Source organism: Achromobacter sp. GD03932 (genome assembly GCF_029839485.1).
GTDB classification, from domain to species: domain Bacteria; phylum Pseudomonadota; class Gammaproteobacteria; order Burkholderiales; family Burkholderiaceae_B; genus Achromobacter; species Achromobacter bronchisepticus_A.
On the sequence record NZ_JAOCAT010000008.1, the window covers coordinates 57,125 to 169,870 of the forward strand.

The 112,746-nt window shown below is 66.6% G+C and carries 109 protein-coding genes, 1 tRNA gene and 1 riboswitch (1 of these 111 running past the window's edge); of the genes, 52 read left to right on the forward strand and 58 right to left on the reverse strand.

Going from position 1 to position 112,746, the window contains the following annotated elements:
• Positions 1-65 precede the first annotated feature (65 nt).
• The 6 genes from phoB (at position 66) to serA (ending at position 6,136) form a co-directional block, all read left to right on the forward strand.
• Positions 66-764, forward strand: coding sequence for a phosphate regulon transcriptional regulator PhoB (phoB, locus tag N5C88_RS09585; protein ID WP_006227196.1), 699 nt, complete (start codon positions 66-68; stop codon positions 762-764).
• A 12-nt stretch (positions 765-776) separates the two neighbouring features.
• A complete protein-coding gene (gene phoR, locus N5C88_RS09590) occupies positions 777-2,084 on the forward strand; it encodes a phosphate regulon sensor histidine kinase PhoR (protein WP_118933466.1) in 1,308 nt (435 codons plus the stop codon).
• Between the two features lie 65 nt (positions 2,085-2,149).
• On the forward strand, positions 2,150-2,839 hold the full coding sequence (locus N5C88_RS09595; RefSeq protein ID WP_054454998.1) for a heavy metal response regulator transcription factor: 690 nt from the start codon (positions 2,150-2,152) through the stop codon (positions 2,837-2,839).
• Complete coding sequence (locus N5C88_RS09600; protein WP_118933465.1) at positions 2,836-4,236, forward strand: heavy metal sensor histidine kinase; 1,401 nt, start codon at positions 2,836-2,838, stop codon at positions 4,234-4,236. The genes N5C88_RS09595 and N5C88_RS09600 overlap by 4 nt, the downstream gene beginning before the upstream one ends.
• Positions 4,237-4,311: 75 nt before the next feature.
• On the forward strand, positions 4,312-4,770 hold the full coding sequence (locus tag N5C88_RS09605) for a DUF411 domain-containing protein (protein ID WP_059377471.1): 459 nt from the start codon (positions 4,312-4,314) through the stop codon (positions 4,768-4,770).
• A 166-nt stretch (positions 4,771-4,936) separates the two neighbouring features.
• Positions 4,937-6,136, forward strand: a complete 1,200-nt coding sequence (gene serA / locus N5C88_RS09610; protein ID WP_118933464.1) for a phosphoglycerate dehydrogenase — start codon at positions 4,937-4,939, stop codon at positions 6,134-6,136.
• 50 nt (positions 6,137-6,186) lie between these two features.
• Here serA and N5C88_RS09615 read toward each other — a convergent pair whose 3' ends face one another.
• Complete coding sequence (locus tag N5C88_RS09615; protein ID WP_059377665.1) at positions 6,187-7,053, reverse strand: LysR family transcriptional regulator; 867 nt, start codon at positions 7,051-7,053, stop codon at positions 6,187-6,189.
• Between the two features lie 150 nt (positions 7,054-7,203).
• On the opposite strand from N5C88_RS09615, the gene N5C88_RS09620 reads away from it, so the two are divergent.
• Genes N5C88_RS09620 through N5C88_RS09635 form a run of 4 tightly spaced genes read left to right on the forward strand, consistent with a single transcriptional unit; the run spans position 7,204 to position 10,164 of the window.
• A complete protein-coding gene (locus N5C88_RS09620) occupies positions 7,204-7,635 on the forward strand; it encodes a VOC family protein (protein ID WP_054455008.1) in 432 nt (143 codons plus the stop codon).
• 24 nt (positions 7,636-7,659) lie between these two features.
• Positions 7,660-8,391: a 5-oxoprolinase subunit PxpB gene (gene pxpB / locus N5C88_RS09625; protein WP_280015238.1), complete on the forward strand. Its 732-nt coding sequence runs from the start codon at positions 7,660-7,662 to the stop codon at positions 8,389-8,391.
• Positions 8,388-9,383, forward strand: coding sequence for a biotin-dependent carboxyltransferase family protein (locus N5C88_RS09630; protein WP_251878743.1), 996 nt, complete (start codon positions 8,388-8,390; stop codon positions 9,381-9,383). The genes pxpB and N5C88_RS09630 overlap by 4 nt, the downstream gene beginning before the upstream one ends.
• Before the next feature lie 13 nt (positions 9,384-9,396).
• Positions 9,397-10,164, forward strand: a complete 768-nt coding sequence (locus N5C88_RS09635; RefSeq protein WP_059377463.1) for a 5-oxoprolinase subunit PxpA — start codon at positions 9,397-9,399, stop codon at positions 10,162-10,164.
• A 40-nt stretch (positions 10,165-10,204) separates the two neighbouring features.
• Here N5C88_RS09635 and N5C88_RS09640 read toward each other — a convergent pair whose 3' ends face one another.
• Together N5C88_RS09640 and N5C88_RS09645 are read right to left on the reverse strand one after the other, a co-directional pair.
• A complete protein-coding gene (locus tag N5C88_RS09640) occupies positions 10,205-10,906 on the reverse strand; it encodes a GntR family transcriptional regulator (RefSeq protein ID WP_059377461.1) in 702 nt (233 codons plus the stop codon).
• A 110-nt stretch (positions 10,907-11,016) separates the two neighbouring features.
• Positions 11,017-11,655, reverse strand: coding sequence for a trimeric intracellular cation channel family protein (locus tag N5C88_RS09645; protein WP_059377459.1), 639 nt, complete (start codon positions 11,653-11,655; stop codon positions 11,017-11,019).
• A 223-nt stretch (positions 11,656-11,878) separates the two neighbouring features.
• Between N5C88_RS09645 and N5C88_RS09650 the strand changes: the two genes are divergently transcribed.
• A complete protein-coding gene (locus tag N5C88_RS09650) occupies positions 11,879-12,748 on the forward strand; it encodes a universal stress protein (RefSeq protein WP_059377457.1) in 870 nt (289 codons plus the stop codon).
• 78 nt (positions 12,749-12,826) lie between these two features.
• On the opposite strand, the gene N5C88_RS09655 is transcribed toward N5C88_RS09650, so the two are convergent.
• From N5C88_RS09655 to N5C88_RS09670, 4 genes are all read right to left on the reverse strand, one after another.
• On the reverse strand, positions 12,827-14,077 hold the full coding sequence (locus N5C88_RS09655) for a muropeptide transporter (RefSeq protein WP_280015276.1): 1,251 nt from the start codon (positions 14,075-14,077) through the stop codon (positions 12,827-12,829).
• Between the two features lie 102 nt (positions 14,078-14,179).
• Positions 14,180-14,794: a methionine biosynthesis protein MetW gene (gene metW / locus N5C88_RS09660; RefSeq protein WP_054455023.1), complete on the reverse strand. Its 615-nt coding sequence runs from the start codon at positions 14,792-14,794 to the stop codon at positions 14,180-14,182.
• Positions 14,791-16,050 carry a homoserine O-acetyltransferase gene (locus N5C88_RS09665; protein WP_181953334.1) on the reverse strand — a complete coding sequence of 420 codons (1,260 nt, stop codon included), beginning with the start codon at positions 16,048-16,050 and terminating at the stop codon, positions 14,791-14,793. Before N5C88_RS09665 ends, metW begins: the two co-directional genes overlap by 4 nt.
• A riboswitch (SAM riboswitch) is annotated at positions 16,040-16,121 on the reverse strand. Its footprint overlaps the gene before it by 11 nt.
• An 87-nt stretch (positions 16,122-16,208) precedes the next feature.
• Complete coding sequence (locus N5C88_RS09670; protein WP_059377452.1) at positions 16,209-16,964, reverse strand: GntR family transcriptional regulator; 756 nt, start codon at positions 16,962-16,964, stop codon at positions 16,209-16,211.
• Positions 16,965-17,150: 186 nt separating this feature from the next.
• Here N5C88_RS09670 and N5C88_RS09675 point away from each other — a divergent pair, with 186 nt between their 5' ends.
• From N5C88_RS09675 to N5C88_RS09695, 5 genes are all read left to right on the forward strand, one after another.
• Positions 17,151-17,432, forward strand: a complete 282-nt coding sequence (locus tag N5C88_RS09675; protein ID WP_042795507.1) for a UxaA family hydrolase — start codon at positions 17,151-17,153, stop codon at positions 17,430-17,432.
• Positions 17,433-17,459: 27 nt separating this feature from the next.
• Complete coding sequence (locus tag N5C88_RS09680) at positions 17,460-18,635, forward strand: UxaA family hydrolase (protein ID WP_059377451.1); 1,176 nt, start codon at positions 17,460-17,462, stop codon at positions 18,633-18,635.
• A 179-nt stretch (positions 18,636-18,814) separates the two neighbouring features.
• Complete coding sequence (locus N5C88_RS09685; protein ID WP_059377449.1) at positions 18,815-19,825, forward strand: tripartite tricarboxylate transporter substrate binding protein; 1,011 nt, start codon at positions 18,815-18,817, stop codon at positions 19,823-19,825.
• Between the two features lie 20 nt (positions 19,826-19,845).
• A complete protein-coding gene (locus N5C88_RS09690; RefSeq protein ID WP_280015239.1) occupies positions 19,846-20,781 on the forward strand; it encodes a hydroxyacid dehydrogenase in 936 nt (311 codons plus the stop codon).
• Positions 20,782-20,819: 38 nt separating this feature from the next.
• Positions 20,820-21,827 carry an Ldh family oxidoreductase gene (locus N5C88_RS09695; protein WP_280015240.1) on the forward strand — a complete coding sequence of 336 codons (1,008 nt, stop codon included), beginning with the start codon at positions 20,820-20,822 and terminating at the stop codon, positions 21,825-21,827.
• 93 nt (positions 21,828-21,920) lie between these two features.
• Here the strand turns inward: N5C88_RS09695 and N5C88_RS09700 are convergent, their stop codons facing one another.
• Positions 21,921-22,817: an AEC family transporter gene (locus tag N5C88_RS09700; RefSeq protein WP_059377444.1), complete on the reverse strand. Its 897-nt coding sequence runs from the start codon at positions 22,815-22,817 to the stop codon at positions 21,921-21,923.
• Positions 22,818-23,028: 211 nt separating this feature from the next.
• On the opposite strand from N5C88_RS09700, the gene N5C88_RS09705 reads away from it, so the two are divergent.
• On the forward strand, positions 23,029-23,268 hold the full coding sequence (locus N5C88_RS09705) for a helix-turn-helix transcriptional regulator (RefSeq protein WP_118933458.1): 240 nt from the start codon (positions 23,029-23,031) through the stop codon (positions 23,266-23,268).
• On the opposite strand, the gene N5C88_RS09710 is transcribed toward N5C88_RS09705, so the two are convergent.
• A complete protein-coding gene (locus tag N5C88_RS09710) occupies positions 23,258-23,797 on the reverse strand; it encodes a hypothetical protein (RefSeq protein ID WP_059377439.1) in 540 nt (179 codons plus the stop codon). The genes N5C88_RS09705 and N5C88_RS09710 overlap by 11 nt on opposite strands.
• 60 nt (positions 23,798-23,857) lie before the next feature.
• On the opposite strand from N5C88_RS09710, the gene N5C88_RS09715 reads away from it, so the two are divergent.
• The 3 genes from N5C88_RS09715 (at position 23,858) to N5C88_RS09725 (ending at position 26,958) form a co-directional block, all read left to right on the forward strand.
• Positions 23,858-24,751 (forward strand): alpha/beta hydrolase, encoded by an 894-nt coding sequence (locus N5C88_RS09715; RefSeq protein WP_059377438.1) that lies wholly within the window; start codon positions 23,858-23,860, stop codon positions 24,749-24,751.
• 32 nt (positions 24,752-24,783) lie between these two features.
• Positions 24,784-26,355 (forward strand): glutamate--cysteine ligase, encoded by a 1,572-nt coding sequence (gene gshA / locus N5C88_RS09720; protein ID WP_280015241.1) that lies wholly within the window; start codon positions 24,784-24,786, stop codon positions 26,353-26,355.
• 81 nt (positions 26,356-26,436) lie between these two features.
• The gene (locus tag N5C88_RS09725) at positions 26,437-26,958 is read left to right on the forward strand and encodes a lipocalin family protein (protein WP_059377434.1); all 522 of its coding nucleotides are present in this window, start codon (positions 26,437-26,439) and stop codon (positions 26,956-26,958) included.
• A gap of 16 nt (positions 26,959-26,974) precedes the next feature.
• Here the strand turns inward: N5C88_RS09725 and N5C88_RS09730 are convergent, their stop codons facing one another.
• The 12 genes from N5C88_RS09730 to N5C88_RS09785 all read right to left on the reverse strand — a co-directional run bounded on the left by N5C88_RS09730 (position 26,975) and on the right by N5C88_RS09785 (position 38,483).
• On the reverse strand, positions 26,975-27,919 hold the full coding sequence (locus N5C88_RS09730; protein WP_059377431.1) for a succinylglutamate desuccinylase/aspartoacylase family protein: 945 nt from the start codon (positions 27,917-27,919) through the stop codon (positions 26,975-26,977).
• Between the two features lie 49 nt (positions 27,920-27,968).
• A complete protein-coding gene (locus N5C88_RS09735) occupies positions 27,969-28,958 on the reverse strand; it encodes a tripartite tricarboxylate transporter substrate binding protein (protein WP_059377429.1) in 990 nt (329 codons plus the stop codon).
• Positions 28,959-29,108: 150 nt separating this feature from the next.
• Positions 29,109-30,023, reverse strand: a complete 915-nt coding sequence (locus N5C88_RS09740) for a LysR family transcriptional regulator (protein WP_059377426.1) — start codon at positions 30,021-30,023, stop codon at positions 29,109-29,111.
• Positions 30,024-30,054: 31 nt separating this feature from the next.
• The gene (locus N5C88_RS09745) at positions 30,055-30,939 is read right to left on the reverse strand and encodes an alpha/beta hydrolase (RefSeq protein ID WP_118933453.1); all 885 of its coding nucleotides are present in this window, start codon (positions 30,937-30,939) and stop codon (positions 30,055-30,057) included.
• The gene (locus N5C88_RS09750) at positions 30,932-31,705 is read right to left on the reverse strand and encodes an FCD domain-containing protein (protein WP_280015242.1); all 774 of its coding nucleotides are present in this window, start codon (positions 31,703-31,705) and stop codon (positions 30,932-30,934) included. Before N5C88_RS09750 ends, N5C88_RS09745 begins: the two co-directional genes overlap by 8 nt.
• A gap of 81 nt (positions 31,706-31,786) precedes the next feature.
• Positions 31,787-32,479: an ABC transporter ATP-binding protein gene (locus N5C88_RS09755; protein WP_118933469.1), complete on the reverse strand. Its 693-nt coding sequence runs from the start codon at positions 32,477-32,479 to the stop codon at positions 31,787-31,789.
• The gene (locus N5C88_RS09760) at positions 32,466-33,236 is read right to left on the reverse strand and encodes an ABC transporter ATP-binding protein (protein WP_118933451.1); all 771 of its coding nucleotides are present in this window, start codon (positions 33,234-33,236) and stop codon (positions 32,466-32,468) included. The genes N5C88_RS09755 and N5C88_RS09760 overlap by 14 nt, the downstream gene beginning before the upstream one ends.
• Positions 33,226-34,212 carry a branched-chain amino acid ABC transporter permease gene (locus tag N5C88_RS09765; protein WP_059377416.1) on the reverse strand — a complete coding sequence of 329 codons (987 nt, stop codon included), beginning with the start codon at positions 34,210-34,212 and terminating at the stop codon, positions 33,226-33,228. The genes N5C88_RS09760 and N5C88_RS09765 overlap by 11 nt, the downstream gene beginning before the upstream one ends.
• A complete protein-coding gene (locus tag N5C88_RS09770) occupies positions 34,209-35,123 on the reverse strand; it encodes a branched-chain amino acid ABC transporter permease (RefSeq protein ID WP_054455060.1) in 915 nt (304 codons plus the stop codon). Before N5C88_RS09770 ends, N5C88_RS09765 begins: the two co-directional genes overlap by 4 nt.
• Positions 35,120-36,304: an ABC transporter substrate-binding protein gene (locus N5C88_RS09775; protein WP_059377414.1), complete on the reverse strand. Its 1,185-nt coding sequence runs from the start codon at positions 36,302-36,304 to the stop codon at positions 35,120-35,122. The genes N5C88_RS09770 and N5C88_RS09775 overlap by 4 nt, the downstream gene beginning before the upstream one ends.
• A gap of 54 nt (positions 36,305-36,358) precedes the next feature.
• Positions 36,359-37,270 (reverse strand): fumarylacetoacetate hydrolase family protein, encoded by a 912-nt coding sequence (locus tag N5C88_RS09780; RefSeq protein WP_251878726.1) that lies wholly within the window; start codon positions 37,268-37,270, stop codon positions 36,359-36,361.
• A gap of 88 nt (positions 37,271-37,358) precedes the next feature.
• A complete protein-coding gene (locus N5C88_RS09785; protein ID WP_059377411.1) occupies positions 37,359-38,483 on the reverse strand; it encodes a cupin domain-containing protein in 1,125 nt (374 codons plus the stop codon).
• 198 nt (positions 38,484-38,681) lie between these two features.
• Here N5C88_RS09785 and N5C88_RS09790 point away from each other — a divergent pair, with 198 nt between their 5' ends.
• A complete protein-coding gene (locus N5C88_RS09790; protein WP_054455066.1) occupies positions 38,682-38,927 on the forward strand; it encodes a hypothetical protein in 246 nt (81 codons plus the stop codon).
• A 180-nt stretch (positions 38,928-39,107) separates the two neighbouring features.
• Positions 39,108-40,100, forward strand: coding sequence for a tripartite tricarboxylate transporter substrate binding protein (locus N5C88_RS09795; RefSeq protein WP_280015243.1), 993 nt, complete (start codon positions 39,108-39,110; stop codon positions 40,098-40,100).
• A 34-nt stretch (positions 40,101-40,134) separates the two neighbouring features.
• Here N5C88_RS09795 and N5C88_RS09800 read toward each other — a convergent pair whose 3' ends face one another.
• Together N5C88_RS09800 and N5C88_RS09805 are read right to left on the reverse strand one after the other, a co-directional pair.
• On the reverse strand, positions 40,135-41,055 hold the full coding sequence (locus N5C88_RS09800; protein ID WP_059377405.1) for a LysR family transcriptional regulator: 921 nt from the start codon (positions 41,053-41,055) through the stop codon (positions 40,135-40,137).
• Between the two features lie 698 nt (positions 41,056-41,753).
• Entirely contained in the window at positions 41,754-42,653 is a 900-nt protein-coding gene (locus N5C88_RS09805; RefSeq protein WP_280015244.1) for an MBL fold metallo-hydrolase, read from the reverse strand.
• A 232-nt stretch (positions 42,654-42,885) separates the two neighbouring features.
• Here N5C88_RS09805 and N5C88_RS09810 point away from each other — a divergent pair, with 232 nt between their 5' ends.
• From N5C88_RS09810 to N5C88_RS09820, 3 genes are all read left to right on the forward strand, one after another.
• Positions 42,886-43,764, forward strand: coding sequence for an RNA polymerase sigma-70 factor (locus N5C88_RS09810; RefSeq protein ID WP_118933447.1), 879 nt, complete (start codon positions 42,886-42,888; stop codon positions 43,762-43,764).
• A 118-nt stretch (positions 43,765-43,882) separates the two neighbouring features.
• On the forward strand, positions 43,883-44,317 hold the full coding sequence (locus N5C88_RS09815; RefSeq protein WP_059377400.1) for a cupin domain-containing protein: 435 nt from the start codon (positions 43,883-43,885) through the stop codon (positions 44,315-44,317).
• Positions 44,318-44,460: 143 nt separating this feature from the next.
• Positions 44,461-45,465: a LysR family transcriptional regulator gene (locus tag N5C88_RS09820; RefSeq protein ID WP_280015245.1), complete on the forward strand. Its 1,005-nt coding sequence runs from the start codon at positions 44,461-44,463 to the stop codon at positions 45,463-45,465.
• A gap of 3 nt (positions 45,466-45,468) precedes the next feature.
• Here N5C88_RS09820 and N5C88_RS09825 read toward each other — a convergent pair whose 3' ends face one another.
• The 6 genes from N5C88_RS09825 to N5C88_RS09850 form a co-directional block, all read right to left on the reverse strand.
• Positions 45,469-45,963, reverse strand: coding sequence for an Ohr family peroxiredoxin (locus tag N5C88_RS09825; RefSeq protein WP_059377396.1), 495 nt, complete (start codon positions 45,961-45,963; stop codon positions 45,469-45,471).
• Positions 45,964-45,983: 20 nt separating this feature from the next.
• Complete coding sequence (locus N5C88_RS09830) at positions 45,984-46,739, reverse strand: SDR family oxidoreductase (RefSeq protein WP_059377393.1); 756 nt, start codon at positions 46,737-46,739, stop codon at positions 45,984-45,986.
• Between the two features lie 9 nt (positions 46,740-46,748).
• The gene (locus N5C88_RS09835) at positions 46,749-47,228 is read right to left on the reverse strand and encodes a carboxymuconolactone decarboxylase family protein (protein WP_118933468.1); all 480 of its coding nucleotides are present in this window, start codon (positions 47,226-47,228) and stop codon (positions 46,749-46,751) included.
• A gap of 135 nt (positions 47,229-47,363) precedes the next feature.
• A complete protein-coding gene (ligD, locus tag N5C88_RS09840; protein ID WP_280015246.1) occupies positions 47,364-49,889 on the reverse strand; it encodes a DNA ligase D in 2,526 nt (841 codons plus the stop codon).
• 2 nt (positions 49,890-49,891) lie between these two features.
• On the reverse strand, positions 49,892-50,815 hold the full coding sequence (locus tag N5C88_RS09845) for a Ku protein (protein WP_059377389.1): 924 nt from the start codon (positions 50,813-50,815) through the stop codon (positions 49,892-49,894).
• A gap of 182 nt (positions 50,816-50,997) precedes the next feature.
• Positions 50,998-51,177: a hypothetical protein gene (locus N5C88_RS09850; RefSeq protein ID WP_059377386.1), complete on the reverse strand. Its 180-nt coding sequence runs from the start codon at positions 51,175-51,177 to the stop codon at positions 50,998-51,000.
• 424 nt (positions 51,178-51,601) lie between these two features.
• Between N5C88_RS09850 and N5C88_RS09855 the strand changes: the two genes are divergently transcribed.
• The 3 genes from N5C88_RS09855 to N5C88_RS09865 all read left to right on the forward strand — a co-directional run bounded on the left by N5C88_RS09855 (position 51,602) and on the right by N5C88_RS09865 (position 55,341).
• Positions 51,602-51,778 (forward strand): hypothetical protein, encoded by a 177-nt coding sequence (locus N5C88_RS09855; RefSeq protein ID WP_165867897.1) that lies wholly within the window; start codon positions 51,602-51,604, stop codon positions 51,776-51,778.
• A 105-nt stretch (positions 51,779-51,883) separates the two neighbouring features.
• Positions 51,884-53,167, forward strand: coding sequence for an HlyD family efflux transporter periplasmic adaptor subunit (locus N5C88_RS09860; RefSeq protein WP_280015247.1), 1,284 nt, complete (start codon positions 51,884-51,886; stop codon positions 53,165-53,167).
• The gene (locus N5C88_RS09865; RefSeq protein ID WP_280015248.1) at positions 53,164-55,341 is read left to right on the forward strand and encodes a peptidase domain-containing ABC transporter; all 2,178 of its coding nucleotides are present in this window, start codon (positions 53,164-53,166) and stop codon (positions 55,339-55,341) included. The genes N5C88_RS09860 and N5C88_RS09865 overlap by 4 nt, the downstream gene beginning before the upstream one ends.
• Here the strand turns inward: N5C88_RS09865 and N5C88_RS09870 are convergent.
• Both N5C88_RS09870 and N5C88_RS09875 read right to left on the reverse strand, forming a co-directional pair.
• Positions 55,280-55,906 carry a response regulator transcription factor gene (locus tag N5C88_RS09870; protein ID WP_118933440.1) on the reverse strand — a complete coding sequence of 209 codons (627 nt, stop codon included), beginning with the start codon at positions 55,904-55,906 and terminating at the stop codon, positions 55,280-55,282. The two genes, N5C88_RS09865 and N5C88_RS09870, sit on opposite strands and share 62 nt — an antisense overlap.
• The gene (locus N5C88_RS09875) at positions 55,903-57,732 is read right to left on the reverse strand and encodes a hybrid sensor histidine kinase/response regulator (RefSeq protein WP_251878703.1); all 1,830 of its coding nucleotides are present in this window, start codon (positions 57,730-57,732) and stop codon (positions 55,903-55,905) included. The genes N5C88_RS09870 and N5C88_RS09875 overlap by 4 nt, the downstream gene beginning before the upstream one ends.
• A gap of 208 nt (positions 57,733-57,940) precedes the next feature.
• On the opposite strand from N5C88_RS09875, the gene fdx reads away from it, so the two are divergent.
• Complete coding sequence (fdx, locus tag N5C88_RS09880) at positions 57,941-58,279, forward strand: ISC system 2Fe-2S type ferredoxin (RefSeq protein ID WP_059377373.1); 339 nt, start codon at positions 57,941-57,943, stop codon at positions 58,277-58,279.
• Positions 58,280-58,307: 28 nt separating this feature from the next.
• Here fdx and N5C88_RS09885 read toward each other — a convergent pair whose 3' ends face one another.
• The 5 genes from N5C88_RS09885 to N5C88_RS09905 are packed head-to-tail and all read right to left on the reverse strand — an operon-like array spanning position 58,308 to position 63,729.
• Positions 58,308-59,156 carry an aldolase gene (locus tag N5C88_RS09885; RefSeq protein WP_280015249.1) on the reverse strand — a complete coding sequence of 283 codons (849 nt, stop codon included), beginning with the start codon at positions 59,154-59,156 and terminating at the stop codon, positions 58,308-58,310.
• Between the two features lie 13 nt (positions 59,157-59,169).
• Entirely contained in the window at positions 59,170-60,150 is a 981-nt protein-coding gene (locus N5C88_RS09890) for an aldo/keto reductase (RefSeq protein WP_280015250.1), read from the reverse strand.
• Complete coding sequence (locus N5C88_RS09895) at positions 60,147-61,133, reverse strand: ABC transporter permease (RefSeq protein ID WP_251879594.1); 987 nt, start codon at positions 61,131-61,133, stop codon at positions 60,147-60,149. Before N5C88_RS09895 ends, N5C88_RS09890 begins: the two co-directional genes overlap by 4 nt.
• A gap of 41 nt (positions 61,134-61,174) precedes the next feature.
• Entirely contained in the window at positions 61,175-62,698 is a 1,524-nt protein-coding gene (locus N5C88_RS09900) for a sugar ABC transporter ATP-binding protein (RefSeq protein WP_118933435.1), read from the reverse strand.
• Entirely contained in the window at positions 62,695-63,729 is a 1,035-nt protein-coding gene (locus N5C88_RS09905) for a substrate-binding domain-containing protein (RefSeq protein WP_059377361.1), read from the reverse strand. Before N5C88_RS09905 ends, N5C88_RS09900 begins: the two co-directional genes overlap by 4 nt.
• 178 nt (positions 63,730-63,907) lie before the next feature.
• On the opposite strand from N5C88_RS09905, the gene N5C88_RS09910 reads away from it, so the two are divergent.
• From N5C88_RS09910 to N5C88_RS09920, 3 genes are read left to right on the forward strand one after another with little or no spacing between them, the layout of a single operon-like run.
• Positions 63,908-65,398 carry an FGGY family carbohydrate kinase gene (locus tag N5C88_RS09910; RefSeq protein ID WP_280015251.1) on the forward strand — a complete coding sequence of 497 codons (1,491 nt, stop codon included), beginning with the start codon at positions 63,908-63,910 and terminating at the stop codon, positions 65,396-65,398.
• The gene (locus N5C88_RS09915; protein WP_280015252.1) at positions 65,395-67,164 is read left to right on the forward strand and encodes a glycerol-3-phosphate dehydrogenase/oxidase; all 1,770 of its coding nucleotides are present in this window, start codon (positions 65,395-65,397) and stop codon (positions 67,162-67,164) included. Before N5C88_RS09910 ends, N5C88_RS09915 begins: the two co-directional genes overlap by 4 nt.
• Positions 67,161-67,916: a GntR family transcriptional regulator gene (locus tag N5C88_RS09920; protein WP_059377355.1), complete on the forward strand. Its 756-nt coding sequence runs from the start codon at positions 67,161-67,163 to the stop codon at positions 67,914-67,916. The genes N5C88_RS09915 and N5C88_RS09920 overlap by 4 nt, the downstream gene beginning before the upstream one ends.
• A gap of 100 nt (positions 67,917-68,016) precedes the next feature.
• Here the strand turns inward: N5C88_RS09920 and N5C88_RS09925 are convergent, their stop codons facing one another.
• From N5C88_RS09925 to N5C88_RS09935, 3 genes are all read right to left on the reverse strand, one after another.
• Complete coding sequence (locus N5C88_RS09925; RefSeq protein ID WP_059377351.1) at positions 68,017-68,331, reverse strand: XRE family transcriptional regulator; 315 nt, start codon at positions 68,329-68,331, stop codon at positions 68,017-68,019.
• Positions 68,324-68,689: a type II toxin-antitoxin system RelE/ParE family toxin gene (locus N5C88_RS09930; RefSeq protein WP_280015277.1), complete on the reverse strand. Its 366-nt coding sequence runs from the start codon at positions 68,687-68,689 to the stop codon at positions 68,324-68,326. Before N5C88_RS09930 ends, N5C88_RS09925 begins: the two co-directional genes overlap by 8 nt.
• Before the next feature lie 386 nt (positions 68,690-69,075).
• Positions 69,076-69,150: transfer RNA gene (locus N5C88_RS09935), tRNA-Arg, on the reverse strand.
• A gap of 232 nt (positions 69,151-69,382) precedes the next feature.
• Here N5C88_RS09935 and N5C88_RS09940 point away from each other — a divergent pair.
• A complete protein-coding gene (locus tag N5C88_RS09940) occupies positions 69,383-70,300 on the forward strand; it encodes a cytochrome c5 family protein (RefSeq protein ID WP_059377346.1) in 918 nt (305 codons plus the stop codon).
• A 75-nt stretch (positions 70,301-70,375) separates the two neighbouring features.
• On the opposite strand, the gene N5C88_RS09945 is transcribed toward N5C88_RS09940, so the two are convergent.
• Genes N5C88_RS09945 through N5C88_RS09960 form a run of 4 tightly spaced genes read right to left on the reverse strand, consistent with a single transcriptional unit; the run spans position 70,376 to position 73,554 of the window.
• A complete protein-coding gene (locus N5C88_RS09945) occupies positions 70,376-71,341 on the reverse strand; it encodes a tripartite tricarboxylate transporter substrate binding protein (RefSeq protein WP_059377344.1) in 966 nt (321 codons plus the stop codon).
• Between the two features lie 44 nt (positions 71,342-71,385).
• Positions 71,386-71,898 carry a carboxymuconolactone decarboxylase family protein gene (locus N5C88_RS09950; RefSeq protein WP_059377342.1) on the reverse strand — a complete coding sequence of 171 codons (513 nt, stop codon included), beginning with the start codon at positions 71,896-71,898 and terminating at the stop codon, positions 71,386-71,388.
• Positions 71,899-71,921: 23 nt separating this feature from the next.
• Complete coding sequence (locus tag N5C88_RS09955; RefSeq protein ID WP_118933367.1) at positions 71,922-72,743, reverse strand: SDR family oxidoreductase; 822 nt, start codon at positions 72,741-72,743, stop codon at positions 71,922-71,924.
• Between the two features lie 16 nt (positions 72,744-72,759).
• Positions 72,760-73,554 (reverse strand): SDR family oxidoreductase, encoded by a 795-nt coding sequence (locus N5C88_RS09960; protein ID WP_059377338.1) that lies wholly within the window; start codon positions 73,552-73,554, stop codon positions 72,760-72,762.
• Between the two features lie 92 nt (positions 73,555-73,646).
• On the opposite strand from N5C88_RS09960, the gene N5C88_RS09965 reads away from it, so the two are divergent.
• Positions 73,647-74,552, forward strand: a complete 906-nt coding sequence (locus N5C88_RS09965) for a LysR family transcriptional regulator (RefSeq protein ID WP_059377335.1) — start codon at positions 73,647-73,649, stop codon at positions 74,550-74,552.
• 18 nt (positions 74,553-74,570) lie between these two features.
• On the opposite strand, the gene N5C88_RS09970 is transcribed toward N5C88_RS09965, so the two are convergent.
• Entirely contained in the window at positions 74,571-75,344 is a 774-nt protein-coding gene (locus tag N5C88_RS09970) for an IclR family transcriptional regulator C-terminal domain-containing protein (RefSeq protein WP_059377332.1), read from the reverse strand.
• Between the two features lie 212 nt (positions 75,345-75,556).
• Here N5C88_RS09970 and N5C88_RS09975 point away from each other — a divergent pair, with 212 nt between their 5' ends.
• From N5C88_RS09975 to N5C88_RS09985, 3 genes are read left to right on the forward strand one after another with little or no spacing between them, the layout of a single operon-like run.
• A complete protein-coding gene (locus tag N5C88_RS09975; protein ID WP_280015253.1) occupies positions 75,557-76,621 on the forward strand; it encodes a GTP-binding protein in 1,065 nt (354 codons plus the stop codon).
• Positions 76,622-76,631: 10 nt separating this feature from the next.
• Positions 76,632-78,035 carry a dihydroorotase family protein gene (locus tag N5C88_RS09980; protein WP_280015278.1) on the forward strand — a complete coding sequence of 468 codons (1,404 nt, stop codon included), beginning with the start codon at positions 76,632-76,634 and terminating at the stop codon, positions 78,033-78,035.
• A gap of 41 nt (positions 78,036-78,076) precedes the next feature.
• Positions 78,077-79,042 (forward strand): tripartite tricarboxylate transporter substrate binding protein, encoded by a 966-nt coding sequence (locus N5C88_RS09985; RefSeq protein WP_059377320.1) that lies wholly within the window; start codon positions 78,077-78,079, stop codon positions 79,040-79,042.
• 95 nt (positions 79,043-79,137) lie between these two features.
• On the opposite strand, the gene N5C88_RS09990 is transcribed toward N5C88_RS09985, so the two are convergent.
• The 4 genes from N5C88_RS09990 to N5C88_RS10005 form a co-directional block, all read right to left on the reverse strand.
• Positions 79,138-80,664: a 3-hydroxyacyl-CoA dehydrogenase gene (locus tag N5C88_RS09990; RefSeq protein WP_280015254.1), complete on the reverse strand. Its 1,527-nt coding sequence runs from the start codon at positions 80,662-80,664 to the stop codon at positions 79,138-79,140.
• A 30-nt stretch (positions 80,665-80,694) separates the two neighbouring features.
• Positions 80,695-81,924 carry a CaiB/BaiF CoA-transferase family protein gene (locus N5C88_RS09995; protein WP_280015255.1) on the reverse strand — a complete coding sequence of 410 codons (1,230 nt, stop codon included), beginning with the start codon at positions 81,922-81,924 and terminating at the stop codon, positions 80,695-80,697.
• A gap of 185 nt (positions 81,925-82,109) precedes the next feature.
• A complete protein-coding gene (locus N5C88_RS10000) occupies positions 82,110-83,258 on the reverse strand; it encodes an acyl-CoA dehydrogenase family protein (protein ID WP_059377313.1) in 1,149 nt (382 codons plus the stop codon).
• Positions 83,259-83,304: 46 nt separating this feature from the next.
• Positions 83,305-83,928 (reverse strand): TetR/AcrR family transcriptional regulator, encoded by a 624-nt coding sequence (locus tag N5C88_RS10005; RefSeq protein WP_054455146.1) that lies wholly within the window; start codon positions 83,926-83,928, stop codon positions 83,305-83,307.
• Positions 83,929-84,122: 194 nt separating this feature from the next.
• Here N5C88_RS10005 and N5C88_RS10010 point away from each other — a divergent pair, with 194 nt between their 5' ends.
• On the forward strand, positions 84,123-85,094 hold the full coding sequence (locus tag N5C88_RS10010; protein ID WP_059377647.1) for a nitronate monooxygenase family protein: 972 nt from the start codon (positions 84,123-84,125) through the stop codon (positions 85,092-85,094).
• On the forward strand, positions 85,091-85,831 hold the full coding sequence (locus N5C88_RS10015; RefSeq protein WP_118933375.1) for an enoyl-CoA hydratase-related protein: 741 nt from the start codon (positions 85,091-85,093) through the stop codon (positions 85,829-85,831). Before N5C88_RS10010 ends, N5C88_RS10015 begins: the two co-directional genes overlap by 4 nt.
• Before the next feature lie 46 nt (positions 85,832-85,877).
• Here the strand turns inward: N5C88_RS10015 and N5C88_RS10020 are convergent, their stop codons facing one another.
• Positions 85,878-86,711 (reverse strand): enoyl-CoA hydratase/isomerase family protein, encoded by an 834-nt coding sequence (locus N5C88_RS10020; protein WP_013391155.1) that lies wholly within the window; start codon positions 86,709-86,711, stop codon positions 85,878-85,880.
• A 112-nt stretch (positions 86,712-86,823) separates the two neighbouring features.
• Here N5C88_RS10020 and N5C88_RS10025 point away from each other — a divergent pair, with 112 nt between their 5' ends.
• The 3 genes from N5C88_RS10025 (at position 86,824) to N5C88_RS10035 (ending at position 90,038) form a co-directional block, all read left to right on the forward strand.
• The gene (locus tag N5C88_RS10025) at positions 86,824-87,684 is read left to right on the forward strand and encodes an NAD(P)H-hydrate dehydratase (RefSeq protein WP_280015256.1); all 861 of its coding nucleotides are present in this window, start codon (positions 86,824-86,826) and stop codon (positions 87,682-87,684) included.
• Positions 87,685-87,804: 120 nt separating this feature from the next.
• On the forward strand, positions 87,805-88,038 hold the full coding sequence (locus tag N5C88_RS10030) for a hypothetical protein (protein WP_054455155.1): 234 nt from the start codon (positions 87,805-87,807) through the stop codon (positions 88,036-88,038).
• A 386-nt stretch (positions 88,039-88,424) separates the two neighbouring features.
• Entirely contained in the window at positions 88,425-90,038 is a 1,614-nt protein-coding gene (locus N5C88_RS10035) for an ABC transporter substrate-binding protein (protein ID WP_059377307.1), read from the forward strand.
• 63 nt (positions 90,039-90,101) lie between these two features.
• On the opposite strand, the gene N5C88_RS10040 is transcribed toward N5C88_RS10035, so the two are convergent.
• Complete coding sequence (locus tag N5C88_RS10040) at positions 90,102-91,016, reverse strand: LysR family transcriptional regulator (RefSeq protein WP_054455159.1); 915 nt, start codon at positions 91,014-91,016, stop codon at positions 90,102-90,104.
• A 281-nt stretch (positions 91,017-91,297) separates the two neighbouring features.
• On the opposite strand from N5C88_RS10040, the gene N5C88_RS10045 reads away from it, so the two are divergent.
• The 10 genes from N5C88_RS10045 (at position 91,298) to dapD (ending at position 102,169) form a co-directional block, all read left to right on the forward strand.
• A complete protein-coding gene (locus N5C88_RS10045) occupies positions 91,298-92,269 on the forward strand; it encodes a succinylglutamate desuccinylase/aspartoacylase family protein (protein WP_118933377.1) in 972 nt (323 codons plus the stop codon).
• 70 nt (positions 92,270-92,339) lie between these two features.
• A complete protein-coding gene (locus tag N5C88_RS10050; RefSeq protein ID WP_280015257.1) occupies positions 92,340-93,971 on the forward strand; it encodes an ABC transporter substrate-binding protein in 1,632 nt (543 codons plus the stop codon).
• 49 nt (positions 93,972-94,020) lie between these two features.
• Entirely contained in the window at positions 94,021-94,998 is a 978-nt protein-coding gene (locus tag N5C88_RS10055; protein WP_013391148.1) for an ABC transporter permease, read from the forward strand.
• Positions 94,999-95,004: 6 nt separating this feature from the next.
• Positions 95,005-95,922, forward strand: coding sequence for an ABC transporter permease (locus N5C88_RS10060; protein WP_280015258.1), 918 nt, complete (start codon positions 95,005-95,007; stop codon positions 95,920-95,922).
• 132 nt (positions 95,923-96,054) lie between these two features.
• Positions 96,055-97,038, forward strand: coding sequence for an ABC transporter ATP-binding protein (locus N5C88_RS10065; RefSeq protein WP_059377297.1), 984 nt, complete (start codon positions 96,055-96,057; stop codon positions 97,036-97,038).
• On the forward strand, positions 97,035-98,045 hold the full coding sequence (locus N5C88_RS10070) for an oligopeptide/dipeptide ABC transporter ATP-binding protein (RefSeq protein ID WP_013391145.1): 1,011 nt from the start codon (positions 97,035-97,037) through the stop codon (positions 98,043-98,045). Before N5C88_RS10065 ends, N5C88_RS10070 begins: the two co-directional genes overlap by 4 nt.
• A complete protein-coding gene (locus N5C88_RS10075; protein ID WP_118933378.1) occupies positions 98,045-98,950 on the forward strand; it encodes an alpha/beta hydrolase in 906 nt (301 codons plus the stop codon). Before N5C88_RS10070 ends, N5C88_RS10075 begins: the two co-directional genes overlap by 1 nt.
• A 39-nt stretch (positions 98,951-98,989) precedes the next feature.
• Positions 98,990-100,120: a M20 family metallopeptidase gene (locus tag N5C88_RS10080; RefSeq protein ID WP_054455173.1), complete on the forward strand. Its 1,131-nt coding sequence runs from the start codon at positions 98,990-98,992 to the stop codon at positions 100,118-100,120.
• 7 nt (positions 100,121-100,127) lie between these two features.
• Positions 100,128-101,126 (forward strand): autotransporter outer membrane beta-barrel domain-containing protein, encoded by a 999-nt coding sequence (locus N5C88_RS10085; RefSeq protein WP_280015259.1) that lies wholly within the window; start codon positions 100,128-100,130, stop codon positions 101,124-101,126.
• 59 nt (positions 101,127-101,185) lie between these two features.
• A complete protein-coding gene (gene dapD, locus N5C88_RS10090; protein ID WP_280015260.1) occupies positions 101,186-102,169 on the forward strand; it encodes a 2,3,4,5-tetrahydropyridine-2,6-dicarboxylate N-succinyltransferase in 984 nt (327 codons plus the stop codon).
• An 8-nt stretch (positions 102,170-102,177) separates the two neighbouring features.
• Here dapD and N5C88_RS10095 read toward each other — a convergent pair whose 3' ends face one another.
• The 8 genes from N5C88_RS10095 to atpG form a co-directional block, all read right to left on the reverse strand.
• Positions 102,178-103,032 carry a class II glutamine amidotransferase gene (locus N5C88_RS10095; RefSeq protein WP_118933380.1) on the reverse strand — a complete coding sequence of 285 codons (855 nt, stop codon included), beginning with the start codon at positions 103,030-103,032 and terminating at the stop codon, positions 102,178-102,180.
• Between the two features lie 104 nt (positions 103,033-103,136).
• Complete coding sequence (locus N5C88_RS10100) at positions 103,137-105,200, reverse strand: UvrD-helicase domain-containing protein (protein ID WP_059377283.1); 2,064 nt, start codon at positions 105,198-105,200, stop codon at positions 103,137-103,139.
• A gap of 208 nt (positions 105,201-105,408) precedes the next feature.
• Positions 105,409-107,496, reverse strand: a complete 2,088-nt coding sequence (locus N5C88_RS10105) for a primosomal protein N' (protein ID WP_251878656.1) — start codon at positions 107,494-107,496, stop codon at positions 105,409-105,411.
• A 304-nt stretch (positions 107,497-107,800) separates the two neighbouring features.
• The gene (hemE, locus tag N5C88_RS10110; RefSeq protein ID WP_059377279.1) at positions 107,801-108,874 is read right to left on the reverse strand and encodes a uroporphyrinogen decarboxylase; all 1,074 of its coding nucleotides are present in this window, start codon (positions 108,872-108,874) and stop codon (positions 107,801-107,803) included.
• A gap of 174 nt (positions 108,875-109,048) precedes the next feature.
• Positions 109,049-109,915, reverse strand: coding sequence for a helix-turn-helix domain-containing protein (locus N5C88_RS10115; protein ID WP_280015261.1), 867 nt, complete (start codon positions 109,913-109,915; stop codon positions 109,049-109,051).
• Between the two features lie 202 nt (positions 109,916-110,117).
• Positions 110,118-110,543, reverse strand: coding sequence for a F0F1 ATP synthase subunit epsilon (locus N5C88_RS10120; RefSeq protein WP_013391134.1), 426 nt, complete (start codon positions 110,541-110,543; stop codon positions 110,118-110,120).
• Positions 110,544-110,552: 9 nt separating this feature from the next.
• Positions 110,553-111,953 (reverse strand): F0F1 ATP synthase subunit beta, encoded by a 1,401-nt coding sequence (gene atpD, locus N5C88_RS10125; RefSeq protein WP_059377274.1) that lies wholly within the window; start codon positions 111,951-111,953, stop codon positions 110,553-110,555.
• Between the two features lie 43 nt (positions 111,954-111,996).
• Positions 111,997-112,746: the 3' portion of a F0F1 ATP synthase subunit gamma gene (gene atpG, locus N5C88_RS10130; protein ID WP_054455186.1), read on the reverse strand. 156 nt of this gene lie beyond the right edge of the window; 750 of the gene's 906 nt are visible here — the last part of the coding sequence; its start codon lies beyond the right edge, outside the window — the gene reads right to left on this strand; the stop codon is at positions 111,997-111,999.

Below are 112,746 nucleotides of genomic sequence, written 5' to 3' on the forward strand. Positions count from 1 at the left end.
ATATTGCGGCCATACTATCGCAATGTTCGCGCCGCGCCGGCGCTCAGAAGTGTGCCCAATCCGCCATGTCCAGCACCATCCTCGTCGTCGAAGACGAACCCGCCATCCAGGAACTGATCGCCGTCAACCTGTCCTTCGCCGGACACAAGGTGCTGCGCGCCTTCGACGCCGACCAGGCCCAGACCCTGATCCGCGCCGAGCTTCCCGACCTGATCCTGCTGGACTGGATGCTGCCCGGCACCTCCGGCCTGGCCATGGCGCGCAAGCTGCGCAACGACGAGCGCACCCGCGCCGTCCCGGTCATCATGCTGACCGCCAAGGGTTCCGAACAAGACAAGGTGGACGGCCTGGAAGCCGGCGCCGACGACTACATTACCAAGCCCTTCTCGCCCAAGGAGCTGATGGCGCGCATCAAGGCCGTGCTGCGCCGCCGCGCGCCCCAGCTGACCGACGACGTGATCGACGTGGGCGGCCTGAAGCTGGATCCGGTGACGCATCGCCTGTCGGGCAACAGCCAGTCGCTGCAGATCGGCCCCACCGAATTCCGCCTGCTGCATTTCTTCATGACGCACCCCGAACGCGTGTTCTCGCGCTCGCAGCTGCTGGATCAGGTCTGGGGCGACCACGTCTTCGTCGAAGAACGCACGGTCGACGTGCACATCCGCCGCCTGCGCAAGGCGCTGGAACCCAGCGGCCACGACGCGCACGTGGAAACGGTCCGCGGCAGCGGCTACCGGTTTACTGCCCAGCTCCCGACGCGGTAAAACTCCCGCACGATGATCTGGCTGCGCACTCTTTTCCTGGTCGCCCTGTGGGCGGTTGCCGCATTGCTGGCCCAATGGCTCATAGGAGACCCGGCGGGCTGGATACTTTTCTCCTTCGCGCTGGCCGCCATGCTGCTCTGGCGCAGCTGGCGCCTGCACCTGGTGTCCCACTGGGCCAACCATCCCGATACCTCGCCGCCCGCTTCGGTCGGCCCCTGGGACGATATCCTCGCCCCCTTGTACCGCTACACCCGCGCCCGGGCCCGCGAACTGAACGAAACCCAGAACACCATGCAGGGCATGCTGGCCGCGGCGCAAGCGCTGCCGGACGGCGCGGTGACCCTGAATGAGGATTTCCAGATCGACTGGTGCAACCGCATGGCGCGCCAGCACCTGGGCCTGCGCCTGCCGGCCGACCGCGGCCATAACCTGTTGAACCTGCTGCGCGCGCCGGAATTCGTCGAATACGCGCACCGCCCGTCCTGGCCCGAACCCATCCTGGTGCGCCTGGGCCAGCAAGGCCAGGAACGGCTGATGATGATGCAGTTGACGGCCTACGCCAGCAACCAGCGCCTGCTGATCACGCGCGACGTCACCCAGATCGAACGCCTGGAAACCACGCGCCGCGACTTCGTCGCCAACGTCTCGCACGAGCTGCGCACGCCGCTGACGGTGCTGGCGGGCTTTCTGGAAACGCTGCGCGACATGCCCGCCGACGCCCTGCCCGCCGAACAACGCGAGCAGTACATCGACATGATGCATGAACAGGCCCAGCGCATGCAGGCCATCGTCGAAGACCTGCTGACCCTGTCCACGCTGGAATCCTCGCCGGGCAGCGACCCGCGCGCGGTCAACATGGGCGCGCTGCTGCAGAAGGCGCGCCAGCAGATCGAGGCCCTGTCGGGCGGCCGCCACGTGCTGGAATGGCATATCGACGAATCGCTGGACGTGCTGGGCGCCGAAACCGAGCTGACCTCGGCCCTGTCCAACCTGCTGACCAACGCGGTGCGCTACACGCCCGACGGCGGCACCATCACCGTGCGCTGGGCGCGCGAGGAAGACGGCGGCGCGCGCTATAGCGTGCAGGACACCGGCATCGGCATCCCCGCGCGCCACCTGCCCCGCCTGACCGAGCGCTTTTACCGCGTGGACCGCGGCCGCTCGCGCGCGGTGGGCGGCACCGGCCTGGGGCTGGCAATCACCAAGCACATCGCCATGCGCCATGACGCCGAACTGCTGATCACCAGCGAACCCGGCAAGGGCAGCGTGTTCGCCCTGCGCTTTCCGCCCGACCGCATCGCCATCGACAGCCCGGCCTGAGCCTGCGCAAGGCGGCTTCCGCCATGCGCGGGCCCAGGCGCCGCGCGAATGGTAAATTTCCTGCCATGCGCATCCTGGTCATCGAAGACGAACCCAAACTGGCCGACTACCTCAAGAAGGGATTGTCGGAGCAAAGCCACGTCGTGGACCTGGCGCGCGACGGCGTGGACGGCCTGCATCTGGCGCTGGAAGGCGTCTACGACCTGATCGTGCTGGACGTGATGCTGCCGGGCGTGGATGGCTTCGGCGTGCTGGCCGCTGTGCGCGAACAGAAGGACACGCCCATCCTGATGCTGACCGCGCGCGACGCCGTCGAGGACCGCGTGCGCGGACTGGAAGGCGGCGCCGACGACTACCTGGTCAAGCCTTTCGCCTTTTCTGAACTGCTGGCGCGGGTGCAAGCGCTGCTGCGCCGCGGACGTTCGCAAGAACCCACCCTGCTGCGCCTGGCCGACCTGGAACTGGATCTGGCCCGCCGCCGCGCCCAGCGCGGCGGCCGCCGCCTGGACCTGACCGCCAAGGAATTCAATCTGCTGGCCCTGCTGCTGCGCCGCCAGGGCCAGGTACTGTCGCGCACCACCCTGGCCGAACAGGTCTGGGACATGAATTTCGACAGCGACACCAACGTCATCGACGTGGCGGTGCGGCGGCTGCGCAGCAAGCTGGACGACCCCTACGACACCAAGTTGCTGCATACCGTGCGCGGCATGGGCTACGTGCTGGAATCGCGCCCCGCGGATAGCCGCCCCGCATGAAGCCGCTGCGCATGCGTTCCATGCAGGCGCGGCTGACGCTGCTGCTGGGCGCCATCGCCTTGCTGGTGTCCAGCCTGGCGGGGGCCACGCTGTTCTGGGCCCTCAAGCGCGAAGTGGAACGCCAGGAGATCACCGAAGTCAGCGGCAAGCTGGAATTGATCGATCACCTGATCGACATGCAGAACAACGCCCGCGGCCTGAAGGACCTGGCCGCCACCTTCGACGACATGCGCGCGGGCGAGGGCCAGCTGGGCATCTGGATCGTCGATGCGCACGGCCATTCCGTGTACGGCGGCCCCGCTCCCGAAACGCTGGCGACCGGCGACGGCAGGCAGGTCGTGCTGCAGACCGCCGACGGCGGCCGCATGCGCGGCCTGCGGGTCGCCATGAATGACCGCATCCTGCCCGGCGCGCAACTGACCGTGGCGGTCAGCACGCGCACCAGCTCGCAGTTCCTGTATGCCTACGGCACCGCGCTGGTGCTGATCTGCGCGCTGTGGGTGGGCGCGACCGTGGTGTTGGCGGCCTGGGCGGTCAGGCGCAGCATGGCGCCGGCGCGCAGGCTGTCCGAACAGGCCGCCAGCATCCAGCCCGACAACCTGGCGCGGCGCCTGCCGCTGGAGGACACGGACCGCGAACTGCATGACTTGGTCCGCTCCTTCAACCGCACGCTGGAGCGCCTGCAGGCCGCGTACCAGCAAATGGAAGGCTTCAACGCCGACGTGGCGCACGAGCTGCGCACGCCGCTGGCCACGCTGATCAACGGCACGCAGGTCATGCTGTCGTCGCCGCGCGACGCGGCCGAACTGCGCGACGCGCTGGAATCCAATCTCGAAGAACTGGAAGACCTGAAGACCCTGGTCAACGACATGCTGTTCCTGGCGCGCGCCGACCGCGGCGAACGGGCCGCGGACCTGGCGCCGGTGTCGCTGGCCGCCGAAGCGCGGCGCGTGGCTGAATACTACGAAGCCACGCTGGAAGAAAGCGGCGTGCATCTGCGCTGCCTGGGCGACGCCACCGTGGCCGCCAACGCCGGATTGGTGCGGCGCGCGCTGGCCAACCTGATTTCCAACGCCATCAAGGCCACGCCTCGGGGCGGCGAAATCGTGCTGACCTGCTCGGTTTCACCCACCGGCGCGCGGGTGGAAGTACGCAACCCCGGCCCCCCCATCCCGTCGGCCGACCTGCCCCGCATCTTCGACCGATTCTTCCGCTCCAGCCAGGCGCGCGCGCCGCGCAGCGAGGGCCATGGCCTGGGCCTGGCCATCGTGCGCGCCATCGCGCGCATGCATGGCGGCGAGGTCGATGCGGCTTCGGGCGCGCACGGCACCGTGGTCGGCATCACACTGCGCGCGCCGGACGGCCACACGTCTCCGGCCAACATTACAGAATCGTAATGTGCGGGACAGAATGGGGTCACTCCCGTTCTTCTACAGTACGCTTGCAACCACATCGTCCCGCAACGGAGCATCATGAACCTTACCCGCCTCACGCGCCGCCTGGCCCTTGCCGCAGCCCTGTGCGCGCCCGTATTCGCCACCGCCCAGACGCCCGTCAAGGTCGAGGTCTGGAAGACCCCCACCTGCGGCTGCTGTGAAGACTGGGTCAAGCACATGCGCGACAACGGCTTCGCCGTCACCACCCATGACGTCCAGGACACCGGCCCCATCCGCCGCAACGCCGGCATGGCCAACTACGGTTCGTGCCACACCGCCGCCGTCGAAGGCTATGCGATCGAAGGCCACGTGCCGGCCAGCGACGTGCGCCGCCTGCTGCTCGAAAAGCCTGACGCCGCCGGCCTGGCCGCGCCCGGCATGCCGCTGGGCTCCCCCGGCATGGACGGCCCCGAATACGGCGGCCGCAAGACGCCGCACGACGTGGTGCTGGTCGACAAGCAGGGCGGCGCCAAGGTCTTCCAGGCCTATCGTTAACGCGAATCTTCAGGTTCTGTTCGGGCATCGCTCTTTGTGGCGATGCCCGAATCATTTGCGCGCCTGAAACAATTCATCCATGCCGCCTCAATGGCTACTCCTTGCACTGCAGCAAAAATGGGCCACAATCAATAAAACGGATTCCTCACCCACCCCTCAGGCTGTCATGGCACAAATCGTCCTGTTCGAGAACATCCACCCGAGCGCCCGCGCTGTTTTTGAAGCCGCCGGCTACTCCGACATCGTCACGCATGCCGCCGCCTTGCCGGCGTCGCAACTGAGCGACGCCCTGCGCGGCGCTCAGGTGGCGGGGATCCGTTCTCGCACGCACCTGGATGCCGCCCTGCTGTCCGGCAACCCCGACCTGCGCGTCGTGGGCTGCTTCTGCATCGGCACCAACCAGGTCGACCTGGACGCCGCCATGCAACGCGGCATTCCGGTGTTCAACGCGCCGTTCTCGAACACCCGCTCGGTGGCCGAACTGGTGCTGGGCGAAGCCATCCTGCTGCTGCGCCGCATTCCCGAAAAGAACGCCCGCGTGCACCTGGGCCACTGGGACAAAAGCGCCGCCGGCGCATTCGAGACCCGCGGCAAGACGCTGGGCATCGTGGGCTACGGCAACATCGGCTCGCAGATCAGCACGCTGGCCGAAGGCCTGGGCATGCGCGTCGTCTATCACGACGTCGAAGCCAAACTGCCGCTGGGCAACGCCCGGCCCGCCGCCACGCTCAACGAGCTGCTGGAGCAGGCCGACGTGGTGACCCTGCACGTGCCGGGCGGCAAGACCACCGAAAAGATCATGAACGCGGACACCATCGGCCGCATGCGCCGTGGGGCCATCCTGATCAACGCCTCTCGCGGCACCGTGGTGGATATCGACGCGCTGCACGCGGCGCTGAAATCCGGCCATCTGGCCGGCGCCGCGCTGGACGTGTTCCCGACCGAACCCAAGGGCGCGGACGAACCGCTGGCCAGCCCGCTGATCGGCCTGCCCAACGTGATCCTGACGCCGCACATCGGCGGCAGCACGCAGGAATCGCAAGAGAACATCGGCCGCGAAGTGGCCGAGAAGCTGGTGCGCTTCCTGCAGGCCGGCACCACCAAGGGCGCGGTCAACTTCCCCGAACTGCCCTATCTGGAACCCGCCGGCGGCACCCGCATCCTGCACGTGCACCGCAACGCCCCGGGCGCGCTGGGCACGCTGGACAACCTGATGGCGCAACACGGTTTGAACATCGTCAGCCAAACCCTGCAGACCCGCGGCCAGATCGGTTACGTGATCACCGACGTGGAAGGCGAAGTCAACGACGTCGTGATGTCCACGCTGCGCAGCCACCCCATCACGGTCCGCTGCGACCGGCTGTAAACCACCGCCGCCATGGCGGGCGGCGCGTCATGCGCCGCCCGCCAAACGGCTCAAGGCTCCGCCGCGGCGGCCGCCAGGCATTCCGCCATCTTCTCCTGCACGCTGCCGGCATCGAACGGCAGCCGGCCTATCAGGCCGATCTCGCGGTGGAACGCCGCCTCCCCCAGCGGCAACAGCCGCAAGCCCGTCATGTCCAGCCGCCGCAGCTGCGGCAACAGCGCCACGCCCAGCCCCAACCGCACCATGTTGGCGATGGCGTCGATCTCGTCCAGCTCGACAGCCTCGCGCACCGGGATGCGCTGCTTCTTCAGGAACAGGTCCACCACGCGCCCGCCGAATGACGCACGGTCGTAGCGGATGAAGGGCTGGCTTGCCAGCAGTTCGCGCCAGGGCGCGACCGGCATGGACGCGGGCATGGCCAGCATCACCGGTTCGCGCAGCAACGGCTGCCAGCCGAGCTCTGGCGGCAAAGCGAAGGGCGGCTTGATCAGTATCGCCATGTCCACCTCGCCCGCATCCACCTGTCCCAAGAGCGACAGCGAGACACCGGGCACGATGCGCACCCGCACGTCCGGATAGACCGCGCGGAATCCGCCCAGCGCGCGCGCCAGCAGGTCCTGCTGCACGGACGCGATGGCACCGATGCGCAACAGGCCGCTGACATGGCCCGCCCCGCCGGCGGTAATCATGCGCTCGGCCATGGCGACCAGCTCTTCCGCCTGCGGCAGCACTTCGCGGCCATGCGCGTTCAGCACCGCGGCGCGCGCGCTGCGGTCGAATAACGGTCCGCCCAGGTAGTCCTCCAGGCGCTTGATCTGGGCGCTGACCGCGGACTGGGTCAGGCCCAGCCGGGTGCCGGCGCCGGTAAAGGTGCCGTCCCGCGCCACGGCGATGAAGGTCTTGAACTCTTTGATCACGATCAATTATTTCGATGCTAACTAGCAAAAAATATCGTTTTTCAATCAAAAAAACAATACCTAAACTACCCATCGATGCTAGGCCGTCCCAGCTTGCGATGGCCCGCAATCTGATTGATCATTTTTTCTTTGCCTGACCCGGAGCCTTCCATGACCGCTCAAACCAACCTGCCGCCGTTCCACCTCGCCTTCCCAGTCCGCGACCTGGCCGAAGCCCGCGCCTTCTATGGCGAAAAACTGGGCTGTCCGGAGGGCCGCAGCTCGCCCGAATGGATCGACTTCAACTTCTACGGCCACCAGATCGTCGCCCACCTGGCGCCCGGCGAATGCGGCCACAAGGCCACCAGCGCCGTCGATTCCCACAATGTGCCCGTGCGCCATTTCGGCGCCGTGCTTTCCATGGAACAATGGGAAGCGATGGCGAAGCGTCTGACCGACGCCGGCACCGAATTCGTCATCGAGCCCTACATCCGCTTCAAGGGTGAAGTCGGCGAACAAGCCACCATGTTCTTCCTGGATCCGTCGGGCAACGCGCTGGAATTCAAGGCGTTCAAGAACCTGGATTCGCTGTTCGCCAAGTAATCCGTCTCTACAGGTTTCGTGTCGTTGAACGCAAATTCAGAACCTCCTTCTCCGGCCGAAACCTCCTGGCGCATCCTGCCGCAGGGTGACCGCTGCCTGATCGTTTCCTTTGGCGACCAGATCGACGCCGACGTTGGCAGGACCTGTCTGGCCGCGGCCGGCAAGCTGCGCGACGCGCGGCTTCCCGGCGTGACCGACGTGGTGCCCTCCTTCGTCGCGGTGGCGGTGCATTACCGCCCCGGCGCCAGCGGCGGCCCCACTTATCCGCAACTGGCTGAGCGCATCGGACAGCTGTTGTCCGAAGGCATCGCCGCGGACATCCTGGGCGGACGCGAGATCGACATCCCGGTCTGCTACGGCGGCGAACACGGCCCCGACCTGGCCGAAGTGGCCGAGGCCGCCGGCCTCACGCCCGAAGGCGTCATCGCACTGCACAGCCAGCCCCGCAGCATGGTCTTCATGCTGGGCTTCGCGCCCGGCCACGCCTATCTGGGCGTACACGACGAAAAGCTGAATATCCCGCGCCGCGCCTCGCCGCGCACCGCGGTGCCGTCCGGCGCCGTGGCGGTGGCCAACCGGCAGACCGTGATCTACCCGAACCGCCTGCCCGGCGGCTGGAACATCATCGGCGCCACGCCGCTCACCATGTTCGACCCGGCCCGCGAACCCGCCGCCCTGCTGCAGCCCGGCGACTCGGTCCGCTTCGTGCCCATCAGCCCCGAGGAATTCGACCGCATCCGGGGAGCCCGGCCATGAGCGTGACCGTGATCAAACCCGGCATGCTGTCCAGCTTCCAGGACCGCGGCCGCGAGGGCTACCAGCACCAGGGCATCCCGGCCGCCGGCGCCATGGACGAGCGCGCGCACCGGCTGGCCAATGCCCTGGCTGGCAACCAGGACGAACACGCCACGCTGGAAATGACCCTGACGGGTCCGACCCTGCGCTTTGACGCGGCCGCCTGTTTCGCGCTGGCCGGCGCCGACCTCGGCGCCACGCTCAACGGCCAGGACATCCCGGTCCACCGCCCGCTGGTGGCGCGGGCCGGCGACACGCTGGCCTTCGGCGCCCGGTCGGCCGTGGGCGTGCGCGGCTATCTCGCGGTGCACGGCGGCTTCGCGCTGCCCCGCGTCATGGGCAGCGAAAGCACCTACCTGCGCAGCGGCTTCGGCGGCTTCCAGGGGCGCGCGCTGGCCAAGGGCGACCAGGTGCCGCTGCATGCGCCGCTGGCCGCCGGCCGCGACCTGGATGCCTTGCAGGAAGCGCTGTGGAACCAGCGCGTCTACCTGCCCGCAGCGCTGGGCGCCAAGCGCCGCGAGTTCATCCGCTTCCTGCCGGGCCTGCACTGGGAGGAATTCACCCAGGCCACCCGCCAGGCCTTCGGCGGCGGCGCCGAATTCCGCATCAGCCCGCAGTCCGACCGCATGGGCTACCGCCTGCTGGGCCCCGCACTGACCATGAGCCAGCCGCGCCAGATGCTGTCGGAAGCCGCCTGTTTCGGCACCGTGCAGGTGCCTTCGGGCGGCGAGGCCATCATCCTCATGGCCGACCGCCAGACCACTGGCGGGTACCCCAAGATCGCGCAGATCGCCACGGTGGACCTGCCCGTCCTGGCGCAGTGCGCGCCGGGACAGACGCTGCGCTTCCAGCAGATCGAACTGGAAGAGGCGCAGCGCCTGGACGGCGAGCGCGAGCGCGCCTTCACGCAATTGCAGGACGCGCTGGCGCCGTTGCGCGCGCTCCTGGCCTAGAAAGGAATTTGCCATGACCACCCGCATCGACATGAACTGCGACATGGGCGAAAGCTATGGCGCCTGGACCATGGGCAACGACGCAGCGGTGCTGCAGTTCGTCAGCTCCGCCAACATCGCCTGCGGCTTCCATGGCGGCGACCCGGCCACCATGCGCAAGACCGTGGCGGCCGCGCTGGCGCGCGGCGTGGCGCTGGGCGCGCACCCCAGCCTGCAGGATCTGGCCGGGTTCGGACGCCGCATCATCCAGATCAGCCCCGATGAAGCCTACGACATTGTGGTCTACCAGATCGGCGCCTTGGCCGGCGTGGCCGCCTCGCAAGGCGCGCGGCTGCACCACGTCAAGGCGCACGGCGCGCTCTACAACATGGCCGCCAAGGACGAAGGGCTGGCTCGCGCCATCTGCCAGGCCGTCAAGGACGTGGATGCCTCGCTGATCCTGTACGGACTGGCCGGCAGCAAGCTGATCGACGCGGCCCGGGCCATCGGCCTGGCCGCCGCCAACGAAGTCTTTGCCGACCGCTCCTACCAGGACGACGGTTCGCTTACCCCGCGCAGCCGCGCCGGCGCGATGATCGAAGACCTGGATCAGGCGGTGGCGCAGGTGGTGCGCATGGTGCGCGAAGGCAAGGTGCGTTCGGTCGACGGCAAGGACGTGGCGGTGCAGGCCGATACGCTGTGCATCCATGGCGACCAGCCGAACGCGCTGATCTTCGCCGACGGCATCCGCAAGGCGCTGGAACAGGCCGGCATAGAAGTCCGCACCCCGCCGAGGGGATAGGCGCGGCCGGCTCAGGCGCGGCCGGCTAGGTGCGGCCGGCTCAGGCGCGAGCGTAGCGCGGCTGCGGTTCTTCCGCGTCCTGCAGCGCGGCCTGGCGATATGCCTGCGCCACGCTGGGCAGCACGTCCGCCAGATAACTGCGCGTCAGATTGGCGGCACGCTCGACGTCGCGGCCGGCCAATGCTTCGATGACGCCGTTGGTGCAGGTCTGGATGCCGGTGAAAGGCAGCGCCTGCCTGGCCAACAGGTAGCGCAGCGGTTCGATCTGTTCGTAAAGCTTGCTGAGCATGCCAGCAAGCGGGGTATTGCCCGTGCTGCGGGCCGCAGCCAGATAGAACGCGCAGGCCGAGGCAATGGCGGCGCGCCCATCGCCCGAGGCCAATGCCGCCCCGACGGCGGCGTCATGGAAACGCAGTTCGGCCAACAGCGGCGCCAGATCGGCCGCATCCGCCGCCTGGCGGATGCAATAGGCCTCGAGTTCGGCGCGCAGTTGGTACAGATGGCGGATCTGGGCCTCGGTGTACAGGGTGACCCTGAAGCCCTTGCGCTGGATATGGGTGACCAGGCCGCTCAACTCCAGCAGGCGCAGCGCTTCGCGGATCGGGCTGCGGCTGGTGCCGAAACGCTGCTCCAGCTCCTGTTCGCGCAGCGGCTGGCCCGGACGGATGGTGCCGTCCACGATCAATTCACGAATCTGTTCCTGCAGGAAATACGGAATCGTGGCGGGCGCTTTGACGTCCAATCGGCTCCCCTTGTACTGCGCAATGCATGGTATGAGACTTAGTGAAGATACTAGAAATTTCTTGAAACATAAATAAGAAAATTGTTGCAGAGCGCCATGCCGCCCTGCCCTCAGTCCCAATCGTCCCGGTACACGAACTTCGGCATCTGCCAATTGAAGCGCAGCGCCAGCAGGCGCACCGCCAGGCCCGCCGCCAGCGCGATCGGCACCGCGGCATTGGCGGACAAGCCCAGGGCTTGCGAACCCAGATACAGTCCGCCGGTCACGAAGGACACGCTGGCATAGAGTTCCTTGCGGAACAGCAGCGGCACCTCGTTGCACAGCACGTCGCGCAGCACCCCGCCGGCGCAGCCGGTGATCATGCCGCTGATCAGCACCACCGTGATCGGCAGCTGCATCAGCTGCGCCACCTGGCAGCCGATGACCGTGAAGGCCACCAGGCCCAGCGCGTCCGCCAGCAGGAACAGGCTGCGCAGGCGCCGCATGACGGGCGCGATCAGGGCCGTAAAGATCGCCGCGCCCGCCGTCATCCACAGGTATTCGGGATGGACAACCCAGGTCAGCGGGTAATGCCCCAGCAGCACATCGCGCAGCGAACCGCCGCCCAGCGCCGTCACGCAGGCGATGATGCAGACGCCCATCCAGTCCATGTCGCGCCTGCCGGCCGAGAGCGCCGCGGTCATCGCTTCCGCCACGATGGCGACGAGATACAGCGTGTGCAGCAAGACGGGAGACAGATCCGGGAACATGGGCAGACAGGGAGTGGAACTGGCCCCATTGTATTAAGCCGGCGGCGCGGCGGGCGGCCATTGCCTGCGCGCCCGCCATCCCTTACGCTCGACTTTGCGTTGATATCTATCAAGTCCCCCTCCGCGCAGCCGCGGGACAATGGGGATAAGGCCCGCGAGGGCGGAACGGCTGGAGCGCACGCACGCGGGAGTCGGCAGTCCAGCCACAACCGGGAGAGAACGTATGACACAGCAAACTGGCCCCATCCTATTGGCGACCGACCTGAGCGCGCGTGGCGACCGCGCCCTGGACCGCGCGCTGCAGCTGGCCAAGGAACTCAACACCAAGCTCATCGTCCTGCATGTCATGGAATCCCATGCCACGCCGGCCCGCCTCACCACGCCCGTGTGGCGGCGCCTGTCGACGGACCACAAGGCGCTGGCCGAGCGCGAGCTGGCCGAGGACCTGGCTGCCGCCGACGTGCCGACCGAAGTGGTGGTGGTCAGCGGCGATCCGCTGGTCCGCATCATGGAAACCGCCGACAGCTACGGCTGCTCGCTGATCGTCACCGGCACCGCGCGCGATGAAACCCTGGGCCGCCTGCTGCTGGGCACCACGGTTGAAAAGCTGGCCCGCCAGGCGCGCCAGCCCGTGCTGGTGGTCAAGACCCGTCCGCGCCGGCCCTACCGCGACGTGCTGGTCGCCACCGACTTCTCCGCCGGCTCGCGCCAGGCGCTGCGCGCCGCGCTGCAACTGGTGCCGAACGCGGACCTGACCTTGTTCCACTCCTACGACGTCCCCTTCCAGGGCAAGAACACGCCGGATGACGCCATCACGCGCAGCTTCTACAAGGGGGCCGAGCAAAGCGCCCGGGACTTCATCGCCGAAACGCCCGAACTCGCCCAAGTTGCCGCCCCCAAGGTGGTGCTGGAATGCGGCCAGCCGGAAACCGTGCTGTCGGAATACTCGTTCAACCACCGGTCCGACCTGGTCGTGACCGGCACCCATGGCCGCACCGGCATTCTGCGCACCGCCATCGGCAGCGTGGCCGAACGGCTGCTGGAATCCCTGCCCAGCGACGTGCTGATCGTCAGGTTGCTCGGCGACGAATAAGTCCGTCCGGCCATGAAAAAACGGCGCCTCGGCGCCGTTTTTTTTTATGGCCCCGGCGCCACGCGCCGGCTTCCGAGCCTAGGCCTGCTCGCCCTGCTTCTCCATGGTTTCTATCGTGCCGCGCAGCAAGTGCAGCAGCACCAGCCCCGGCAGCGCGATCACAACCGTCAGCAGGAAAAAGCCTGGCCAGCCCATCGCCTCGACCAAAGGAGGCGTGAGCGGGCCCGCCAGATACGTGCGGCCCACCGCCGACAGCGCCGACAGCAGCGCAAACTGGGTCGCCGAAAACTGCTGGCGGCACAGCGCCATCAACAGGCCGACGAAAGACGCCGTGCCCAGGCCGCCGCACAGGTTCTCGATGCCCACGCCCGCGGCCATCAGCCAGAGGCTCTTGGGGCTGACGGCGATCAGCCAGTAAGCCAGGTTCGATACCGCCTGCAGCAGCCCGAACGCCATCAGCGACCGGTACAGGCCCCAGCGCGACATGAGCGATCCGCCCGCCAGCGCGCCGATGATGGTGGCGGCCAGTCCCAGCACCTTGTTCACCGTGCCCACTTCCGTCGGCGTGAAGCCCGCGCCGCGGATCAGGAAGGTGGTGGACAAGGCCCCTGCGAACGCGTCGCCCAGCTTGTACAGCACGATCAGCAGCAGCACCGCCAGCGCCCCGCGCCGCGTGAAGAACTCGCGCAAAGGTTCGCCCACGGCCTCGCGCAGCGTGCGCGGCGGGCGGGCGACGTGCTCGGGCTCGGGGGCCCAGATGGTCGCCAACGCACACAGCAGCATCAGCCCGCCCATCAGCACATAGGTATTGCCCCAGCCTATCCACTGGTCCGCCAGGATCAGCGCCAGCCCGCCCGACACGATCATCGCCAGGCGGTAGCCCATGACCTTGATGGCCGCGCCCGCGCCGCGCTCATCCTTGCGCAGCACGTCCGTGCAATAGGCGTCGAAAGCGATGTCCTGCGTGGCCGACAGAAACGCCACCAGCACGGCCAGCAGGGCCAGCGTCTGCAGGGCGGAAGAAGGCGACAAGGCGCCCATCGCCATGATGGCCACGGCCAGCAGCAACTGCGTCAGCAGCATCCAGCCGCGCCGGCGCCCCAACAAGGGCGGCGCATAGCGGTCCACGAAGGGAGCCCACAGGAACTTGAGGGTATAGGCGCTGCCCACCAGGGTCAGGAACCCGATCTGCTGCAGCGGCACGTTTTCCACCGTGGCCCAGGCTTGCAAGGTGCCGCTGGTCAGGGCCAAAGGCAATCCGCTGGCAAATCCAAGGACCAGCAAGGGGGCCACGCGGGGGCTGGTGTAGACGTTGGATGCAGCGGTAATAACGGTCTCCTGATACGCGCCAGCGCGCCGGCCAGGCGCCGCAGACTTGCGGCATTCTAGGCCTTGGCGACCCTGCGTACAAATAGGAAACGTACCAAAACGTCAGGGCGACGCGAAGCGGTACACCGCCAGGGTGCTGCGCCAACTGGGCAGCAGCTTGACCTCGCGACCTTCGTTGAAGGTGGCGCGTTCAAGGATGGAGAGGCGCAGTTCGCCGGCCAGCTGCTCGAAGTCGCGCAGCGTGCACAGGTGGATGTTCGGCGTGTTGTACCACTGGTAGGGCATCTGCCCCGTCACCGGCATGCGGCCGCGCAGGATGGCCCAACCGTGCGGCCAGTAACCGAAGTTGGGAAACGACACCACGCCGTAGCGCGCCACCCGCGCCATTTCGCGCAGGATGTGCTCGGTCCGGTGCATGGATTGCAGCGTTTGCGACAGCACCACGGTGTCGAACTGCTTGTCGTCGAACAGCGCCAGCCCGTCTTCCAGGTTCTGCTGGATCACTTCCACGCCGCGGCGCACGCAGGCGATGACGCAGTTGTCGTCCAGTTCCACGCCCGCGCCGCGCACCTGCCGGTGGTCGCGCAGATGCGCCAGCAGCGCGCCGTCGCCGCAGCCCAGGTCCAGGACGCGGCTGCCGGGTTCGATCCAGCTGGCGATGCGCGCCAGGTCGGGCCGCAGGACGCTGTGCGCGGGTCGGGGAGTCACGGGAGTCATGCGGAACGTCCTTCGGTCTGGGCGGCAACGCCGAGCCCGAGCTCGCGCGCGATGCGTTCGTAATAGCCGCGAACCACGGCATGGTAGCGGGCGTCTTCCAGCAGGAAGGCGTCGTGGCCATGCGGCGCGTCGATCTCGGCGTAGGTCACGGGGCTGGCGTTCTTCAGCAGCGCGCGCACGATTTCGCGCGACCGCTCCGGCGGGAAACGCCAATCGGTCGAGAACGATACCAGCAGGAAATCGGCCTTGGCCGGGGCCAGCGCGCGCGCCAGGTCGCCGCCGGTGGTGCGCGCGGGATCGAAATAGTCCAGCGCGCGCGTGATCAGCAGATAGGTGTTGGCGTCGAAATAGCGGGTGAATTTCTCACCCTGGTAGCGCAGGTACGACTCCACCTCGAACTCGACGTCGTAGCCATAGTGGTAGGCGCCGTTCTCGGCCGGTGCGCGCTGGGCGCGGCCGAACTTCTCGGCCATGTCGTCGTCGGACAGGTAGGTGATGTGGCCAAGCATGCGCGCCACCGACAAGCCGCGGCGCGGCACGGTATCCTGCGCGTAATAGTCGCCGCCATGGAAATCCGGATCGGTGATGATGGCGCGGCGCGCCACCTCGTTAAAGCCGATGTTCTGCGCCGACAGGCGCGGCGTGCTGGCGATCACCACGCAATTGGCCACGCGGTCCGGCAGCGTGATGGCCCAGCTGAGCGCCTGCATGCCGCCCAGCGATCCGCCCATCACGGCGGCGAAACGTTCGATGCCGAAGTGGTCCGCGACCCTGGCCTGCGCCCTTACCCAGTCCTCCACGGTCAGCACCGGAAAAGCGGCGCCCCAGGGCTTGCCGGTTTCCGGATTGATGCTGGCCGGGCCGGTCGAGCCGAAGCAGGAGCCCAGGTTGTTGACGCCGATGACGAAGAAGACGTTGGTGTCCACCGCTTTGCCGGGCCCCACCATGTTGTCCCACCAGCCCACGTCGCTGGGATTGTCGGCCGCCTGCCCCGCCACGTGGTGCGAAGCGTTCAGCGCGTGGCAGATCAGGACTGCGTTGCTGCGCTGGGCGTTGAGCGTGCCGTAGGTCTCGACCGCCAGTTCGTAGGCGGCCAGCGACTGGCCGCTCTGCAAGGACAGGGGCTCATCGAAACGGATGAAGGTGGGGGCAACGAGACCGACCGAACCGGGATCAGCGGAAGCGGAAGTCGTGACGGTTGCGGGTACGAACCCGCTGGCCGAATCACCGGCCAAATTTTGGGCAGGAGTGGTCATACGGACCTCTTTAGCTGGATTTATTGGAAGGCGCCCGCAAGCGGATCAGGCAAATCGGCGCCGAAAAATTTTGTACTGCGGCAGGAATTCTAGCACTGCTGAAGCGCGCCGCAACGGCGGACGGCCTATCCGGCCCGCCTGGCGCGCGCGGCGGCCCCTCAGGCGCCGGCCTCCCAGGGTTCCTGGCCCAGGTACTCGTAGCGTTCGGTGTTGACGCGCGAGATGCGCCATTCCACCGCTTGCCGCTTGTAGGAAAACGCCACGCGGCGGATCTCCAGCAAGGGGCTGCCTTCGGCCACGCCCAGCGCCCGCGCCTGCATGCGTTCGGCCACGCAGGTGCGCAGCCGCTCGTCGGTGGCGATCACGTTGACGCCGAAGACGTCCTGGTACAGCGCATATAGCGTGCTGGCGCGGTCGCGCAGGTGCGCTTCGGTCATGCCCGGAAAGCACGATTCCGGCAGGCAGATCTCATCCATCATCACCACGTCGCCGTTGAGCGACAACAGGTTGAGGAACTCGAACACCATGGCGCCGGCGGGCAGGTTCAGCTTCTCGCGCGCGATGGCCGACGCCCGCACGCGGCGAAAACGCAGCAGCTCGGTCGCTGGATAGGACTTGTCGCCGTCCTGCCGCACGATACGGAAGAACTTGAAGAAATGGTGGTTGCGCGTGTGCACCGCCACAAAGGTGCCGCGGCCCTGATGCCGCACCAGGATGTTCTCCGCAGCCAGTTCATCGATGGCCTTGCGCAAGGTGCCGATGGATACGCCGAAGCGTTCCGCCAGCAGCTTCTCGGGCGGGATCGCCTCGCCCTGCTTCCATTCCCCCTGCGCCAGCGCGGCCAGCACGGCCTGCTTGACCTGCGCGTACAAGGGACTGCCCAAAGGCACGGTCGAGGACAGGCTGGTGTTCATGGGTGCATCGCAAAAATCAGGAGTCCACAGTGTAGCGGCGGGGACGGAACCTGCTCAAGTCATACAATTCATATATATGATTTAGTTGACATGCATGAAACACGGTCCTAAGATTTCCTGGCCGTAGCGATCCGCGCCCTGCCGCCGCACCTGCCGGGCGCCCCCAAGCCCAAGAGAGGAAGACAAATGATTCACGCCGTATTGCACGATGCCAAGGACACGGTGGCGGTCGCCGTCGTGGAAGGAGTCACCGCCGGAACCGAACTGAACGCCTGGATCATGGATGAAGACAAGATCATCCACGTGCGCGCATCGCAGGACATACCCATCGGCCACAAGGTGGCGATGAAGGACATGGCCGTGGGCGACACCGTCTTCAAGTACGGCGTCGACATCGGCCGCGTGGTGGAGCCCATCAAGGCCGGCCAGCACGCCCATGTGCACAACATCAAGACCAAGCGCTGGTAAGCCCTCCACCCCGCACAGGAATCCGCCATGTCCATCATCACCGCCTCGACCACCTTCCAGGGCTACCGCCGCGACAACGGCCGCGTCGGCGTCCGCAACCACGTCATCGTCCTGCCCGTGGACGATATTTCGAATGCCGCAGCCGAAGCCGTGGCCAACAACATCAAGGGCACGATGGCCCTGCCTCACCCTTATGGCCGACTGCAATTCGGCGAGGACCTTGAGCTGCACTTCCGCACCCTGATCGGCACCGGCTGCAATCCCAACGTTGCCGCGGTGGTGGTGATCGGCATCGAAGAAGGCTGGACCAAGCGCGTGGTGGACGGCATCGCCGCCACCGGCAAGCCGGTCATGGGCTTCAGCATCGAACTGCACGGCGACCACGACACCATCATGCGCGCCTCGCGCTGCGCCAAGGAATTCGTGCACTACGCCACGGCGCTGACGCGCAGCGAGTGCCCCATCGCCGACCTGTGGGTGTCGACCAAATGCGGCGAATCCGACACCACCTCGGGCTGTGGCGCCAACCCCACCGTGGGCAACGCCTTCGACAAGCTGTATGCGCTGGGCTCCACGCTGGTCTTCGGCGAGACCTCGGAGCTGACCGGCGGCGAACACATCGTGGCCGAGCGCTGCGCCAACGATGCTGTGCGCGAACGCTTCATGTTCATGTTCAACCGCTACCAGGCCATGATCGACCGCTGGAAGACCAGCGACCTGTCTGAATCCCAGCCCACCAAGGGCAACATCGCGGGCGGGCTGACCACTATCGAGGAAAAGGCGCTGGGCAACATCCAGAAGATCGGCAAGCAATGCCGCGTGGACGGCGTGATCGACAAGGCCGAGATCCCCGACGGCCCAGGTCTGTGGTTCATGGACTCGTCCTCCGCCGCGGCCGAAATGGTGACCTTGTGCGCAGCCTCGGGTTATGCGGTGCACTTCTTCCCCACCGGCCAGGGCAACGTCATCGGCAACCCGATACTGCCGGTCATCAAGATCTGCGCCAATCCGCGCACGGTGCGCACCATGTCCGAACACATCGACGTGGACACCAGCGGCCTGCTGCAGCGTGACATCGACCTGAACCAGGCCGGCGACAAGCTGCTGGAATGCATGCTGGCCACCGCCAACGGCCGCTGGACCGCGGCCGAAGCGCTGGGCCACCGCGAATTCGTCCTGACCCGCATCTTCGAAAGCGCCTGACCGCGCCTGTCGTCCCCGGCAACGGCGTGTCCGCAAGCAGGATTGCGGACACGCCGTCCTGCCGCCAGCATTTCCCCGCAGCATCGTCTCAGAACCACACCAGCAGACCCGGGCGACATCCGCCGCGGCAGCACAGGCGGTTGCATTCCTACCCGGGCGTCCCCCAAGGAGGAAGACAGATGAACAGCGAACACGATCACCATCCCGACGCCGCGCAACGCCGGCGCCTGCTTGCCGCCCTGGGCGCCGCCGGCCTCTGTGCCGTGGCGCCGTGGCAGCGCGCGTTGGCGCAGAAAGCCTGGCCCGAACGGCCCATCAACTATGTGGTGCCGTTCCCGCCCGGCGGCCTGACCGACGTGGCCGCGCGCCAGGTCGGCAAAGCCCTGAGCGACGCCGAGCGCTGGAACGTGGTGGTGGAAAACAAGCCCGGCGGCAGCGCCAACATCGGCGCGGCGCACGTTTCCCACGCCGCCCCGGACGGCTACACCTGGCTGGCGATCACGCTGTCGCATGCGGCCAACGCCACGCTCTTCGCCGGCAAGGCGGGCTACGACCTGACGCGCGACCTCACGCCGCTGGCGGGCCTGGCATCTTCGCCCATCATGGTGGTGGTCAACGCCAAGAGCGACATCAAGAGCATGGCCGACCTGGCCAAGGCCGCCCGCTCGAAGTCGCTTTCTGCCGGGTCCAGCGGCAACGGCACGCCGCCGCACCTGACCCTGGCGCTGTACCAGAAGCTCACCGGCGTGCCGATGATGCACATCCCCTACAAGGGCGGTGCGCCCTCCCTCACCGACCTGATAGGCGGCCACCTGGACGTGGTGTTCTCCAACTACCCGGAATCGCTCTCGCACGTGAAGAACGGCTCCTTGCGGGCGCTGGCCATCACCACCCGCGAACGCAGCGCGGACCTGCCCGACGTGCCCACCGTGAAGGAGGCTGGCCTGCCCGACCTGATCGTCGAAAACTTCACCGGCGTGCTGGCGCCTGCGGGCACGCCGCCCGAGCTGGTGCAGCGCATCGGCGACGCCATCGTGCGCCAGGTTTCGCAGCCCGCCATGAAGCAGGCGCTGCTGCAGCTGGGCTTCGTGCCGCAGCCGCGCGGCCCCGCGGAGTTCGGCGCCTACCTGAAGTCCGAGGTGGAGCGCTGGGCCAAGATCATCCGCGACGCCAACATCCAGATCGCCTGACCACCGTGGAGTCCCCACCGATGCATATCCTCATTTCCGAGTTCATGGACGCGCCCGCGGTCGACGCGCTGCGCCGGCGCTTCAAGGTGCGGTACGAGCCTGAACTGGTGGAGCAGCGCGAGGCCTTGCTGGCCGCGGCGGCCGAGGCCGACGCGCTCATCGTGCGCAACCGCAGCCAGGTGAACGCCGCCCTGCTGCAGGCGGCCCCGCGGCTGCGGGCCGTCGGCCGCCTGGGCGTGGGGCTGGACAACATCGACCTGGACGCCTGCGCCGCGCGCAACATCGCGGTCATACCGGCCACCGGCGCCAATGCGCGCGCCGTCGCCGAGTACGTCGTGGGCGCCATGCTGATGCTGCTGCGCGGCGCCTATGCGTCGACGGCCGAGGTCGCGGCGGGCGCATGGCCGCGCAACGCGCTTTCGCAGGGACTGGAAGCGCACGGCCGCATGCTGGGCATCGTGGGCTTCGGCGGCATCGGCCGGCTGACCGCAAGCCTGGCGCAGGCGCTGGGCATGCGCGTGGCGGGCTGCGACGCGGCGCTGCCGCCGGACCATCCCGCCTGGCGGGAAACCGGCGTCGCCCCCATGACGCTGGACGAGCTGCTGGCCCAGGCTGATGCCGTCACGCTGCACCTGCCGCTCACGCCCGGCACGCGGCGGCTGATGGATGCCGGCCGCATCGCGCACATGCGACCGGGCGCCGTGCTGATCAACACCTCGCGCGGCGGCATCGTGGACGAAGCCGCGCTGGCGGATGCGCTGCGCACGGGCCATCTGCGCGGCGCGGCGCTCGACGTGTTCGAAGCTGAACCCCTGCCCGCCGGCAGCCCGCTGGCGGGCGCGCCCAACCTGATCCTGACGCCGCATATCGCCGGCCTGACGCAAGAAGCCAACACCCGCGTTTCCGACATGGTGGCCGCCGGGGTGACAATGGCGCTTACGGGCGGCGACCGATGAAGCCACACGGCCCGGCGCAAGCCCATGAAGAGAAGGATATGGCTCACATCTATCTGGACGAATTGCAACATCTGGCAGCGGCAGGCCTGGCCGCCGCGGGCGCCAACCCGGCCATGGCCGACACCACGGCGCGCGCGCTGGTCTTCGCCGAAAGCCAGGGGCTCAGCTCCCATGGCCTGTCGCGCGTGCCTTTCTATGCCGGGCACCTGCGCGCCGGCCGCGCCATCGGTACGGCGGTGCCGCGCATCGTGCATGAGCGCGGCGGCGCCGCGCTGATCGATGCCGGCTCCGGGCTGGCCTTTCCCGCCTGCGCCATGGCGATCGAACAGGCCGGCCTGCGCGCCCGCGAGCATGGCGTGGCCTTCATCGGCGTGGCCAACAGCCACCACTTCGGCGAAGCCGGCTACCACCTCGAAGCCCTGGCCGACCTCGGGCTGGTGGGGCTGGCGCTGAGCAACTCGCCCGCCGCCATGCCCGCCTGGGGCGGCAAGCGCCCGCTCTTCGGCACCAACCCCATCGCCGCCGTCTTTCCACGGCGCGGCGGCGCCCGGCTGGTGATCGACCTGTCGCTGTCGCAGGTCGCGCGCGGCAAGCTCATGATCGCGGCCCGCGACAACCAGCCCATCCCCCTGGGCTGGGCGCTGGACGCCGACGGCCAGCCCACCACCGACCCCAAGGCCGGCCTGGCGGGCAGCATGCTGCCCGCGGGCGGCGTCAAGGGCGCAATGCTGGCGCTGATCGTCGAACTGCTGGCTTGCGCACTGACCGGTTCGCACTTCGGCTTCGAAACCGAATCGTTCTTCGTCGACGAAGGCGGCCCGGCGCGGCTGGGTCAGGCCTTCATGGCGGTCGACCCAGGCGCCCTGGCGGGCAACAACGCCTATCTGGACCGCGTCGAAGTCCTGGTTGATGCCATGCTGGAAGACGAAGGCGTACGCCTGCCGGGCGACCGCCGCCGCAAACTGCGCGACGAAGCGCTCAAGCACGGCGTGGAGATTCCCGATGCGTTGATGGCGCAGTTGCGCGCGATGTCGGGCGCGGCGTAACTCAAGCTCAGCGGGCGCCGGGTACGAAGCACGCAAGCGTCTGGACTTGCGGCCATCGCAATTGTCGCGACAGCGTCGCGACAATTGCCGGGCTCAAGCCCCGCGGCTGAACCAAAGTATCACCGGCGCCAGCAGCAGGAACGCCACGGTCGACACCAGCACCGCGCCCGCCGCGGTATCGCCCTGCGTCGTATAGCGCTTGACGTACATGTAGCTCACCACCGCGCAAGGCATGGCCATCTGCAGGCTCAGCGCCCCGGCCAGCACCGGCTCCAGATCCAGCGCCCACACCACCGCCAGCCCCGCTCCCAGGCCCACGGCCAGGCGGATGGCGGCGACCTTGGCGCCGTCGCGCAGGCCGTTGGACGGGATCAAGGCCAGCGCGTGGCCCAGGCTCAGCAGCATCAGCGGCACGGTCACCGCGCCCAGCATGCGCGAGGTCTCGATCAGCCATGCGGGCACCGGCACGTGCATGAGGCGCAGGGCCACGGCGACCAGGGAGGCCAGCAAAATCGGACTCTTCCAGCTGCCCTTGGTGTTCACGCCCGGCAACAGGCGCACCGCAATGGTATGCATGACAAAGGAACTGACGGCGAAGAACGCGACCGCCACCGACAGGCCGGCGTCGCCAAAAGCCATCTGCGAAATCGGCAAGCCAAGGTTGCCGGCATTGGGCAGGAAGGCCGTGGGCAACAGCGTGCGCACCGGCAGCTTCCATGCCTTGAGCAGCAGCGCGCACACCAAGGCGCACAGCAGCAGCGCCAGCAGCGTCGCCACCGCCACGTCGGCCAGCGCGCGGTCGTCCAGGTGGGTGGTGACGAATGTGTGGAACACCAGGGCGGGCGTGGTCACCGAGGTCACCAGCATGGTGATGAAGGAGCCGCCGAACGGCAGGTCCCGCTTGCCCCAGTACACCCCTATGCCTGCGCAGAAGAGCAAAGGCAGCATCAGCACGATCGATGAAAAGTAGAACTGCACGACGGCGGACATGCGCTTATTCCGTTAGAGATAAGAGGTTTGATGCGTGAAGGCATCATCGCTTGCCGGACGGCCTGCCGGGGCGGCAGCATGGGGCAACTCGTCAATCGCCAGGCTTTTGCCCCCCACCGCCATGCCAGCCACCGCCCTTTCCGCCACGTCCCCGCATCTCGCCACAAACGCGGCCAAAAACGCGGCCACGAACCCGGCCGCAAATTCAACCGTGGATGCAGGGCCAAGTCCGGCCCGGCCCATCAAACCCCTGTCGGAACGCCAGGCCAGTTGCCTGCACTGGGCCGCCATGGGCAAGACCAGCTGGGAAACCGCCCGCATCCTGGGCGTCAGTGAAAGCACCGTGAATTTCCATCTGTGCAACGCCTGCGAAAAGCTCGGCGTGCGCGGCCGGCGCGCCGCGGTGGTCGCGGCATTGAGACTGGGCCTGATCGCGCCCGTCACGGCTTGATGACGACGGAACGCAGGAATTCATGCGCCCGCTCGGCCGGCAGGCTTTCCACGGTGCCGGCTGCCACGGCCTCGATCAACATGGTGTCGGTCACCCAGACCCTGGCGCGCAGCCAGCCCGGCTTGCCCATGGCCTTGCCCTGGACTTCGATGTCCTGCCCATAGGCAGGCCATTCGTTGGGCGGCGGCGACTGCATGTTGGCGTAGAGCGAATGCATCAGCGCCATGCCCAGCGCCTGCCTGGCGGCCGGATCCTTCGCGATGTCGGGCGGCAGCGGCGCCGACCCCACCGCAAAGACCGCCTCGCCCACGGTCGCGCTGGCCAGGGTAAAACGCAGGGTATGGGTATCCAGCTTCAGGTCGCGGGTATCGGTCGTGACCCGGTCCGGAAACGCCGCGCGCGCGTGGCCGTCGGCCACGTCGACTTCGCGCCAGTTGTAACTGGGCGAGCAGGCCGTGATCAGCAGGGCCAGCGCGACAATCGCGCCGGCTTTCTTGAACATGAAACGAAACAGCGATGAAATCGTCATTACCCGAGGACCTGGACTGTCTATTCATTTCGAGGAAGCCAGAAATTGTCGCCGATTTCGATGACCCCCGCGCCCGACGGCACGCCACTGGCCAACTATGTGTGGCCAGCCGCGCCCAATGTGCCCCCGCCGATCGCCGGCCTGGGCACCCCCAGTATCTACCTGCTGCACGGACTTAGCGAGCATGCCGGGCGCTATGACCGCCTGGCGCGCTGGCTGACCGCGCGCGGCTGGACGGTGGGCGCCCACGACCACCGCGGCCATGGCCGCTCCGGCGGCCGGCCCGCGACCCTGAGCCGCGAAGACGATCTGGTCGTCGATGCGGTCGATCGCCTGCGGGCCTGGACCGCGGCGCACGGACGCCCGCCCATCCTGCTGGGCCACAGCCTGGGCGCCCTGGTCGCGGTACGGATCGCCCTGCGCCGCCTGGCCGAGATCGACGGCCTGGCGCTCAGTTCCCCGCCCTTCGTGGTGCATGTACCGCCGTGGGTGCGGCGCACCTTGACCTGGATGTCGCTGCATGCGCCCGACCTGCGCGTGCCCCATGGCCTGGCGCCCGCCCGCATTTCCCACGACCCGGCCGTGGTCAAGGCCTACCGTAGCGATCCGCTGGTGCGGCGCCAAATGACGGGACGCCTGGCGCGCTTCGTGGACGAAGGCGGCCGCGAGTCCCTGCGAGAAGCCCCGCTGCTGGCCTGCCGCACCCTGCTGATGGTGGCGGGCGACGACTCCATCGTCGCTGCCGAAGGCAGCCGGCAGTTCGCCCAGCGCGCCCCCGCCGAACTGCTGACCCTGCGCTGGTACGACACCGCCTGGCACGAGATTTTCAATGAAACCGCCCCCATCGCCGACCCGGTCTACGCCGACCTGGACGAGTGGCTGGCGCGCACCGCCCAGGCATTGTCCCTGTCCCCAGTATTGACTCCCTCGGCACAGGAGGCCGGCACCCCGTAAAATCCGGCGACAGACCCAAACGAGAAGAACCCGTGACTGATACTGCCGCCAACCGCCTCTCCCGCCTGGAGGCCAACCGATCGCTGCTGACCCAGACCCTGCGGGGCATCGAAAAGGAAGGCCTGCGCGTGGACGAACAAGGTGTCCTGTCCCGCAAGCCGCACCCCGCCGGCCTGGGATCCGCGCTGACCAACGAACACGTCACCACCGACTACTCCGAATCCCTGCTCGAACTCATCACGGGCACGCACAAGGACGTCGACGCGCTACTAGCCGAACTGACCAACACCCATCGCCACGTCTACAGCGTGCTGGACCATGAACTGATCTGGAACCAGTCCATGCCCGCCACGCTGCCGCCCGAAGCGGACATCCCCATCGCCTGGTACGGCAAGTCCAACACCGGCATGCTCAAGCACGTGTACCGCCGCGGCCTGGCCGTGCGCTACGGCAAGACCATGCAATGCATCGCCGGCGTGCACTACAACTTCTCGCTGGCCGAAGACCTGTGGTCCGTGCTGGACACGCAGCCCGGTAGCCCCCAGGACCGGCGTTCGCGCGGCTACATCGGCCTGATCCGCAATTTCACGCGCTATTCCTGGCTGCTGATGTACCTGTTCGGCGCCGCCCCGGCCTTGTCCAGCGACTTCCTGCGCGGGCGCGAACATCCGCTGAAAAAGCTGGATGACAGCACGCTGTACCTGCCCTATGCCACCAGCCTGCGCATGAGCGACCTGGGCTACCAGAACAAGGCGCAGTCGCAGCTCAAGCTCTGCTACAACGACCTGGACACGTTCCTGGGCCGCTTGTACGACGCCGTTACCCAGCCCTGGCCCGACTACCAGAAGATCGGCACCCACCGCGACGGCGAATGGATCCAGCTCAACACCAACGTGCTGCAGATCGAAAACGAGTACTACTCGAGCATCCGCCCCAAGCGCGCCACCGGCCGCTGCGAACGCCCGATCACGGCGCTGGCCGAACGCGGCGTGCAGTACGTCGAAGTACGCTGCCTGGATATCGACCCGAACTCGCCGGTCGGCATCGACGCCAGCACCAGCCGCTTCGTCGACGCCTTCCTGCTGTTCTGCACCGCGTCCGACAGCCCCTTCTTCCCCGCCAACGGCTACTGTCAGCGCAGCGCCGACAACTTCTCGACCGTCGTCAAGGAAGGCCGCAAGCCCGGCCTGACGCTGGACCGCGAAGGCCAGCCCATCGGCCTGGCGCAATGGGGCCACGAACTGCTGGACCAGATCGCGCCATACGCCGCGCTGTTCGACTCCGCCCTGGGCGGCAGCGCCTATGCCGAGGCCCTGGCGGCCCAGCGCGCCAAGCTCGACCAGCCCGACTCCACGCCGTCGGCGCGCCTGCTGGCTTCGCTGACCGACAGCGGCCTGTCGTTCCATGACTATTCGCTGGACCTCAGCCGCAAGCATGCCGACGCGCTGCGCGCCCAGGCCTTGCCCGCCGACCTGGCGGCAGCCTATGCACAGGCCGCCGCGCAATCCACGGCGGAACAGCTGCGCCTGGAGCAATCGGACACCGAGGATTTCGATACCTATGTGGCCCGCTACCACGCCGCGCTGAAGGCCCCGCGCAAATAAGGCGTATCGTTAGGGTTTTGATCCGCGCCGACCGCCTGCCGGCCGGCGCGGACCGCTCTGTCACACCAGGAGGTTTTCCCCATGCGCCGCACCGCAACATTCCTGTTGGCCTTGGCCACCAGCGTGGCGGGGGTAGTCCATGCCGCACCGCCGCCCATGCAAACCGTGGAATCGGTGGACCTGAAGCGTTACGCAGGCATGTGGTACGAGATCGCGAATTTCCCCATGTTCTTCCAGCGCGACTGCGTGGGAGACACCACCGCTGAATACACCGCGCATCCCGACGGCACGGTCGGCGTGAACAACCGCTGCCGCACCAAGGATGGCGACATCGATTCCGCCTCGGGCACCGCCAACGTGGTGGAAGGCAGCAACAACGCCAAGCTGGAAGTCTCGTTCTTCAAGCCGTTCAAGGGCGATTACTGGGTCATCGGCCTGGACCCCGAATACCGCTGGTCGGTGGTCGGGACCCCGGACCGGAAATACCTGTGGATCCTGTCGCGCTCGCCGCAGCTGCCCAAGGAAGAACTGGACAAGGCCCTGGATGCGGCCAAGGCCCAGGGCTATCAACTGGACGAACTGCGGTTTACGCCTCAGAAGTAAGACGCGCTGCGGCGCTCTATCCCGCGTAATCGCGTGCCAGCCGCAGCACCGTTACGCCCGGCTTCAGCTGCCGCAACGACGGCATGACCAGCGTGCATTGATCGTACGGCGTCACGATGGGCTGGCCGTCGGCCCAGCCTATCGTCGAGCCGGCCCGCTCGAACGTCTCCAGGCCCGTCCAGGGCTGCGAGAAGCGCAGGTCCATGGACGGCGCGACCACCGCGTCCGTCACTTCCAGCACGCGCTGGTTTTCGGCATCCGGCAACAGCCAGCCCGCCGGCACGTCCGCCGCATCCGCCACGCCCGATTCCAGCAACATGCGCGCCACCATGTCGCGCGCCACGTCGCGCGCAGCCAGCTCGCCATGGAAACCGCATTCGATCAGCAAGGCGCAGGCGTCTTCGCGGGCCGGATCGCCGAACTGGCCGAAGTCGCGCATGCGCACGCCGTCCTTGTGGCCCGCGTCCACGATCACGTGCTGCGGCGCCTTCAGCCTGCGCGCCAGCGCGATGTTGCGCGGCAGAACGCCGGTCAGCAGCAAAGGCGCGCCCGGTTCATGCATGGAGTGCAGGTCCAGCAGCCAATCCGCGCGCTCCACCCAGGGACGCAGTTCGGCGCCGCGCCGGCGGTCCGGCGTCGTGGGGTTGTCCAGGCGCTCGGCGCTCCAGACGCGGTTCATGTCCTCGGCGACGAAGCGCGACGCATCGTGGTTGGCATGGTCGAAACGGTCGAACGCATCGAGATTGCAGAACGCCAGCGTCAGGCTGCCGCGGCGCGGCCGCAGGCCCGCCGCCAGCAGGTCCTTCAAGGCCCAGGCGCCGCACAGCTCGTTGCCGTGCACCAGCGCGGACAGCATCAACGCGCGCCCCGGCAGGCCTGAATCGAAATGCCACACGCCAGGGGTGCCGGTATTGCCGGCGCGCTCGGCGCTCAGGTCGGGTACGGGAAGCTTGAATTCCATGGATGTCGTCCGCTGCGGTGCTAGGGTGTTGCGATGATCCGGTTTCGAATCACTGGGCTTCGATCTTGGCGGCCTTGACCAGCGCGCCGTACTTCCTGGTTTCCTCGGCCTGATAGGCCGCCGGGTCCAGGCCCGGTTGCGACAGCACGCCGCCGGCTTCCTGCATCTTGGCGCGGAACTGCTCCGACTTCAGCGTCTCGGCCAGCGCGCTGCGCAGCTTGGCCGCCACCGGCTCCGGCAGGCCGGCCGGGCCATAGAGCGCGAACCAGACGCTGATGTCCACGGATTCGAACCCCGGGGTTTCAGCCAAGGCAGGCAGGTCCGGCGCCACCGGCGAACGCTTCTTCTCGGTCACGCCCAGCGCCACGATCTTGTCGGCGCGCACTTGCGGCAGGCCCGAGGACAGCACCAGCATGCCGTAGTCCAGCTGGCCGCTCATCAGGTCCGTCACCAGCGGCGCCACGCCGCGGTACGGCACGTGCTCGGCGCGCGTGCCGGTCGACTGGTTGATCATCTCGCCGGCCAGGTGCAGGGTCGTGCCCACGCCGGAAGAACCGTAGTTGAAGCTGCCGGGCGCGGCGGCGCGCAGCTTCTGCAGATACTCGGCGGCGGTCTTCACGCCCGAATTCTTGCTGGCGGCCAGCAGCATGGGTTGCGAGGCAATCACGCCCAACGGCGAAAAGTCCTTCACGCTGTCGTACTTGACCGCATTGTTGATCATGCTGGCGATGACCATTTCATTGGTGGAGCCCAGCAGCAGCGTGTAGCCGTCGGGCGCGGCGCGCGCCACGCGCTGCGCGCCGATGGTGCCGCCGGCGCCGCCCACGTTCTCGACCACCACGCTCTGGCCCAGGCGCTTGGCCAGCTCTTCGCCGAACAGGCGCGCGGTCAGGTCCACGCTGCCGCCCGCCGGGTAGCCGACCACCAGCGAGATGGCGCGTTCGGGATACTCGGCGTGGGCGGAAGACGCCGCGGCCAGCGCAGAGACGGCACAGATAGCGGCTAGCGCGCCGCGCAACGGATGCAGGACGGATTTCATGTTTTCTCCCTGGGGTGCTGAGGCGGACGGCGGCGCCGTCTCATTTGATGTTTCGGGAGCTATTCTCGGGCGTACACCAGGGATATTTCGTGCCGAATCGACACATTGCCGTGCGGATTCGGCACACGCCTGGCGCGCGACCAGCGGATTTCAGGCCTTGCGGCTGGCCGTGGCTTCCCAGGCCGCTTCGGCCAGGTCAGCCAGGCGCGCCCGCGACCGGTACAGCCGCACCTCGAACGAGATTTCCTCGCTGCGGCCGCCCAGGGCGGCCAGCGCGCCGCGGCGGCAATCCGCCGCCACCATGGACCAGGGCAGCCAGGCCACGCCCAGGCCCTTGGCGACCGCGCCATGCGCCGCGTCCAGCGAATCGCTGCGCAGAAATGGCGCCAGGGCGTAGGGCGTGGCCTCCAGGCGGTCTCCCACGATGCGCTCCATGGCCAGGCCGCCCGCATAGGTGATCAAGGGCACGGACGGACCGCCTTCCTGCAGCACGTAACGGGGCCGGCCGCGTGAATCCGCCTGACTGACGGGCACGAGCTTGTCGGTGCCCAAGGTCATGTAGCGGTAGCGTCCTGGGCTCAGCTGCACGGACAGAGCCGGATGCTCATAGCAGCACAACAGGTCCACCCGGCCTTGCTCCAGCCGGGCCGCCATGTCCTGCATCATGCCGGTGGACAGCTCGACCTGCGTGCCCTCGGTCAACACCTTGGGCGTGCGGTGGCGCAGGCGCGCAATCCAGTCGGCCACCAGCGTCCGGGCCAGGCTGCGGCCGGTGGCGATGCGCAGCACCGCCTCGCCGCCTGCGCCGAAACTGCGGATGCGATGACGCACCTGCGCCATCTGCTCCACCACCTGCGTCGCAGTCTTGAGCAAGGCCTCGCCTTCGGCGGTCAGGACCACGGGCAGGCGCTGACGTTCGATCAATGGCGCGCCGGCCCAGGCCTCCAGCGCGCGGATGCGCCGGCCGAACGCAGGATGGGTGACGTGGCGCAGCTCGGCCGCACGCACGAAGCTGCCGGTCTGCGCCAGGGCAATCAGATCTTCAAGGAGTTTCAGGTCGGCCATGGGCGTCAAGCTTACGCCATCGGCCGGCCCTTCACTTGGCGCCCAGCCCCATCATTGCCAGGGTGGCGCGGGTCAGATCGCTGTCCAGATCTTCCAGCTCATTGACCAGGTCGAAATGGTTGCAGTGCGGCGTCGGGATGCGGGTGGAAGCCAGCCCTGCGGCATTCCAGGCTGCTTCGTATGCCGCCGTCTGGTTCTTGAAGCCCTGGGTCTCCAACCCGCCCACGGCCAGCAGCATCGGGCCTGCGCGTTCCGGCAGATGGAAGATCGGGCTTTGATGCGCGGCTTGCTCGGGCGTGAGCTGCAGCCAGGTGTTGGGCAGGACGTCGCACAGCGGACGCAGGTCGAACAGCCCGCTCAACGCCAGCGTGCCCTTGATCACGTCGTCCGGCACGCCGTAGCGCGCCTGCCACGCCGGCGCGACCAGCATGCCGGCCAGATGGCCGCCCGCCGAGCTGCCGCTGACGTAGATCCTCTCGGGATCCACGCCATAGGCCGCCACGTTGCGATACAGCCAGGCCACGGCGGAACGCACCTCGCGCACCACTTCGCCCAAGGTGGCCTCGGGCACCAACGTGTATTCCAGGGTAGCCACCGCGGCGCCCGCGGCGTTGAAGGCCTCGGCCATTACCGGAGCGTCTTCCTTGCGCTGCGCGCGCCAATAGCCGCCATGGATGAACACGAACAGCGGCGCCGGCGCCTGCGAGGCGGCGGGCAGGAACAGGTCCAGCCGCTCGTCCTGGCCCATGCCGTAGCGCAGGTCCAGCACGCCGGGGCGGCGCGTGCGCACCCGCGCCGAGGACTCGGCATACCGGCGCACGCAGGCGTCGAAATCCGGCACCGATTCGCGCGCGTTGTATTGCACCTCGCGCTCGGCGATGGTGGGAAAGAAGAGATCGATGTCGGTGTTATGCATGCCTGGCCTGCGATGTGGGCTGCGATTGGGGCTGGGAAATGATGCGTTCGATGAACTGCGCGGTCTTGCGGTAGTGCGCGGCCAGCATGGCGACCGAGCCTTCCACGTCGCGCGCAACGGCGGCGTCCAGCAGCTGGCGATGTTCGTCGTCGACGTTGCGCTCCGGCCCGTAGGCGGTCGCACCGGCGCGCGCCGGACGGCGGTAGCGCTCGGTCTGCGCGTAGAGCTGCGTGGACAGGTCCAGCAGCCAATGGGAGCGGCAGGCGCCGATCAGCGCGTGGTGGAATTCCAGGTGGCGCGCCTCCAGCAGTTCGTCCAGTTCTTCCGAAGATTCGGCGGCGGCCTCGGCCCGCTGCGCGGCCAGCGTCAACGCATGGTACGCGCCGACCAGGCGCGTTTCCCAGGCGTCGTCGGCATTGGCCAGCGAGCGGCGCAGCGCGTCGCAATCGATCAGTATGCGGGTTTCACAGGCGTCCCACATTTCCTCGACCGACAAGGGCGCGATGCTGAAGCCGCGCGACGTGGTGCTGATGACCATGCGCTCGCTGCGCAGACGGTTGAGGGCTTCGCGGATGGGAGAGAAGCTGCTGCCGTAGCGCTGCTTCAGCAGTTCCAGCCGCAAGGACTGGCCCGGCGCGAAGGCGCCGCGCATGATGTCGCGCCGCAGCAGGCGGTAGACCTGCTCGGACAGCGTGATCTCCTCCACGCCGGCGCTCCCGTCCGATCCGGGATCGTCCTGGCGGGAAGCTTTGATTCTAGGCTTCAAGATGGTCTCCAGATGTCTGCAGCCGGGGCGCGTATCCGCGCGCGGCCCATTCTACCCGCGCCCCAGGGCCGCGCGGCCTGCTCAAATACCCAGGTAACGCTGCGCCAGCTCGGGCTGGGCGGACAGCTCGGCGGGCCGCCCCGACCAGGCTACCCGGCCCTTGTCCACGATGTAATGGCGGTCGACCAGCGTCGCCATCTCGGGCAGGTTTTTGTCGATCACCAGGATGGTCTGGCCTTCGGCCTTCAGCGCCCGCAGGCAGCGCCAGATCTCCTGGCGGATCAGCGGCGCCAGCCCCTCGGTGGCTTCGTCCAGGATCAGGAGCTTGGGGTTGGTCATGAGCGCGCGCCCCACCACCAGCATCTGCTGTTCACCGCCCGATAGCGTGCGCGATGACTGCCCGCGGCGCTCTTTCAAGCGCGGGAACAGCGTGTAGACGCGCTCCAGGTCCCATCCGCCCGGCGCGGCGCGCGAGGTCGCCACCAGATTTTCCTGCACCGTCAGTGAACCGAACACGCGCCGGCCCTCCGGCACCAGCCCCACCCCCAGGCGCGCCACGCTGCTGGGCGCGGAACGGCCCAGCGTCTGGCCGCGGAACTGCACCGCGCCGCCGGTGGCGGGCAGCATGCCCATCAGGGTCTTGATCGTGGTGGTCTTGCCCATGCCGTTGCGCCCGATCAGCGAGATCACCTCGCCTTCGCTGGCCTCGAACGACATGCCGAACAGGACCTTGCTGGAACCGTAGCCGCCAGTCAGCCCTTCAACCTTCAACATGTTCTTCTCCCAGATACGCCGCGCGCACCTCCGGATGGCGGCGCACCTCCTCGGGCGAACCGCTGAACACCACGCGGCCATAGACCAGCACGCTGATGCGGTCGGCCAGCGCGAAGACCGCGTCCATGTCGTGTTCCACCAGCAGGATGCCGTAGTCGCCCTTCATGCCTTGCAAGAGCCGCGTCATGCGCGCCGATTCCTCGGGCCCCATGCCGGCCATGGGTTCGTCCAGCAGCAGCAACCGCGGCGAACGCGCCAGCGCAACCGCCAGCTCCAGCTGCCGCTTCTCGCCGTGCGCCAGGTCCGCCGAACGCACGTGGCGCCGGTCCTCCAGCCCCACATGCTTCAGCCACTGCATGGCCTCGGTCTTCAACGCCGCATCATGGCGCGGGTTGGACCAGGCCTGGAAGGCGCGGCCGCCCTTGAGCATGCGCGACAGGATCACGTTCTCCAGCGCGGTGTACTCCTGGCACAGCTCGGTGATCTGGAACGAGCGGCCCAGCCCCAGGCGCGCACGCTCGAAGGCGCGCAGCCCGGTCACGTCCTGTCCGTCCAGATGGATGGTGCCGGAATCCGGCCGGATCTCGCCGCAGATCTGCGCGATCAGGGTCGACTTGCCCGCGCCGTTCGGGCCGATGATGGCGTGGATCTCGCCAGCGCGCACATCGAGGTCCACGCCGTTGGTTGCCACCACCGCATCGAAGGCCTTGCGCAGCTGCGTCAGGCGCAACAGGCTCGCGCTTGCATCAGTCGGCATGGCGCGTCTCCAGCAGCTTTCCGAACAGACCCTTCTGGCCCCACAACACCACCAGCACCAGGATCGGTCCCATGTACAGCAGCCAGTGCTCGGTCAGCGACGACAGCATCTGCTCCAGCCCCAGGAACACCGCCGCACCCGCGATCGGCCCGAGCAAGGTGCCCACGCCGCCCAGGATGACGATGGCCATCAGTTCCCCGGACTTGGTCCAGGCCGCCATGTCGGGCGTCACCAGCCCGGCATAGTTGGCCCACAGCACGCCGGCCAGCCCCGTGCCCACCGCCGACAGCACGAAGGCGCTGAGCCGGTACGGCGTAGGCGCCACGCCCAGGTTGATGGCGCGCCGCTCGCTCTGGCGCAGTGCCTGCAACACCATGCCGAAGCGCGAGTTGGTGACGCGGATGCACAGCAGCGTCCACAAGGTCAGCAACGCCAGGCACACGTAGTAGAAAACCATGGGGCTTTCCAGATTGATGCCCGGCAGCTCATTGCGCTGCGGAATCATCAGGCCGTCGTCGCCGCCGTAGAACTGCAACGACACCAGCACGAAGTACACCATCTGACCGAACGCCAACGTGATCATGATGAACTGCACGCCGCGCGTGCGCAGCGCCAGATAGCCGAACAGCCAGCCGGCCAGCGCGCACACGATGAGCGCTATCGGCCACACCACCAGCGCGGCGTTGCTGCCGGCCCAGCCGAAGATCGGACCGGCTTCCGAAGTATGGAAGGCAATGATGCCGACCGCATAACCGCCCAGCCCGAAGAACATGGCATGGCCGAAACTGACCATGGCGCCATAGCCGATCACCAGGTCCAGGCTGACCGCCGCCAGGCCGTAGATCAGAAAGCGCGTCACCACGCCGATCAGGAACGGCGAGCCCGAGGCCAGCGCCGCGGCCGGCAGCAGGATCAGCACCGCCAGACCCGCCAGGCCCCAGCGGGCGCGGTTCGTAAGTGTGTATGCCATCTTCATCCTCGCGCCGGGAACAGTCCACCCGGCTTGGCAATCAGCACGATCGCCATCAATACATAGATGCTGGCGGAAGCCATGCCTGCCGCCAGCGGGTCCGCGGTGGCGGGCGAGAACATCGTCGACAGCAGCTGGGGCAGGAAGGCACGCCCCAGGCTGTCCACCATGCCCACCAACAGCGCGCCGGCCAACGCGCCACGCACCGATCCCACGCCGCCGATCACGATGACCACGAAGGTGGTGATCAGGATGCGCTCGCCCATGCCGATTTCGACCGCCAGCAGCGGCGCGGCCATCACGCCGGCCAGGCCGCAAAGCAAGGCGCCCAAGCCAAACACCAGCGTGTAGAGCTTGCGGATGTCTATGCCCAACGCGTCGACCATCTCGCGGTCGTCGGCGCCCGCGCGGATCAGCATGCCGATGCGCGTGCGGTTGACCAGCCACCACAGGCCCACGGCCACCAGCGCGCCTATGGCGATGAACGACAGGCGGATCAGCGGATACTGGAACCCCGGCGCCAGCGTCACCGCGCCTTCCAGGAAGCTTGGGATGCCCACCAGCGGCGGACGCCGGCCGAAGATCAGGCTGACCGCTTCGTTGGAGAACAGCAGCAGGCCGAAGGTGGCCAGCACCTGGTAGAGGTGATCCCGCTTGTACAGCTTGCGTATCACCACCACTTCGACGGAAATGCCATACAGGCCCGCCCCCAGCAGCGCCGCCAGCACGCCCGCCAGGAACGAGCCGGTGGTGCCGATGGCGTAGGCCGCGCAATACGCCCCCACCATGTAGAACGACCCGTGCGTCAGGTTGACCACGCCCATGATGCCGAAGATCAGCGTCAGTCCGGCCGCCAGCATGAACAGCATGGCGCCGAACTGCAGCCCGTTGAGCAGCTGTTCAAACAGAAGCGTCATGACGGCATCTTGCAGAGTTGCGCGTAGGCGTCCTTGTCATCGGACACCAGCTTGCGGACCAGCTTCGGCGACAGGCTGCCGTCGCTATCCTTCTCGATGCGCATCAGGTACAGATCCTGGATCGGATGCTGGTTGGTGTTCATGCTGAACTTGCCGCGCAGCGACGTGAACTCAGGCTTGCGCAGCGCGGCGCGGAAGTCCGCGGCCTTGGACAGGTCGCCGCCGGTGGCCTTCAAGCCCGCGCCGATCAGCTGCGCGGTGTCGTAGGCCTGCATGGCGTAGTCCGTCGGCACGCGGCCGTAGGCGTCCTTGAACGCCTGCACGAAGGCCTTGGATTGCGCGTTGTCGAAGTCCTGCGACCAGATGCCGGTGATGTAGGCGCCGGCCGAGGCGTCGCCCGTGGCCTGGATCATGCGCGCATCCATCGAGAAGCTGGGCATCAGCATCGGGATGCTCTTGTTCAGCCCGGCCGCCGCGTACTGCTTGACGAAGTTGATGCCCGTGCCGCCCGGATGGAACTGATAGATGGCGTCGGGCGCCAGCGAACGCAGGCGCGCCAGCTCCACCGAGAAGTCCGACTGGTCGAGCTTGGTGTAGATCTCGGCGACCACCTCACCCTTGTAGGTGCGCTTGAAGCCTTCGATGGCGTCGCGGCCCGCCTGGTAGTTGGGCGCCAGCAGGACGACCTTCTTGTAGCCCAGTTCGTTGGCCGCCACGCCGCCGGCCGTGTGGAAGGCGTCGTTCTGGTAGGACGCCACGAAGTAATTGGGATCGCACTTTTCGCCCGCGAAGTTCGACGGGCCGGGATTCAGGCTGACGTAGAACGCGCCCGACTTCACCACGCTGGGCACGACCGCCGCCAGCACGTTGGAGAAGTTCACGCCGGTATAGAGCTTGACGCCCGATTGCAGCAGGCGGTCGGCCGCCTGCTTGGCGTTGGCGGGCTTCAGGCCGTCGTCCTCGATCACCAGTTGCACGGGCACGCCGCCCAGCTTGCCGCCGCCCTGCTTGATGGCCAGGTTGAACGCATCGCGCTCGTCTTCGCCGATGTAGCCCGCCGGCGTGGACAAGGTGGCGATGAAGCCGATCTTGACCGGTTCCGCGGCATGGGCCGCTCCCATGGACGCCGCTGCGCCCAGCGCGACGGACAACGCGCCGCCCAGTATCTGTTTCTTGATCATGTTTTTCCCCTTGGAGACTGCGTTGCCCGCCGCCCGCGTCGGCGGCCGGGCGTTTTAGACCGCCACCACCGGATGGCGCAGCGTGCCGATGCCTTCCACGCAGGCCACCACCACGTCGCCCGGCCACAACCATTCCTGGGGCTTGCGTCCCGCGCCCACGCCTTCCGGCGTACCGGTGGCGATGATGTCGCCCGGTTCCAGCGTGATGCCCGCACTGATATCCGAGATCAGGAACGGCACCTTGAACAGCATGTGCCGCGTGTTGGAGCCCTGCTTCTTCTCGCCGTTGACCGTGAGCCACAGGTCCAGCACCTGCGGATCCGGGATCTCGTCGGCGGTCACGATGCACGGGCCGAAGGGCGCGTAGGTGTCCATGCCCTTGGAATAGATCCACTGGCCGGCGCGGCGGCAATCGCGCGCGCTCATGTCCAGCATCACGCTGTAGCCGAACACGTACGACAGCGCATCGGCCTCGGCCACGCGCGAAGCGCGGCGGCCCATGATCACGGCCAGCTCCACTTCCCAATCCAGCTGCTGCGTGATCTTGGCGTTGTGCTCGATGGCGTCGCCCGGGCCGATGACCGTGGTGGGCGGCTTGGAGAAGATCACCGGCTGCTTGGGCAGGTCGGCCGAGGTATCCAGCGTGCGGCTGGATTCCTCCACGTGCTCCACGTAGTTCAGGCCGATGCCGAAGATGTTCTTGCGCGGACGCGGAATCGGCGCCAGCAGCTTGACGTTCTCCTGCGGCAGCGCGCTGCCCACGGGCCAGTTGCCGCGATAGGCCTCCATCAGCTTGCTGGCCTGCGCCACCGCCACGGGACCGAGGTCGATGAAAGCCAGCATGTCGTCAGGCAGGTCCACGCCGCCGGCGCGCCCCAGCAGGGCCAAGTCGATCACATAGCCTTCGGCCAGCGCGCCCAGGCGGGCAGCGGCGGTGGGGTGAGCGCGAAAAGTTACCAAGCGCATAAGAACTCCATTGATTCAGGACGAGTTGAGTCAAGCGCGCGGGCCAAGCCCGCGCGGCGGATGAAAATTCGGGAGGGAACGGGCGGCGCTAGATCAGCACTTGATGGCCGTCGTTTTCCTTGACCGCTTCTTCGCGGTAAAGCGCCAGCGCGCGCATCACGGGCAGGTCGTTGAAGCTGAACAGGCAGGCGTCGTCGTTCGATGAAAGATTGACGTGTTCATGGATGGCCCACGAGGGCACGCAGAAGATATCGCGCTCGGTCCAGTCATAGCGCTTGCCGTCGATGATGGAATAGCCGCTGCCCTTGGCCACCTGGTAGATGAAGCTGCCGGTATGGCGGTGGGCCTTGGTGTGCTCGCCGGGCCGCAGCAGCTGCATGCTGGCGCCGATGGTGGGCATGACCGGGCCGCCCGTGGCCGGGTTGACGTATTCGAGCAGGATGCCGTCGTAGGGGCTGCCCGCAGTGGTGCGCGCATAGCGGCGCAGCGCCTCGTAGGTGGGCTCCCATTCGTACTTGAAGAGCGGCGAATAGGGCTTGGTCCAACCGGACACCTGGGGCCGTAGCGCCGGATTGGCCCAGGCTGCGCTGGTGTCGTCGACCGGATAGGTCACGGTCTGGTTCAAGTCGGGATGCACGGCATAGAAGCCGGCTTCCATGGCGTTGACCAGCGGGATGTCCAGGCCGTCCTGCCAGATGCAGGTGGTGCCGTCTTCGGCCACGCCATGCTCGTGCCAGGTGCCGTTGGGCGTCAGCACGAAATCGTTCGCGCCCAGCGTCATCTTGTGGCCGTCGACCACCGTGAAGGCGCCCCGCCCTTCCATGATGAAGCGCAGCGCCGAATGCGAATGCTTGTGGGCGGAAGCCAGTTCGCCCGGCTTCATGACCTGCAGGCCCGAGTACAGCCAGCCCACGGCGGCGGCCACGTCGCGCCGGCCCGGGTTGTTCAGGTAGATCACGCGCCGGCCCGCCTCTTCGGGCGAAACCAGCTCGGACGAACGCAGCACGTGGCCGCGCAGGTCCTGGTAGCGCCACACCACCGGCACCGAGGCAGACCGCGGCGCCCACGGTTCGATCTTGTTCGCCACCGTCCACAGGGCGCCCGTCTCCAGGCGGGCCAGCTCCTGGTAATAGGCGATCAGCTCGGGCGAGTCGGCCACATTGGCGCGGCCTATGGTGTCCTCGCGGTACGCGTCATAGCGGTTCGCTTCCATCCCTTGCCTCTTTTTATAAAAGTTCGAATATTTTCGAAAATAATAGAGGCCAGCTGAAAATCGGGCAACGAGTGCGCGCTAGGGGTTTTCCCAGGCCGCCTGAAAATTGTTGGCGCGCGGTCAAACAATACTGTACAAAAACACAGTACAACGTGATACATTTCGCTCGCCCAAAAAACTGTCGTCCAGGAGAACCCTGTGTCAGAAGCTGCCCATCTCGTCCAGTACATCGTCGTTCCCTACCGCGCCGCCGCCGATGGCGTCGCGCCCGGTGAAATCCGCGCCGCCAGCAGCGAGTTCGGCGCCATACGCATCGCCAACTCCATGGCCTCCAAGTTCGCCGGCGTCGCCGCCTACGAAGTACTGGTGGACAAGGAAACCGGCGACATGGAATCGCCGCGCATCCTCGCCCAGATCGGGACCGTACCGGCACTGGACGATTGAACGCGAGTCCACCGTGCGGCGTCGACCCCGGCCCGGCGGCAACGACTGATCGCCGCTGGGCCGTGTCATGAATTTTCTTTGATTGGAATGAATATTTTCTAGCTTCACTAGGGCAAGGATGTCCGACAGGATGCGGGGTTACGTGCAAATCGCCTACCCACCTTGCCACCAAGAAGCCGCATGATCCGCCAACTCCCCTTGCTCCGCGCCACCACGGCCGGACTCCTGTCCCTGGCTTGCGCCCTGACGCATGCGGCGCATTCGCCGGAGTCCTCCGACTGGCCGAGCAGACCCGTGACGCTGGTCGTGCCTTTTCCCCCAGGTGGCGGCAATGACGCAGTAGCGCGCCAGATCGCAGGCCCCGCAGGCCAGGCGCTGGGCCAGCTTCTGGTCGTCGAAAACCGGCCGGGCGCGGGCGGCACCATAGGCTCTGCGACCGTCGCCCGGGCACACCCCGATGGCTACACGCTGCTGCTCTGCTCGACCAGCAGTCTGGTCGTGGCAACAGCGCTCTATCCCAGCTTGCCGTACCGCGTCGAGGATCTGGCTCCGGTCGTCCATATTGCCGATACGCCGACGGTCTGGGTGGCCGATCCGGGCGTATCCGCCACCAATCTCCAGGAATTCATCGCGGCCGCCAAACAGGCGCCCGGCAAATACGGCTACGCCTCGGGCGGCACGAACACCATGCCTCATCTTGCAGGCCGGACGATCAGCGCGCGCAATGGCCTGAACATGCTGCACGTGCCGTACCGCGGATCCACGCCCGCCTATGCGGATCTCGCCACGGGACGCGTGAACCTGATGATGGACAGCATTATTTCAGCGCTGCCCTTCATCGAGTCTGGCCGTGTCAAGGGACTGGGCGTCAGCGCCGATCAACGCCTGCCGCAGATGCCGTCCGTACCGACCTTGGCCGAACAGGGCCTGGACGACTTGGGCTTCGTGGGCTGGGTAGGTATTTGCGCGCCGCGCGACACGCCGCATGAGATCACCGCCAAGGTCGCTCGCAGCGTGCAGCAAGCATTGGCCCAGCCCTCGTTGCGGGAAACGTTTGCGCGGCAGATTGCGAAACCGGTGGGTAACGGCCCCGACGCGTTTGCGCAGAAGATACAGCGCGATACCGTGGCGTGGCGGCAGATCATCGCGGCGTCTCAAACGGGCCAGGATTGAGGCACAGGCAGCACACGCCGAAGCCCGGCTGCGCTCAGGCGGCTAGCGTCGGCCCGTTCGCCATGCCATCCGAGACCAGCCTGGCGACCTCGCAAATGCAATCGACCATGGCTGCGCGCAGCGGAATCGAGGGTTGGTCGACATAAGCGGCAAAGTAGGTCTGCTTAGGAAATGGCATGGAAAATGGCAGCCGCACAAGCTTGCCCGAATCGAGCTCCCCGCGGATGAGCTCGATCGGCAAGACCGCGTATCCCGCGCCTGCAACGGCCAACCGCAGCATGACCGACAACGATCTCAACACGATCAGCTTGAAGCCTTGCATCTGAGGAGACGAAAAATAGCTGGCGATGGCAGAGTACAACAGCGAATCCACCGGATAGGACAACAGAGGCAGCCGCTTCAAGTGGTTCACCGACGGCTCGACATCGCCGCGCATCAGGCTTGGGCTGCAGACCCAGACGTAGTCCAGCTCGAGCAACTGCCGGTTTACCACCATCGGCTCTTCGATGCTGCCCAGCAACAGCCCGATGTCGAGCGTGCCCTCACGCAATTGCTGCCGTATGTCCGTGCTGGTCAAAGACTGCAGGTGCACGGTGACGTTCGGCCATTGTCTGCAGAGGGCGGCGGCCATGGGCTCGAGTATCGCTTCCGCAACGGTCCCGCTCATGCCGATGCTGATCTGGGTAAGCCTTACGTCCGTGGTCGCGAACCGGCTGGTGAAGGCTCTCGCATGTGCCAGCAGTTCTTCCGCAGGGCCAAGCATTTCTGCGCCTATCGGCGTCAAGCTCAGCTGCTTGCCCTTCTCCCGCACAAAGACCCTTACGCCCAGCTCTTCCTCGAAGGCCGCAATGCGGGCGGAAATGGCCGCCTGGGACGCGTGGAGTTCTTCCGCGGCCAAAGTCATTTTCTTGAGCCTGGCGGCTCGGACAAACGTTTCCAGAAACCGGAGATTCATGCGTGGATATCCTAAGCCTGAGATACACCCCTGTCCCTCCGGCCAGCGGCGGAACAGTCCCGGTCAGTATCGGGATGGGTTATCAGAATCCGAAGGGGCTGGGCTCCCCTGCTGCGACGCACCAATACACTCGCCGGATTGGCGAACGACGGCCGACTTTGGAAGAAAAACAAGGACCGTTAACCCGTTTTTCTCATGGCCCGCAGACGTTGGTATACGCCGACGGGCCTAAATGCAAAGCGGGAGACGATGCTCCCGCTCATAATCCCAAGCGATTGATTTTAACTAAATTTCCGGACTTTAAACACGAAATACCCCTATCAAAACTTCGTGTTTTTTCTCGTATCCCGCCCTTGTGAGACTGCGTCAATCGGCATGCAACCATGAAACTCGACGGCTGCAGCATTCCGCATGTTTCACTGCAACAAATTTCGCCATCATCGGCATCCTGACGCCGGACTCATGTCTCGCTTTATCAAGCATTTATGGATTTATGCAGACACCTCGTCCGGACAAATCAACACAGAAGTCGCTGTCCAAATTTCCAATAATCAGCAATAAACAATCATTGCCTGAATTCGAAATTCGTCACGCGCAGAGTTAATCAAACGTATCCAAACCGGCCCGGCCGTTGACCGGCCGAGGGCCAATGCGCGTCGCCGACGCCCAGCCTTTGCAGAATGGGCGTCTCAGCGCACTCAAAAATCCCAGATGACCGGCACCCAGCGGAACGCGTCGCCGTCAACCGCGACCCGCCCGAGGGACGGAAACGGCAAGTGGGCGGCGACCAGCAACCCACGGTTCTGCGCCAACTCCTGGAACAGACCGAGACGGACGCGGGCCGATTCCTCGGGGTCGTGCTCGAAGCCGTTGTGCCATTCGGGATGGTCGAATGCCACCGGGAACATGGCGTCGCCAGCGAAGGTCAGCCGTTCGCCGCCCGAGACCAGATCAACCACGCTGTGTCCGGGCGTATGGCCGCCTGTCATGCGCACGATGACGCCCGGCGCCACCTCATGCCGGTCTTCGAAGAGTCGCAGACGGTCGCGGTATTCGTTGTAGAAGCTGGTGGCGGTCGACTTCAGCACCGCAGGCACCGGCTTGGGCATGACGGTGTGCGAGAAATCCGGCGAAGTCCAGAACGCCACTTCGGTCGCGGACACGTGGATGCGCACATCCGGACGCAAGCGTTCCTTGACGCCGGGTACGAGCAGCCCACCCACGTGGTCCATGTGCATGTGCGTGATGATCACGTCGGTCACGGATTCCAGCGCGATGCCGGCGGACTCGAGCCGCTGGGGAAACAGCCCGGCGCGCGGAAAGCCCGCGAACTGCCCGCCCAGTCCCGCATCGATGAGTATGGTCTGATCGCCGCTGCGCGCCACCATCACGTTCAACGGCCAGTCGAACGCGTCGGGCGGCATGAACATGTGTTCCAGCCAGGCCGCGAGATCGGCGGGATCGGCATTGGTGGCCATCGTCGAGGTCGGCAGCGGCAGCACGCCGTCGCTGACGACCAGCGCGTCGATGTCGCCGATCTGCAGCGCGTAGCGCGACGGCACCAGGTCGATGGATTCGGTGTTTTCAATGGCAAACATGGCGGTATCTCCAGGAAGGTGCGCCACCAAGGTGGCGGCGCGGAGGCTTCTGCGCGTGGCGAAGTTGGGAGGATCGTAGGTCTGGCTCTTCAGGCGCGGTAGGCGTGTGCGGGGAAGCATGCTGTTGTGCGATCCGCACCAATTCGCGGCGGTTCCTTACTCTTGTTCTGCCCACGCCGCTACGGCAAAATGCCCTGCCTCCCGTCCTTCCCTCCAAGCGTTGGCCCACTCCATGACCGGCTCCGTGACCTTGTTCGACCGCCATCGCCCGCGCCTCCACGCGATCGCCTATCGCATGCTGGGTTCGGTGGCCGAGGCGGAAGACGTGGTGCAGGACGCCTGGCTGCGCTGGCATGGCGCCGACCGCGCCACGCTGGAGAACCCCGAAGCCTGGCTCGTCACCGTCACCACCCGTCTGGCGATCGACCGCCTGCGCGCCGCCCGTGCGGAACGGGAAAACTATGTGGGCGTCTGGCTGCCGGAACCGATGCTGATGGCCGCGCCCTCCACGCCCGAACAGATCCATGAACTCGCCGACGATGTGTCAGTGGCATTTCTGTTCATGCTGGAGCGCCTGTCGCCGGACGCCCGCGCGGCCTTCCTGATGCGCGAGGTGTTCGACGCCGACTACGAGGACATCGCGCAGACCCTGGACAAGACCCAGGCCGCGGTCCGCCAGCTGGTGCGGCGCGCCAAGCAGCAATTGCGCCAAGGCACCCCGCGCGAGGCCGTGCCGCGCGCGACGCTGCATCGGCTGCTGCTGACCTTTGCCGACGCGATGGACCGCAGCGACTTCCACGGCCTGCATGCGCTGCTGAGCGACGACGCCGAACTCATCGGCGACGGCGGCGGCAAGGCCACCGCCTTTGCCAGCCTGGTGGGCGGCAAGCGGCTGGCGCAGCTGTTCTACGCCGGCAAGCGCCGCTACCGCGAGGCGCTGCGCACCGAAGTGGTCCAGGTGAACGGACAATGGACGCTGCTGCGCTTTATCGATGGCGAGCTTGAATCCGTGCAGTCCTACGAGACGGACGGCAAGCGCCTGACCCGGATTCTGGTGCAGCGCAATCCGGACAAGCTGGCCCGCATCGCGGCCGCGCTGGCGCAACGCTGAGGCCGCCCGCGCCGGCGTTGGTGCATGAGGGGCAACATGGTGATCCCTTGCACGGACCTACCGCCGCGCCGCCCGCGCTTCTACGATGGACCTGTCACCCATCCACTCAGGACAGGCCATGCCGAAACTCACCAAACTCGCGTTGTCTTTCATCGCCGCCGGCACGCTGCTGGGCCAGCCCGCCCATGCCGCATCGCACCACGCGGCGTCCGCCGGCAAGCCGGCGGATCCCATCGTCACCGAAGTAATGAGCAAAGACCTGCCGGACATCCCCGGCCGCGATGCCGTGATGCTCGTCGTCGACTATCCGCCCGGGGCGGCCGACCCCCTGCACCGCCATGACGCCTCGGCCTTCGTCTATGTACTGGAGGGCAGCATCGTCATGCAGGTCAAAGGCGGCAAGGAAGTGACGCTGACCCCGGGCCAGACCTTCTACGAAGGGCCGGACGACATACACACCGTGGGCCGCAATGCCAGCCAGACCCAGCCGGCCAAGTTCGTGGTCGTGCTGATCAAGAAAAAGGGCGCTCCCGCCCTGATCCCCGTTCAATAGGGGACACGCACTTATCCCATCCTGGCCAGCCCCGGGCGCCGCTCGCCCGAGGTTGGCCTATTTTTTTTTCCGCGGCAGCGTCACAAAACCGGCCTGCCCCACGTCTTAGGGGGTAGGATCAACCAACTTGCGCCGCTGCCACCATGCCTACCCCTCTCCCCGCCTCCCCGGTTACCTCTCCCGCGAACGGCCCGGACTCCCTGGCCGACAGCTTCGCCACCAGCTATGCCGGCGTCATGGCCTTCCTGGCCGTCGCGGCCGAGGGCAACTTCGCCAAGGCCGGCGACCGGCTGGGCATAGGCCGTTCGGCAGTCAGCCGCAGCGTGCAGAAGCTCGAAGACCAGCTGGGCGTGCGGCTCTTCGTGCGCACCACGCGCAGCACCTCGCTTACCGCCGAGGGGCAGCGCTTTTACGAACAATGCCATCCCGGCGTGGAACGGATCATCCAGGCCCTGGACAATATGCGCGACCTGCGCGAGGGTCCGCCTTCCGGCCTGGTGCGCGTCTGTTCCACCGTGGGGTTTGGCCGCAAGATCGTGGCGCCCCTGCTGAAGGCGTTCCGCCAAGCGCATCCGAACATCTCGGTGGAGCTGCTGCTGGATGACGGCCCGACCGACTTCACCACGGACCGCGTCGATGTGTCGTTTCGCAACGGCCGCATGGAAGACAGCCAGGTGATCGCCAAGCAAGTGATTCCCATGCAGATGATGCTGTGCGCCTCGCCCGACTATGCCGCCAGGCATGGACTGCCGCTCAGCGTCGACGAGCTATCCAGCCACAGCTGCGTGAATTTCCTGCTGGCGTCCGGCCGCGTATTCGAATGGGAGTTCAAGGTCGGCGGCCATCTGCGCAAGTTCGCGCCGCCCGCCATGCTGACCTTCAACGATGCCGATCTGGTCTTGCAGGCGGTGCTGGACGGCCATGGCATCGCGCAGATGGCGGCCTATCAGGTCTGCGAGCATCTGCGCGCAGGCACGCTGGTCGCCTGCATGCCGCAGTACTCGCCCGACGACCGCGGACACTACTTATGCTTTCTGAGCCGCCAGCACCTGCCGGCGCGCATGCGTGTCTTCATCGACTTCATGACCGAAGGCATCCGCGCGCAGGATCTGCTGATCATCGACAGCCTGCTGTCGAAACAGGCCTGAGCGCTATTGGGTCAGGGCCACCACGCTCTGGATCCCGCCCTGGGCCATCTTGGCGTACGGACACAGGCGTTCCGTATTGCGCACCAGTTCTTCGGCGACCGGCGCAGGCACGCCTGGAAGGTGGATGTTGACGTCCGCCGTCAGCGCGAAAAAGCCGTCGACGGGGTCCCGGCCGAACGAGATGGTGGCCGTCACGGCAGCGTCCGGGATGGCCAGACCGGCACGTTCGGCCAGCATGCCGAGCGCGCCATGGAAGCACGCCGCAAAGCCGGCGGCGAATAGCTGTTCAGGGTTGGTGCCCCCGCCCGTGCCGCCCAGCTCCACCGGCAGGCGCAGTTCCACCACCAACTCGCCATCGTCCGAAATGGCCATGCCGGAGGCCCGTCCATCCGCAGCCTCCCCGCCGCGCACCGTCACGCTGGTGGTGTACAGGGCATGGAAATCCTTCCCCCGGTACTTGTCCAGGAGACGCTGGGAAGGAGGCCGCGGTTTGCTCATGAAGGTCCTTGTGCCCGCCGCTACTTTCTTGCGCCCGAACGGCTGAACCAGGTTTCGAAGCCGATCTTGCCCAGCCGTGGGCCGGCTCCCGGAACCAGCGTGTCGTCGTGGAGCTGCGCGCCGAAGTAGCGCGCGCCGGCGTCCGCCCGCACGGTGCGCGCGTCGCCGATCTTGGCCATGTAGCGCTGCGCCAGTTCGGCCAGTCGCACCCGCTCGGGGCCGGCGATTTCCACGATGCCGTTCACTGGCGGCGCCAGCGTGGCATCGGCCATGGCCAGGGCCACGTCGTCCGACGCTATGGGCTGGACGTAGGCCGGCGACAGCCGCACCTCCGTCCCTTCGGTACCCGACTGCACGATACCGCCCAGGAATTCGAAGAACTGGGTGCTGTGCACGATGGTGTACGGGATGCCGGCAGCCACGATCAGCGCCTCCTGCGCGATCTTGCCGCGGAAGTAGCCGCTTTCGGCCAGGCGCTGCGTGCCGACCACCGACAACGCGACGTGGTGGCGCACGCCGGCGCGGGCCTCCGCCGCCAGCAGGTTGCGCCCCGAGGTCTGGAAGAATTCCAGCACGGCGCGGTCTTCGAACGACGGCGAGTTGGCAACGTCGACCACCGTGTCGACGCCGGCGAGCGCGGCATCCAGGCCCTCGCCGGTCAGCGTGTTGACGCCGGTAGCGGGGGACGCGGCAATTGCCTCATGACCGCGCTCAAGCAGCAGTTTGACCAGTTTGGAGCCGATCAGGCCCGTGCCGCCGATAACCAGGATTTTCATGATGGTTCCTCAGTTGAACTTGGCTTTATCCAGGCCATAGGCCTTGTCGGCCGAACCCGGCACGGTGCGGAAACCCACGTTCAGGCGGTTCCAGCCATTGATCGCCATGACCGCGAAGCTAAGGTCCGAGATTTCCTTTTCGGACAGCTGCGTGCGGACGCGTTCATAGATCTCGTCGGGCACGCCCTGCGCGCCCAGCGTGGTCAGCGCTTCGGTCCAGGCCAGGCAGGCGCGCTCGCGCGGCGAGAATTCGCCGGATTCGCGCCAGATCGCCACGTGGTGCAGGCGCAGCTCGCCCTCGCCGTGGATCTTGGCATCCTTCACATGCATGTCCAGGCAGAAGCCGCAGCCGTTGATCTGCGAGGCGCGGATTTCGACCAGGCGCAGGATCGGCTGCTCGATCGCGCCGGACTTCAGCAGCATGCCGAATTCGACGAATTTCTTGAATAGTTCGGGCGATTGCGCAAAGGCATTCAGGCGTTGACTCATGGTGACTTCCTCGATGGGTTGAACGACGCCCAAATCGTAGGTCTGCCCGCAGAACGGCAGTAGGCCCGCGGAGGGGACCATGATGTTGCCGCGGCGGCAACAATCGTCAGCGCGCGCTGACGGCCATGCCGGGCGTCAGGATCGCGGCTCGACCCCGAGCTGCTTCATGGCCCGGCCGATGGCCTGGGGCGCGTAATCGTCCCAAGGCTCGTTGCCCGCATCCAGGCGGGTGTGGATGTTGGCGATGGTCCATTGCGCCGACCCTTTCAGCCCCGCCAGTTCGTCCCAGCGGACGGGTACGGACACGCCCAGGCCGGGCCGGGCGCGGGCCGACCAGGCCGCCACCGTCGTGGCGCCGAAGCCGTTGCGCAGGTAATCGGCGAAAATCTTGCCCACACGGTTCTTGGGACCGCTCTTGGCGACGAACAGCTTCGGCAGCGTTTGCGCCAGATGGCGCACCATGGCTTCGGAAAAGTCCTTCACGGCGTCCCAGCCGTATTGCTTGCGGATCGGCACGACCACATGCAGCCCCTTGCCGCCGCTGGTCTTCAGCCAGCCATGCAGGCCCAGTTCCTGCAGCAGCACGCGCACCAGTTCCGCGCCCTGCTGCACCGCAGGCCAATCCACCCCTGCTCCAGGGTCCAGGTCGAACACCATCCGGTCCGGCTTGCCGATCGCGGTCTTGAGCGCATTCCACGTGTGGAACTCCACGACGTTCAGCTGGGCAGCAGCGAGTATCGCCGCTACGTTCGATATTTCCATGAGCGGCGGATGCCCCGGGTACAGGCGTTCAGGCAGCGCAAGCACCCCCGGGATGGAAGACTCCGAATGCCGCTGGAAGAAATGCTCGCCCTCGATCCCCGCGGGCGCCCTGACGAACGAAACCGGGCGGCCGCGCAGGTGCGGCATCATCAGCGGCGCCACCAGCGCGTAGTAGCGCGCCAGGTCGAGCTTGGTCGCGCCTGAAGAGGGATCGATGACGCGATCGGGATTGGACAGCTTCATCCCCTTCGCAGACGTTTCAGCGCCCGCTTTTATGGCTTTGGCGGGGCGATTGCGGGTGGATATCTTTTCAGCCGGCATGGCAACCTCGCGCGTGATCTTCTTGGGTGGTTTGTCAGTCCGCAGCCCGCGGAAGGTCGAATGGCGTACATGGCCGTCGCCAGTCCATTCTCCGAACGAAACCTCACCTACCAGCGTAGGCTGGACCCAGTGGACCTGCTTGAGGGCGCGCGGCTTGCCTTGGGTCAACGCGCTGGCTTTTTGTTCGATGCCGGCCAGCTTACGATGCAGGTCCTGCAGCGTCTTGTCGTCGAACCCTGTGCCCACGTTGCCGGCGTAGCGCAGCCCGCCATCCGGCTCATGCACCGCCAGCAGCAGCGCGCCGAAGCCCTTGCGGCTGCCCTTGGGCTCGGTGTAACCCACGATGACGAACTCCTGGCGTCTGGTGCACTTGATTTTGATCCAGTCGTCCGTGCGGCGCGACACGTAGGGCGCGGACAGCCGCTTGCCGATGATGCCCTCCAGGCCCAGCTTGCAGGCCGAAGCGACCAGGTCTGCCGCCGGCTTGTCGAAGGCCTCACTGAACTTCACGTGCTTGCCCTGGCTCGTGGCGATGATCCGCCGCAGCAGATCCCGCCGCAGCCTGAGCGGCTCGTCGCGCAGATCGCGCCCCGTGACGTAAGGCAGGTCAAACGCATAGAAGACGATGTCCGCCGTACTCGCGGCATCGAAGGCGTTCTGCAAGGCCTGAAAGCTGGGTACGCCTTCGCGCGTCAGCACCACGATCTCGCCGTCGATCCAGGCATTGGCGATCTGCAGCGCCGCCAGCTCCTGGGCCAGGCGCGGCATCCTGGCCGTCCAGTCGTGGCCGTTGCGCGTGTACAGCTTCACGCTGCCGTCGTCCAGCCTGGCCAGGATCCGGTAGCCGTCGAACTTCATTTCGTAGGACCAGTCGTCCGCGCCCCGCGGCACGCCCTCGACCAGGGTGGCCAGCTGAGGTTTGAGCGATGCAGGCAGGGCGGCGGCCTTGCCCGGTAACGCTGCCACGGCTGCTGCCGCCTTCGCGGCGCGGATTGGCGGTTCGCTGCGCGCAGTCGCCGCCTTCTTCTTGCGCAACGGCACCACGCTGTCCGGTAGCTCGTCCACCACGCTGAAATCCCGCTCAGGCCGCGCGTACTCGTCGCTTTCCTTGATCAGCAGCCAGGGCGGCTGGCGCTCGCCCTCTTTGCCCTTCATGCGGATCAGCGCCCAGCGCCCGCGCATCTTCACGCCTTCGAGCGTGAACTTCAGATGGCCAGCCTTGTATGCCTTCCGGGGATCGCCGATCGGAGTCCAGCGCCCCTCGTCCCAGATGATCACCTTGCCGGCGCCATACTGTCCCTCGGGGATGGTGCCTTCGAACTGGTTGTATGCGATGGGATGGTCTTCGACCTGCACCGCCATGCGTTTGATGGAAGGATCGAACGACGGCCCCTTCGGCACTGCCCAGCTTTTCATCGCGCCGTCCAGTTCCAGGCGGAAGTCATAGTGCAGGTGGCTGGCCCAGTGTTTTTGAATCACGAATGCCAGGCCTTCACCGCCAGAATCGCCGCCGTCCGCAGGTTCGGGCGTGACGGCGAAATTGCGCTTCTCGCGATATTTCTTCAGGCTGTCTGCCATCGCTAGGCCGCCTTTTTCGCCTGCCTGGCGCTCTTGGCCGCCTTCTTCGCGGGCGCCTTCTTCACGGCGGCGCTGCGCGGCGCGGCTTTCTTCGCGGGCCTGGCATCGGCTTTGGCACGCCCCTTGGACGCCCCGCCGCGCAGGCTGCGCTGCAGCAGCTCGGTCAGATCGATCACGTTATCCGCATACGCCGGCGCTTCCTCCTGCGGCTCGACCACGGTTTCCGTCTTGCCCGCCTTTACCTTCTTTTCCACCAGCCCCATGATGGCCGCCTTGAATTCGTCCTGGTAATCGGCCGGGTTCCACTGCGCCGACATCTCGTCCACGAGCATCTTGGCCATCTTCAATTCGGCCGCGCTGGGCGACATGCTCTTGGCACCGGCCTTGGGCAGATCCAGGTCCTCCACGGACTTCACGTCGTCGCCCCAGCGCATCAGGTTCAGGACCAGCGCGTCTCCCATCGGAATCAAGGCCGCCAGATGCTGCTTGGTCTGGATCACGACCTTGGCAATGCCGATCTTGCCGCTTTTCACCAGCGTGTCGCGCAGCAGCGCGTAGACCTTTTGCCCCTTGTTGATCGGAGCAACGTAATAGGGACGTTCCAGATACACGAACGAGACTTCGGACGCCTCCACGAATTGCTGGATTTCGATGGTCTGGGTGGTGCGCGGATAGGCTGCCGCGATTTCATCGGGCGAGATGATGACGTACTGGCCGTCCTCGTACTCGACCCCTTTGACGATGTCCTTGGATTCGATCTCCTTGCCCGTGCGCTTGTTGATGCGCTTGTAGCCAACCGGGTCCATCGACCGGCGGTCCAGCCAGTCGAAATCCACGCCCGATTCCGTCGTGGCGGTATGCAGGCCCACGGGAATGTGGACCAGGCCGAAGGTGATCGCGCCCTTCCAGATGGTTCGCGTGGCCATGAGCATTCTCCCAGAAGATGGGCGCGCGGCCTCGCCTGCGGGCCCAAACAAGCCGCCAGGGCTGTGCGGAGTAGGCTGAGCAGCAAATTCCGTGCCTGGGGCTTCGGCTTCGACCGTCCCGTTGTCTCTGGATTATGGCCTCATGGCGGCATGGCTGGGAACCATGCCGCCTGATCCCGCGTTCAACGATAGAAGCTCGCCTTGGTCACGGACGTGGCATTCACGCGCCCGCCTTGCGGGCCGGGAACCCCCGGTTTCTTGCCATTTGCACCGCCGCTGACCGCCTGGATTTCCTCGGCGCTCAAGGGGCGGATCTGATCCCCGGCAGTCTGCTGCCGGTTCGTTTGCTCCGTTTTCTTCATGTCCTGCTCCTGCTGTGCTGACGAAGGAAGCCGCGCCAGCGTCGGCCAAGCCTCAGCGGACGGACCGCGCTGGCCTCCTGGTCCCAAGGACCGGAACACCGACGCGCCGGCCGTCGAACGGCCCGACGCGGACAGTAGCAGTGGAGCCGCAGCGCCGAATCGGTCTTTGGTCGTAGGCACGCAAACGATCCGTCTCCCGTCCCGGCCGGCGCGAAACCGCGCCGGTCAGACCGCCGGATTTCCGTCCCTACGACTAAAGACCGATGCGCCTGCACTGGTGCGCTGCTACTGTCCGCCCCGAGCATGCCAGTGTTTGGGAGCTTGGCTTCCCGTTTGCAGCGCATCGCGACGGGCGCCTCGTTTCGGACGATGCTCGGCCGACGCTGGCGCGGCTTCCTTCGTCAGCACGCAGCAGGAGATAGAGATGGAAAAAACTGAACAACCCGATCCGCAGCGCGACGCGGAACAACAGATCAGACCCTTGAGCGCCGAAGAAACCCAGGCGGTCAGCGGCGGCTGGGGACCGAACCGTAACACCATCACCTTTGCCCCCCAGAAAGGCAGCTTCCCCGCCGGCAAGACGGTTTACATGCCGAAGTAGTCAGTCGGAATCCCGGCCGCATCGGACGGATGCCCCGGCTGACATCCGATTTCATGGCGCGGCGGCGCGTTCGCCGCGGTTTTTTTCCACCATGCCGGCCGGCTTTTGCTCACCACGCTTTCCTGGGCTGCCTCCAACGCCGTGACGCTCTATCGCAAACAGGCGCTTGCCGCACAACGCTCCGTCGGGCTGGGCGATATCGTCCTGATCCGGCCGGTGTCGTTCGCACTGGTCACCGCCGTGCTGGCGGGTTTCGTGCTGGCCGTCTGTCTCTTTCTTGCCTTTGGCTCGTACACCAAACGCGCGACCGTGAGCGGCCAGCTGGCGCCCGACACCGGGCTCATCAAGCTTTACGTGCCGCAGGCCGGCATCGTGCTTGAACGCCGGGTCCAGGAAGGCCAGCATGTCGCCGCTGGCGAGGTGCTCTACGTGGTGTCGGGCGATCAGCAAAGCGCCCTGGGCGAAACCCAGGAGGCGATCAGCGGCCAGATCCGGCAGCGCGAAGAAAGCCTGCGGCTGGCGCGCCAGAAGACGCTATTGCTGCAGCAGGGCGAACACGACAACCAGGCCACGGCAATCGCCAGCCTGAAGGCCCAGCTGGCCGCCATGGACAGCCAGATCGAGGGGCAGCGCGCCCGCATCAAATTGGCCGAAGACAGCGCGCGCCGCTATCACGGCCTGATGGAAAAAGGCTATCTGTCCGCCGAGGAAGCCGACCAGAAGCGCGCCGAACTGCTGGAACAGCGCAATCAGCTGCAGGCGCTGCTGCGCGACCGCATCGGGCTGGCCATGGACCTGTCCAACCGCCAGGCCGCGTTGGCGGACCTGTCGTTGCGGCAACAGAACCAGCTGGCGCAGCTGGACCGGGACATGGCCGACATTGCCGTGGACCTCAGCCGCAGCGAAGCCAGGCGCCGCGTCGTCATCTCCGCCCCCCAGGCGGGCGTCGCGACCGCCGTCACCGCCGCGGCGGGCCAGGCCGTGGACGCCAAGCGGCCGCTGGCCACCATCGTCCCCGACGGCGCCCGCCTGCAGGCCGAACTGCTGGCGCCCAGCCGCGCCGTCGGCTTCGTCGCGCCCGGCGACCAGGTGCTCATGCGTTTCGCGGCCTACCCGTATCAGACCTTCGGACAGCAGTCCGGCGTGGTCCAGACCGTGACGCGCACGGCCTTGCCCGAATGGCAACTGAATGAAGCCGCCGCGAATGGCGATGTGCAGGAGGATCTGTACCGGATCACGGTGTCGCTGGATACCCCTGCGCGCGGCCCCCACGGAGAGGCGCTGGCGCTGCGGCCCGGCATGCGGCTGGAAGCGGACATCCTGCAGCAGACGCGCCGCCTGTACCAATGGGCGTTCGATCCCGCCCAGCGGCTGTCGGGGAAACTATGAACATGCTCGAACGCCTGACGCTGGGAGTCAAACGGCGCGTGCCCAGGCTGCTGCAGACCGAGGCCGCCGAATGCGGCCTGGCCTGCGTGGGCATGATCGCGGGCTATCACGGCCATGAGCAAAGCCTGGCCACCCTGCGCGGCCGCTTTCCCGTATCGCTCAAGGGCGCGACGCTGGCCACCCTGATCCACGTCGCCAGCCAGCTGGGATTGGCGTCGCGGCCGGTCAAGGTCAGCCTGGGCGCCTTGGGCAAGCTGAAGCTGCCCTGCATCCTGCATTGGGAGTTCAATCACTTCGTGGTGTTGACGGCCATCAACGGCCGCTCGGCCACGCTGATCGATCCTGCCAGCGGCACGCGCAAATGCTCCATCGGCGAACTGTCCGCATCGTTCACGGGAGTCGCGCTGGAACTCTGGCCCACGCCCGACTTCCAGGAGGCCCGGGATCACAAGCGCGTGCGGTTGCGCGAGCTGACCGGCAGGGTTTCCGGCCTGGGCGGCGCGTTCTCGCAGGTGCTGCTGCTGGCGCTGGCGCTGGAAATCCTCACCGTGGTCCAGCCGTTCTTCCTGCAATGGGTGGTGGACCATGTGCTGAACACCGGGGACCGGGATCTGCTGACCACGCTGGCGCTGGCCTTCGGACTGCTGATGATCATGAAGCAGCTGACTTCGGTGGCGCGCAGCTGGATGCTGATGGTCATGGGAACCACGCTGAACCTGCAATGGCGCACCAACGTCTTCACGCATCTACTGCGCCTGCCGGTGGCTTACTTCGAGAAGCGGCACCTGGGCGACGTGGTGTCGCGCTTCGGCGCCATCGACGCCATACAGCGCACCGTGACGACGTCCTTCCTGGAGGCGTTGCTGGACGGCCTGGTCATGCTGATCACGCTGGTGCTGATGTTCCTGTACAGCCCGCCCCTGGCATGGATCGCGGTGGGCGCCATGGCCTTGTACGGACTGGCCCGCTGGTCCGGCTATGCGCCGCTGCATTACGCCACCGAAGAGCACATCGTGCACGCCGCCAAGGAGCAATCGCATTTCCTGGAAACCGTGCGGGGCGTCAAGGCGATCAAACTGTTCCAGCATCAGGACGACCGGCGCTCCCGCTGGCTGTCGCTGTTGGTCAACGAGATCAACGCCGACCTGCGCGTGCAGAAATGGACGTTGTTCTTCCGCACGTTCAACGGCTTGCTGTTCGGCCTGTCCTCCATCGCGATACTGTGGCTGGGCGCAAGACTGGTGCTGGACGGCCAGTTCACCGTGGGCGCCCTGCTCGCCTTCATCGTCTACAAGACCTTGTTCGACCAGCGCGTGGCGGCGCTGCTGGACAAGCTGGTGGAGGTGAAGATGCTGCGGCTGCAAGGCGAACGCCTGGCCGACATCGTGCGCGAAACACCCGAGCCGGTCGACGAAAGGTTGCCAGTGCAGGATGAGCACCCGCGCTCGCCCGTCATCGAAGTCCGCAATCTGCGCTTCCGGTACGGGCCGCAGGAACCGTATGTGCTGGACGACATCAGCTTCAGGATCGAGCCTGGCGAGTCGGTCGCGATCACCGGGCCTTCCGGCGGCGGCAAGACCACTTTGATCAACATCCTGCTGGGCGTCCTGACGCCGACCGACGGTGAAGTGCTGATAGACGGCGTGCCGGCGCGAGGCGCGGGCGCCGCCGCCCTGCGCCGCATCGCGGGCACGGTATTACAGGACGACGTCCTCTTCGCCGGATCCATCGGCGAGAACATCAGCTTCTTCGATCCGCAATACGACCCTGACCGCGCCAGCCGCTGCGCCGCAATCGCCGCGATCCACGACGACATCAGCGCCATGCCCATGGGCTACAACACGCTGGTGGGAGACATGGGCACGGTGCTGTCGGGCGGCCAGAAGCAGCGGGTGCTGCTGGCGCGGGCGCTGTACAAGCAGCCCGCCATCCTGTTCCTGGACGAGGCCACCAGCCACCTGGACCTTGAACGCGAACGGATCGTCAACACGGCCATCGCCAGGCTCGACATGACGCGGGTGATCGTGGCGCACCGGCCCGACACGATCGCGGCAGCCGGACGCGAGATCTCGCTCGTGGCCGGCAAGGTCGCCAGCGACAGCGGACAGCCGCCTAGACCGGCTTCCCGAACACGCCGCCGCGCCGCGCCACTAGCGTCGCCTGCGTACGATTGAGCACGCCCAGCGTGCCCAGGATGGCCGACACGTGCGTCTTGACGGTCTTCTCGGTCATGTTCAGCCGTTCCGAGATTTCCTTGTTGCGCAGCCCGTCGCACATCAGGCACAGCACCTCGACCTGGCGCGGCGTCAGCGCGCGCAGCAAGGCCGCTTCGTCCTGGTCACCTGCGGACAACGCGCTGCGCTGCGGTGGCGCCGCCTCGCTGACCGCTTCCAGCGCGGCGGCCAGCTCCTGGCAGCTGGCGGACTTGTTCAGGAAGCCCTGCGCGCCAGCTTCCAGCGCCCGGCGCATGTCATCGGGATCTTGCGAGGCCGACAGCACCAGGATGCGCAGCTGCGATCGGCGCTGACGCAAGCGTTTGAGCAGGTCGGCCCCGGCCATGTCGGGCAGATAGAAATCCATGATGACGTGCTGGATCGCGGTATGCCGGTCCAACACCTCCAGCGCTTCCTGGCCGCTGGCCGCGGGATGAATCGTCAAGCCGGGCACGCCCTGGCCCAGCGCCATCACCAGCGCTTCGCGGAACATGGCGTGGTCGTCAACCAATAACACTGCCGTCATTCGGCATCTCCGGTAAGGGACGCAGCCGCTCTGGCATGCAGCAGGCCCGTCACGTGCTCGCGCAGGGCCTGGACTTGCACGGGCTTGTGCAAGAGCGGCACGCCGCGCTCGGCGGCTTCCGTCAGGCGCGCCGGATCGGTGTCGCCGCTGACCAGCAAGGCAGGCAGATCGGGATCGTTGTATTCCTCGCGCAGCCTTTCGATCACGTGGATGCCGGTCTCGTGTTCGCGCAGCCGGTAATCGGTGACGATCAGGGCAGGCGTCTCGGCCAGCGGCAGCACGCGCTCGAACAGCGCATTGCCGCTGGTCGCGGCGATGACGCGGCAGCCCCAGCTTTCGAACAGCATGGACAGGCCCGCCAGGTTCTGCGCGTCGTCGTCCACCAGCAACGCCAGCTTGCCGCGCAGGCTGTCTTCGCTTGCAGCCGCCCGGGGCAGTCCTACATTGGCATCCGTGATCGAAAGGCCTGCCGCGGCCGGATCCGACAGCGGCGCCGTGACCGTGAAAACCGTGCTGCGGCCTTCTTCCGAGCGCAGCGCCAGTTCGTGGGCCAGCAGCCTGGCGGTGCGGCGCACGATGGCCAGGCCCAACCCCAGGCCCTTGCTGCGGTCGCGCTCGGGATTGGCCAGTTGATGGAACTCCCAGAAGACGCGCTCCTGCTCGGCCTTCGGGATCCCCGGGCCGTTGTCCCAGACCTCGATGCGCAATCGGCTTCCGCGCCTGCGGCAGCCCACCAGGACGCGGCCGCCGTCGGAGTGCACGATGGCATTGCTGATCAGGTTGCGCAGCATGCGCTCCAGCAGCACGGGATCCGAACGCACGCTGGCCGCGCACGCGCGCACCCGCAGCCGTATCCCCTTCTCGCCCGCCTGCGGCGCGTACTCGGCCTTTAGCTGGTCCAGCAGCGGCTGCATCCTGAACGTCTCGAAACGAGGCTCGATGACGCCGGCGTCCAGCCGCGACAGGTTCAGCAAGGCGTCGAACAGATGGCCCATCGCCGACAGCGCGCTGGTGATGTTATCGACCAGATAGCGTCCGTGCCGGGACAAGGGCTCGTTGGCCAGCAGGCCCAGGAACAGGTTCACCGCGTGCACGGGCTGGCGCAGGTCGTGGCTGGCCGCCGCCAGAAAGCGGGACTTCTCCAGGTCGCTGCGTTCGGCGGCTATCTTCTCCTGGCGCACCTGTTCCAGCAGCGCCAGGTTCTCATAACCCAGCCGCAGCGCGTCCAGGTGGGTGCGGTTCATGCGATGGATGAAGGCCAGGGTCGCGATCAGATATGCGAGACCGCCCGTCACCAGCGCCAGATGGATGGCGGAAGGCTGCGCCGCCAGCGCGATGAACATCGGTGCGAAGGCCGGCACCTCGAACGCGTACATCACCGGCAGCATCATGTAGTTCGAATAGATGGCGCCGGTGCCCAGTCCGAACAGGATGACGATGAAGAACAGCTGGTATTCCAGCGGGACGAAAAAGGTCCAATAGGCGAACGGCAAGCCCCACAGAATGCCGGAACACAGGTTGCCGGCCAGCATCCGGCGCACCCAGCGCTGCGCCGACGTCGGATCGGTGCGATGGCGGTCGTAGGCCACCACTGCGGCCCAGCGCAGCGCGCCCACCATCAGCGTGGCGCCCAGCCATAGCAGGATCTCGTGCTGGGGCAGCACGCCGACCAAGGCGAATGCGGAAAAACAGGCGCTGATCAGCGACCCGGCCAGGGCGAACGGAAAGCTTCGGCGCAATGCGTCGACCTGCACCTGATGGATGCGGGCGGCATAGGACGAACTTGGCGGCGCGGAAGCGGAAGTCTGACCGATGGCGGGCTGCAATGGCGTGGGATGTTACGTGCGAGGGACCTGCCGCTTGTGCAGGCACGGATCGAAACGTGTGCGGATTTTAGACCGATCGTGTGGATTTCCACAGGGTTCTCGCGCATTTCTGGCGGCCTTGACATTCCAACGTTGGTAAGCCCCAGGCTTCTCTCACGCCACTACGCCTTCCTTTGAACAGGGAGACGTCCTTGAACAGGAATCAGATATGCCCAAGATCACCGTACTCCCACACGCAGAACTGGCGCCCGAAGGCGCCGAGCTGGAGGTGCAGGCCGGCGCCACGATCTGCGAGGCCTTGCTGGCCAACGGCATTGCAATAGAACATGCATGCGACATGAGTGCCGCCTGCACCACCTGCCATTGCATCGTGCGCAAGGGTTTCGAATCCTTGAACGAAGCGAATGAGTCCGAAGAGGATCTGCTCGACCGCGCCTGGGGATTGGAAGCGCAGTCCCGCCTGAGCTGTCAGGCGATCGTCGCGGAGGAAGACCTTACCGTCGCCATTCCCAAGTACACGATCAACCATGCCAAGGAGGAGCACTAGGAACCGTGCGGCCGAAGCGCCGCGCGCCCTATCGGCCGCCTGCTTCGTAAAGGCCCCACGCCTGCCTGGCGCTGGCGTCGTCATGGATCATGGCCATCAGCGCCCGCACCACTGAGGACGGATCGGCGTGCTGGTAGACATTGCGGCCGTATACCAGCCCCACCGCGCCTTCATCCAGCAATTCGCGCGACCGTTCGAAGACCTGGCGCAGGTCTTCGCGGCCGCCGCCGCGCACCAGCACCGGGCAGCGCGCCGCCTGCACCACGCGATGGAAATCGCGCGTGGCGGTGGTGGGGTCGGCCTTGACGATATCGGCGCCCATTTCACGCGCCAGCCTGACCAGCGTGACGATCTTCTCGGCGTCGCCATCGACCATGTAGCCGCCGCGCGCGGAGTGCGGGGCCATGACCAGGGGTTCGATCATCAGCGGCATGCCGTAGCGGTCGCAGTCCGCACGGACTCGCGCGATGTTGGCGACGCATTGGCGAAACAGGTCGGGTTCGTCCGGCAGCATGAACAGGTTGACCACCACGCAGGCCGCGTCTATCTGAACCGCAGGCAGCACCGGGTCCTGCTCGTTCTGCAGCACGGCCCACATGACGCGATGGGTCGTGGCGTTGTAGGGGTTGCCCATGTCCAGGCGCATGACCAGCGCGGGCTTGTCCCGGCCTGGACGCTGCTGCAGCAGGTCGGCCTGGCCGTAGTTCAGCTGGATGGCGTCGGGCCGCGCCGCGGCCAGCTGTTCCATCACGGCCGGCATGTCCTCCAGTCCGGACAGGAAGCTGGGTTCATTGCAAACGCCGTGGTCGACGGCGATGTCCAGGCAACGGCCGCCGTTCAGCAGCCGGTTCAGACGCGCTTCTTTTCTGTGCAGCATGGGAATTCCTTGTTCAATCCAGTGTTTGCAGGTGGCGCCCGGCCGCCTGGTCGATGGCGCCGAGGTCTTCAGGCGAGAGTTCCAGCGCGGCGGCGCCGGCGTTCTGCATGGCCTGCTGCGGCGTGCGGGCGCCGCACAGCGCCACGGACACGCCGCCTGGGCGCGTGGTCCAGGCGATCATCAGCTGCGAAGCCGAGCAGTCCAGCCGCTGGCGCAGCGGCTCCAGTTCCGCGAAGAAGCCTTGCAGCCGGCTGCGGTTGGCGACGCTGAAGCGGGGGTTGCCGGCACGCTGGTCGTCGCCGGTAAAGCGGCGTTGCGGATCGATGGGGCCCGCCAGCAGGCCGAGCGCCAGCGAGGAGTACCCGAGGATGCCGACGTTGTGGCGGCGGCACAGCGGCATCAGCGTGGCTTCGATCTCGCGGTCGATCAGGCTGTAGCGTTCCTGGATGGCGTCGACCGGGCCATGGCGCAGGTATTCCGTCAAGGTGCCGGGATCCACGTTGCTGACGCCGATGGCGCGGATCTTGCCTTGCCGCTTCAGATCCAACAGGGCGTCCATGGTCTCGGCGACGGGCGTGCCGGCGTCCTGCCAATGGGTGATGTAGAGGTCGATATAGTCCGTCTGCAGCCGCGCCAGGCTTTGCTCCACTTCGTGGAAGATGGAGGCGCGGCCCAGGTGGCGGTGCACGGCCTGGCCCTCCTCGTCGAAGAAATGCTCGCCCTGGCGGGTGTGCCAGACCAGTCCGCATTTGGTGGCGATGACGGCTTGCTGGCGGCGCCCCTTGAGGGCCTGGCCGACCAGGCTTTCGGCATGCCCCAGGCCATAGGCAGGCGCGGTGTCGATGAGCCGCACGCCCGCGTCGAGGGACGCCTGGATGGCGGCAATGGCGGCCGCGTCGTCCCCGCCGCCCCACATCCAGCCGCCCATGGCCCAGGTGCCCAGGCCGACGGATTCGCAGACGATGCCGGACGCGCCCAGTGTTGTAGTCTTCATCGGGAAACCTTTTTGACGTTCATGAGATGGTCGACGGTGACGGCGCCCAGCAGGATCAGCCCCTTCACGACGTCTTGCCAGTACGGCGACACGTCCAGCAGGATGAGCGAGCTGGTAACGACCGACAGCAGGGCCAGGCCCAACACCGCGCCCAGCACGGTGCCCGAACCGCCCTTGAGGCTGGCGCCGCCGATCACAACCGCCGCGATGACGTTGAGTTCCATGCCCACGCCGAAGTTGGGCGTGGCAGCGCCGAAGCGGGCCGTGTAGACCACGCCGGCGACGCCGGCCAAGGTCGAGCACAGCACCGTGACCCAGAACTTCACGCGGCCGGTGCGGATGCCGGCATAGAGCGCCGCCTTTTCATTGCTGCCGGTGTAGAACACCTTGCGCAACAAGGAGGCGCGGCGCAACGCGAAGTCGCTGACGACGACGATGGCTGCGAAGATCAGGATGACGGCGGGTATGCCAGCGATGGATCCCTGCCCGATGAACTTGAACTGCGGGGGCAATGAGAACAGCGATTGCGGCGTACCCTGGGTAATTGCCAGGCACAGGCCGCGCACGATCACCATGAACGCCAGCGACGCGATGAAATGGCTGAGGCCGATGCGCGTGACGCAGCCGCCGATAAGCGCGCCCACCATCGTGCAGACGGCGATCGCGGCCAGGCTCGCGGTCCATGGGTCCAGCCCCAGCAGGAAGAGCTTGCCGGTGATGACCATGGCCAGGCAGACCACCGAGCCCACCGACAAGTCGATGCCGCCGACGATGACCAGAATGGTCATGCCGACCACCACGATGCCTTCGATGGAAAACGACAGCAGCATGGCGCGCACGTTTTCCCAAGTCAGGAAATGCGGCGATGCGAAACTCATGACGACGCACAACGCGGCAATGATCAGCAGCAGTCCCGCTTCGCGGAAGCTGCCCAGCCGGCGCCCTGGGCGGGGCTCCGTCGGCAGGCCGGCGGCGGGAGGCATCAGGACCGCTTGCGCCGCCGGCTGGGTTTTCAGGTCGCTCGTCATGTGGCCTCCTCGGCGGTCAGGCCCGAGGCCAGCCGCAGCAGTTTTTCTTCCGTCATCTCGCTTGCCGCCAGTTCTCCGGCGAGCCTGCCGTTGCGTATGACCAGGGCCCGGTCGCATAGCCCGATGATCTCCGGCAGCTCGGACGAGATCACCACCACGCCCACGCCCTGATTGGCCAGGTCGCGCAGCAGGTGATGGATCTCGGATTTGGCGCCGACGTCCACGCCGCGCGTCGGTTCGTCCATCAGCAGCACCGAGGGGCGGGTCGCCAGCAGTTTGGCGATGGCCACCTTCTGCTGGTTGCCGCCCGACAGGCAACTGGCATCGATCGCCACGCCGTCCGACTTGAGCCTGAGCCGGGCGCCCAGCTCGACGGCCAGGCTGCGTTCCGCCGTGCGTTTGAGCAGGCCGAAGCGCGAGCTGATGCGGCGCAGCGCCATCGAAGACACGTTCTGCTCGATCGGCATGTCCAGGAACAGGCCGGCGGCCTTGCGGTCTTCGCTCAGGTAGGCGATGCCGTGGCGCAGGGCATCGGCGTAGCGGCGCAGCCGCAGGGGCTGGCCGCGCAGCCGCACGGCGCCTCGTCGCGCGCGCCGCAGGCCGCACACGGTTTCGGCCAGCTCGCTGCGGCCCGCACCCATCAGGCCGGAGATGCCCAGGATTTCGCCCCGGCGCAGCGTGAACGAGATGCCGTGGACGGCGGCGCCATCGGCGAGGTCCTCGACTTCCAGCAGGGTCTCGGCCGGCGCATCGCCAGCCGCCTGCCGGGGCGGGTAATAGTTGCCCAGGTCGCGGCCCACCATGCAGCGCACCAGCGCATCCGGAGAAAGCGCCGCAATATCGGCGCTGTGCACGTCGCGGCCGTCCCGCAACACCGTGACGCGGTCGCAGTGCTCGAAGATCTCGGCCATGCGGTGACTGATGTAGACGATGCCGATGCCCTGGGCCTTGAGGTCATGCAATACGCGGAACAGCGCCACGGACTCCACTTCCGTCAACGCGGCGGTGGGTTCGTCCAGGATCAGCACCTTGCAGTCCAGCGTCAAGGCGCGGGCGATCTCGACCAACTGCTGGCTGGATATGCCCAGCGCATCGACCCGCAAGCCCGGATCGATGTCCTGGCCCAGCCGCCGCAGCACGGCCGCGGCGCGCTCTTGCAGGCCGGCATAGTCCATCCAGGCCTGCGCGCCGGCGCTGATCATGGGCATGAAGATGTTCTCGGCCACGGTCGCGTCGCCGCAAAGCGAGATTTCCTGGTGGACCAGGCCGATGCCCAGGCGCATCGCATGGGCCGGCCCATTGATGACCACGCGCTCGCCTTCCAGGTAGATGTCGCCGCTGTCCGGCTGATGGATGCCGTCGATGATCTTCATCAGCGTCGACTTGCCAGCGCCGTTCTCGCCGCACAAGGCATGGATTTCGCCCCGGCGCAGCGTGAAGCGCACGTCGGCCAGGGCTTTGGACGCGCCGAACTGCTTGCTGATGCCTTGCAGTTCCAGCAGCGCTGCGGGCGCCTTCATTCGTTGATGCCCTTGGTGCCGCGACGCGCCAGGTACTTGTCCCAATAGAAGTCGTCGGCGTTCGCCTTGCTGACGATGGACAGGCCGTTGTCCAGGAACGGCACGGCCATGGGGTTGGTGCCGTTGCGCTTGGCGTCGTTCATCGGGTCGATCAGTTGCTGGTTGCGCGCCAGGAACAGCAGCATCATGCCCATGTAGCCCTGCACGCCCTGGTTCGGGTTGACGGAGCCAAAGACCTCGCCCGACTTGATCATGTCCAGGATCTTGGCGTTCACGTCGCAGCACAGGACCTTGATGTTCTTCTTGGTCTCGATGGAGGCCTGCGCCGCGCCCAGCGCCGAATTGGCTTCGGGCATGAACAGCGCGCCCAGGCCGGGGTTGGCCTGCGCCAGGCTCAGCGTGGCCTGGTATGCCTTGTTCGGATCCTGGTTGCTGGCCGCGCGGCCCACCAGCTTCATGCCGGGGTGCTGGGTCTTCATGCGATTGATGAAGGCGGCGACGCGGCGGTCATGGTTGTCCTGGCCGGGGTTTTCCAGCACCGCGTACTCGCCCTTGCCATTGAGCGAGGCCGCAATGGCGTCGGCGGCCTGCGCGCCTTCGCGGTCGTTGTCGGACGTGACAAACGACACGCGCTTGGAATTGGGCGAGTCGGCCGCGAAGGTCACCACCGGAATGCCCATGGCCGCGGCGCGGTTGATGGGTTCGATGAAGGGGTCGGGGTTCATGGGATGCAGCAGGATGCCGGCCGGCTTGCGCGCCAGTTCCTGCTCGAACGAGGCCAGCTGCTTGTTGACGTCGTATTCGGGCGTGCCCGAATAGCGGGTGCGCACGCCGAGCGAATGGCCCAGCTGTTTCATCATTTCGTAGACAGGAAACCAGTACTCCACCCCGGACACCATCACGTTCATCACGTAGACATCGTTGGCGTTGCCGCGCAGCCCGGGGGCTTGCGGGGTGTTCTGCGCAAAGGCGTTGGCGCTCGCCAGGCCGGCGCCCGCCGCCGCTACGGTCTTCAAGAAATCTCGTCTCATGTTCCGCTCCTTTTTTCGCATCGTTCCAAGAACCCTGCAGCCCTCGGTGCCTGTTTTTCAACCTGTTTTGGTCGAATCGTTGTTATGACATCGCTGAACTATATTGCAGCCGGATTTTTTAAATTACTAGGGGAAACGCTGCTATCCTGCGTGAAATTTCCGTAGACAATGTTATGACATGAGAACAGACATCTACCTCGGCATAGACATGGGCTCCACGGGCTTGAAGGCGGTTGCCTTCGAGGCCGGGAGCGGCGCCACACTGGCCGCATCGGGCGGCGCGCTGCCCTATCGGCAATTGGCGCAAGGCGGTTGCGAACTGCCCGCGGACGCCATCCACACGGCGCTGGCGCGGGCCTTGCAAGGCGTGGCCGCCCAACTGGGTCCGCGCGTGGCCGACGTGCGCGCGCTGTGCTGCACGGGTCATGGCGCCGGCTTGTATGCGCTGGATGCCAGCGGCCAATTGCTGGGAGGCCGCGCGGTGGCATCGACCGACCAGCGCGCCGCCGCCCGCGCCCGGGCGCTGGGCCGCCGCATGGGCGACGCGCTGTATGACGAAGTCGGCTGCCGGCCATGGTCGGGGCAGTCGTCGCTGATCGCGGCCGAACTCTACGGCGCGGACGCCGGTCAACTCGGCCGCATCCGCCACCTGCTGTTCGCCAAGGACTATCTGGGGTTCCTGTTGACCGGCGAGATCGCCACGGACGCCAGCGACGCCAGTACGGCGGGCCTGCTGTCGCTCCATGCCGGGACTTGGTCCACGATGGCTTGCGAGGCAGCCGGCCTGTCCGGCCTGGCCGCCACGGCGCTGGCGCCCATCGCGCCCAGCGGCGCCGTGATCGGCCGGCTACTGCCAGCCCAGGCGGCCGCCTTCGGCTTGCCGGCCGGCCTCCCCGTGGCGCTGGGCGCAATCGATCTGCTCGCCTCGCTGAAAGCGGTGAATGCAGAACGCCAGGGCCATGCCGTGGCCGTGCTCGGCACCTGGTGCGTGAATGCGGTGGTGGCGCCGGCCCGCGAACCGAAGCCGGAAGTCGGCGCCATCGTCAGCTTCGGCGATCCGGATCGCAGGCTCTATCTGGAAAACAGTCCCTCATCGATGGCGAACGTGGCCTGGCTGGCGCGCACCCTGCAGTTCCAGGATGCGGCCGCGGCGGTAAATTGCGCGATGGAGGTGCCCTTGGGAGCCGAGGGTCTGCGTTTTCTGCCCTTCATCAATGGCGGCAGCTGGCCGGCGGGAGCCAGCGCGGGATACGTCGGCCTGCAAGGGCATCACACCCGCGCGCACATGGCGCGCGCCGTGGTCGACGCCGTGGTGGCGTTGCACGCGCGGCATCTGAAACGCCTGGCGGCGCTTGGTCTGGGCGTGCCGGGCAGAGTGGCCGCGTTGGGCGGCGGCGCCCGGGACTTGCGCTTGGCGCGCCTGCTGGCGGGCTTTCTGGGCCACGCCGTGGAACGCTGCGGCGACGACGAAACCGGCGCGCGCGGCGCCGCCTTGTATGCCGCGCTGTCGCAAAACCCTGGCGGCGATGACTTGCTGCCCGCCCCATGCGAACGGGTCGAGCCCCTTGCCGCCGAAGCACAGGCGCACGCCGACTTCTACGACAGCTTCCATGGCTTGGTGGACAGCATGGCCCCTGCTTTCGGCCATCTTGCGGGACCCGCCCGATGACCCCGCGCACCTCGCCTTTCGTGCGCCCGGCCTCCTTGGCGGGCCGGCATTTTTCCACCGTGATCGTTGGCGCGGGCATCAACGGCGCTGGCGTGTTCCGCGACCTGTCGCTGCAGGGCGTGGATTGCCTGATCGTCGACAAGGGCGATGTGGCCGCAGGCGCCAGCAGCGCGCCATCGCGCATGATCCACGGCGGCTTGCGCTACCTGGAAAGCGGATCCTTTTCCCTGGTGGCCGAAGCCACGCGCGAACGCAATCTGCTGCTGCGCAACGCGGCGCACCTGGTGCAGCCGCTGGAAACCGTGGTGCCGCTATCCAGCCGCTTCGGCGGCCTGTGGGGCAGCATGCTGCGCTTTGCCGGCCTGAACGCCTCGCCGGGCGCGCGCGGGCGGTGCGTGGTGGGACTGGGCTTGCGCCTCTACGACAAGCTGGGCCGCAACCAGCGCGTCATGCCGGAACATCGCATCGAACGCGTGCCGGCGGCGGACAGTACGCTGTTCGGCGCGGCGGTGCGCTGGACGGCCACGTACTACGACGCCTGGATACGGCATCCGGAATGGCTGGTGCTGGAGCTGATCGACGATGCGCATCGCGGCCATCCGGCCTCGGTCGCATCGAACTACTGCAGCGTGACGGCTTGCCAAGGCCGCGTCATTACGCTGCGCGATGCGCTGACCGGCGAATCCGTGCAAGTCACGGCCGACACGGTGGTCAACGCGACGGGCGCCTGGCTGGACCGCGCGGCCGGCGCCCTGGAAGGCGATGGCTCGCGCGTCATGGGTACCAAGGGGTCACACCTGATCCTGGACCATCCGGCGCTACGCGCCGCGCTCCAGGGGCGCATGGCTTACTTCGAAGCGTCCGACGGCCGGGTGTGCATCGTCTACCCGTTCCTGGACCGGGTGCTGGTGGGATCCACCGACATTCCGATTGATGATCCCGACCTCGCCGCGACCGAGCCGGCGGAGATCGACTACCTGCTCGATGTGTTGCATGAGGTGTTTCCCCGCCTGCATTTCTGCCGCAAGGACGTGGTCTACACTTACGTGGGCGTCAGGCCGCTGGCCCAGTCGGATGCCGACAAGCCCGGACAGATATCGCGCGATCACGCGGTGGTGATCGACCCGCCCAACGCCCGACGCGAGGTGCCGATGGTGTGCCTGGTCGGCGGCAAATGGACGACCTTCCGTTCGCTGGCGCAACTGGCGGCCGACGCGGTGCTGCAGCAGCTGGGCCGCGCACGGCGCCAGTCGACCGAGCAGGTGGCTATCGGCGGCGGGGCGGGCATGCCCGCCGATGCGGCGGGACGCCAACGCTTTCTGGACAGCATTCAGGCAGCCGCCGCGCTGGACCGCGGGCGCATCGCCGAACTGTTCATGCGCTATGGTTCACGGGCAGGCGCCATGGCGGCGGATTTCGCCGCGGCGGGCGATAAGCCCTTGCGCCACGCGCCAGATCATTCAACCGCCGAGATCCGCTATCTGTGCCGCGAAACGGCTGTGCAGCACCTGGCCGACCTGGTGATCCGGCGCACCTTGCTGGCCATCCGCGGCCAAGTCACGCCGGCACTGCTGGCGGAACTGGCGGATATCGCCGCGGCCGAGCTGGGCTGGAGCCTCGCGCGCCGGCAAGACGAGTTACGAGCCTGCACCGCGACGCTGCGGGACCGGCATTGTGTTCAACTTCCTCCAGACGAGGCGTCCTGGGCAGAGCCCGCCGAATCCGCCTTGGCTACAGGTTCGATTTCAAACTCTTTGACGACATGAGCAGCCCCATCTCCACCGAAGCCATATTGGACCGCAGCGCCGGCGCCCCGCTCTGGACTCAGTTCCGCGACGTGGTGCGCGGCAAGATCCTGCAAGGCGAACTGGCCGTCGGCGACAAGCTGCCCACCGAGGCCGAGTTCGGCGAGCAATATGGCATTTCGCGCATCGTCGTGCGCGAAGCGCTGGCGGACCTGGTCCGCAACGGCCTGATCTACAAGATCCGCGGCCAGGGCGCCTTCGTATCGGCGCGCGAGCGCGACGAAGACTTCGTGTCCACCGTGCTGGGCTTTTCGGACGAAATGGAACGCAAGGGCCGCACGGTACGCACCCAGGTGCTGCTGCAGGAACTACGCGCACCCACGACGCACGAAGCCAGTTCGCTGGGGCTGGCCGAAGACAGCCAGGTCGTGGCGCTCAAGCGCCTGCGCAGCGTCGACGGCGAACTGCAATTGCTGGTGGAAACTGCCGTGCCCGCGGATCTGGTGCCGGGCCTGCACCGCACCCGCCTGGAAAACCGCTCGCTGTATGACGTGCTGCGCAGGCAGTACGGCCTGCGCATCGTGCGCGCGGAACGTTGGATCGACGCGGTGCAGCCGGACGCCCAGACCTGCGAATTGCTGGGCATGAAGGAACCCGAACCCCTGCTGCGCATCGAGTCCATCGCCTATGGCGCCAACGGGCGCGCGCTGGAGCATTACCGCGCCTTGCACCGCTGCAAGTCCAGCCGGCTGCATGTGCAGACTACGACCTGAGACGGCAGGAAGCTTGCAGATTTGGCGATCGGATCAAGAGCGTTGGCAGTCCGCGCAAGGATCCGCGGCGGACTGGACTGCTCTCCTATGACCCCAGACTCTACGCGGCCAGATCAGAAAAATTGGTGATCTTGACAGCGCCATCTGGGAAACGAGCGACCACTTCAAGCTTGCCACCCATTGCCTCAATGTGGCTTCGTAACGTCGATATATACATGTCCGTCCGCTTCTCCATTTTTGCAATGGACGGCTGTTGAACATGCAACACCTCTGCCAGAACTTTCTGCGACAAACCTCGTGCCTGTCGCAGTTCCTGAAGCGGCATCTCTTGAAGCATCTGCTCTGTGGCAGCCTTGGCGCGAAGCTGTGATTCCGGCGACATGGCGGCGCGAAGCGTCCCAAATTTCTTAGCCATTTATCTGCCCTTCCTTTCGCAATAATCTCAAATGATCGTCATATAGTTTGTCTGCCAACGGCACAAACTCTTCATACCAACGATCGTTGCCCGTCTTGTCCCCGCCTATCAACAAAATTGCCGCTCGCCTTGGATCAAAGGCATACAACGTGCGCAGCGGGCGGCCTCCGGCTTGAGTCCTAAGCTCCCGCATGTGCTCATGCTTGAAACCGTTGATGCCGCTGGAATGCGGGAAGCCGAGGGTGGTGCCACGAGCTTCCAGAAGACCAACGGTAGCGGCGACAGACTCCTGTTCTCGCTCCGACAGACCATTCCACCAAACCTCAAATTCGTCCGTGAACTCGACTTCCCAGGCCATCGCTCCCCCGTCAGCAGGCAACCGAATTATAGCCCCGAAGGAATATTCCATCAAGGGAATGTTCCTTCTGCTTGAATCCTCAGAAGATTGCCTCCGGGGGAGTCGGTACAACTTCCGCTGCGAGTGGATGGCCGGCACCGCAGCCCTCGGAATCTGGAGATCAGAGTTGCGGGAGCTAGACATTCGGGAGCGCATACGCGAGGAGCTGCTCTTCGAGGTCTACTCGAAGTGGATCGACAAGATCGCAAATCAGCGAGGAGGAGACAAGATGCGGCGACTTGCTGCGCGGCACCTTCCGGAGAGGCCAATCAGACCTTCTGAACCGGAGTCGGAACAGCCACGTCAGGCCCAGTGTGGACCCAAGCCATTCTTAGTCTTGGAGTTGGTGGCGCGCCCGACAGGAATCGAACCTGTATCAAGAGCTTCGGAAACTCTCATTCTATCCATTGAACTACGGGCGCAGCGCAAGGAGGCGGTATTGTACCCAGTTTTCGCTGAACTGCATGAACTGGATCAAATCTTCCGTCAAACTCAGCGAAAACCCCGTCGGTTGCATTGGACTCGTGTCTATGACACCGTTATATAATCCAGCGTTTGCTTGCAAGGCGGGCTCTTCATGCCGCCGACTTGTGCAGTACTGATTTTCTGTTGCCGCCGCCAGGCGCCCCCGGTACCCGTTAGCAGGATTTGGTCATGAGCAACGAGCAGGAACACATAGAAGAGCACTCCTCCCCCATCAAGACCCCGAAGCAACTGATCGTCACGATCGTCCTGTCTTTCGTGATCCCGATCGCCATCATCATCCTACTGGTGAACATGGTGGTCTCGGGCACCAAGACAGGAGCGGGTTCGGACACGCTGTCCCAGGAAGCCGTCGCCAAGCGCATCGCCCCCGTCGCGGGTTTCCAGCTGGTCGATGCGAATGCCCCCAAGGTCTTCAAGACCGGCGAACAGGTCTTCGCCGCCGTCTGTACGGCCTGTCATACCGCCGGCGTGGCTGGCGCACCCAAGGTGGGCGATAACGCCGCCTGGGCGCCCTTCATCACCGCGGGCTACGACGCCATGATGAACGTGGCCCTGCACGGCAAGGGCGGCATGCCCGCCAAGGGCGGCAACCCCACGCTGTCCGACTACGAAGTCGCGCGCGCCGTGGTGTACATGGCCAACAAGTCGGGCGCTTCGCTGCCCGAACCCGCCGCTCCGGCTGCGGAAGGCGACAAGAAGGAAGCCGCTGCCGCTCCTGCCGTCGCAGCTGCGGCGCCTGCTGCTGCCCCGGCTGCTGCTGCCCCCGCGGCCGCGGCACCGGCCGCCGCGGCGCCCGCCCCTGCTCCGGCAGCCCAGGCCGCCGCGCCGCAAGCCGCGGCAGTCAACCCGGCCGGCGAAAAGCTGTACAAGAGCGTCTGTTTCGCCTGCCATGCCACCGGCGTGGCCAACGCCCCCAAGTTCGGCGACAAGGCCGCCTGGGATCCGTACATCAAGACCGGCATGGACGCCATGGTGAAGGTCGCCATGCAAGGCAAGCCGCCGATGCCCCCGAAGGGCGGCGCGGCCAACGCCTCGGAAGACGACATCCGCGCAGCGGTGCAGTACATGGTGGATGCGGCGAAGTAAGACTCGCCTCCCATGATGAAAAAAGCCCCTTGAGCAAATCAAGGGGCTTTTTCTTTGCGCGCGCTGGCACGCCGATTATTCGCGGATCAGGCCGATCGCCCTGGAAAACAACGCTCGCTGCTCCTGCAGATAGGCGCCGTACTCCTGCGGGCTCAGCACGCTGATTTCCGCGCCTATGCCGCCCAGGGTCTTGTTCACCTCATCGCCCTGCTCCGCCACGACCTTGCGGGCAGCCTGGTACAAGGCGTCGACCACCTGGGGCGGCGTGCCCTTGGGCGCCATCAGCCCGTAGATGGTGGGGCTGCCGACGTCGTAGCCCAGTTCGCGCAGGGTCGGCACGTCCGGATAGGCCACCAACCGCTTGCTGCTGAAGACGGCCAGTGGCCGCAAGCCGCCGGACTGAATATGCGCCTGCGCCGGCCCCACTGCGGACACGGCGATATCCGTGTGGCCGCCCAACAAGGCGGTGACCGCCGGCGTGCTGCCCTGGAAGGGAATGTGGCGCAACTTGACCTTGGCCTCCGAGGCGAACGTTTCGCCCAACAGATGGCTGATGCCCATGGCTCCCGAGGTGCCGTAGGAGATGGCATCGGGACGCGCCTTGGCGTCGGCCACCACGTCGGCCAGGGTCTTGTACCTGGACTTCCCGGGCGCGACGATCATCATGCCGCCCAGGGATATCGCGGCGACCGGAGCGAAGGACTCCGTTGTGTACTTGATTTCCTTGTTGGCCAGCGGAACCACTACCAGCGCCCCCGGCGAACTGCCCACGATGGTATAGCCGTCGGGCGCCGCCGAGGCCGTGTATGCCGCGCCTATGCCTCCTCCCGCGCCGGGCTTGTAGTTCATCACGATGGGCTGGCCCAGGTATTTCCCCATCTTCTCGGTGATGGGCCGCAGCATCTGGTCGGTATCGCCGGGCGCGAACGGAATGATCAGTTGCACCGGCTTTGCCGGATAGCCGGCATGGGCTGTCGCGCTCAGGGCCAGGCCCAGCGCAAGGGATGCGAACGCGCCACCAAATCGTTTGAAGCTGTGCATGCATGTCTCCTGTTTTCTTATTTACCGGCTGTGCAAGAAGCCGTTCATTCGTGGTCGATCTGTATCGCCTCCAGAAAGCGCGACACCATGTTGTACGCGGCCACCGTGGCCGTGATCTCAACGATCGCGCGGGCATCGAAAGCCTCGCGGATGGCCGCGAACGTGACGTCCCGGACCCGGATGTCGCGCGTCATCTCGTCGCAATACGCCATGGCCGCGCGTTCGCCCAAGTCCAGCGATGCGAAATTGCCGGTCTTCAAGCCCTGCACCTGATCTTCGCTGCAGCCCGCCTTCAAGGCGATCGGCAGATGTTGATCGAACTCGTAATCGGCCTGGTTCAGCACCGCGACGCGCAGGATGAGCATCTCCCGCAGTTTGGGCGCAAGCCCGCTGTGCTGGCGTATCGCCGTGAGATAGGCCAGCCAGCCTTGCGCCACCGGCGGGCTGTTGAGCAGCATCCGATAGAGATTCGGCAGGCTGGACCGCTCCCGTTCGATGCGTTCGACCAGCGGCCGGATCTCCGGCCTGGCGATATCCGCATATTCAATTCGCGCCATCGTGATTCTCCTCAGCTTGGTTTTCAGTCGCAGCGGGCGCTCATGCCCCCGTCCACGATCAACTCGGTTCCGGTGATGAAACGCGCCTCGTCCGAGGCGAGAAAGAGCACGGCATTGGCCGTGTCCCGACCATCGCCGGAAAACGGCAGCGGAATGCGGCGCCGCCGCCGCTCCAGCAGGGCGTCGATATCGCCCGCGCTCTGCTGGCCAGCGAGGAAGGCATCGACCAGCGGCGTATGGAGCTGGCCCGGCAAGACCGTATTGATGCGCACCCCCTTGCTGGCGTATTCCACGGCGGCCACGCGGCCGAACTGCATCACGCCCGCCTTGGCGGCCGCATAGCCGACCTGCGGCGCGCCGGTCCAGCGTATGGCCGAGGTCGAGGACACGTTGACCACGGCGCCGGCGCCCTGCTCCTCCATGATGGGCAGGACGTAGTGGCAGGTCGTGTACACCGAGGTCAGGTTCAGGTCGAGCTGCCTATGCCAATCCGTTTGCGTAAGCGCCGCCGGACCGCCGGGAATGGGGCCTCCCACGTTGTTGACCAGAATGTCGATCCGCCCGTGCCGCCGCGCCACGGTTTCGACCAACGCGGCGACCTGGGCAGCGTCGCCCACGTCGCAGATGTGGGTTTCGATGCGGGACCTGTAGCGCCCAGCCAACTCCAGAGTCTCGGGCAAGGACTCCGGCCGCATGTCCACCGCGACCACCACAGCCCCCTCCTGGGCGAAACGCACGGCGATCGCTCGCCCGTTGCCCCATCCCGGTCCGACGCAACCTGCGCCGAAGATCAAGGCCACTTTGCCCGCCAGGCGCCCGGCGCTCGCTTGCTCATGCACATGCATCGCGACTGTCCTCCGCTCAACGCGTCGCCATGGTGATGCCGCCATCCACCACGATCTGTTGCCCCGTGATGTAGCGGCTCTCATCGCTGGCCAGGAAAGCCACGGCATGGGCCACATCCCAGGCGTCGCCCATGCGGCCCGCCGGCACCTGGGCATGGCGGTGGGCCACGAACCCCTCGTAATCGCCCTTGGCGTATTTCTGCGCCAGGCGCTCCACCAGGGGCGTGAACATCAGTCCCGGGACCACCGAGTTCAGCCGCACGCCGTCTTGCGCATAGATGACAGCCGTGGTTGCCGTCATCTGCATCAAGGCGGCCTTGGCGGCGGCGTAGCCGACCTGGGGTTTGCCCGCATAACGCAGCCCGGCGATGGATGAAATGTTGATAATCGATCCTCCACCGGCGCTCTTCATGAGGGGGATGACGTGCTTGCAGCACAGGAAGGCGGAGGTCAGGTTCACCTGGATCTGATCGTGCCAAAGATCCTCCGGCATGGAGACCGGATCGCCCGGTTCCGAGCGGCCCACGTTGTTGACCAGCACGTCGATGCGGCCGTATGTGTCCATGCAGGCCCGCACCAGTTCCGCCACCTGGCCGCCATCCGTGACATCGCACTGCCGGACCGTAATCTTGCCGCCCTCGGCGGCCACGGCCTGCGCGGACTGGCGCGCCGCGTCGATGTTCAGGTCGCAACCGAAAATCGCCGCGCCCTGCCTGGCAAGCACCGCCGCGGCGGCCTTGCCATTGCCCCACCCCTCGCCCAGCGTGCCGCAACCGGTCACCAGGGCTACCTTGCCATCAAGACGAAACATCCCAGCTCCAGAGAAAGATCGTGATGTAGAGGCTAAGGCAGCCGGCTCCTCCGGTTAAGTTCCAATTTGAACGGCATTGATAGACAAGAAGAATGAATCTGACGACGAGACAACTGCGCATCTTCGTGCTGCTGGCAGAGACCTTGAGCTTCCAGAGGACCGCCGAAATGCTGCATGTGACTCAGCCCACGCTGAGCAAACTGCTGAAGGAAACGGAAGAGACGCTGGGCGTCAAACTCTTCGAGCGCACCACTCGCATGGTGCGCCTGTCGCGCGAAGGCCAGGACATCCTGGAGATCGCGCGCAAGATCACGGCACTGCACGAGAAAGGCATGCTGGAACTGGACCATCGGCTGCGCGACCGCAACAACCGCGTCGCCGTCGCGGCCTTGCCCACGCTTGCGGCGTCGCTCATCCCGCTATTGATCCAGAGTCTCGCGCGCAAGCACCCTCGGGTCCGCGTGGAGGTCTACGATCCCATCGCCAACGAAGCCCTGCAATTGCTGCGCGAGCGGCGGGTGGACATTGCCGTGACCACGATGAACGAGGAAGGCGCTGCCGACCTGGTCTATCAGGAGTTGTTTACCGAGCCCTTCGTGCTGTTCCACAGCGTCCAGATCAAACCGGACGTCACGCGTTGGATGCCCACGGAACTGGCCCGGCTGCCCTTGATCAGCATGCCGCCTGGCACCAGCGTGCGCGTCCTGACCGAACGCGCCTTTCAGGCCGCGTCCCAGCCTTTCAATCCACTCTATTCCCTGCGGGACCTGAACACCATCGCGCGCTTCGTGCAGCACAACTGCGGCATTGCGCTGTTGCCGGAGTCGTCGCTGGACAACGCGACGCAGCGCGGCGTGCGCAAGACCCGCCTGCGGCAGGCGCTCTCGCGCTCGGTCGGCATGTATGTCCGGCGGGAGAGCGAGCCCTCGGAGTTGCTGCGCCACACGCTGGATGAATTGCGCCGCCTGGGCCGGGACCGCCAGTTGCGATCCGACTGAGCGGCTGGAGGCCTGTGTTCAGGTGCGGGCGACCCAGGCGCCGTCCACCGCGGCCAACTGGCTGCTGATCTGGCTGGCGGCGTCGATGACCGCCGCGCGGAAAGGCTCGAGACGGCAATGCTCGGTACGCACGATCAGGCTCAGTCCGGCCACCACGCGCTGCTCCAGGAAAATGGGCGCTGCAATGCCTATGGTCCCCGGCGTGATTTCTGAATCGCTGACGGCGACGCCCGCCTCGCGGATGGCATCGAGTTCCAGGCACAGGTCCTTCAGGCTCTTCCAGTGCGAAATGGCGCGCACTTCCTCTTCATGGGCCAGGTACATGCGCTCCAGGGCGCGACGGCTCTGGTGCGCCAGGATGACCTTGGAGGTAGCGCCTCGGAACATCGGCATGGTGGCGCCGCGTTCATAGCGGCCGACGCGCGCGGCCGGATCGCCGATTTCCTGGTGGATGCACATGACCTTGTCCTGGTAGCTGCGCGTGAGCACCGAGGCCGACGAAGGCGTGGTTGCCGCCACCAGCCGCCGCATCAGCGGCTCCGCCACTTTGAGCAAGGGGTCGCCATGGCGCATCAGCAGATCGAAATGGGCAAACGTCGGCCCCAGCACATAGCGCGCGCCCATCACCGGAGTCAGGAAATCCGCGCGCACCAGTTCCTGCACGTCGCGATAGGCCGAGCTGACCGACACATCCATTTCAACGGCGATTTCCTCCACCGACCATGCGGCGCTCCTGTCATAGAGCTGCAGGATGTGCAGTATCCGGTTGCGCGTCCTGATTTCACCCGCCACGTCGCCCTCTCCCTGTCGTTACGCCTCTACGGCGCGAAATTTCGCATCCATTGCGAAATTTTATTCCCCCGCGATTCTAGCAGCGCCATCCTCCCGTCTGCTCCCCGGGCCAACGGTGCGAAATCGCGGGGGCTTGCCAAAGCGTCAACTCGATGCAAAAATCCATTTAATCGCAATAGTTGCGAATTTAATGTTTTTTGCAAAGGTGGATCATGGCAAACGGTGAGACCCCCGAACCGCGTATTCCCGTCACGTTGCTGACGGGCTTCCTGGGCAGCGGCAAGACCACCTTGCTGAATCATTGGCTGCGCGACCCCGCGCTGGCCGATGCGGCGGTCATCGTCAACGAGTTTGGCGAGATCGGCATCGATCATTCCCTGATCGCCAGCAGCAACGACAACACCATCGAACTGAGCACGGGATGCCTGTGCTGCACCGTGCAAGGCGATCTGGTGGAGACGCTGCGCGATTTGCGCGCCAAGCGCAGCGCCGGCCAGATTCCGGCCTTCGACCGCGTCCTGATCGAGACCACGGGCATGGCCGACGTGGTGCCGGTCATCCAGGCCTTGATGACATTTCCGGTGGCGCGCTCGTTCCGCCTGAACCGCGTGCTGACCGTGGTGGACGCCGTCAACGGTCCGGCCACCCTGGCCGCGCACCCGGAGGCCGTCAAGCAAGTCGCTGTCGCCGATGCCTTGATCGTCACCAAGACTGACCTGCCCGGAGCGCAACTCGCAGCGCTGATGGACACGCTTGCGCGCGTCAATCCGGGCGCCACGCGCGTGGCCTGCAACCTTGCGACCCGGCCGGATGCTTCCGTGCTGGAAGGTCCTGACGTCTATGACATGGACGTGCGCCCGGAGCAGGCCCGGCAATGGCTCAACGCCGCGCCCTACGCGGACGGGCACGGGCATCACCATGAACACGCGCATGCCCATGACCATGACCATGCGCGCATCGACAGCTTCTGCCTGGACTTCGCCGCCCCCTTGCACTGGCCGCAGGTCAGCGCCTGGCTGGATGCGCTGGTCATGGCGCACCCGGACGAACTGCTGCGCGTGAAGGGCATCCTGCACATCGCTGGCCACGAACGCCCCATCGTGCTGCAAGCGGTGCAGCGCCTGTTCCATCCGCCTGCCGAGTTGCCGCAATGGCCCGACACGGACCGGCAATCCCGCATGGTTTTCATCACCAAGGGCCTGAGCAAGGACTACGTCCTGCAGGTCTGGAACACGGTGCGCCAGCGCGCCCTCCCGCCTGCCACCCGCGCGGCCTGATCGTTTTGGCATTCCCCATCACAAGGAAAACAGCATGGACACTTTGATCAAGAACGGCCTGGTGGTCACTCCCCAGGGCCAGGTGCGCGCCTCCATCGGCATCCGCGACGGCAAGATCGCCGGCTTGTACGAGGCCGGCAGCGAACCCGACGCGCGCAACGTCATCGATGCCAGCGGCCTGGCAGTATTGCCAGGAGCCATCGACATGCATTCGCACCACCGCCAGGGTTCGCAGAAGGGATTCGAGTACAAGGACACCATCCTCACCGCCACGCAGCAATGCGCCGCTGGCGGCGTCACCACCAGCGTGGGCATGCCCAACGTCAATCCGCCGCCAAACTCGCTGGACCTGCTGGAGAAGCAGTTCGCCATCTACCGCAGCGATGCCGTGGTCGACTGGAACTTCAACCCGGCGCCGACGATAGAGTCGGAAATGGAAGCCATGACCGCCACGGGCATCGCCGCGTTCAAGATCTTCATGGTGGTGGACACGGGACGGGACTATCCGCACATGCCCGGCATCGGCGTGCATGACCACGGCAAGCTGCTGCGCATCATGCAGCGCTGCGCTGAACTGGACGTGCCCTTGATGGTGCATCCGCACGACCAGGCCCTGATGGACGTGATCGAACAGACCTATTGGGACCGGGGCGAGCGCGACGCCCTCGCCTATGCGCGCGCCTACGCCGCCCACGACGGCGTGATCTGGGAAACCGCCATCGCCACCTTGCTGCGCCTGCAGAAGGCGGCCGGCTGCCATCTGCACATCCTGCACACCCAGACCGCCGGCAGCGTCCAGCTCATCCGCGAGGCCAAGGCGGCGGGCCAGAAGGTCACCTGCGAAATCAATCCCTGGGCCTTGTTCCTGGGTTGCGAATGGTCGGCCATCCAGCGCCTGGGCTCGTATGCGCTGTCGTACTGGGTGCCGGAGAAGAACGTGCCGGGCTTGTGGGAAGGCCTGAACGACGGAACGATCGACATCATCGCCACCGACCATGCGCCGCACACGCGCGAAGAAAAGGAAGTGGGCTGGACCGATGGCTGGAAAGCCCACACCGGCACGCCGTCGACGCAGTTCTACCTGAGCATGTTCCTGACGGCGGCCCAGGAAGGCAAGATCAGCCTGGAACGCGTGGCCGAGGCATGTTCGGCCAAGCCCGCCGAATTGTTCCGGTTGCGCAGCAAGGGCGAAATCCGCGTGGGCCTGGACGCCGACCTGGTGCTGGTCGATCTGGAGACGGAATACGAAGTGCGCGACGAGGACGTGCTCAGCCTGGTGGGCTGGAGCCCCTATGCCGGCCGCCGCCTCAAGGGCAAGCCGGTGCATACGCTGGTGCGCGGCGCCACGGTGTATGCGGACGGTAAAGTGGTCGGCGCCAAGGGCGGCGGCCAGATGGCTGCCGCGGTACGCTGAAGCCCAGGCCGCGCACCACTACGACACAAGGGGAAAACATCATGAATCGTCGTCAGTTCTCGCGGCTGCTGGCCTCTGCGCCATTGCTGCTGCCCGCGTTGGTCCGCGCCCAGGACGGGACCGCCATCACCTTGATCGTGCCGTATCCGCCCGGCGGCAACACCGACTATGTGGCGCGCATTACCTCCGATTCGCTGCGCCGCACCTTGGGCTCGTCGGTCGTGGTGAAGAACCAGGCCGGCGCAGGCGGCACCATTGCCACCGATGCGTTGATACGCTCGCGCAACGACGGCAACACGCTGATGGTGGGTTCCATCGGCCAGGTTTCGCTGGTGCGCTTCCTGTTCAATGTGCGTTACGACCCGTTGAACGATCTGGTGCCGGTCGCCAACATCGCCAGCAATCCGCTGGTGCTCACGGTGCCGTCCAGCTCGCGTTTCCAGAACCTGGCGCAACTGATCGAGTATGGCCGGGCCAAACCGGGCGCGCTGACCGTCGCGCACGGCGGCGAGGGGTCGATGTCGCATATGTCGGTGCTGGTGTTTCTCAAGCGCGCGGGTATCGAGGCGACGCTGATCGGCTATCGCGGCGGTGCGCCCGCCCTGCTGGACACCATGGGCGGCACGACCGATCTCTACTCGGCCAACATCTCGGAGATCCTGCCGTACAAGGACAGCGGCCGCATCCGCTTCCTGGGCGTATCCAGCCGCCAGCCCGTACCTCAGCTGCCCGGCGTCCCGGCCATCGCCGACACCATCTCCGGCCACGAGATCGAAACCTGGAATGGCCTGTTCGCGCCCCCCGGCACACCCGCCGAAGTGGTGGACAGGCTGGCCGACGCCGTGCAGGTCATGCTGCGCGACCCGGACGTGCTGAGCAAATTCGACGCGTCCGGCAGCCAGCCGCGGGCAGGCGAAGTGAAGGAGAAGTTTGCGCGCCGCATCCGCGACGACATCGCGCTGTGGACGCCGCTGGTGTCCCTGATCGGGGTCAAGCCGGCGAACTGAGGCGGCCGGCGTCGCAAAAAAAAGCCCGCAAGACACGATGTCTTGCGGGTTTTTTTCTTGCGCATGCCAGGTCGGCGCCTGTCATGCTCATCGCATCACTGTTCGCCAGCCGCCTTGGTCAGCGACATGCCCAGCTGCACACGGCGCTGCAGCCACAGGCTGGGGCGATAACGCGGATCGCCGGTCACGCGCTGCATGCTCTTCAGGATTTCCAGGATGCGGTCGGCGCCGAGCTTGTCGCCCAGGGCCAGCGGACCCACCGGATAACCCAGGCCCAGCGTCACCGCCAGGTCGATGTCCTTGGGCGTGGCGATCTGCTGCTGCGCGATGTCGCTGGCAATGTTGACGATGGTGGCGACGATGCGCTGGGCGATGAAGCCAGGCGAATCCTCGATCACCGTGACGGGCACGCCGTCGGCGGCCAGCAGCGCGTGCGCGGCGTCGCGCCACTTGGCTTCGGTGGCGGGCGACACCATGATGGTGCGGCGCTTGGCGCCGTCAAAGGCGTAGAGCGTGTCCAGGCCGACCGTGCGGGCCGCGTTCAGACTTTGCGCGGACACGGTGGTGGAGACGTCTTCGCCGTAGGGCGTGACCAGGATGAGCGCGTCGGCGTCAGGCGTGGAGCCGGTCACCAGCGTGGCGCCCAGCTTTTCGACCAGCGCGGCGGCGCGGGCGTAGCCTTCGGCGTGCTTGGGGCTGACCCAGACCTTCAGGTTCTCGGGCAGCGCGGGTACGGGCGGCTCGGCCGGCACCTGCTTCTGGCCGTCGGCGTAGACGTAGAAGCCTTCACCTGCCTTGCGGCCGATCAGGCCGCCGGCCAGGCGCACGGTGGTGATCGGCGAGGGACGGAAGCGCGGCTCGTCGAAGAACTGGCGGTAGATGGATTCCATGACGGGGTGGGACACGTCCAGCGCCGTCAGGTCCAGCAGTTCGAACGGGCCCATGCGGAAACCGGCCTGCTCGCGCATCACGGCGTCGACCTGGGCGAAGGTCGCCACGGCTTCCTGCGCCACGCGCAGGCCTTCGGTATTCATGCCGCGGCCGGCATGGTTGACGATGAAGCCGGGCATGTCCTTGGCGCGCACGGGCGTGTGGCCCATGCGGCGGGCCAGCTCGGCCAGCGCGTCGCCGACTTCGGGCGCGCTGCGCAGGCCGTCGATGACTTCGACCACCTTCATCAGCGCGACGGGGTTGAAGAAGTGGTAGCCGGCCACGCGTTGCGGCCGCTTGCAGGCGGCGGCGATGGCGGTGATCGACAGCGACGAGGTGTTCGACGCCAGGATGCAGTCTTCTGCCACCACGCCTTCCAACGCGGCGAACAGGTCACGCTTGACGTCCAGGCGCTCGACGATGGCTTCCACCACCAGCTGGCAGTTCGACATATCGGTCAGCGCGGTGGCGGATTCCACGCGTTCCAGCGCCGCCTGCGCGTCGGCGGCGCTCAGCTTGCCTTTCTGGGCCAGCTTGTCCCAGGTCTGGCGCAGCGACTCGCGCGCGGCCGCGACGGCGTCCGCGCTGGTGTCGTACAGGCGCACGCGCAGCCCGGCTTGCGCCGCGATCTGCGCGATGCCGCGCCCCATGGCCCCGGCGCCGACGACACCGATGGTTTGAATCTCCTTCATCACCACTCTCCTGCTTTTATTGGATGGGGTTCAGGCCCGGCTTTGCGCCAGCGCCAGGATTTCTTCGGCCGACAGGCCCAGCTTCTCGGACAGCACCTGCTCGGTGTGCTCGCCCAGCATGGGCGGCGGACGGCGGTACTCGACCGGACTGTCGGAAAACTTCAGCGGGCTGGCGGCAATGGGCACCGTGCCCGCGGTCGGATGCGGCATTTCGCGCTTCATGCCGCGCGCCAGGACCTGCGGGTCTTCGTAGACCTGGTCCAGCGTGTTGATGGGGCCGGCGGGAACACCCACGCCTTCCAGCGCGGCCAGCCAGTGGTCGCGCGCGCCAGTGGCCATGCGTTCGGCCAGGAGCGGCACCAGTTCGGCACGGTTCTTCACGCGCTGCGGATTGGTGGCAAAGCGCGGATCGGCCGACAGCTCGGGCAGGCCGATCACGCCGCAGTAGTTGCGGAACTGGCTATCGTTGCCGACCGCCACGATCAGGTGGCCGTCGCTGGCCGCGAAGACCTGGTACGGCACCAGGTTCTGGTGGGCATTGCCTGCGCGCTTGGGCGCCACGCCCGAGGTCATGTAATTGAGGTTCTGGTTGGCCAGCATGCTGACCTGGCAGTCCAGCAGCGCCATGTCGATGTGCTGGCCCAGGCCGCTGCGCGAGCGTTCGTGCAGCGCGGCCAGGATGCCGACCGTGGAGTACATGCCGGTCATCAGGTCGGTCACGGCCACGCCCGCTTTCTGCGGACCGCCGCCGGGCAGGTCGTCGCGTTCGCCGGTGATGCTCATCAGGCCGCCCATGCCCTGGATCATGAAGTCATAGCCAGGACGGCTGGCGTAAGGGCCGGTCTGGCCGAAGCCGGTGATGGAGCAGTAGATCAGGCGCGGGTTGAGTTCCTTCAGGCTTTCGTAGTCCAGGCCGTACTTCGACAGGCCGCCGACCTTGAAGTTTTCAACCAGGATGTCGCTTTGCAGTGCCAGTTCGCGCACCAGCTCGGCGCCGCGCGGCGAGGCGATATCCAGCGCCACCGACAGCTTGTTGCGGTTGGCGGACAGGTAATAGGCCGCTTCCGTGGTGTCGTTGCCCGCCTCGTCCTTCAGGTACGGAGGCCCCCAGGCCCGCGTGTCGTCGCCCGCGCCGGGACGTTCGATCTTGATGACCTCGGCGCCAAGGTCGGCGAGGTTCTGGGTGCACCAGGGACCCGCCAGGACGCGGGTGAGGTCCAGCACGCGTATGCCGGTAAGGGGAGCGGGACGTTGCGACATTAGTAATCTTTTCGCTAGAAGAGAAATGAAAACGTCTGGCTTGCGGCGGCGCGCAAGCCAGACTGGAATTCCGTCATGCCGGCGGCGCGCGGCCGCTGGCGCGTCATATGCCGGCGCGGCCTGGGGCCATGCGCCGGATCACCGTCAGTCATGCAGGATATTAGCCTCTTGCGCCCGGTCCGCGCTCAGGAATGCGCCTTGATGGTTTCGCGGGCGATCACCAGCTGCTGGATCTGCGAAGTGCCTTCGAAGATGCGGAACAGGCGCACGTCGCGGTAGAAGCGCTCGACCGCGTATTCCGACATGTAGCCGGCGCCGCCGTGGATCTGCACCGCGCGGTCGGCCACGCGGCCCACCATTTCGGTGGCGTACAGCTTGCAGCAGGCGGCCTGCATGGTGGTGTTCTCACCGCGGTCGCGCATGCGGGCGGCGTCCAGCACCATGCAGCGCGCGGCGTAGAGTTCGGCCTGGCTGTCGGCGATCATGGCCTGGATCAGCTGGAATTCGGCGATGGGTTGGCCGAATTGCTTACGCTCAATGGCGTACTTCACGGCATCGCTCAGCAGGCGGTCGGCGATGCCCACGCACAGCGCCGAGATATGCAGGCGGCCCTTGTCCAGCACCCGCATCGAGGTGCGGAAACCATTGCCCTCTTCGCCGCCCAGCAGCGCGCTGGCCGGGACGCGGCAGTTGTCGAACACCACGTCGCTGGTCAGGGCGCCGGCCTGGCCCATCTTCTTGTCCGGCTTGCCGATGCTCAGGCCGGGCGTGCCGGCTTCGACCAGGAAGCACGAAATGGAATTGGCGCGGCGTTCCGGCGCGGTGCGCGCCATGACGGAGAACAGGCCGGCGATGGGCGCGTTGGTGATGTAGCGCTTGGTGCCGTTGAGCACGTAGCTGTCGCCGTCGCGCACCGCGGACAGGCGCAGCGCCATCGCGTCGGAACCGGCGTCGGGTTCGGTCAGCGCGAACGAGCCGATCAATTCACCGCTGGCCAGCTTGGGCAGGTAGCGGGCGCGCTGCTCGTCGGTGCCGGCCAGCACGATGGCTTGCGAGCCGATGCCGATGTTGGTGCCGGCCAGCGAGCGGAACGCGGGCGAGGTCTGACCCAGCTCGAAGACCACGCGCACTTCCTCTTCCATGGTCAGGCCCAGACCGCCATGGTCGGGCGAGATGGACAGGCCGAACAGGCCCAGCTCGCGCATCTCGTTGACGATGTCGGGCGGCACCTGGCCGCTTTCGGCCAGTTCGTCTTCGGCGGGGATCAGGCGTTCGTGCACGAAGCGGCGCACGGCGTCCAGCAACAGGTTCAGGGTTTCGGTATCGAGGGCCATGATGGGAGTCTCACAAAAAGCGGGGCAAGCCGGGGACAGCCGCGCCTCAGGCGCGCATGCCTCCGACCAATAGATCGAAATAGCCGGCGGCGATGGCTTCGGCGCTGTCGCCCTGGCCGGGCTTGTACCAACGCACCATCCAATTCAGCATGGACAGCACGGCGCGGCCCGCGGCGGCCACGTCCAGCGCGCGGAACTCGCCGGCGGCGACGCCTTGCGCGATCAGTTCGCGCAGGCGCTTCTCGTAGCCGTCGCGCAGCCGGGCGGCGTCTTCGCGTTCGGTCAGCGCCATGCCGGAATAGCCGATCAGCATGGTGACGAACTCGGCGTGGTGCTGCTCGAAGTAGCGCGCGTGGCCCACCATGAAGGCGCGCAGGCGGGCCGTGGCGCCCTCGGCCCGCGCGACATCCTGGGCGACGGCCTGCGTCAGGCCGCTCAGCACGGCCAGGATGATGGCGTCGTAGATGTCCTGCTTGGTGGTGTAGTAGTGATAGATGGCCGCCTTGGACACGCCGAGCGCGCCGGCCAGGTCGGACACCGAACTGCCGTCGTAGCCGCTTTGGGCGAAGAGCTTGGCGGCTTCTTCCAGGATGCGTTCGCGCGGGGCCGCCACGGTGGGTGGGCGGCCGGCGCGGGCGCGTTTCTGGGCAGGAGGGGCGGAGGTCGCCATGGCAGCCTTTGCAGGGGCCGCGCCGCAGCTGCCGGAGGGACTCGCGTACCTCCATTGACAGCGATTCAGCGCATGCCGTTTAATAAGGATTAATTAATTACCGGACGGTCGGTAGGTAATTATAGGCACACCCGCCTAGGATGCTCAAGTCCCGATGTTCAAGTCCTCCAGTGACCTTTTTCCGCGACGACGCCATGCCCCACTCTCTTGTGACTGATTTGTACGGCCAGATGTCCCTGCCGGTCATCTGCGCCCCGATGTTCATCGTGTCCAACCCCAAGCTGGTGGTGGCGCAGTGCACCAGCGGCATCGTGGGGTCGTTCCCCGCGCTGAACGCGCGTCCGCAAAGCCTGCTGACCGACTGGCTGGACGAAGTCCAGGCCGGCCTGGCCTCGCACCGCGAGGCCAACCCCGGGGCGACGGTTGCGCCATTCGCGGTCAACCAGATCATCCACCAGTCCAACGACCGGCTGGAGCAGGACCTGGCCGTGTGCGCCAGCCACCGCGTGCCGCTCATCATCACCAGCCTGCGCGCCCCCGGAGACCTGGTCAAAGGCGTGCATGACTGGGGCGGCAAGGTATTCCACGACGTGACCACCATCCGCCACGCCGAAAAAGCGCTGGAAGCCGGCGTGGACGGCCTGATCCTGGTGTGCGCCGGCGCTGGCGGCCATGCGGGCACGCTCAGCCCCTTCGCGCTGGTGTCCGAAGTGCGCCGCTTCTATGACGGCCCGCTGATCCTGTCGGGCGCGATCACCTCGGGCGCGCACATCCTGGCCGCGCAGGCCATGGGCGCGGACTTCGCCTATATGGGTACGCGCTTCATCGCCAGCGAGGAAGCCAACGCCAGCGAAGGCTACAAATCCGCCATCGTGGATGCCAGCGCTTCGGACATCCTGTATACCCCGTTCTTCACCGGCATCCCCGGCAACTACCTGAAGGCCAGCATCGCCGCCGCCGGGCTGGATCCGGCCAACCTGCCGCAACCCGACAGCGGCGCGTCGAATTTCGGCTCGACCCGGGTCAAGCCCTGGAAGGACATCTGGGGCGCGGGCCAGGGCGTGGGCGGCATCGCCAGCGTGCTGCCGACCCGCCAGATCGTGGACACGCTGCGCAGCGAATACGCAGACGCCAAGACCCGTCTGGCCAACGGTTTCGGCGCATGAGCGCCGGTCTGCAGGTCAGCCGCGACGGCGCGGTGTTGACGCTGACCATCAACCGTCCGGATCGCCGCAACGCGCTGGATACCGCCACCTATGCCGCGCTGACCGAACAGATCGCGCTGGCGTCGGCCGACACCGCGCTGGCGGCGGTCATCCTGACCGGCGCGGGCGAGCATTTCACGGCGGGCAACGATTTGCGCGACTTCCAGGCGGAACGCGGCGCCGGCGACAGCGCCGGCCTGACTTTCCTGCGCGCGCTGTCCATGGCGGACGTGCCGGTCATTGCCGCGGTCGAAGGCTATGCCATCGGCATCGGCGTGACGCTGCTGCAGCATTGCGATTTCGTCCACATCGGCGAAGGCGCCACCTTGCGCATGCCGTTCGTGGCGTTGGGGTTGTGTCCGGAAGGCGCTTCCAGCCTGCTGATGCCGCGCCTGGCCGGCGCCCGCCGCGCCGCCGAATGGCTGTTGCAGGGCAAGGCCTTCACGGCGCAAGACGCCTGCGACGCCGGGCTGGCCACGTCGGTCACGCCCAAGGGCCAGGCGCTGGCGGCGGCGCAGGCCACCGCCGCCGACCTGGCGCGCCAGCCGCCGGCCGCGCTGCGCCTGACCAAGGCCATGCTACGCCGCCCGGACCGCCAGGCGATCCAGGACACGCTGGACTACGAAGCCCAGCAGTTCCGCATCCGCCTGCAATCCGAGGAAGCGCAGGCGGCGTTCGCGAAGTTCTTCAAGAAGTAGGAAAGCCGGATTGCGCGCCCTGCCCCAACGCGCGCAATCCGCCGCCTCAGAACGGCGAATCCGGCCGGAAGTTCGGCGCGCGGCGTTCACGCAGGGACTGGATCCCTTCGCGTACGTCCGGGCCGCCAAAGCCCATGAATTCCAGGGCCAGCGAGGTATCGAAGCTCGGCCCCGCCATGCGCAGCCAGTTGTTCAACGAATACTTGGTCCAGCGGATCGCGGTCTGGGAGCCTGCGGCCAGCTTGTTGGCGACTTCGAAGGCACGTCCGATGAGTTCGGCCTCGTCCACGCACAGCGACACCAGGCCGATGCGCTCGGCTTCCTCGCCGGTCACGGTTTCGCACAGCATCAGGTAGTACTTGGCGCGCGCCATGCCGCAAAGCAACGGCCAGACGATGGCGGCATGGTCGCCGGCCGTCACGCCCAGGCGGGTATGGCCGTCGATGATGCGCGCGTCGCGTGCGGCGATGGAGATGTCGGCCAACAGGCCGGCCACCAGCCCCGCGCCCACGGCCGCGCCATGCATGGCGGACACGATGGGCTTGTTGCAGTTGATGATGTTGTAGACCAGGTCGCGGGCCTCGCGCCAAACGCGGGTGCGCACGTCGAAATCGTCGGCCATCTGCTGCACCAGGTCCAGGTCGCCCCCGCCCGAAAAGCCCTTGCCCTCGCCACGGATCACCACCACCCGGGTGTCCGGATCGGTGTCGATATCGCGCCAGATGTCTGCCAGTTCGCGGTGCATGCGGTCGTCGGCGGTGGACAGCTTGCCCGGCTTGCCGCCCTTGGCCCCCATGATCACCTCCAGCACCCCGCCGGGGTGCCGGCGCAGTTTCAGGGACTCATAGGCGGAATAGTGTTCCAGCGTGATGTCGCTCATGTTCGTCTCCACGTCGTCTAGTCTTGGGCCGGACCGGATGCCGGCCGGTTTGGGCGCACTATAGTAGATACGCGCCTTCGCGCCACGCCGCCATCCCCAGGAGCCTCAGCCCATGAACACTACCGCCCCGTCCGCCGGCGGCGCCATCGACCGCGCCGCCCTGCCCGCCCTGTTCGCGCCGCGCGGCCGGGACACTCACAAGGGCAGTTTCGGCACGGTGGGCGTGGTGGGCGGCGGCCCGGGCATGACGGGCGCGGCGCTGCTGGCCGCGCGCGCCGCCCTGAAGACCGGCGCCGGCAAGGTGCTGGTCGGCTTCGCCCAGGACGCCGCGCCGCTGGCCTGCGATCCGCAGCAGCCCGAACTGATGCTGCGCGACGCCCGCTCGCTGCTGGAAGAAGACTGGGGCGTCACCGCCTGGGTGGCGGGATGCGGCATAGGCACGGGCGCCCTGGCGGCCAACGCCCTGTCCGAACTGTTCGTGCTGCGCCGCGCAGCGCCGCTGGTGCTGGACGCGGACGGGCTGAATCTGCTGGCCCGCGGCGACATCCAACCCAACTGGGGTGAGGGCACCGTGGTGCTGACGCCCCATCCGGCCGAGGCCGGGCGGCTGCTTGGCGTGGATACGGCCGAGGTGCAGGCCGACCGCCCGGCCGCCGCCAGGAAACTGGCGCTACGCTACCGCGCCTGGATCGTGCTGAAGGGCGCAGGCACCGTGGTCAGCTCCCCGGATGGCGATCTGCGGATCAACACCAGCGGCAATCCGGGGCTCGCCACCGCCGGAACCGGGGACGTATTAGCGGGCATGCTGGGTTCGCTGATCGCCCAGAAGCTGCCGTTGGACCAGGCCGTGGCCGGCGCCGTCTGGCTGCACGGCGCGGCGGCCGATGCGTTGGTGGCCCAGGGTGTCGGCCCCATCGGACTGACCGCCGGAGAGCTGGCGGACGCGGCCCGCGCCCTGCGAAATAGCGGCTAAGTCCCTGGGGAATAAACATTTTTACAACATATAGGGGTTTACCCTAAAAATAGCGTTGCATCGACCCTAGGGTTATCCCTATAATGGTTTACACCAAGACGAAACGGACTGGAGCAAACCATGAGCGAACTGACCCTGAACCACACTGCCCGCCTGACCGACGCGCTGGAGCGCGATCTGCTCCGCGGCGCCCTCGAGAACCAACCGAATTCCCATCCGCTGACTAGCCTGAAGAAGGCCGGCCAAGCCGTAGTGGCAGCTGTTGCCGCCGTGTTTTCCTTCATCGACGAAGTGAACGAGTCGATGAACAAGGCCCGCGCCGCCAGCTCGCGCTTCTCCGGTTCGCAGTGGTAAGCCCTGCCGCGCTGGCCTGAGTCGCGATCGATCTCCCGCGATTCAGCCTGGCGCGACCCCGCCGCAACGCCCGCCGGTTTCCCGGCGCCCCTTGCGGCGGTTCTTCGGCGCCCAGTCCCTCACCCGGGCGCCATCGCGCCGCGCAGGCCTCCAGACGAGGCAGCGCGGCGCCCTCTTTCCCCCTCCCTCTCCGCGTTTTCCCTAGCGCCGCGCTTGCCATTGCGCATTGACAGTGCGCGAAGCCCCTACCGATAATCGGCCCCTTGCCGTCGTGCCCGGCGCCAAAACCCCCTGAGCCCCTTCCAGGCGACGCCGCCCGCGCGGCTGGCGCAGGCCGGTTTACACGCAGGCGCGATCCGGTTCGTTCCCCATCCGGAGTTGTCACCATGAAGTTGCGCACTACCCTGGCCCTTGCGGCCGCCGCCATTCCCCTGGCCGCCGCCCAAGCCCAGACGCTGAAGATCGGCCTGTCGGCCGAACCCACCTCGGCGGACCCCCACTATCACAAGATGACGCAGAACGACGCGTTCTCCGCGCACGTCTACAGTTCCCTGGTGGGTCGCAGCGCCGACATGAAGCTGGTGCCCGCACTGGCCACTTCCTGGAAGACGCTGGACGACCAGACCTGGGAATTCAAGCTGCGCGACGACGTCAAGTTCTCCAACGGCAAGCCGTTCACGTCCGAAGACGTGCTGTTCACCATCTGCCGCACGCTGAACAACGAAACCAACGTGTCGCAGTCCTACATGGACATGACCAAGCGCATCACCGACGTGCAGACGCCGGACGCGCACACCGTCATCATCAAGACCGGCGAGCCCTTCCCGCTGATGCCCGCCGAACTGGCGCGCTCGCTGCCCATCGTCTGGAACGGCATCGTCGAGCACGGCAAGCTGACGTTCGACCCCAAGAAGGGTTGCGGCGTAACCGGCGCCTGGCCCACCGTGGCCGACTTCAACAACGGCAAGGATGCCATCGGCACCGGCCCGTACACCCTGAAGTCCTACGTCAAGGGCACCGGCATCGAGCTGGTCCGCAATGAAAACTACTGGGGCCCCAAGCCGTACTGGAAGGAAGTGAAGTTCGTGCCGGTGCCGTCGGCCGGCCCGCGCCTGACCGGCCTCCTGTCCGGCGACTTCGACATGATCGAAAACCCCGCCGCTCGCGACCTGCCGCGCCTGAAGGACAACCCCAAGTTCGGCTTCGTCGCCACCCCGTCGACCCGCCTGGTGTTCTTCCAGCCGGACGTGGGCCGCAACCCGAGCCCCTTCGTCAAGAGCGCCGACGGCAAGAACCCGCTGCAGGACCTGCGCGTGCGTAAGGCCATCTCGATGGCCATCGACCGCAAGACCATCACCGCCCGCATCATGGACGGCATGGCCACGCCCGCCTTCCAGTACATGCCCGACGGCATGTTCGGCGCGCTGCCCCAGGCTCCGGAAATCAAGTTCGACCCGGAAGGCGCCAAGAAGCTGCTGGCCGAAGCCGGCTACCCGAACGGCTTTGAACTGACGCTGTCGTCGACCAACGACCGCTACGTCAACGACGGCCAGGTGGCGCAAGCCGTGGCCCAGTACCTGGCCCGCGTCGGCATCAAGACCAATGTGGACGCCATGACGGCCTCCATCTACTTCCCCAAGCGCGCCAAGCGCGAGTTCAGCTTCTCGATGGGCGGCTGGCCGGCGGAAACGGGTGAAGCCTCGGCGCTGTTCCAGCTGTGGGTGGCATCCCTGGATTCCCCCAACAGCCTGGGCACCAGCAACTACGGCGGCTTCAGCAATGCCGACTTCGACAAGGTCTACAAGGAAGCCATCGTGACGGTGGACGCGGCCAAGCGCGAGAAGCTGCTGCAGCAGTCCACCCAGATCGCATTGGACAACGTGCCGCTGATCCCGCTGCACTTCGAAAGCAGCATCTGGGCCTTCCGCAAGGGCATCACCTACGAAGGCCGCCGCGACCAGTACACGCTGGCCACCTCGGTCACGCCCGAAAAGAAGTAATCAGGTCCGCCTGAACGAAAACGGCTGCCCCAGGGCAGCCGTTTTTTTTGCACCCTTAGCAGACTATGCCGCCGCCCTGCCTTGCAACGCGTCGTCCAGTTCCCGCGCCAGCAGTTCGACGAAGGCTTCGGCCGCCGGCGGCAGCACCCGGCCCGGCATGACCTGGATCTGCAGGGTGCGCGATTGCAGTTCGGCGTTGGAAATCGGCACGGCGATCAGCTCGTCGCGCCGCAGGCTCCAGGCCACCGAGATATAGCCGCTGAGCATGATGGCGTCCGACCCGAAGACAAAGCCGTGCAGCGGCGAGGAATCGTTGCAGGTCAGCGCCGGCTCCAGCTGCACCGACTCCAGCGCGCAACCCATTTCGAACAGCTGCCGCGTGGTGGTGCCGGGCCCGGTCAGGGCTAGCGGATACTGGCTGAGATCCTGCAGGCTGACGCTGGCGCGGCCCGCCAGCGGATGGTCGGCCGCCATCACCGCATGCACCGGCGCGCGGCGCGAATAGCGCGGACTGACCCCGCCGATGCGTTCGGCGATGAAGACCATCCCCAACTCCACGCTGCCTTCGGCCACCCGGCGGCTGACCTCGGCCGGCGAACCCACGTGCAGGTCGAAGCGGATGTTGGGCCAGTCGCGGCGAAAACGCGCCATCACCGAGGGCAGGAAGATCCGCGCCACGCCCTCGACCGAGGCCACCCGGATCTCGTTGCGCGCGGCGCCCTTGATGGCGGCGATTTCCTGCAGCACGGAATCGGCTTCCAGCATGGTGCGGCGGGCATGCGCCAGCAGCAGCTGCCCCGCTTCGCTCAGGACCATGCCGCGCGCGGCGCGCTCGAACAGCGGCGCGCCCGCCTCTTCCTCCAGCTTGGCGATCTGCCGGCTGATGGCCGACACCGCCACATGCAGGCGCTCGGACGCGCCGCTCAGGCTGCCCGCCTGGGCAACCTCCAGAAAATACTTCAAGGCGATGCCGTGCACGTCAGCCCTCGCGGTTCTCAGGGATTGGGAATGGGGAACAAGCTTTGCCTTTTCTGCAAAGCTTGAGATAAATATTCTAATTGTAGAGAAAGCAGCCAAGCTCCTAGAATTCGCCCAATACTCAAAGGCGGCGCGCGCCTGACGCGCCCTATATATAAGGGAAAACCCGTGTTAGCAGCCTGTTTCAGCGCCCGCCGCGCCGCGGCGCCCGCTCATGCCGGCGGCTAGCCGCCACCCCAGCGCCATCGCCTATACAATCCCGTCGCTTCATCGGAGTTCCCATGCCCACGTCCGCCCCCGCGTCCACACCGCGCCCATTTCTACTTGCCTGTCCGAACTTGTCGGCGGAGCGGGTGGGCAACACGGATACCCCGGGGGTCTGGCATTTCGATTCGGGCGTGCCGGGCAAGCGCGTCATGCTGAGCGCGCTGATCCACGGCAATGAACTCTGCGGCGCCTGGGCGCTGAAGGACGCGCTGGCGGCAGGCCTGCGCCCGCGCCGCGGTTCGCTGACGCTGGCGTTCTGCAACCTGGCGGCGTTCGACCGCTTCGACCCCGCCAACTACGCGCCCGCACGCTTCGTCGACGAAGACATGAACCGCGTCTGGAGCGACGACAAGCTGAGCGCGCCCGCCAGCCAGGAACGCCGCCGCGCAGCCGAGATCCAGCCCTGGGTCGAGCAGGCCGACTGGCTGCTGGACTTCCATTCGATGAGCAATTCCGACGTGCCGCTGCAGCTGACCGGCATGGAGCAACGCAATATCGATCTGGCGCTGGCGCTGGGCAACCCCGCCACCATCATCGCCGACGCCGGCCATGCCGCCGGCGTGCGCATGCGCGACTACGGCCGCTTCGGCGAAGCCGGCGACAACGGCACCCGTTCCCTGCTGATCGAATGCGGCTTCCATGGCGCGCCCGAGGCGCGCGGCGTGGCCGTCGACCAGATGGCGCGCTTCCTGGTGGAAGCGGGCACGGTGGACCGCGGCGACCTGCCCGCGGATTGGTTCGCCCCCGCGGCGCCCACGCAGCGCGCACTGCGCGTCACGCATGCGATCGCCGCCAAGAGCGCCGATTTCCGCTTCGCCCAGCCCTGGAAGGGCCTGGAAACGCTGGCCCGCGCCGGCGACCTGATCGGCTGGTCCGAGGGCGAGCCCGTCGTCACGCCTTATGACGACTGCGTGCTGATCATGCCGTCCACCGCCAATCTGCGGCCCGGCGTGACCGTCGTCCGGCTGGCGCAGCCCATCGCCTGAAGACCCGCGACGGCCCGCCAGGAACGCCGCCCTGCAACACCATAACCAATACAACAAAGGGACAAAATCCATGTCTGCCCAGACGCTCTACCGCAGCATGCTCACGGCCTTCTCCATGGCCGCCTGTACCACCGCGGCCATCGCGCAGGACGCCGCCGGCGTTCTGCGGATCGGCCTGTCGTCCGAGCCGACGTCGATGGATCCGCACTACCACCAGGCCACGCCGAACGATGCGACGACTTCGCACATGTTCGAGACGCTGGTGGGGCAGGATGCCAAGATGGACCTGATCCCGCGCCTGGCCACGGCCTGGAAGCCGGTGGACGACACGACCTGGGAATTCACGCTGCGTGACGGCGTCAAGTTTTCCAATGGCCAGCCCTTCACGGCGCAGGACGTGCTGTTCACCTTCTGCCGCGTGGTCAACAACGAGCAGTCCATCAGCAGCTCGTACCCTTCCATCGTGCAGAAGTTCGCCGACGTCCAGGTGCGCGACGGCAACACGCTGGTGATCAAGACGCGCCAGCCCTATCCGCTGCTGCCCAACGACCTGACCCGCATGGGCATGCTGTGGAACGGCATCGCCGAACACGGCCCGATCAGCTTCGACCTGAAGAACAAGTGCGGCGTCACCGGCGCCTGGCCCACCGTGGCCGACTTCAATACCGGCCGCTCCGTGATCGGCACCGGGCCCTACACGCTGAAGAGCTACGTCAAGGGCACCGCGATCGAGCTGACGCGCAACGATGCCTACTGGGGCGCGAAGCCCGCATGGAAGGACGTGAAGATGGTGCCGGTGCCGGCTGCCGGCCCGCGCCTGACGGGCCTCCTGGCGGGCGACTTCGACCTGATCGAAAACCCCGCCGCGCGCGACGTGAAGCGCATTTCGGAGACCCCGGGTTTCGGCCACGTCATCACGCCGTCGGTACGCGTGGTGTATTTCCAGCCCGACGTGGCGCGCAATCCCAGCCCCGGCGTCAAGGCCGCCGACGACAAGAACCCGCTGCAGGACGTGCGCGTGCGCCGCGCCATTTCCATGGCCATCGACCGCAAGACCATCGCCGACCGCATCATGGACGGCGCCGCCACGCCGGCCAACCAATTCCTGCCCGACGGCATGTTCGGCACCCTGCCCAAGCCGCCCGAGCTCAAGTACGACCCGGCCGCCGCCAAGAAGCTGCTGGCCGAGGCCGGCTACCCGAACGGCTTCGAACTGACCGTCTCGTCCACCAACGACCGCTACATCAACGACGCGCAGATCACGCAGGCGGTGGCGCAATACCTGTCGCGCGTGGGCATCAAGACCACCGTCGACACCATGACGCGCTCGGTCTACTTCCCCAAGCGCGCCAAGCGCGAGTTCAGCTTCGCCATGGGCGGCTGGTCGTCGGAAACCGGCGAGGCCTCGTCCTTCCTGCAATACTGGGTCAGCGCGTTCGACAAGGAACACGGCCTGGGCACCAGCAACTACGGCGGCTATGACAACCCCGAGTTCGACCGCGTGTTCAAGCGCGCCCTCGTCACCGTGGACCCGGCCGCGCGCGAAAAACTGCTGCAGGAATCGCTGACGCTGGCGTTGGCCGACCTGCCCAGCATTCCCCTGCATTTCGAAAGCAGCATCTGGGCGTTCCGCAAGGGACTGACCTATGAAGGCCGCGCCGACCAGTACACCCTGGCCATGTCGGCCAAGCCCGCCAAGTAAGACCCTACGCGGCGCCCGCAAACCCTGAGCCCACCAAGGAAATAATCTCGTGGCCTTGTTCATCCTACGCAGACTGATACAGAGTCTGTTCGTGCTGCTGGCCGTTTCGGTCGTGGTCTTCTTCGCGGTCTATGCCGTGGGCGATCCGATCGAACTGCTGGTCAGCCCCGAAGCCAGCCAGGCCGCACGCGAGGCGATGATCGCCCGCCTGGGCCTGGACCTGCCGGTATGGCAGCAATACACAGGATTCCTGTGGCGCGCGCTGCACGGCGACCTGGGCACCTCCTTCGTGCACGGCATCCCCGCCATCGAACTGATCGTGCAGCGCATTCCCGCCACGTTCGAGCTGGTGGTCGTGGCCATCATGCTGACCTGTGTGTTCGGCATTCCGCTGGGGCTGATCGCGGGCCTGTATCGCGACCAGCCGCTGGGCCGCGGCATCATGGCATCCTCGGTGCTGGGTTTTTCGCTGCCGAACTTCTGGCAAGGCATGATGCTGATCCTGCTGTTTGCGGTGTGGCTGGGCTGGCTGCCCGCCACCGGCCGCGGCGACACGGTCACCGTGCTGGGCGTGCCCCTGTCCATTCTGACTGCCGACGGCTGGTCGCACCTGATCATGCCGGCCATCAACCTGGCGCTGGCCAACATCGCGCTGGTGCTGCGCCTGACCGCGTCCGGCGTGGTCGAGGCCCGCAGCCAGGACTATGTGAAGTTCGCGCGCGCCAAGGGCGTCAAGCCCGGCCGCATCGTGCGCCGCCACATCCTGCGCAACATCCTGATCCCCGTGGTCACCGTGATCGGCATGGAATTCGGCACCCTCATCGCCTATTCCACCATCACCGAAACCGTGTTCGCATGGCCAGGCATGGGCAAGCTGCTGATCGACAGCGTCTACCAATTGGACCGCCCGGTCGTGGTGGCCTACGTGATGCTGGTCACCCTGATCTTCGTGATCATCAACCTGGTTGTGGACATCCTGTACGCCACGCTCGATCCGCGCGTGCAGCTCGTGACTCCCGCTCAATAATCCGCCATGGCTCAAACTCCGAATCCCGGCCGCACCCGCACCGTCCAGCCCCTGGCTGAGACGCCCCAGCGCGCCTCCATCCTGAAGAAACTGCACGCGCGCCCGACGGTGCGCGGCTCCGTCATCGCGCTGACCATCCTGATCGTGCTGGTGGTCTTCGCGCCCTACTTCGCGCCGCAGAATCCCTACGACCTCGCCAACCTTTCGCTGATGGACGGCCGCCTGGCGCCGCGCCAGGCGCTGATGGACGGCAGCATCGCCTGGCTCGGCACCGACGACCAGGGCCGCGACATGCTCAGCGCCATCCTGTATGGCCTGCGCATCAGCCTGATGGTGGGCCTGTCCGCCGTGGTGCTGGCCACCGCCGTGGGCGGCACCATCGGCCTGGTGGCCGCCTATGTCGGCGGCGTGGTCGACACCGTGCTCATGCGCATTGTCGACTTCATCCTGGGCTTTCCGACCATCCTGGTGGCGCTGGTGCTGCTGGTGGTGCTGGGGCGCGGGGTCGACAAGGTGATCCTGGCCCTGGTGCTGGTGCAGTGGGGGCATTACGCCCGCATCATGCGCAGCCGCGCGCTGCAGGAACGCCGCAAGGAGTACGTGGAAGCCGCCGCCAACCTGGGCTTCCCCGCCTGGCGCATCATGCTGTTCCACCTGCTGCCCAACTGCCTGGGCCCCGTCATGGTGTTTGCCACCATCCAGATCGCGACCGCAATCGCCCTGGAAGCGACGCTGTCGTTCCTGGGCGTGGGCGTGCCCATCACCGAACCCTCGCTGGGCCTGCTGATTTCCAACGGCTTCCAGTACCTGCTGTCGGGTGACTACTGGATCAGCCTGTTCCCGGGCATCGCCCTGCTGCTGCTGATCCTCTCCATCAATATCGTGGGCGACCGCCTGCGCGAAAGCCTGGATCCCAAGAGATGAGGCCCACCCCCGAAGCGCTGCGCGCTTCCCCCTCAAGGGGGCATGCCTGCGGACCGGCAAAGCCGGCTCCGCGGCATCCCGATGGAGCTATCTCCATTACATGCGCCGCGGTTGGCGCAATGGGCAACTGAAATGAGCGAAAACATTCTTGAAGTGCGCGGCCTGCGCACCGCATTCCATACCGAAGCCGGCGCCTGGCTGGCGGTCGACGGCGTCGACCTGACCGTGCGCCGCGGCGAGATCGTCGGCCTGGTCGGCGAATCGGGTTCCGGCAAATCCGTCACGGGCTTTTCGCTCCTGGGTCTGATCGACCCGCCCGGGGAAGTGGTGGACGGCGAAGTGAAGTTCAAGGGCACGGACCTGCGCAAGCTGAGCGAAGAGCAGATGCGCCAGTTGCGCGGCAACCGCATCGCCATGATCTTCCAGGATCCCCTGATGACGCTCAATCCGGTGCTGCGCATCGGCGAGCAGATGATGGAAGCCATCCTCACCCACGAAAACGTGCCGCGCGCGGAAGCCGAGGAACGCTGCCGCGAGGCGCTGGCCATGGTCGGCATTCCTTCACCCGAAAAGCGCCTGAAGAGCTATCCGCACGAATTCTCGGGCGGCATGCGCCAGCGCGTGGCGATCGCGATCGCCATGCTGAACAAGCCCGACCTGATCATCTGCGACGAGCCGACCACGGCGCTGGACGTCACCATCCAGGGCCAGATCCTCTACCGCATGCAGGAGATCTGCCGCGAGCACAACACGGCGCTGATCTGGATCACCCACGACCTGGGCGTGGTGGCCGAACTGGCCGACCGCGTGGCCGTGATGTACGCCGGCCGCATCGTCGAAAGCGGCCCGGTCGAAGAGGTGCTGGACGCGCCGCGCCACCCCTACACCAAGGGCTTGCTGGATTCGATGCCCGGCGCCACCCAGCCTGGCGCGCGCCTGCACCAGATCAACGGCATGGCGCCCAGCCTCGCCGGCCGTCCCTCGGGCTGTCCGTTCCGCCCGCGCTGCACCAGCGCGGTCACGCGTTGCACCGAACAAGCCCCCACCGTCACCACCGAAGGCGCGCGCAACTACCGCTGCTACGTGCCGATTACCCGCGAGGCCCAGCCGGTATGAGCCAAGCCGATACTCCCGTCATCGAGCTCAAGAACGTCCACAAGCGCTTCGAGCAACGGCCCGACCTGGCCCAGCGCATCCTGGCCCTGACCGGCCGTCCCATCGACCGCCGCACCGTGTATGCGGTCAACGGCGTGGACCTGTCCATCAAGCGCGGCGAAGTCGTGGGCCTGGTCGGCGAGTCCGGCTGCGGCAAGTCCACGCTGGGCCGCGTCGTCGCCGGGCTGCACGGCCAGACTGAAGGCCAGCTGCTGTACCAGGGCCAGGAAGCCCGCCGCCTGCGCGGCGCCGACAAGCTCGCCTACACGCTGGGCGTGCAGATGATCTTCCAGGATCCGCAGGCCTCGCTGAATCCGCGCCAGCGCCTGCGCCAGATCCTGGGCGAATCGCTCAAGGTCCACAAGCTGGCGCCCGCCGCCCAGATTCCCGCGCGCATCGACCAGGCGCTGAAGGAAGTGGGCCTGGACCCCGAATACCGCGACCGCTTCCCGCACCAGATCTCGGGCGGCCAGCGCCAGCGCATCGGCATCGCCCGCGCGCTGATGGTGGCGCCGAAGTTCCTGGTCTGCGACGAGCCCGTGGCCGCGCTGGACGTGTCGATCCAGGCGCAGGTGATCAACCTGTTCATGGACCTGCGCGAACAGCACGGTTTCACCTACCTGTTCATCAGCCACGACCTGGGCGTCGTCAAGCACATCTCGGACCGCGTGGCGATCATGTATCTGGGCAAGATCGTGGAAATCTCCACGTCGGCCGAGATCTTCGCGCGCGCCAACCATCCCTATACCCAGGCCCTGATGGCCGAGGTGCCGGACGTGGGCCGCCGCGGCCGCAAGTTCACGCCGATCAAGGGCGAAATCCCGTCGCCGCTGAACCCGCCGCCGGGCTGTACCTTCAATCCCCGCTGCCCCCACGCCATGCCGCGCTGCCGCGAGCAGGCGCCGGTCCTGAAAGAAATCTCGGCAGGCCACTGGTCGGCCTGCCACCTGAATGAGGCGAACGCCTGATGAAACCCTCCGAGATGTCCAACGTCGACCGCATCGCCATCGAACTGGGCCATGCCGGCCGCAACGCCATCCTGTATGTGGACGAGGACCGCAACTCCGACCGTCCCTTCAAGCTCCAGACCTACCGCCCCTACGGCTACACGCCCGACATGCCGGTGGTCATCGTGCAGCACGGCGTGCTGCGCAACGGCGACGAGTACCGCGATTTCTGGGTGGAAGCCGCCGACAAGCACAAGCTGCTGATCGTGGCGCTGACCTTCTCCAACGAGATCTGGCCCGGCGTGGAAAGCTACAACAACGGCCGCGTGTTTTCGGCCGGCGGCAATCCGCGCCACATCGACGGTTGGACCTACGCGCTGGTGGGCAACGTCATCAAGGACCTGATCGCCGGCGAAATTACCGACGGCCAGAACGTCTACCTGTTCGGCCATTCCGCGGGCGGCCAGTTCGTGCACCGCCTGATGAGCAGCCAGCCGCACGCGCCGTTCAAGGCCGTGACTGCCGGCAACCCGGGCTGGTACACGCTGCCCACGTTCGACTATCCCTTCCCCGAAGGCATGGACGGCGTCGGCCTGACCGAAGAGCACCTGGTCAAGCTGCTGGCCTACCCGATGACCATCCTGGCGGGCGACCAGGACATCGCCACCGACGACCCCAACCTGCCGTCCGAACCCGCCGCCATGCGTCAAGGCCCGCACCGCTTTGCGCGCGCCCAGAACTACTTCGAGTTCGGCCGCAAGGAGGCCGAGCGCCGCGGCGTGCCGTTCGGCTGGAAGCTGCAGGTCGTGCCCGGCATCGGCCACGACGGCCGCGCCATGTCCGCCGTGTGCGCCAGCCTCTGGTTCGATGGCAAGATGCCCGATGACGCCGAACTGGCCCGCCTGGCCGGCCAGCAGGTCGCCTGACCGCTCCCATTTTCTTCGTTGCAGATATCCGATACCGTCATGTCCAACACCCAGAGCACTGAACAGATCGTCGCCGGCATCAAGAGCTGGCTGCAATGCGAATCGCCCTCGAACTTCCCCGAAGGCATCGCCGCCATGGCGCGCATCATCGCCGACTACGCCGCGGCCGCCGGCCTGACGGTGGAACTGTCGTCGCTGGGCCCGACCACGGGCCCGCTGCTGTACGCGACCAACCGCGCCCCCGGCGACACGCGCCCCGGCATCCTGATCCTGGCGCACATGGACACGGTGCATCCGGTAGGCACGCTGCTGGAGAACCCGGTACGCATCGAAGGCGACCGCCTCTATGGTCCCGGCGGCTACGACATGAAGGCCGGCATCTACCTGGCGCTGACCGCGCTGTCCGGCCTGGCTCGCCCCGGCGCGACCCAGCTGCCAGTGGATTTCCTGGTGGTGCCCGACGAAGAAACCGGCAGCCACGCGTCGCGCGCGCACATCGAGCGCTTCGCCGCCAACGCCAAGTACGCGCTGGTCTGCGAACCCGCCCGCCCCAACGGCGGCAAGTGCGTCACGGCGCGCAAGGGCACCGGCATGCTGAACCTGAACGTCAAGGGCCGTCCGGCCCATGCCGGCATGCAGCACGAGAAAGGCCGCAGCGCCATCCGCGAAATGGCCCACCAGGTGCTGGCGCTGGAAGCCATGACCGACTATGACCGCGGCATCACCGTCAGCGTCGGCACCATCGCCGGCGGCACCGTGACCAACACCGTGCCGGCGCTGTGCCGCTGCGTGGTCGACTTCCGCGTGCCCGACATGGGCGCCGCCGAGGACGTGCTGCGCCGCATGCGCGAGCTGTGCGCCGTGGGTCCGGACGTGGAACTGGACATCGACGTGGAACTGAACCGTCCGCCCATGGTGAAGACCGAAGCCGCCGCCGATCTGCTGGCGCTGGTGCAGGGCTACGCCGAACGCGCCGGCTTCCTGCTGGAAGACGCACCCATGACGGGCGGCGGCAGCGACGCCAACTTCACGTCCGCCATGGGCATCCCGACGCTGGACGGCCTGGGCGCCGACGGCGACGGCGCGCACACCTTGAACGAGTACATCCTGGTTTCGACGCTGGAACAGCGCATGAAATTCTGGGAGCTGCTGCTGAAAGAACTGGCGTAAAAAGTCCTTGCCGCCACCGATAGCCGTGCGCCGGCAACTGCTGGCGCGGGCGCTCGCCATGCAAGCCCTGTGCGCGGCTGGCGCGGCGCACGCCCACACCGGACAGGCCGAACCGGACCACAGCCTGCTTGCCGATCGGCCGACCCGTCCCGCGCCGGCCCAGCCGGGCTGGCTCGTCGCCGTCGACAATTGGCAGACGCTGGAAGGCGGCGCCAACACGGCCCGCATCAAGCAACGCACCACCGGCGTGTATGGCGGCGGCGAATTCGATGCCGGCGCCGGCTGGCGCCTGGGCGGCGCGCTGGGCGCCACCCGCAGCCGGGTCCGCATCGACGCGGCCGATGCTCGGCTGGACGTGTACAGCTATACCGCGGGGATCTATGGCAAGAGGTCGTTCGACGCGGGCCCAGGCAAGCTGAACCTGCTGACGGCCGCCTCCTACACCTGGCACGACATCGACACCCGGCGGCGTTTCGAGATGCCCGGCATCGCCCGGCAGACCTTGACCGCCGACTTCAGCGCCTACACCGCGCAGGCCTTCTCGGAACTGGGTTACGAGCTGGCACTGTCGCCACGCGCCGCCATCGAACCGTTCGCCGGCTTGGCCGTGCGCAATGTGCGCACGCGCAGCTTCAGCGAATCGGGCGGTTCCACGGCGCTCTCGGGCGACGCGGGACGGATCCGGCAGACCACCACCACGCTGGGGCTGCGGGGCCAGACCGGCTTCGCGCTCGGCCCCACCTTTGGCAAGCTGCATGCGACGCTGGGCTGGCGCCGGGCCTTCGGCGACGTGCAGCCGGAAACCACCCTGGTGCTGGACGGCGGCAGCGTACTGTCGGTGGCCGGCGCGCCCATCGCCCGGTCCGCCGCGCTGGCGGGCGCGGGCCTGGAAATCGCCGTGTCGCGCTCGGCCGTCATCGGCCTGGCCTACGGCGGCCAGTATGGCGGCGGCAACCGCGAGCACACCGGCTCGCTGAGCCTGCGCTGGGCCTTCGGCAACCTCTGAAAACCGCAGCCCTTTCGCCTTAGAATTACGCACTCAGACTGCGCCCTTCCTCTTTCATCATGGCCGACTCCCCCAAGCCCCTCAGCGCCATCGCCTATGGCGTCGCCACGCTGGCCGCCGACGGCGCCATCCTGGACACCTGGTATCCGCGTCCCTCGCTGGCCGACAACTCGCCGGCCACCGGCACCCGCCACCTGTCGCCCGAGGAAGCCCGCGCCGCGCTGGGCGAACACGTGCCCACCGCCCTGGTCCGCGACACCCGCCGCAAGGTCGACATCGTCGCCGTGCGTACCGCGATCTCGTCGCTGAACGAACCGCCGGTCGATGCGCACGACGCCTATCTGCGCCTGCACCTGCTCAGCCACCGCTTGATCCGCCCGCACGACGCCAACCTGGACGGCCTGTTCAATGTGCTGGCCAACGTGGCCTGGACCTCGGCCGGCCCCTGCGCGGTGGATCAGGTGGATGCGCTGCGCTGGCACCTGCGCGCCTCTGGCCAGATCCTGGAAATCCGCGGCGTGGACAAGATTCCCCGCATGACCGACTACGTCATGCCCGGCGGCGTGCGCATCGCCGACACCGCGCGCGTGCGCCTGGGCGCGCATCTGTCGCCCGGCACCACGGTGCTGCATGAAGGCTTCTGCAATTTCAACGCCGGCACGCTGGGCGCGTCCATGGTCGAAGGCCGCATCAGCGCCGGCGTCATCGTCGACGACGGCAGCGACATCGGCGGCGGCGCATCCATCATGGGCACCATGTCGGGCGGCGGCAAGCAGGTGGTGTCCATCGGCAAGCGCTGTCTGCTGGGCGCCAACTCGGGCATCGGCATTTCGCTGGGCGACGACTGCGTGGTGGAAGCCGGCTGCTACATCACCGCCGGCACGCGCGTGCTGACGCCGGAAGGCGCGGTGGTGAAGGCCACCTCGCTGGCGGGCCAGCAAGGCCTGCTGTTCCGCCGCAATTCGCAGACCGGCGCCGTGGAGTGCCTGGTGCGCACCGCCGCCTGGGGCACGCTGAATCCGGCCCTGCATACGGGGCACTGAACCCCGGCTCAGGCTCCTGGCGGCACCGGCACAAAAGGATAATGCGCCACCGTGCCGCCGCCCGCGATGATGGCGGTGGCTTCGGGCACTTCCTCCCAGGCGCCGGGCATCTCGGTCAAGGGCTCCGACAGCAGCATGAAGGCGTCATCATCCAACGCCGCGATCTGCGGATTGTCGGGATACAGCTGGCGCAGATGGCGCACGCAGGTGTTGTGGAACAGCGTGCGCGAATCGGCCTCGCTGGAATAGCGCACGGCGATCAGGCGCTGGCCGTCCAGCGCGCAGACCGTCATGTTGATGGGCTGCGCCACGCCATGCCGCCTGCCGGTCTCTTCCACCGCGCCCACCATGCGAGCCAGCGCCGCCAGCGGGTCTTCCTCAAGGCCGAAGCTCAAGGCCAGCAGGAACATCACCTCGGAATCCGTGGACCCTTCCAGCGACCCGAAATAGGCCGGCGCGATCATCAGCATCAGGTCGCGCCTGAGCAGCGGATAGTCGCGGATGACGCCGTTGTGCACGAACAGCCACTGGCCATGGCGAAACGGATGGCAGTTGGTTTCCTGCGCGGGCGTGTCGGTGGCGGCGCGGATGTGCGCCACGAACAGCGGCGCATGGATCGCGCGCGCGGCCTCGCGCAGATTGCGGTCGTTCCAGGCCGGATGCACGCTGCGGTAGCGGAACGGCGGCTCCAGCGGCTGGCCTTCGTGTTGACGGCCATACCAGCCCAGCCCGAAGCCGTCGCCATTGGTGGTGGTGGCGCCCAGCCGCGAGTGCAGGCTCTGGTCGATCAGGGAGTGCTTGGCCTTGAACAGCACGCTCTCCATCTGTATGGGACTACCGGTATAAGCCAGCCAGCGACACATGGCGCGCTCCTTCGATCCACGGGGTTGCCGCGCCCCGGACCGCGGGGCGGGCGCAGTCCAGTGTAGGAGCAGGCCGCGGCTTTCCACAAGCCGCCGCCCCGCCCCTATTTCTTCAGCAGCGCCTTGAGCATGGCCATGCGCTCCTTGGGATTCATCGCGGCGGTAGCCGCGTCTTCCTGCATGCGCACATCGCCCAGCCCCATTTCCTCGATGAAGCGCGAAGGCTCGCGCACCAGGTCCTCGCGCGCCCGGCGGCGGCGCTTGCACCAGCTCAGGTTCAGACTGCGCTGCGCGCGCGTGATGCCCACGTACATCAGCCGGCGCTCTTCCTGGATGCGCGAAGCCAGGTTCTCGGCCGCGCGCGCCGGGTCGCCGACCTCGTCGTCCTTGCCCAGGTGCGGCAGCAAGCCTTCCTCGACGCCCGCGAGGTACACGTGCGGATACTCCAGCCCCTTGGAGGCATGCAGGGTGGACATCTTCACGGCATCGGGCTCTTCTTCCTCGCCGCGCTCCAGCATGGTGACCAGCGCCACGTGCTGCACCAGATCGAAGAGCGTCATGTTGTCTTCTTCGGCCTTGCGCTTGAGCCATCCGGTCAGCTCCAGCACGTTCTGCCAGCGCGTCTGCGCGGGCCGCTCTTCGAACAGCTCATACAGATGGCGTTCGTACTGGATGGCCTCCAGCAGATCGTCCAGCAGCACGCCCGCGGGCTCGGACGGCGCGGCGGTCTTGGCATCGGCCGCGCCGCGGCCGGCGCGCCATTGCATGCGGCGGATGAACTCGGTGAAGGTGCGCAGCGGCTCCAACTGCCGTGGCGCCAGCAGGCTTTCCAGGCCGGTCTCGGCCACTGCCGCCAGCAGGGACAGTTCACGGCTGGCGGCGTACTGCCCCAGCGTCTGCAAGGTGGCCTGGCCGATGCCGCGCTTGGGCGTGGTGGCCGCGCGGATGAAGGCCGGATCGTCGTCGTCGTTGGCCAGGATGCGCAGATAGGCCAGCACGTCGCGCACTTCGGTCTTGTCGAAAAAACTCTGGCCGCCCGAAATCGTGTACGGAATCTTCAGGTTGCGCAGCGCCTGTTCCAGGATGCGCGACTGATGGTTGCTGCGGTACAGGATGGCGAAATCCTTCCACTGCGCCTGGCGCTCGAAGCGCGACGCCGACACCTTCATGGCGATGGATTCGGCCTCCTGTTCCTCGCCGTCCATGGCCGACACCAGGATGGGTTCGCCCACCCCCAGCTCGGACCACAGCTTCTTGTCGAACAGCTTGGGATTCTTTTCGATCACCTGGTTCGCGGCCGCCAGAATGCGCTGCACCGAACGGTAGTTCTGCTCCAGCTTGATGAGCTTGATGTTGGGGTAGTCGGTGGTCAGCTTGGCCAGGTTTTCGATGGTCGCGCCGCGCCAGGCGTAGATCGCCTGGTCGTCATCGCCGACCGCCGTGAACATGGCGCGCGAGCCCGTCAGCAACTGCACCAGGCGGTACTGGCACACGTTGGTGTCCTGGTACTCGTCCACCAGCAGATAGCGCACGCGGTTCTGCCAGCGGGTGCGCACTTCTTCGTTGTTGGCCAGCAGCAGCGCCGGGATGCGGATCAGGTCGTCGAAGTCCACCGCCTGGTAGGCGGCCAGCGTGGCAGCGTAGCTGCGGTAGACGTTGGCCGCTTCCACGTCGGCCGGCGTGATGGCCTCGCGCGCGGCATCGTCCGGTTCCATCAAACCGTTCTTCCACAGCGAGATGATGCCCTGCACGTGGCGCAGACGGGCCTTGTCGGTAGTGTTCAGCAGTTCCTGGATGATGGCCATGGCATCGTCGGCGTCCAGGATCGAAAACGTCGGCTTCAGCCCCGCATTGCGCGCTTCCTCGCGCAGCATCTTCACACCCAGCGAATGGAAGGTGCTGATGATCAGGCCCTTGGACAGCTTGCGGTCCACCAGGGTCTTCACGCGCTCATCCATCTCGCGCGCGGCCTTGTTGGTGAAGGTCAGCGCCACCACGTTGCGCCCCATGTAGCCGCATTCGCGCAGCAGGTAGGCGATCTTCTGCGTGATCACGCGCGTCTTGCCGCTGCCGGCGCCGGCCAGCACCAGGCAGGGGCCGTCCAGGTACAGCACCGCTTCGCGTTGAGCGGGGTTCATGCCTTGGGCTATAGGTTCGCTGGCGGACATTTGAGTCAGGTGATCATGCATCGCGGCGGCCGCATTGAAGCTGCGGCCAGCAAGCACGGAGCTTGCGGCCGCCCGTCAGCGGGCCGGTAACACGCGAGAAAAAGGGGACGGGCGCAGCCGCCGCAGCGGGCCTGCCGCGCCGGCGCGATAGAGGAGAAAGATCATAGAACAATCGGATCGACGGCGCATTGGCCCCGGCCGCGGCCGATCAGATTTCCAGCGGATCGACTTCCAGTTGCCAGCGCACGCGCGCTTCGTTGGCCAGGTACGGCAGGTGATGCGACCAGGACGTCAGGAAGGCCTGCAAGGCCGGCCTGCTGCTGCTTTCGGCCAGCAGCTGCGCACGCTCGATATTGGCCACGCGTACCACGCGCAGCGGCACCGGGTCGTACAGCATGATGGCGTCCAGGCCCGGGAAGTCGGCCGCCCACTCGCCTTCCGGCAAGGCCCGCGCCCGCTCCAGGAACTCCAGCGCCACCTTCAGCTCGCGCGCCTCGGCGGTCAGCAGGGCTTGGTAAACGAAAGGCGGCAGGCCGGTGCTTTCCCGCTCGTGCAGGGCATGGCGGGCAAAGCCCGCGTAATCATGCCGCAGCAACGCCTGGTAGACCGGCTGCTCAGGGTAGTTGGTCTGTATCAGCACCTCGCCGTTGCCTTGATGGCGGCCGGCGCGGCCCGCCACCTGCATCAGCTGCGCGAACAGACGCTCCGGCGCGCGGAAGTCGTGCGCGAACAGCATGGAATCCGCATTCAGCACGCCCACCAGTCCCAGGCGCGCGAAGTCGTGGCCCTTGGCCACCATCTGCGTGCCGACCAGGATGTCCACCTCGCCGGCATGCACCGAGGCGAACAGCGCTTCGGCGCTGCCCTTCTTGCGCGTGCTGTCGGCGTCGATGCGCAGGATGCGCGCCTCGGGAAACAACTCCGCCAGATGCTCCTCGACCCGCTGCGTGCCGCGTCCCATCGGCGCCAGGTCCTGGTCGCCGCATTCGGGGCAGGCGCGCGGCACGGGGGCCTGATAGCCGCAGTGATGGCATTGCAGGCGATGGCCGCGGCCATCGGTGCGGTGCAGGACGGTGAACGCGGTGCAGCGCGGGCAATTGCTGACCCAGGCGCAAGACTGGCAATGCAGCACCGGTGAATAGCCGCGGCGGTTCAGGAAGATGAGCGACTGTTCCTTGCGTTCCAGGCGCTGCCCGATGGCGTCCAGCAACTGCGGCGACATGCCCTGCTTCAGTTGCAGGCGCCGCGTGTCGATCAGGCGCATGGACGGCAGGCTGCTGGCGCGCGCGCGGCCCGGCAGGGTCAGTCGCAGGTAGCGGCCGCGCTCGGCATGCTGCCAGGTCTCCAGGGACGGCGTGGCCGACCCCAGCACCACCGGGATATTCAGGTCATGGGCGCGCCACACCGCCAGGTCGCGCGCCGAATAGCGCAAGCCGTCCTGCTGCTTGTAGGACGCGTCGTGTTCTTCGTCCACCACGATCAGGCCCAACTGGCTCAAGGGCGCGAACACCGACATGCGCGTGCCCAGCAACATGCGGGCCTCGCCGCGCTGGGCGCGGGTCCAGGCCTGCAGGCGTTCGCCATCGGACAGGCCGCTATGCATGACCGCCAGGCCGTCCGGTCCGACCAGCGCCTCCAGGCGCGCGCGCAGCGCGCCTTCGAGCTGCGGCGTCAGGTTGATTTCGGGCACCATCAGCAACACCTGGCGTCCCGCCGCCAACACCCTTTCGGCCGCGCGCAGGTACACCTCGGTCTTGCCGCTGCCCGTCACGCCGTGCAACAGCACGGGCTTGAACCCGTCCAGCGCGCCGATGGCGTCCACCGCCTCGCGCTGGGCGTCGTTGAGTTCCGGCGGCTGATCCGCCTGGGCCGGCGCGCGCACCGCCTTGCGCTTGCGCCCGTCCAGGCGCGCCACGGGTCCGCCGGCCGAGCGCTTGCCCTGGTAGGCCGTGGGCTTGCGCAGCGGCGGCGGCAGCGTGGGCAGCATCACCTCGCCCAGCGGCCGCTGATAGTAGTCGGCGGCAAAGCGGGCCAGACGCAGCCAGTCCTCGTCGAAAGGCGGCAGGTCATCCAGCACCTCTTCGATCGGCCGGATCTGCTTGGGGTCGAAAGACGGCTCCGCCGGGTTGTCCACCACCACGCCAATCAGCTTGCGGCGGCCGAACGGCACGATGACCCGCAGGCCCACCGTCACCGGCGCGTCGCTGCGGTAATCGAAGGGGCCGGGCAAGGGCACGTCCAGCGCCACCCGCACCCAGCAGACCGCGGGGGTCGTATTCGGCTGCGCTTCAGACATGGGAGCTAGGACGGAGCATGTAGACGGATGATCCCGGATGATGCCGGCGCGCCCCATTTTCCGCCTGTGGATAACTTTGGGGAAAAGGCTGGAGCAACATCGAAAATTGGAATTTGACAAGATTGCGCAAACTTGCGAAATCTTGTTGAAAACCCTAATTTAATCATTAAAAACAATGACTTATTAGAGCTTCCGAGATTGTAAACTAGCATCTAAAGGGTTTTCCCCGAGAGCAATCTTGCTGTGCACAAGTGTCCCCGGGGACCCTCCTGCTCCGGCCCTGTAGACCGAAGCGTTCACTCACTTACCCCCGCAGCGAACGGCTGTGCTGATGGACTTCATCAACCAATTCGGCTACGGCTTCTGGCGGAGTAAAGCGGGAAATACCGTGTCCCAGGTTGAACACATGGCCGCCCTTGCCCACCGGCCCAAACGCGTCCAGCACGCGCCGCGCCTCGGCACGGATGGCGGGTCCGCCGCCGAACAAGGCCATGGGGTCGAGGTTGCCCTGGAACGCGACCGAGTCCCCGGTGCGGCGCCGCGCGGCGGCCAGATCCACCGTCCAGTCCAGGCCCACGGCATCGGCGCCGCAAGCGGCGATCTGTTCCAGCCACTGGCCGCCGCCCTTGGTGAAGACGATGGCCGGCACGCGGCGGCCTTCGTGTTCGCGGGTCAGCCCGGCCACGACCTTGCGGGTGTAGGCCAGCGAGAACTGCTGGAACAGGCCATCCGCCAGCACGCCGCCCCAGCTGTCGAACAGCATCACGGCTTGGGCGCCGGCGGCGATCTGCGCGTTCAAGTACTGCAACGTGGCTTCGGCGTTGATTTCGAGGATGCGGTGCAGCAAGTCGGGACGCGCGTACAGCAGCGTCTTGATCAGGCGGTAGTCGTCGCTGCCCTGGCCTTCCACCATGTAGCAGGCGATGGTCCAGGGGCTGCCGGCAAAGCCGATCAGCGGCACCTTGCCGTCCAGGTCGCGCCGGATCGTGCGCACGGCATCGAACACGTAGCGCAGCTTGTCCATGTCCGGCACTTCCAGGCGCGCCACGTCTTCTTCGGTACGCACCGGACGGGCGAAGCGCGGACCCTCGCCTTCGGCGAAGTCCAGGCCCAGGCCCATGGCGTGCGGCACCGTCAGGATGTCCGAGAACAGGATGGCTGCGTCCAGGTCGAAACGCTCCAGCGGCTGCAACGTGACTTCCGAAGCGTAGTCCGGGTTCTGAGCAAGGCCCATGAAGGAACCCGCGCGGGCCCGCGTCTGGCGGTACTCAGGCAGGTAGCGGCCGGCCTGGCGCATCAGCCAGATCGGGGTGTAGGGCACGGGCTCGCGCAGCAGCGAGCGCAAGAACACATCGTTCTTCAGTACGGAAGCAGACACGACTATCCTCGATGATCGGAAGCCGTGATTTTACTTCCCCTGGCTGACAAGTCGCAGCCAGGCTCTGCGCCGCACTTGCCGCCGCGCAAGCGGGGCGCTTTCCGGGGCAAGACGGCGCGCGTGACGTCCCGCTGGCTGGCCCCGCGCCGACCAGTTGGCCACCGCCCAGTCGTTTCAGCCTCCCCGCTCCTGCGCGGCCTGCCGGTACGGCGCCGCCTCGATGCCGTGCTTGCGCATCAGGGCCCAGAACGCCCGCCGATGCTTGCAGCACGCCCGCGCCGCCTGCGCCACGTTGCCGCCATGGCGCGACAGCGCATGCCGGATATAGTCGCGCTCGAAGCCGTCCACCACTCGCGCCTTCGCGATCCGGAAGGATTCGTGCGAAGGCCGCGGGTGCTGCTTGCGCATGCCCGACAAGGCTTGCTCGACCTGATCCGCCGGCACCCGCGAGCGCAGGACAGCGTGCCTCGACACCCCATCCGTACCCAACTGGGGCTGCGCCTCGCGATAGGCCGTCGCGGGCTCGCGGATATCCGTCCGCGCCAAGCCTCGCCCTTGCGCCGCGCCGGCCAGGCGGCCGAGCCGCACCCGCATGCTCTCCAGGCAGGCCGGCTGCATGATGAAATCCGACGCACCCAGGCTCAGCAGGTCTTCGATGGCGGGCGCCTTCACATCGGAGATCAGCAACAGCACCGGCGTGCTCAAGGCGCTGCCCGCTTGTTGCAGGGCCATCCGCGTCCAGGAGAGCGATGGCGGCGCCACCGGCAGGATGCAGCAGTCGTAGCGCCTGAGCGCCACCGCCAGCCGCGCCAACGCCTGCACGTCCGCTTCCTGGCCTTCGGCCTGCGCATGGGCATCGCTCTGCGCGCCGGATGCGGCATCGCGTGCCGCCACGCCGGGGGCCGCATAGCGCACCGGACTCAGCGACACCAGATGCAGCCGCACACGCGTCTGCCTGGCCGGGTGCAGCGCGACCAGGTCGCGCATCGGCCCATCGTGGCCGGGCGCCAGCAGTACCCCGCAATCCAGGACTTCTCGCACGCTTCCCCCTACGCTTGACTAGGAAGACTGAAGGCTACTGTTGCAACCGCCTTGCAGCTATTCGTAGTGATCGCATTGCGGCTCGCACAAAGGGCGGCGCGGCGGACGTTCTCGTGGACATGAAAAACACGAGCATGAAAAAAGCGGCCCGGAGGCCGCTTCTTTCGATTCCGGAGCGAACCCCGGGGCACAGCTTCGCCGCTTAGTGCGAACGGCCGCCTTGGCGCAGCTTGCGCGCCGCGATGGCTTGCGCAGCCAGCATGGCGAGTTCCGCTTCGACCACGGCGATGTCCGCCTTGTCCTTGGCGTTGGCCAGGGCCTGTTCGGCCTTCTGGCGCGCTTCCAGGGCGCGGGCTTCGTCCAGGTCGGCGGCACGGATAGCCGTGTCGGCCAGAACCGTCACGCTGCCCGGCTGCACTTCCAGAATGCCCCCGGCGACGAAGATGTTTTCCTCGCCTTGGTCGGCACGAACGATCTTGACCGTCCCGGGGCGTATGCGCGAAATCAGCGGGGTGTGGCCGGGCAGAATGCCCAGTTCACCCGCTTCGCCAGGCAGCACCACGAACTTCGCCTCACCGGAGAAGATCGCTTCCTCTGCGCTGACGACATCCACATGCAGGGTAGCCATATCGGTTCCTTATTGCAGTTTCTTGGCCTTCTCGAAGGCCTCGTCGATCGAGCCGACCATGTAGAAGGCCTGTTCCGGCAGCGCATCGCACTCGCCGTTCACGATCATCTTGAAACCACGGATGGTTTCGGCCAGCGGAACGTACTTGCCGGGCGAACCGGTGAACACTTCTGCAACGTGGAACGGCTGCGACAGGAAGCGCTGGATCTTACGGGCGCGGGCCACGGCCTGCTTGTCTTCCGGCGACAGTTCGTCCATGCCCAGAATCGCGATGATGTCGCGCAGTTCCTTGTAGCGCTGCAGCGTTTGCTGCACGCCACGGGCGACGGCGTAGTGCTCTTCGCCGACGACTTGCGGGTCGAGCTGGCGGCTGGACGAATCCAGCGGGTCCACGGCCGGGTAGATACCCAGGGCGGCGATGTCACGCGACAGCACGACGGTGGAGTCCAAATGCTGGAAGGTCGTGGCAGGCGACGGGTCGGTCAAGTCGTCCGCAGGGACGTACACGGCCTGGATCGAGGTGATCGAGCCGGTCTTGGTCGACGTGATGCGCTCTTGCAGCTTGCCCATTTCTTCAGCCAGCGTGGGCTGGTAGCCCACCGCCGACGGCATACGGCCCAGCAGTGCCGACACTTCGGTACCGGCCAGGGTGTAGCGGTAGATGTTGTCCACGAAGAACAGGATGTCGCGGCCTTCGTCGCGGAACTTCTCGGCCATGGTCAGGCCGGTCAGCGCCACGCGCAGACGGTTGCCCGGGGGTTCGTTCATCTGACCGAACACCATCGCAACCTTGTCCAGAACGTTCGACTCTTCCATTTCATGGTAGAAGTCGTTGCCTTCGCGGGTACGCTCGCCCACGCCGGCGAACACCGACAAGCCGCTGTGCTGCTTGGCGATGTTGTTGATCAGTTCCATCATGTTGACGGTCTTGCCCACGCCGGCGCCGCCGAACAGGCCGACCTTGCCGCCCTTGGCGAACGGGCAAACCAGGTCAATAACCTTGATGCCGGTTTCCAGCAGTTCCACCGACGGCGACAGTTCGTCGAAACGGGGAGCCGCTTGGTGAATACCGCGCTTTTCGTCGTGCTGGATCGGGCCGGCTTCGTCGATGGGACGACCCAGCACGTCCATGATGCGGCCGAGCGTGCCGGTGCCGACGGGCACCGAGATCGGGGCGCCCGTGCCGGTGACCTTCATGCCGCGGCGCAGGCCGTCGCTGGAGCCCAGCGCAATGGTACGCACCACGCCGTCGCCCAGCTGTTGCTGCACTTCCAGCGTCAGACCCTTTTCGGCGAACGAGGAACCCTCGTCGGCCAGGGTGAGCGCTTCGTAAATCTTGGGCATGTGATCGCGGGGGAACTGAATATCCACCACGGCGCCGATGCACTGAACGATGGTTCCGTTGCTCATGTCGATTCCTTGCTTGATAGCTTGTGACGGGATGCTGCCTGCCTCAAACGGCGGCAGCGCCCCCTACGATTTCCGAAATTTCTTTGGTGATCGCGGCCTGACGGGTCTTGTTGTAGACCAGTTGCAGATCGCCGATGACCTTCTTGGCGTTGTCCGACGCCGCCTTCATGGCGACCATCCGGGCCGACTGCTCCGAAGCCATGTTCTCGGCCACGGCTTGGTACAGCAGGCCCTCAACGTAACGCTGCAGCAGGTCGTCGATCACGCTACGGGCGTCGGGTTCGTAGATGTAATCCCAGCTGTAGTCCGACTTCACTTCCGAGGTCTTGGCCAGGCTATCAGCGCCCGTCTGGTACGGATCATCCAAACCGCTGGCCAGAGGCAGCAGGCGCAAGAACAGCGGCTCCTGCTTCATCGTGTTGACGAAGCGGGTCGAAGCCACGTACAGCGCGTCGATGCGGCCTTCCAGGTAGGCGTCCAGCTGCACCTTGATCGCGCCCAGCAGGCGGTCGAGTTGCGGCTTGTCGCCCAGTTGCACTTCCTGGGAAACCAGTTTGGCGCCGATGCGCGTCAGCACGCCCACGCCCTTGTTGCCGAAAGCGGTCGCTTGCACGGCGATGCCGTTCTTCTCGAACTCTTTCAGCTTGCCCAACGTCACGCGGGTGATGTTGGTGTTCAAGCCGCCGCACAGGCCCTTGTCGGTCGTGACCATGATCACGCCGACCGCCTTGACTTCGCGTTCGACCAGGTACGGGTGGCTGTACTCGGGGTTGGCCTGCATCAGGTGCGCAGC

Coding starts and splice junctions, on each gene's coding strand:
- phoB (WP_006227196.1), top strand. CDS start 66: ATGTCCAGCACCATCCTCGTCGTCGAAGACGAACCCGCCATCCAGGAA.
- phoR (WP_118933466.1), top strand. CDS start 777: ATGATCTGGCTGCGCACTCTTTTCCTGGTCGCCCTGTGGGCGGTTGCC.
- N5C88_RS09595 (WP_054454998.1), top strand. CDS start 2,150: ATGCGCATCCTGGTCATCGAAGACGAACCCAAACTGGCCGACTACCTC.
- N5C88_RS09600 (WP_118933465.1), top strand. CDS start 2,836: ATGAAGCCGCTGCGCATGCGTTCCATGCAGGCGCGGCTGACGCTGCTG.
- N5C88_RS09605 (WP_059377471.1), top strand. CDS start 4,312: ATGAACCTTACCCGCCTCACGCGCCGCCTGGCCCTTGCCGCAGCCCTG.
- serA (WP_118933464.1), top strand. CDS start 4,937: ATGGCACAAATCGTCCTGTTCGAGAACATCCACCCGAGCGCCCGCGCT.
- N5C88_RS09620 (WP_054455008.1), top strand. CDS start 7,204: ATGACCGCTCAAACCAACCTGCCGCCGTTCCACCTCGCCTTCCCAGTC.
- N5C88_RS09630 (WP_251878743.1), top strand. CDS start 8,388: ATGAGCGTGACCGTGATCAAACCCGGCATGCTGTCCAGCTTCCAGGAC.
- N5C88_RS09635 (WP_059377463.1), top strand. CDS start 9,397: ATGACCACCCGCATCGACATGAACTGCGACATGGGCGAAAGCTATGGC.
- N5C88_RS09645 (WP_059377459.1), bottom strand. CDS start 11,655: ATGTTCCCGGATCTGTCTCCCGTCTTGCTGCACACGCTGTATCTCGTC.
- N5C88_RS09650 (WP_059377457.1), top strand. CDS start 11,879: ATGACACAGCAAACTGGCCCCATCCTATTGGCGACCGACCTGAGCGCG.
- metW (WP_054455023.1), bottom strand. CDS start 14,794: ATGACTCCCGTGACTCCCCGACCCGCGCACAGCGTCCTGCGGCCCGAC.
- N5C88_RS09665 (WP_181953334.1), bottom strand. CDS start 16,050: ATGACCACTCCTGCCCAAAATTTGGCCGGTGATTCGGCCAGCGGGTTC.
- N5C88_RS09670 (WP_059377452.1), bottom strand. CDS start 16,964: ATGAACACCAGCCTGTCCTCGACCGTGCCTTTGGGCAGTCCCTTGTAC.
- N5C88_RS09675 (WP_042795507.1), top strand. CDS start 17,151: ATGATTCACGCCGTATTGCACGATGCCAAGGACACGGTGGCGGTCGCC.
- N5C88_RS09680 (WP_059377451.1), top strand. CDS start 17,460: ATGTCCATCATCACCGCCTCGACCACCTTCCAGGGCTACCGCCGCGAC.
- N5C88_RS09685 (WP_059377449.1), top strand. CDS start 18,815: ATGAACAGCGAACACGATCACCATCCCGACGCCGCGCAACGCCGGCGC.
- N5C88_RS09690 (WP_280015239.1), top strand. CDS start 19,846: ATGCATATCCTCATTTCCGAGTTCATGGACGCGCCCGCGGTCGACGCG.
- N5C88_RS09695 (WP_280015240.1), top strand. CDS start 20,820: ATGGCTCACATCTATCTGGACGAATTGCAACATCTGGCAGCGGCAGGC.
- N5C88_RS09700 (WP_059377444.1), bottom strand. CDS start 22,817: ATGTCCGCCGTCGTGCAGTTCTACTTTTCATCGATCGTGCTGATGCTG.
- N5C88_RS09710 (WP_059377439.1), bottom strand. CDS start 23,797: ATGACGATTTCATCGCTGTTTCGTTTCATGTTCAAGAAAGCCGGCGCG.
- N5C88_RS09715 (WP_059377438.1), top strand. CDS start 23,858: ATGACCCCCGCGCCCGACGGCACGCCACTGGCCAACTATGTGTGGCCA.
- N5C88_RS09725 (WP_059377434.1), top strand. CDS start 26,437: ATGCGCCGCACCGCAACATTCCTGTTGGCCTTGGCCACCAGCGTGGCG.
- N5C88_RS09730 (WP_059377431.1), bottom strand. CDS start 27,919: ATGGAATTCAAGCTTCCCGTACCCGACCTGAGCGCCGAGCGCGCCGGC.
- N5C88_RS09735 (WP_059377429.1), bottom strand. CDS start 28,958: ATGAAATCCGTCCTGCATCCGTTGCGCGGCGCGCTAGCCGCTATCTGT.
- N5C88_RS09740 (WP_059377426.1), bottom strand. CDS start 30,023: ATGGCCGACCTGAAACTCCTTGAAGATCTGATTGCCCTGGCGCAGACC.
- N5C88_RS09745 (WP_118933453.1), bottom strand. CDS start 30,939: ATGCATAACACCGACATCGATCTCTTCTTTCCCACCATCGCCGAGCGC.
- N5C88_RS09755 (WP_118933469.1), bottom strand. CDS start 32,479: ATGTTGAAGGTTGAAGGGCTGACTGGCGGCTACGGTTCCAGCAAGGTC.
- N5C88_RS09760 (WP_118933451.1), bottom strand. CDS start 33,236: ATGCCGACTGATGCAAGCGCGAGCCTGTTGCGCCTGACGCAGCTGCGC.
- N5C88_RS09765 (WP_059377416.1), bottom strand. CDS start 34,212: ATGAAGATGGCATACACACTTACGAACCGCGCCCGCTGGGGCCTGGCG.
- N5C88_RS09770 (WP_054455060.1), bottom strand. CDS start 35,123: ATGACGCTTCTGTTTGAACAGCTGCTCAACGGGCTGCAGTTCGGCGCC.
- N5C88_RS09775 (WP_059377414.1), bottom strand. CDS start 36,304: ATGATCAAGAAACAGATACTGGGCGGCGCGTTGTCCGTCGCGCTGGGC.
- N5C88_RS09780 (WP_251878726.1), bottom strand. CDS start 37,270: ATGCGCTTGGTAACTTTTCGCGCTCACCCCACCGCCGCTGCCCGCCTG.
- N5C88_RS09785 (WP_059377411.1), bottom strand. CDS start 38,483: ATGGAAGCGAACCGCTATGACGCGTACCGCGAGGACACCATAGGCCGC.
- N5C88_RS09795 (WP_280015243.1), top strand. CDS start 39,108: ATGATCCGCCAACTCCCCTTGCTCCGCGCCACCACGGCCGGACTCCTG.
- N5C88_RS09800 (WP_059377405.1), bottom strand. CDS start 41,055: ATGAATCTCCGGTTTCTGGAAACGTTTGTCCGAGCCGCCAGGCTCAAG.
- N5C88_RS09805 (WP_280015244.1), bottom strand. CDS start 42,653: ATGTTTGCCATTGAAAACACCGAATCCATCGACCTGGTGCCGTCGCGC.
- N5C88_RS09810 (WP_118933447.1), top strand. CDS start 42,886: ATGACCGGCTCCGTGACCTTGTTCGACCGCCATCGCCCGCGCCTCCAC.
- N5C88_RS09815 (WP_059377400.1), top strand. CDS start 43,883: ATGCCGAAACTCACCAAACTCGCGTTGTCTTTCATCGCCGCCGGCACG.
- N5C88_RS09820 (WP_280015245.1), top strand. CDS start 44,461: ATGCCTACCCCTCTCCCCGCCTCCCCGGTTACCTCTCCCGCGAACGGC.
- N5C88_RS09825 (WP_059377396.1), bottom strand. CDS start 45,963: ATGAGCAAACCGCGGCCTCCTTCCCAGCGTCTCCTGGACAAGTACCGG.
- N5C88_RS09830 (WP_059377393.1), bottom strand. CDS start 46,739: ATGAAAATCCTGGTTATCGGCGGCACGGGCCTGATCGGCTCCAAACTG.
- N5C88_RS09835 (WP_118933468.1), bottom strand. CDS start 47,228: ATGAGTCAACGCCTGAATGCCTTTGCGCAATCGCCCGAACTATTCAAG.
- ligD (WP_280015246.1), bottom strand. CDS start 49,889: ATGGCAGACAGCCTGAAGAAATATCGCGAGAAGCGCAATTTCGCCGTC.
- N5C88_RS09845 (WP_059377389.1), bottom strand. CDS start 50,815: ATGGCCACGCGAACCATCTGGAAGGGCGCGATCACCTTCGGCCTGGTC.
- N5C88_RS09850 (WP_059377386.1), bottom strand. CDS start 51,177: ATGAAGAAAACGGAGCAAACGAACCGGCAGCAGACTGCCGGGGATCAG.
- N5C88_RS09855 (WP_165867897.1), top strand. CDS start 51,602: ATGGAAAAAACTGAACAACCCGATCCGCAGCGCGACGCGGAACAACAG.
- N5C88_RS09865 (WP_280015248.1), top strand. CDS start 53,164: ATGAACATGCTCGAACGCCTGACGCTGGGAGTCAAACGGCGCGTGCCC.
- N5C88_RS09870 (WP_118933440.1), bottom strand. CDS start 55,906: ATGACGGCAGTGTTATTGGTTGACGACCACGCCATGTTCCGCGAAGCG.
- fdx (WP_059377373.1), top strand. CDS start 57,941: ATGCCCAAGATCACCGTACTCCCACACGCAGAACTGGCGCCCGAAGGC.
- N5C88_RS09885 (WP_280015249.1), bottom strand. CDS start 59,156: ATGCTGCACAGAAAAGAAGCGCGTCTGAACCGGCTGCTGAACGGCGGC.
- N5C88_RS09890 (WP_280015250.1), bottom strand. CDS start 60,150: ATGAAGACTACAACACTGGGCGCGTCCGGCATCGTCTGCGAATCCGTC.
- N5C88_RS09895 (WP_251879594.1), bottom strand. CDS start 61,133: ATGCCTCCCGCCGCCGGCCTGCCGACGGAGCCCCGCCCAGGGCGCCGG.
- N5C88_RS09900 (WP_118933435.1), bottom strand. CDS start 62,698: ATGAAGGCGCCCGCAGCGCTGCTGGAACTGCAAGGCATCAGCAAGCAG.
- N5C88_RS09905 (WP_059377361.1), bottom strand. CDS start 63,729: ATGAGACGAGATTTCTTGAAGACCGTAGCGGCGGCGGGCGCCGGCCTG.
- N5C88_RS09910 (WP_280015251.1), top strand. CDS start 63,908: ATGAGAACAGACATCTACCTCGGCATAGACATGGGCTCCACGGGCTTG.
- N5C88_RS09915 (WP_280015252.1), top strand. CDS start 65,395: ATGACCCCGCGCACCTCGCCTTTCGTGCGCCCGGCCTCCTTGGCGGGC.
- N5C88_RS09920 (WP_059377355.1), top strand. CDS start 67,161: ATGAGCAGCCCCATCTCCACCGAAGCCATATTGGACCGCAGCGCCGGC.
- N5C88_RS09925 (WP_059377351.1), bottom strand. CDS start 68,331: ATGGCTAAGAAATTTGGGACGCTTCGCGCCGCCATGTCGCCGGAATCA.
- N5C88_RS09930 (WP_280015277.1), bottom strand. CDS start 68,689: ATGGCCTGGGAAGTCGAGTTCACGGACGAATTTGAGGTTTGGTGGAAT.
- N5C88_RS09940 (WP_059377346.1), top strand. CDS start 69,383: ATGAGCAACGAGCAGGAACACATAGAAGAGCACTCCTCCCCCATCAAG.
- N5C88_RS09945 (WP_059377344.1), bottom strand. CDS start 71,341: ATGCACAGCTTCAAACGATTTGGTGGCGCGTTCGCATCCCTTGCGCTG.
- N5C88_RS09950 (WP_059377342.1), bottom strand. CDS start 71,898: ATGGCGCGAATTGAATATGCGGATATCGCCAGGCCGGAGATCCGGCCG.
- N5C88_RS09955 (WP_118933367.1), bottom strand. CDS start 72,743: ATGCATGTGCATGAGCAAGCGAGCGCCGGGCGCCTGGCGGGCAAAGTG.
- N5C88_RS09960 (WP_059377338.1), bottom strand. CDS start 73,554: ATGTTTCGTCTTGATGGCAAGGTAGCCCTGGTGACCGGTTGCGGCACG.
- N5C88_RS09965 (WP_059377335.1), top strand. CDS start 73,647: ATGAATCTGACGACGAGACAACTGCGCATCTTCGTGCTGCTGGCAGAG.
- N5C88_RS09975 (WP_280015253.1), top strand. CDS start 75,557: ATGGCAAACGGTGAGACCCCCGAACCGCGTATTCCCGTCACGTTGCTG.
- N5C88_RS09985 (WP_059377320.1), top strand. CDS start 78,077: ATGAATCGTCGTCAGTTCTCGCGGCTGCTGGCCTCTGCGCCATTGCTG.
- N5C88_RS09990 (WP_280015254.1), bottom strand. CDS start 80,664: ATGAAGGAGATTCAAACCATCGGTGTCGTCGGCGCCGGGGCCATGGGG.
- N5C88_RS09995 (WP_280015255.1), bottom strand. CDS start 81,924: ATGTCGCAACGTCCCGCTCCCCTTACCGGCATACGCGTGCTGGACCTC.
- N5C88_RS10000 (WP_059377313.1), bottom strand. CDS start 83,258: ATGGCCCTCGATACCGAAACCCTGAACCTGTTGCTGGACGCCGTGCGC.
- N5C88_RS10005 (WP_054455146.1), bottom strand. CDS start 83,928: ATGGCGACCTCCGCCCCTCCTGCCCAGAAACGCGCCCGCGCCGGCCGC.
- N5C88_RS10010 (WP_059377647.1), top strand. CDS start 84,123: ATGCCCCACTCTCTTGTGACTGATTTGTACGGCCAGATGTCCCTGCCG.
- N5C88_RS10015 (WP_118933375.1), top strand. CDS start 85,091: ATGAGCGCCGGTCTGCAGGTCAGCCGCGACGGCGCGGTGTTGACGCTG.
- N5C88_RS10020 (WP_013391155.1), bottom strand. CDS start 86,711: ATGAGCGACATCACGCTGGAACACTATTCCGCCTATGAGTCCCTGAAA.
- N5C88_RS10025 (WP_280015256.1), top strand. CDS start 86,824: ATGAACACTACCGCCCCGTCCGCCGGCGGCGCCATCGACCGCGCCGCC.
- N5C88_RS10030 (WP_054455155.1), top strand. CDS start 87,805: ATGAGCGAACTGACCCTGAACCACACTGCCCGCCTGACCGACGCGCTG.
- N5C88_RS10035 (WP_059377307.1), top strand. CDS start 88,425: ATGAAGTTGCGCACTACCCTGGCCCTTGCGGCCGCCGCCATTCCCCTG.
- N5C88_RS10045 (WP_118933377.1), top strand. CDS start 91,298: ATGCCCACGTCCGCCCCCGCGTCCACACCGCGCCCATTTCTACTTGCC.
- N5C88_RS10050 (WP_280015257.1), top strand. CDS start 92,340: ATGTCTGCCCAGACGCTCTACCGCAGCATGCTCACGGCCTTCTCCATG.
- N5C88_RS10060 (WP_280015258.1), top strand. CDS start 95,005: ATGGCTCAAACTCCGAATCCCGGCCGCACCCGCACCGTCCAGCCCCTG.
- N5C88_RS10065 (WP_059377297.1), top strand. CDS start 96,055: ATGAGCGAAAACATTCTTGAAGTGCGCGGCCTGCGCACCGCATTCCAT.
- N5C88_RS10070 (WP_013391145.1), top strand. CDS start 97,035: ATGAGCCAAGCCGATACTCCCGTCATCGAGCTCAAGAACGTCCACAAG.
- N5C88_RS10075 (WP_118933378.1), top strand. CDS start 98,045: ATGAAACCCTCCGAGATGTCCAACGTCGACCGCATCGCCATCGAACTG.
- N5C88_RS10080 (WP_054455173.1), top strand. CDS start 98,990: ATGTCCAACACCCAGAGCACTGAACAGATCGTCGCCGGCATCAAGAGC.
- dapD (WP_280015260.1), top strand. CDS start 101,186: ATGGCCGACTCCCCCAAGCCCCTCAGCGCCATCGCCTATGGCGTCGCC.
- N5C88_RS10095 (WP_118933380.1), bottom strand. CDS start 103,032: ATGTGTCGCTGGCTGGCTTATACCGGTAGTCCCATACAGATGGAGAGC.
- N5C88_RS10100 (WP_059377283.1), bottom strand. CDS start 105,200: ATGTCCGCCAGCGAACCTATAGCCCAAGGCATGAACCCCGCTCAACGC.
- N5C88_RS10105 (WP_251878656.1), bottom strand. CDS start 107,496: ATGTCTGAAGCGCAGCCGAATACGACCCCCGCGGTCTGCTGGGTGCGG.
- N5C88_RS10120 (WP_013391134.1), bottom strand. CDS start 110,543: ATGGCTACCCTGCATGTGGATGTCGTCAGCGCAGAGGAAGCGATCTTC.
- atpD (WP_059377274.1), bottom strand. CDS start 111,953: ATGAGCAACGGAACCATCGTTCAGTGCATCGGCGCCGTGGTGGATATT.